Source organism: Cupriavidus sp. 05T42, assembly GCF_056396345.1.
Genome location: NZ_JBFTLH010000015.1, coordinates 57,380 through 146,338, shown reverse-complemented (window position 1 = coordinate 146,338; position 88,959 = coordinate 57,380). Strand labels below are relative to the sequence as shown.

The 88,959-nt window shown below is 66.6% G+C and carries 81 protein-coding genes, 1 pseudogene and 1 riboswitch (1 of these 83 running past the window's edge); of the genes and pseudogenes, 40 read left to right on the top strand and 42 right to left on the bottom strand.

What is annotated here, in order from left to right; all coding sequences use genetic code 11:
* The 3 genes from AC1EJR_RS20110 to pruA all read right to left on the bottom strand — a co-directional run.
* On the bottom strand, window positions 1–210 hold a 210-nt coding region (locus AC1EJR_RS20110; RefSeq protein WP_477147460.1), incomplete at its 3' end, for an ATP-binding cassette domain-containing protein.
* Between the two features lie 84 nt (window positions 211–294).
* A complete protein-coding gene (locus tag AC1EJR_RS20105) occupies window positions 295–1,503 on the bottom strand; it encodes an ABC transporter substrate-binding protein (RefSeq protein ID WP_092296814.1) in 1,209 nt (402 codons plus the stop codon).
* A gap of 45 nt (window positions 1,504–1,548) precedes the next feature.
* Window positions 1,549–3,174, bottom strand: a complete 1,626-nt coding sequence (gene pruA, locus AC1EJR_RS20100; RefSeq protein ID WP_477105501.1) for an L-glutamate gamma-semialdehyde dehydrogenase — start codon at window positions 3,172–3,174, stop codon at window positions 1,549–1,551.
* Between the two features lie 118 nt (window positions 3,175–3,292).
* On the opposite strand from pruA, the gene AC1EJR_RS20095 reads away from it, so the two are divergent.
* A complete protein-coding gene (locus AC1EJR_RS20095) occupies window positions 3,293–3,964 on the top strand; it encodes a GntR family transcriptional regulator (protein ID WP_092296809.1) in 672 nt (223 codons plus the stop codon).
* A gap of 6 nt (window positions 3,965–3,970) precedes the next feature.
* Here the strand turns inward: AC1EJR_RS20095 and AC1EJR_RS20090 are convergent, their stop codons facing one another.
* Window positions 3,971–4,582: a helix-turn-helix domain-containing protein gene (locus AC1EJR_RS20090; protein WP_092296882.1), complete on the bottom strand. Its 612-nt coding sequence runs from the start codon at window positions 4,580–4,582 to the stop codon at window positions 3,971–3,973.
* 98 nt (window positions 4,583–4,680) lie between these two features.
* On the opposite strand from AC1EJR_RS20090, the gene kbl reads away from it, so the two are divergent.
* From kbl to cydB, 9 genes are all read left to right on the top strand, one after another.
* Window positions 4,681–5,883, top strand: a complete 1,203-nt coding sequence (gene kbl / locus AC1EJR_RS20085; protein WP_477113475.1) for a glycine C-acetyltransferase — start codon at window positions 4,681–4,683, stop codon at window positions 5,881–5,883.
* Window positions 5,880–6,839, top strand: coding sequence for an NAD-dependent epimerase/dehydratase family protein (locus AC1EJR_RS20080; RefSeq protein WP_477147459.1), 960 nt, complete (start codon window positions 5,880–5,882; stop codon window positions 6,837–6,839). Before kbl ends, AC1EJR_RS20080 begins: the two co-directional genes overlap by 4 nt.
* A gap of 77 nt (window positions 6,840–6,916) precedes the next feature.
* Window positions 6,917–7,381 (top strand): MarR family winged helix-turn-helix transcriptional regulator, encoded by a 465-nt coding sequence (locus tag AC1EJR_RS20075; RefSeq protein ID WP_092296800.1) that lies wholly within the window; start codon window positions 6,917–6,919, stop codon window positions 7,379–7,381.
* A 5-nt stretch (window positions 7,382–7,386) separates the two neighbouring features.
* Window positions 7,387–9,363: an FUSC family protein gene (locus tag AC1EJR_RS20070; protein WP_477113477.1), complete on the top strand. Its 1,977-nt coding sequence runs from the start codon at window positions 7,387–7,389 to the stop codon at window positions 9,361–9,363.
* Complete coding sequence (locus AC1EJR_RS20065) at window positions 9,363–9,572, top strand: DUF1656 domain-containing protein (protein WP_092296794.1); 210 nt, start codon at window positions 9,363–9,365, stop codon at window positions 9,570–9,572. Before AC1EJR_RS20070 ends, AC1EJR_RS20065 begins: the two co-directional genes overlap by 1 nt.
* Window positions 9,569–10,444, top strand: coding sequence for an efflux RND transporter periplasmic adaptor subunit (locus AC1EJR_RS20060; protein ID WP_441593304.1), 876 nt, complete (start codon window positions 9,569–9,571; stop codon window positions 10,442–10,444). Before AC1EJR_RS20065 ends, AC1EJR_RS20060 begins: the two co-directional genes overlap by 4 nt.
* A gap of 8 nt (window positions 10,445–10,452) precedes the next feature.
* Complete coding sequence (locus AC1EJR_RS20055; RefSeq protein ID WP_441593302.1) at window positions 10,453–11,904, top strand: efflux transporter outer membrane subunit; 1,452 nt, start codon at window positions 10,453–10,455, stop codon at window positions 11,902–11,904.
* Between the two features lie 266 nt (window positions 11,905–12,170).
* Entirely contained in the window at window positions 12,171–13,559 is a 1,389-nt protein-coding gene (locus AC1EJR_RS20050; RefSeq protein ID WP_441644970.1) for a cytochrome ubiquinol oxidase subunit I, read from the top strand.
* Between the two features lie 26 nt (window positions 13,560–13,585).
* On the top strand, window positions 13,586–14,572 hold the full coding sequence (gene cydB, locus AC1EJR_RS20045; RefSeq protein WP_477105499.1) for a cytochrome d ubiquinol oxidase subunit II: 987 nt from the start codon (window positions 13,586–13,588) through the stop codon (window positions 14,570–14,572).
* Between the two features lie 34 nt (window positions 14,573–14,606).
* Here the strand turns inward: cydB and AC1EJR_RS20040 are convergent, their stop codons facing one another.
* The 8 genes from AC1EJR_RS20040 to AC1EJR_RS20005 all read right to left on the bottom strand — a co-directional run bounded on the left by AC1EJR_RS20040 (window position 14,607) and on the right by AC1EJR_RS20005 (window position 25,753).
* Complete coding sequence (locus AC1EJR_RS20040; RefSeq protein WP_477147458.1) at window positions 14,607–15,890, bottom strand: cupin domain-containing protein; 1,284 nt, start codon at window positions 15,888–15,890, stop codon at window positions 14,607–14,609.
* A 106-nt stretch (window positions 15,891–15,996) separates the two neighbouring features.
* Window positions 15,997–16,332, bottom strand: coding sequence for an HdeA/HdeB family chaperone (locus AC1EJR_RS20035; protein ID WP_477147457.1), 336 nt, complete (start codon window positions 16,330–16,332; stop codon window positions 15,997–15,999).
* 141 nt (window positions 16,333–16,473) lie between these two features.
* The gene (locus tag AC1EJR_RS20030; protein WP_477147456.1) at window positions 16,474–18,795 is read right to left on the bottom strand and encodes an FdhF/YdeP family oxidoreductase; all 2,322 of its coding nucleotides are present in this window, start codon (window positions 18,793–18,795) and stop codon (window positions 16,474–16,476) included.
* A 214-nt stretch (window positions 18,796–19,009) separates the two neighbouring features.
* Window positions 19,010–19,210 carry a hypothetical protein gene (locus AC1EJR_RS20025; RefSeq protein ID WP_092296773.1) on the bottom strand — a complete coding sequence of 67 codons (201 nt, stop codon included), beginning with the start codon at window positions 19,208–19,210 and terminating at the stop codon, window positions 19,010–19,012.
* A 168-nt stretch (window positions 19,211–19,378) separates the two neighbouring features.
* Window positions 19,379–19,582: a hypothetical protein gene (locus AC1EJR_RS20020; protein WP_092296770.1), complete on the bottom strand. Its 204-nt coding sequence runs from the start codon at window positions 19,580–19,582 to the stop codon at window positions 19,379–19,381.
* A gap of 296 nt (window positions 19,583–19,878) precedes the next feature.
* On the bottom strand, window positions 19,879–21,360 hold the full coding sequence (locus AC1EJR_RS20015; RefSeq protein WP_477147455.1) for an efflux transporter outer membrane subunit: 1,482 nt from the start codon (window positions 21,358–21,360) through the stop codon (window positions 19,879–19,881).
* 14 nt (window positions 21,361–21,374) lie between these two features.
* Window positions 21,375–22,559, bottom strand: a complete 1,185-nt coding sequence (locus AC1EJR_RS20010; RefSeq protein ID WP_441593291.1) for an efflux RND transporter periplasmic adaptor subunit — start codon at window positions 22,557–22,559, stop codon at window positions 21,375–21,377.
* Window positions 22,556–25,753 carry an efflux RND transporter permease subunit gene (locus tag AC1EJR_RS20005; RefSeq protein ID WP_477147454.1) on the bottom strand — a complete coding sequence of 1,066 codons (3,198 nt, stop codon included), beginning with the start codon at window positions 25,751–25,753 and terminating at the stop codon, window positions 22,556–22,558. Before AC1EJR_RS20005 ends, AC1EJR_RS20010 begins: the two co-directional genes overlap by 4 nt.
* Before the next feature lie 239 nt (window positions 25,754–25,992).
* Between AC1EJR_RS20005 and AC1EJR_RS20000 the strand changes: the two are divergent.
* Window positions 25,993–26,628 (top strand): annotated as a pseudogene (locus AC1EJR_RS20000) (MetQ/NlpA family ABC transporter substrate-binding protein); the annotation flags it as partial.
* A gap of 92 nt (window positions 26,629–26,720) precedes the next feature.
* Window positions 26,721–27,284 (top strand): FMN reductase, encoded by a 564-nt coding sequence (gene msuE / locus AC1EJR_RS19995; RefSeq protein ID WP_477147453.1) that lies wholly within the window; start codon window positions 26,721–26,723, stop codon window positions 27,282–27,284.
* Window positions 27,285–27,311: 27 nt separating this feature from the next.
* Here the strand turns inward: msuE and AC1EJR_RS19990 are convergent, their stop codons facing one another.
* The 6 genes from AC1EJR_RS19990 to AC1EJR_RS19965 all read right to left on the bottom strand — a co-directional run bounded on the left by AC1EJR_RS19990 (window position 27,312) and on the right by AC1EJR_RS19965 (window position 33,488).
* Window positions 27,312–27,560: a hypothetical protein gene (locus AC1EJR_RS19990; RefSeq protein ID WP_454757879.1), complete on the bottom strand. Its 249-nt coding sequence runs from the start codon at window positions 27,558–27,560 to the stop codon at window positions 27,312–27,314.
* Between the two features lie 51 nt (window positions 27,561–27,611).
* A complete protein-coding gene (locus AC1EJR_RS19985) occupies window positions 27,612–29,084 on the bottom strand; it encodes an amidase (protein WP_477108400.1) in 1,473 nt (490 codons plus the stop codon).
* A gap of 19 nt (window positions 29,085–29,103) precedes the next feature.
* Window positions 29,104–29,952, bottom strand: coding sequence for an S-formylglutathione hydrolase (gene fghA / locus AC1EJR_RS19980; protein WP_092296873.1), 849 nt, complete (start codon window positions 29,950–29,952; stop codon window positions 29,104–29,106).
* An 11-nt stretch (window positions 29,953–29,963) separates the two neighbouring features.
* A complete protein-coding gene (locus AC1EJR_RS19975) occupies window positions 29,964–31,070 on the bottom strand; it encodes an S-(hydroxymethyl)glutathione dehydrogenase/class III alcohol dehydrogenase (RefSeq protein ID WP_092296751.1) in 1,107 nt (368 codons plus the stop codon).
* 99 nt (window positions 31,071–31,169) lie between these two features.
* The gene (locus AC1EJR_RS19970) at window positions 31,170–32,534 is read right to left on the bottom strand and encodes an NTP/NDP exchange transporter (protein WP_477147452.1); all 1,365 of its coding nucleotides are present in this window, start codon (window positions 32,532–32,534) and stop codon (window positions 31,170–31,172) included.
* A gap of 9 nt (window positions 32,535–32,543) precedes the next feature.
* Window positions 32,544–33,488: an aldo/keto reductase gene (locus tag AC1EJR_RS19965; RefSeq protein WP_477147451.1), complete on the bottom strand. Its 945-nt coding sequence runs from the start codon at window positions 33,486–33,488 to the stop codon at window positions 32,544–32,546.
* A 167-nt stretch (window positions 33,489–33,655) separates the two neighbouring features.
* Here AC1EJR_RS19965 and AC1EJR_RS19960 point away from each other — a divergent pair, with 167 nt between their 5' ends.
* The 5 genes from AC1EJR_RS19960 to AC1EJR_RS19940 all read left to right on the top strand — a co-directional run bounded on the left by AC1EJR_RS19960 (window position 33,656) and on the right by AC1EJR_RS19940 (window position 37,398).
* Window positions 33,656–34,519, top strand: coding sequence for a branched-chain amino acid ABC transporter permease (locus tag AC1EJR_RS19960; protein ID WP_177219959.1), 864 nt, complete (start codon window positions 33,656–33,658; stop codon window positions 34,517–34,519).
* On the top strand, window positions 34,516–35,538 hold the full coding sequence (locus AC1EJR_RS19955) for a branched-chain amino acid ABC transporter permease (protein WP_477147450.1): 1,023 nt from the start codon (window positions 34,516–34,518) through the stop codon (window positions 35,536–35,538). Before AC1EJR_RS19960 ends, AC1EJR_RS19955 begins: the two co-directional genes overlap by 4 nt.
* Window positions 35,535–36,287 (top strand): ABC transporter ATP-binding protein, encoded by a 753-nt coding sequence (locus AC1EJR_RS19950; RefSeq protein ID WP_092296737.1) that lies wholly within the window; start codon window positions 35,535–35,537, stop codon window positions 36,285–36,287. The genes AC1EJR_RS19955 and AC1EJR_RS19950 overlap by 4 nt, the downstream gene beginning before the upstream one ends.
* Window positions 36,280–36,984 carry an ABC transporter ATP-binding protein gene (locus tag AC1EJR_RS19945; RefSeq protein ID WP_477113481.1) on the top strand — a complete coding sequence of 235 codons (705 nt, stop codon included), beginning with the start codon at window positions 36,280–36,282 and terminating at the stop codon, window positions 36,982–36,984. The genes AC1EJR_RS19950 and AC1EJR_RS19945 overlap by 8 nt, the downstream gene beginning before the upstream one ends.
* A 126-nt stretch (window positions 36,985–37,110) precedes the next feature.
* Entirely contained in the window at window positions 37,111–37,398 is a 288-nt protein-coding gene (locus AC1EJR_RS19940; RefSeq protein WP_143093916.1) for a hypothetical protein, read from the top strand.
* Here AC1EJR_RS19940 and AC1EJR_RS19935 read toward each other — a convergent pair.
* From AC1EJR_RS19935 to AC1EJR_RS19905, 7 genes are all read right to left on the bottom strand, one after another.
* A complete protein-coding gene (locus tag AC1EJR_RS19935; protein WP_441644983.1) occupies window positions 37,377–37,697 on the bottom strand; it encodes a c-type cytochrome in 321 nt (106 codons plus the stop codon). The two genes, AC1EJR_RS19940 and AC1EJR_RS19935, sit on opposite strands and share 22 nt — an antisense overlap.
* Window positions 37,694–38,893 carry a PQQ-dependent sugar dehydrogenase gene (locus AC1EJR_RS19930; RefSeq protein WP_477147449.1) on the bottom strand — a complete coding sequence of 400 codons (1,200 nt, stop codon included), beginning with the start codon at window positions 38,891–38,893 and terminating at the stop codon, window positions 37,694–37,696. Before AC1EJR_RS19930 ends, AC1EJR_RS19935 begins: the two co-directional genes overlap by 4 nt.
* Before the next feature lie 186 nt (window positions 38,894–39,079).
* Window positions 39,080–40,261: an ABC transporter substrate-binding protein gene (locus AC1EJR_RS19925; RefSeq protein WP_092296722.1), complete on the bottom strand. Its 1,182-nt coding sequence runs from the start codon at window positions 40,259–40,261 to the stop codon at window positions 39,080–39,082.
* Window positions 40,262–40,387: 126 nt separating this feature from the next.
* Complete coding sequence (locus AC1EJR_RS19920; protein ID WP_477147448.1) at window positions 40,388–41,749, bottom strand: GntP family permease; 1,362 nt, start codon at window positions 41,747–41,749, stop codon at window positions 40,388–40,390.
* A 116-nt stretch (window positions 41,750–41,865) separates the two neighbouring features.
* Window positions 41,866–42,258, bottom strand: a complete 393-nt coding sequence (locus AC1EJR_RS19915; RefSeq protein ID WP_092296716.1) for a RidA family protein — start codon at window positions 42,256–42,258, stop codon at window positions 41,866–41,868.
* Window positions 42,259–42,290: 32 nt separating this feature from the next.
* On the bottom strand, window positions 42,291–43,754 hold the full coding sequence (locus AC1EJR_RS19910; RefSeq protein WP_477147447.1) for an N-acyl-D-amino-acid deacylase family protein: 1,464 nt from the start codon (window positions 43,752–43,754) through the stop codon (window positions 42,291–42,293).
* A gap of 2 nt (window positions 43,755–43,756) precedes the next feature.
* The gene (locus tag AC1EJR_RS19905) at window positions 43,757–44,659 is read right to left on the bottom strand and encodes a MurR/RpiR family transcriptional regulator (protein WP_477147446.1); all 903 of its coding nucleotides are present in this window, start codon (window positions 44,657–44,659) and stop codon (window positions 43,757–43,759) included.
* Window positions 44,660–44,785: 126 nt separating this feature from the next.
* Here AC1EJR_RS19905 and AC1EJR_RS19900 point away from each other — a divergent pair, with 126 nt between their 5' ends.
* The 3 genes from AC1EJR_RS19900 to AC1EJR_RS19890 are packed head-to-tail and all read left to right on the top strand — an operon-like array spanning window position 44,786 to window position 47,717.
* Complete coding sequence (locus AC1EJR_RS19900; protein WP_477113482.1) at window positions 44,786–46,066, top strand: amino acid deaminase; 1,281 nt, start codon at window positions 44,786–44,788, stop codon at window positions 46,064–46,066.
* A 15-nt stretch (window positions 46,067–46,081) separates the two neighbouring features.
* The gene (locus AC1EJR_RS19895) at window positions 46,082–47,017 is read left to right on the top strand and encodes a sugar kinase (protein WP_441593269.1); all 936 of its coding nucleotides are present in this window, start codon (window positions 46,082–46,084) and stop codon (window positions 47,015–47,017) included.
* A 58-nt stretch (window positions 47,018–47,075) separates the two neighbouring features.
* Window positions 47,076–47,717 carry a bifunctional 4-hydroxy-2-oxoglutarate aldolase/2-dehydro-3-deoxy-phosphogluconate aldolase gene (locus AC1EJR_RS19890; protein ID WP_092296701.1) on the top strand — a complete coding sequence of 214 codons (642 nt, stop codon included), beginning with the start codon at window positions 47,076–47,078 and terminating at the stop codon, window positions 47,715–47,717.
* Between the two features lie 115 nt (window positions 47,718–47,832).
* Here AC1EJR_RS19890 and AC1EJR_RS19885 read toward each other — a convergent pair whose 3' ends face one another.
* The 5 genes from AC1EJR_RS19885 to AC1EJR_RS19865 all read right to left on the bottom strand — a co-directional run bounded on the left by AC1EJR_RS19885 (window position 47,833) and on the right by AC1EJR_RS19865 (window position 51,891).
* Window positions 47,833–47,964 carry an entericidin A/B family lipoprotein gene (locus AC1EJR_RS19885; protein ID WP_092296698.1) on the bottom strand — a complete coding sequence of 44 codons (132 nt, stop codon included), beginning with the start codon at window positions 47,962–47,964 and terminating at the stop codon, window positions 47,833–47,835.
* Window positions 47,965–48,115: 151 nt separating this feature from the next.
* On the bottom strand, window positions 48,116–49,438 hold the full coding sequence (locus tag AC1EJR_RS19880) for an EAL domain-containing protein (protein ID WP_477147445.1): 1,323 nt from the start codon (window positions 49,436–49,438) through the stop codon (window positions 48,116–48,118).
* A gap of 353 nt (window positions 49,439–49,791) precedes the next feature.
* Complete coding sequence (locus tag AC1EJR_RS19875; protein ID WP_477147444.1) at window positions 49,792–51,105, bottom strand: hemolysin family protein; 1,314 nt, start codon at window positions 51,103–51,105, stop codon at window positions 49,792–49,794.
* Window positions 51,106–51,247: 142 nt separating this feature from the next.
* Window positions 51,248–51,595 (bottom strand): HigA family addiction module antitoxin, encoded by a 348-nt coding sequence (locus tag AC1EJR_RS19870; RefSeq protein ID WP_092296689.1) that lies wholly within the window; start codon window positions 51,593–51,595, stop codon window positions 51,248–51,250.
* The gene (locus AC1EJR_RS19865; protein ID WP_477147443.1) at window positions 51,592–51,891 is read right to left on the bottom strand and encodes a type II toxin-antitoxin system RelE/ParE family toxin; all 300 of its coding nucleotides are present in this window, start codon (window positions 51,889–51,891) and stop codon (window positions 51,592–51,594) included. The genes AC1EJR_RS19870 and AC1EJR_RS19865 overlap by 4 nt, the downstream gene beginning before the upstream one ends.
* A 175-nt stretch (window positions 51,892–52,066) precedes the next feature.
* Between AC1EJR_RS19865 and AC1EJR_RS19860 the strand changes: the two genes are divergently transcribed.
* The 4 genes from AC1EJR_RS19860 (at window position 52,067) to AC1EJR_RS19845 (ending at window position 56,461) form a co-directional block, all read left to right on the top strand.
* Window positions 52,067–52,957: a helix-turn-helix domain-containing protein gene (locus AC1EJR_RS19860; RefSeq protein ID WP_477147442.1), complete on the top strand. Its 891-nt coding sequence runs from the start codon at window positions 52,067–52,069 to the stop codon at window positions 52,955–52,957.
* 79 nt (window positions 52,958–53,036) lie between these two features.
* Window positions 53,037–53,204: riboswitch (FMN riboswitch) on the top strand.
* A 128-nt stretch (window positions 53,205–53,332) separates the two neighbouring features.
* A complete protein-coding gene (gene ribB, locus AC1EJR_RS19855) occupies window positions 53,333–54,022 on the top strand; it encodes a 3,4-dihydroxy-2-butanone-4-phosphate synthase (RefSeq protein ID WP_092296680.1) in 690 nt (229 codons plus the stop codon).
* Between the two features lie 146 nt (window positions 54,023–54,168).
* Window positions 54,169–54,645, top strand: coding sequence for a surface-adhesin E family protein (locus tag AC1EJR_RS19850; RefSeq protein WP_092296677.1), 477 nt, complete (start codon window positions 54,169–54,171; stop codon window positions 54,643–54,645).
* A gap of 97 nt (window positions 54,646–54,742) precedes the next feature.
* Window positions 54,743–56,461: a mechanosensitive ion channel family protein gene (locus AC1EJR_RS19845; protein ID WP_477147441.1), complete on the top strand. Its 1,719-nt coding sequence runs from the start codon at window positions 54,743–54,745 to the stop codon at window positions 56,459–56,461.
* A 24-nt stretch (window positions 56,462–56,485) separates the two neighbouring features.
* Here AC1EJR_RS19845 and AC1EJR_RS19840 read toward each other — a convergent pair whose 3' ends face one another.
* Window positions 56,486–56,902, bottom strand: a complete 417-nt coding sequence (locus AC1EJR_RS19840; RefSeq protein ID WP_092296671.1) for an RT0821/Lpp0805 family surface protein — start codon at window positions 56,900–56,902, stop codon at window positions 56,486–56,488.
* A gap of 602 nt (window positions 56,903–57,504) precedes the next feature.
* Here AC1EJR_RS19840 and AC1EJR_RS19835 point away from each other — a divergent pair.
* The gene (locus AC1EJR_RS19835; protein WP_441593336.1) at window positions 57,505–59,019 is read left to right on the top strand and encodes a glucan biosynthesis protein G; all 1,515 of its coding nucleotides are present in this window, start codon (window positions 57,505–57,507) and stop codon (window positions 59,017–59,019) included.
* Window positions 58,992–61,595 (top strand): glucans biosynthesis glucosyltransferase MdoH, encoded by a 2,604-nt coding sequence (mdoH, locus tag AC1EJR_RS19830; RefSeq protein WP_477147440.1) that lies wholly within the window; start codon window positions 58,992–58,994, stop codon window positions 61,593–61,595. Before AC1EJR_RS19835 ends, mdoH begins: the two co-directional genes overlap by 28 nt.
* Window positions 61,596–61,708: 113 nt before the next feature.
* Here the strand turns inward: mdoH and AC1EJR_RS19825 are convergent, their stop codons facing one another.
* Window positions 61,709–62,293, bottom strand: a complete 585-nt coding sequence (locus AC1EJR_RS19825; protein ID WP_477113483.1) for a hypothetical protein — start codon at window positions 62,291–62,293, stop codon at window positions 61,709–61,711.
* Window positions 62,294–62,485: 192 nt separating this feature from the next.
* Between AC1EJR_RS19825 and AC1EJR_RS19820 the strand changes: the two genes are divergently transcribed.
* Complete coding sequence (locus AC1EJR_RS19820) at window positions 62,486–63,703, top strand: Bcr/CflA family multidrug efflux MFS transporter (protein WP_092296662.1); 1,218 nt, start codon at window positions 62,486–62,488, stop codon at window positions 63,701–63,703.
* Here the strand turns inward: AC1EJR_RS19820 and AC1EJR_RS19815 are convergent, their stop codons facing one another.
* Window positions 63,704–64,570 carry a mechanosensitive ion channel family protein gene (locus AC1EJR_RS19815; RefSeq protein ID WP_092296659.1) on the bottom strand — a complete coding sequence of 289 codons (867 nt, stop codon included), beginning with the start codon at window positions 64,568–64,570 and terminating at the stop codon, window positions 63,704–63,706.
* A 153-nt stretch (window positions 64,571–64,723) separates the two neighbouring features.
* Window positions 64,724–65,926: an ammonium transporter gene (locus AC1EJR_RS19810; RefSeq protein ID WP_441593334.1), complete on the bottom strand. Its 1,203-nt coding sequence runs from the start codon at window positions 65,924–65,926 to the stop codon at window positions 64,724–64,726.
* 508 nt (window positions 65,927–66,434) lie between these two features.
* On the opposite strand from AC1EJR_RS19810, the gene AC1EJR_RS19805 reads away from it, so the two are divergent.
* From AC1EJR_RS19805 to AC1EJR_RS19795, 3 genes are all read left to right on the top strand, one after another.
* On the top strand, window positions 66,435–66,716 hold the full coding sequence (locus AC1EJR_RS19805; RefSeq protein ID WP_008651272.1) for an HU family DNA-binding protein: 282 nt from the start codon (window positions 66,435–66,437) through the stop codon (window positions 66,714–66,716).
* A 148-nt stretch (window positions 66,717–66,864) separates the two neighbouring features.
* Window positions 66,865–67,350, top strand: a complete 486-nt coding sequence (locus AC1EJR_RS19800) for an acyl-CoA thioesterase (RefSeq protein ID WP_092296653.1) — start codon at window positions 66,865–66,867, stop codon at window positions 67,348–67,350.
* A 23-nt stretch (window positions 67,351–67,373) separates the two neighbouring features.
* Window positions 67,374–67,829, top strand: coding sequence for a CreA family protein (locus tag AC1EJR_RS19795; RefSeq protein ID WP_441645003.1), 456 nt, complete (start codon window positions 67,374–67,376; stop codon window positions 67,827–67,829).
* A gap of 20 nt (window positions 67,830–67,849) precedes the next feature.
* Here the strand turns inward: AC1EJR_RS19795 and AC1EJR_RS19790 are convergent, their stop codons facing one another.
* The 3 genes from AC1EJR_RS19790 to AC1EJR_RS19780 all read right to left on the bottom strand — a co-directional run bounded on the left by AC1EJR_RS19790 (window position 67,850) and on the right by AC1EJR_RS19780 (window position 71,559).
* Entirely contained in the window at window positions 67,850–69,610 is a 1,761-nt protein-coding gene (locus AC1EJR_RS19790) for a class I adenylate-forming enzyme family protein (RefSeq protein ID WP_477147439.1), read from the bottom strand.
* Window positions 69,611–69,700: 90 nt separating this feature from the next.
* A complete protein-coding gene (locus tag AC1EJR_RS19785; protein WP_092296647.1) occupies window positions 69,701–70,465 on the bottom strand; it encodes an SDR family oxidoreductase in 765 nt (254 codons plus the stop codon).
* A 194-nt stretch (window positions 70,466–70,659) separates the two neighbouring features.
* On the bottom strand, window positions 70,660–71,559 hold the full coding sequence (locus AC1EJR_RS19780) for an arylamine N-acetyltransferase family protein (protein WP_477113484.1): 900 nt from the start codon (window positions 71,557–71,559) through the stop codon (window positions 70,660–70,662).
* A 212-nt stretch (window positions 71,560–71,771) separates the two neighbouring features.
* On the opposite strand from AC1EJR_RS19780, the gene AC1EJR_RS19775 reads away from it, so the two are divergent.
* Window positions 71,772–72,269 (top strand): Mpo1 family 2-hydroxy fatty acid dioxygenase, encoded by a 498-nt coding sequence (locus AC1EJR_RS19775; protein WP_477113485.1) that lies wholly within the window; start codon window positions 71,772–71,774, stop codon window positions 72,267–72,269.
* Between the two features lie 297 nt (window positions 72,270–72,566).
* Window positions 72,567–73,025: an HU family DNA-binding protein gene (locus tag AC1EJR_RS19770; RefSeq protein WP_477147438.1), complete on the top strand. Its 459-nt coding sequence runs from the start codon at window positions 72,567–72,569 to the stop codon at window positions 73,023–73,025.
* 90 nt (window positions 73,026–73,115) lie between these two features.
* Here AC1EJR_RS19770 and AC1EJR_RS19765 read toward each other — a convergent pair whose 3' ends face one another.
* The gene (locus AC1EJR_RS19765; RefSeq protein ID WP_441593253.1) at window positions 73,116–74,105 is read right to left on the bottom strand and encodes an isopenicillin N synthase family dioxygenase; all 990 of its coding nucleotides are present in this window, start codon (window positions 74,103–74,105) and stop codon (window positions 73,116–73,118) included.
* Window positions 74,106–74,472: 367 nt separating this feature from the next.
* A complete protein-coding gene (gene kdgD, locus AC1EJR_RS19760; RefSeq protein WP_477147437.1) occupies window positions 74,473–75,387 on the bottom strand; it encodes a 5-dehydro-4-deoxyglucarate dehydratase in 915 nt (304 codons plus the stop codon).
* A 427-nt stretch (window positions 75,388–75,814) separates the two neighbouring features.
* Between kdgD and AC1EJR_RS19755 the strand changes: the two genes are divergently transcribed.
* From AC1EJR_RS19755 to AC1EJR_RS19720, 8 genes are all read left to right on the top strand, one after another.
* Window positions 75,815–77,179 (top strand): MFS transporter, encoded by a 1,365-nt coding sequence (locus AC1EJR_RS19755; protein ID WP_092296632.1) that lies wholly within the window; start codon window positions 75,815–75,817, stop codon window positions 77,177–77,179.
* Window positions 77,180–77,207: 28 nt separating this feature from the next.
* The gene (gene garD, locus AC1EJR_RS19750) at window positions 77,208–78,803 is read left to right on the top strand and encodes a galactarate dehydratase (protein ID WP_477147436.1); all 1,596 of its coding nucleotides are present in this window, start codon (window positions 77,208–77,210) and stop codon (window positions 78,801–78,803) included.
* A 273-nt stretch (window positions 78,804–79,076) separates the two neighbouring features.
* The gene (locus AC1EJR_RS19745; RefSeq protein WP_092296626.1) at window positions 79,077–80,057 is read left to right on the top strand and encodes a hypothetical protein; all 981 of its coding nucleotides are present in this window, start codon (window positions 79,077–79,079) and stop codon (window positions 80,055–80,057) included.
* A gap of 18 nt (window positions 80,058–80,075) precedes the next feature.
* Window positions 80,076–81,416 carry a hypothetical protein gene (locus AC1EJR_RS19740; protein ID WP_477147435.1) on the top strand — a complete coding sequence of 447 codons (1,341 nt, stop codon included), beginning with the start codon at window positions 80,076–80,078 and terminating at the stop codon, window positions 81,414–81,416.
* 47 nt (window positions 81,417–81,463) lie between these two features.
* Window positions 81,464–83,464 carry an 8-amino-7-oxononanoate synthase gene (locus AC1EJR_RS19735; protein ID WP_477108383.1) on the top strand — a complete coding sequence of 667 codons (2,001 nt, stop codon included), beginning with the start codon at window positions 81,464–81,466 and terminating at the stop codon, window positions 83,462–83,464.
* Window positions 83,465–83,482: 18 nt separating this feature from the next.
* Complete coding sequence (locus tag AC1EJR_RS19730) at window positions 83,483–84,628, top strand: aminotransferase class I/II-fold pyridoxal phosphate-dependent enzyme (protein WP_092296621.1); 1,146 nt, start codon at window positions 83,483–83,485, stop codon at window positions 84,626–84,628.
* A complete protein-coding gene (locus AC1EJR_RS19725; RefSeq protein ID WP_177219955.1) occupies window positions 84,621–85,433 on the top strand; it encodes a GIY-YIG nuclease family protein in 813 nt (270 codons plus the stop codon). Before AC1EJR_RS19730 ends, AC1EJR_RS19725 begins: the two co-directional genes overlap by 8 nt.
* Window positions 85,430–86,248, top strand: a complete 819-nt coding sequence (locus AC1EJR_RS19720) for an amidohydrolase family protein (RefSeq protein ID WP_477110568.1) — start codon at window positions 85,430–85,432, stop codon at window positions 86,246–86,248. Before AC1EJR_RS19725 ends, AC1EJR_RS19720 begins: the two co-directional genes overlap by 4 nt.
* Here the strand turns inward: AC1EJR_RS19720 and AC1EJR_RS19715 are convergent.
* The 3 genes from AC1EJR_RS19715 to AC1EJR_RS19705 form a co-directional block, all read right to left on the bottom strand.
* A complete protein-coding gene (locus AC1EJR_RS19715; protein WP_092296618.1) occupies window positions 86,180–87,529 on the bottom strand; it encodes a sigma-54-dependent transcriptional regulator in 1,350 nt (449 codons plus the stop codon). The genes AC1EJR_RS19720 and AC1EJR_RS19715 overlap by 69 nt on opposite strands.
* A 282-nt stretch (window positions 87,530–87,811) precedes the next feature.
* Entirely contained in the window at window positions 87,812–88,177 is a 366-nt protein-coding gene (locus AC1EJR_RS19710) for a 5-carboxymethyl-2-hydroxymuconate Delta-isomerase (protein WP_092296615.1), read from the bottom strand.
* Window positions 88,178–88,252: 75 nt separating this feature from the next.
* Window positions 88,253–88,959, bottom strand: partial view of an IclR family transcriptional regulator gene (locus AC1EJR_RS19705; RefSeq protein ID WP_092296612.1) — the 3' portion only. The gene runs 124 nt beyond the window's last position; only the last 707 of its 831 coding nucleotides appear in the window; its start codon lies beyond the right edge, outside the window; the stop codon is at window positions 88,253–88,255.

The window sequence follows — 88,959 nt, the reverse complement described above, 5'->3', positions numbered from 1 at the left end:
GGTGATGTCGATGCCGTTGAAAAGGATGGTGCCGGTGGTCGGCTCCAGGAACTTGGTGAGCAGGTTGAAGCAGGTCGTCTTGCCCGCGCCGTTGGGGCCGATCAATGCGTGGATCGAGCCGCGTCGCACCTGCAGGTCCACGCCGCTGACCGCCGTGAAGCCCTTGAAGGACTTGGTCAGGTTGCGGACTTCTAGTACGTTGGTTTGCATGAGTCTCTTATAGGCTGCCGGTTGGCTCCCCTCCGTCTGCGGGAAAGCGGCAGGAGAGGGGAGCAAAGCATGGCTGTCGTCTATTTACTTCTTCACCAGCGGGCAGCGCGATTGCGACAGCGGCTGGAAGGCTTCCTCAGCCGGCACGGTGGCCACGAGCTTGAGGTAGTCCCACGGCGTCTTCGACTCGTTCGGCGCCTTCACTTCCATCAGGTACATGTCATGCATCATGCGGCCGTCGGCGCGGATGTAGCCGTTCTTGGCGAACGCGTCGTTGATCTTGGCCTTCTTCAGCGCCGCCATCACGGCGTCCGAATCGTCGCTGCCTGCCGCCTGCACGGCCTTCAGGTACTGCAGCACGGCCGAGTACGTGCCGGCATGCACCATGTTCGGCATGCGCTTCATGCGGGCGAAGAAGCGGGCGCCGAACTCGCGCGTCTGCGGGTTCAGGTCCCAGTACCAGGCATCGGTCAGCTTCATGCGCTGCGTCAGCTTCAGGCCCAGGCTGTGCACGTCGCTGATGGTCATCAGCAGGCCCACCAGGGTCTGGTTGCGCGGCAGGCCGAAGTCGTTGGCCGCCTTGATGGCGTTGATGGTGTCGCCGCCGCCGTTGGCCAGCGCCACCACCTGGGCCTTGCTGGCCTGGGCCTGGAGGATGAACGACGAGAAGTCCGATGCGTTCAGCGGGTGCTTGATGTTGCCGGCCACCGTACCGCCCGACGCCTTCACCACATCCGCCGTGGCGGTTTCCAGCGACTGGCCGAACGCGTAGTCGGCCGTCAGGAAATACCAGCTCTTCAGACCCTGCTTGACCATGGCCTTGCCGGCTACGTTGGCCAGCGCGTACGTGTCATACACATAGTGGACGATGTACGGCGAGCATTCCTCGTTGGTGTGGCGCAGGTTGGCGCCGCCAGTGATCAGCGAGATGCGCTTTTTCTCCGACGCGATGCGCGAGACGGCCAGCGCGACCGACGAGTTCGGCAGGTCGACAATGGCGTCGACGCCGTCCCGGTCGATCCACTCGCGCGCCTTGGCGCTGCCAATGTCCGCCTTGTTCTGGTGGTCGGCGGTAACCAGCTCGATCTTCTTGCCCGGCAGCCCATTGCCGAAATCCTCGATGGCCAGCTTGGCGGCTTCGACCGAGCCCTTGCCGGCGTAGTCAAGGTAGACGCCAGACAGGTCGGTCATCACGCCGATCTTGACGACATCTCCGGAAATCGCGGCGCTGGCAGCGCCGGCAAACGTGGAAAGGCTGAACGCCAGGGCGGACAGCAGGGTGGCTCGCTTCATCTCTTCTTCTCCGTGGTGGTGTTGCTAGAAAAGCTGGGCGGCTGCTCAGACCGCCATGTGCGCGTACCGGTAGTCGGCCGGCGGCACGAATGTTTCCTTGACCGTGCGCGGCGACACCCAGCGCAGCAGGTTCAGCGGCGAACCGGCCTTGTCGTTGGTGCCACTGCGGCGCGCGCCGCCGAACGGCTGCTGGCCGACCACCGCGCCGGTCGGCTTGTCGTTGATATAGAAGTTGCCGGCGGCGAAGCGCAGGGCGTTGGAAGCCTGGGCGATGGCCGCGCGATCCCTTGCAAAGATCGCGCCCGTCAGTGCGTAGGGGCTGGTGCCGTCGACCAGTTCGAGCACCTCGGGCCAGTGCGCGTCGGCGTAGACGTAGACGGACAGCACCGGGCCGAACAGTTCGGTTTCCATCAGCGTGTGGCGCGGGTTGTCCACCTCCAGCACGGTCGGCGCGATGAAGTAGCCCACGCTGTCGTCGGCCTTGCCGCCGGTGACGAGCTTCACGGCGCTGTCGCTGGCGGCGCGTTGCAGATGGCCATGGATGCGGTCGAACGCGCGGCGGTCGATCACGGCGCCCATGAAGTTGGTGAAGTCGGTCACATCGCCCATCTGGATGGTCTCGGCCATCGCCACCACGCGCTCGCGCACGGCCGGCCACAGCGAGGCGGGGATGTAGGCGCGCGACGCCGCGCTGCACTTCTGGCCCTGGTACTCGAAGGCGCCGCGCAGCAGCGCCACGGCCAGCGTGTCGGCATCGGCGGACGGGTGGGCGAGCACGAAGTCCTTGCCGCCGGTTTCGCCGACCAGACGCGGATAGCTGCGGTAGCGCGACACATTGCGGCCGACTTCGCCCCACAGTGTGTCGAACACGGCCGTCGAGCCGGTGAAGTGAATGCCGGCCAGTTCGGGCCGCGCCAGCACGGCGCCGCTGATCGCCACCGGGTCGCCCGGCAGGAAGTTGATGACCCCCTTCGGCAGACCGGCGGCCTCGAGCAGCTCCATGAACAGGAAGTTCGACAGCGACGCCGTGGCGGCCGGCTTCCACAGCACGGTGTTGCCCATCAGCGCCGGGGCGATGGCCAGATTGCCGCCGATGGCCGTGAAGTTGAACGGCGTGACGGCGTAGACGAAGCCTTCCAGCGGACGGTATTCGAGGTGATTGCGCATGCCCGGCGACGAAATCGGCTGGCCGGCCGTCAGTTCGTGCGCGAACTGCACGTTGAAGCGCAGGAAGTCGATCAGTTCGCAGGCCGAGTCGATTTCGGCCTGGTAGGCGGTCTTGCTCTGGCCGAGCATGGTCGCCGCGTTCAGGCGGGCGCGCCACGGGCCGGCCAGCAGGTCAGCGGCCTTGAGGAAGACGGCGGAGCGCTCGGCCAGCGTGGCGTTGGCCCAGTCGCGTTGGGCGGCCACTGCGGCGTCGATGGCGGCGTGGATGGTGGTCTCGCCGGCGTTATGGACTTCGCCCAGGCGGCGGGCGTGGGCGTGCGGGGCGCGCACGTCGGTGATGTCGCCGCTAAGGATGCGCTCGCCGCCGACGATGGCCGGGATCTCGCGCACCAAGGCTTGCTGCTTGTCGAGTTCTGCCGTCAGCGCGACGCGTTCGGCGCTGCCCGGGGCGTAGTTCAGGACCGTTTCATTGATGGATTTTGGATAGGAATTGTTTGCAGACATATACGTTACGAGCTTCTTTGGATATGAACATTAATAAATTGGATCCAGTTTAGCAGTCGGGATATTCAGGCACAATAGGGGCCTCACTCGAATCGCATACCGATCTCCAGCACCTCCCATGTCCACGCAAACGGGCCGCGCAAGCGCTCCTACCAAGGGTTTACCCCAGATCATTCGCGATCAGCTTCGCTACGAAATTCAGAAAGGCACGTTGCCGGCCGGGGCGCAGTTGCGCCAGGACGCGCTGGCGGAACGCTTCAACGCGAGTCGCATTCCCGTGCGGGAAGCGCTGCGCCAGCTCGAAACGGAAGGGCTCGTCACCTATCAGCGCAACCGTGGCGCGGTGGTGTCAGGGATGGATGCGACGCAGATCTGCGAGTTGCTCGATATCCGTGTCGCGCTGGAATGCCACGCGGCGCGCATCGGCGTGCCGAACATGGTTCAGCAGGACTTCCAGCAGATGCAGGAGATTCTGGACGCGTACTCGCAGTCGGATTCGCTCGCGGAGTGGGCCGAGTACAACCGGCGCTTCCATTTGGCGCTGTGCGCGCCCGCTAATAACAAGCGGCTGCGCCGGCTGATCGAGGAGTTCTGCCTGAACACGGACCGCTACACGCACGAGCAGATGTCGATGGCCACCGGCAAGGAAGGCCCGCAGGCGGACCACTATCGCATTCTGGAAGCATGCAAGGCGCGCGATGCCGAGAAGGTGGCGTCGCTGCTCGAGGAGCACATCCTCGAGACCAAGCGCAATCTGCTTGCCAGCGAGCGGATGAAGGACGTGGATTAAATCAAATCAGGCGGGGTGCACGACCACGAGCAGCGCCGTGGCGGCACTCTTGCCCGGATTGGCGATCGCATGGGCCACGTCCGCGCCATAGCGGGCGGTATCGCCATGCTTCAGCTTCTTCTCGTCCTCTGCGGCACGCACGGTCATTGACCCGCTCAGCACCGACAGGTGCTCCTGCGTGCCCGCGTCATGCGGCTCGGACGCCAGCACCCCACCGGGCTGGATCGTCAGCTCATACCACTCGAATTTCCCCGCCAGGTCGATCGGCCCGAGGATGCGCAGCTCGCAGCGCCCGTCCGGGCTTTTCAGCGCCGGGATGGCGTGCGGCTGCACCACGGCAATCGCCGGGGCCGGCGCGCTGGCCGCGCCATTGGCCAGGAAGTCCGCCAGGTTCACGCCCAGCGCGTTGGCCAGCCGCCACAGCACCGCCACCGTCGGATTGGTCAGGTTTCGTTCGATCTGGGACAGCATAGACTTGGAGACACCGGCGCGGCGCGACAGGTCATCCAGCGACAACTGCTGGGCCTGCCGCAGCGCCTGGAGCGCGCCTCCCACGGCGGGTGGCCCATCGGACTGGACGGGCGGCTTGGGGGAGTTGGGCGGGGAGGGTTGCGTCATCGTCATGTGTTCGTTATAGTGCACGAACCGTTCGTTATATAGAACATGTTCGATTTATCGAATCGAACGACCGAGACACTACCACCGGGAGCCGGGCCATGTCGAGTGCCGAGACTTTCTATGCATCCATCCGTGCGGAACTGGATGCCATCCGCGACGCGGGGCTGTACAAGCGCGAGCGCATCATCGCCACGCCGCAGGGCGCGGTCATCCGCACGGCCGACGGCCGGGAAGTGATCAACCTCTGCGCCAACAACTATCTGGGACTGTCCTCGCACCCGCAGGTGATCGAGGCCGCCCACGAAGCCTTGCGCACTCACGGCTTCGGCCTCAGCTCGGTGCGCTTCATCTGCGGCACGCAGGACCTGCACAAGACGCTGGAGGCGCGGCTGGCCCGCTTCCTCGGCACCGAGGACACCATCCTCTACGGCTCCGCCTTCGACGCCAACGGCGGCCTGTTCGAAACCCTGCTGGGCCCGGACGACGCCGTGATCAGCGATGCGCTGAACCATGCGTCGATCATCGACGGCATCCGGCTCTCCAAGGCAAAGCGCTACCGCTACCAGCACAACGACCTCGACGACCTGCGCGTCCAACTCCAACAAGCCGACGCTGACGGCGCGCGCTTCAAGCTGGTGTTCACCGACGGCGTGTTCTCGATGGACGGCACCGTGGCGCGTCTCGATGAGATCCGTGCGATCTGCGACGAGTACGGCGCGCTGCTTGGCATCGACGAATGCCACGCCAGCGGCTTCATGGGCGCACGCGGGCGCGGCACGCACGAGGCGCGCGGGGTGTTCGGCAAGATCGACATCATCACCGGCACGCTCGGCAAGGCGCTGGGCGGCGCCTCGGGCGGCTTCACCAGCGGGCGCAAGGAAGTGGTGGAACTGCTGCGTCAGCGTTCGCGTCCGTATCTGTTCTCGAATACCGTGGCCCCGGCCATCGTCGGCGCCAGCATCGCCGTGCTGGATATCCTCGAGGCCAGCACCGACCTGCGCGACCGGCTCGAGCGCAACACCGCCTTCTTCCGCAAGGGGATTGCCGCGCTAGGCTTCGATATCAAGCCGGGCGACCATCCGATCGTCCCGATCATGGTCTACGATGCGGAGAAAGCCCAGCAGCTTGCCGAGCGGCTGCTGGCGCTGGGCGTCTACGTGGTGGGCTTCTTCTACCCCGTGGTGCCGAAGGGCCAGGCGCGCATCCGCGTGCAGCTGAGCGCGGTGCACGATGAACCCACGCTGCAACGCGCGCTGGACGCCTTCGCGCAGGCCGGCCGTGAACTGGGGCTGATTCGATGAGCCAGGCAGTGAGCAAGCCGCAGATCCTGATCATCGGCGCCAACGGGCAGCTTGGGTCCGAACTCGCGCTGGCGCTGGCCGAGCGGCACGGGCGCGAGCATGTGGTCACCTCGGACGTGGTGCCTACCGGCCGCCACGTGCATATCGCCCATGAAATGCTGAACGTGACGGACCGGGGCGAACTGGCCACGGTGGTAGAGCGCCACGGCATCACGCAGATCTACCTGCTGGCCGCCGCGCTCTCCGCCACGGGCGAGAAGGCGCCGCAGTGGGCGTGGAACCTGAACATGACCGGACTGCTGAACGTGCTGGAACTGGCACGCCAGCAGGGCATCGAGCGCGTGTTCTGGCCCAGCTCGATCGCCGCGTTCGGCCCCACCACGCCCGCCGTGGACACCCCGCAGAAAACCGTTATGGAGCCGACCACGGTCTACGGCATTTCCAAGCAGGCGGGCGAGKGCTGGTGCCGGTGGTACTTCGAGAACCATGGTGTGGATGTGCGCAGCGTGCGCTATCCGGGGCTGATCTCGCACAAGACCCCGCCCGGCGGCGGCACCACCGACTATGCGGTCGATATCTTCCACCACGCGGTGCGCGGCGAGCCCTACGACTGCTTCCTGGAGTCCGACGAGCGACTGCCGATGATGTATATGCCCGACGCGATCCGCGCCACGCTGGAGCTGATGGAAGCGCCGCGCGAATCGATCCGGGAGCGGGGCAGCTACAACCTCGCCGGCATGAGCTTTACCCCGGCCGAGATTGCCGAGGCGATCCGCCGCCGGGTGCCGGACTTCGCCGTGCGCTATGCGCMGGACTACCGGCAGGCTATCGCCCGGGGCTGGCCCGATTCGATCGATGACAGCGCCGCGCGTACCGACTGGGGCTGGCAGCCGAAGTTCGGCCTCTCGGAGATGGTCGACGACATGCTGGAGAACCTGAAGGCCACCGTCGAATAAGCGCTCCCCAGATCACGTAAACTAGTTCGGAAAGAAATAGTTTGCATCCTAATTAATTCACGTATATCATTCGGCCCATGCCAAAGATAGACGCCCTCCTTTTTGCCTTTACCGGCCAGCTCATGCTGGCGGGCCGCCAATGGCGCCAGATCAGCCAGGCGTCGGTCACGGCACACGGGATTTCCGCAGCGGCCGCCGCGCCGCTGCTTTTCATTCGCCGCCTCGGCGGTGGGGTGCGCCAGGTGACGCTGGCGGACTACGTGGGCGTGGAAGGCGCCACGCTGGTCCGTCTGGTCGATCAACTGAGCGCCGCCGGGCTGGTCCGCCGCGAGGTGGACCCCAGCGACCGCCGCGCCAACGTGCTCTCGCTCACCGATGCCGGTGAGCGCATGGCCGAGCAGATCGAAGTCGAACTCAAGCAACTCCGCGCCGAAGTGTTCGCCGAGATCAGCGAGACTGACCTCGAAGCCACGCTGCGCGTGCTGGACGCCTTGTACAAGGCCGCAGGAAATGCTTCCGCGGCGGCCAAGCTGGAGCCCTGAGCATCATGGGTAGTTGGCCATCCGCAAGGGACTGGGTTTTCTCGTTCAAGGCGTTCGCCGCCGCCATGCTGGCGCTCTGGATCGCGATGTACATGGGCCTGCCGCGGCCGTATTGGGCGATGGCGTCCGTCTACGTGGTGGCGCATCCGCTGACCGGCGCCACGCGTTCCAAGGCGCTGTACCGCGTGCTCGGCACGCTGCTGGGCGCCGCAGCCGGTGTGGCGATGGTGCCCTCGCTGGTCAACTCGCCGCCGCTGTTGATGGGCGCGGTGGCGCTCTGGACCGGCTGCCTGCTCTACATCGCGCTGCTGCACCGCACCCCCCGTAGCTACGTCTTCATGCTCGCCGCCTACACGCTGCCGCTGGTGGCGCTGCCGGCKGTCGACAATCCCGCCGCCATCTTCGATATCGCCATTGCCCGGGCCGAGGAAATCAGCCTGGGCATTCTGTGCGCGGCCGTGGTCGGCGCCGTGGTGTTCCCGGCGAGCGTGGCGGACGTGCTGCGCGACAAGTCGCGCCAGTGGATGGCCGACGCCGCGCTCTGGGCCGGCGACATGCTCTCGCCCAGCCCCGGCATGCAGGTCACGCGCCACCAGAGCCGCCACCGTCTGGCCGCCGATATCCTGGCCCTCGATCAACTCATCAGCCAGCTTGGCTACGACACCGAAAGCATCGCCCGGGTGCGCGCCGCGCGCGAACTGCGTGGGCGCATGACGATGCTGCTGCCGGTGATGTCCTCGCTGGCGGCGATCGTGGAATCGCTCCAGGCCGCCGGCGGCTTGCCGGACGGGCTGCGGACCCAGATGCGCGCGGTCCGCGCATGGATACAGGGCGGGGCGGTAGACGCGCCGCCCGTGCTCACTAGCACCCCGCTCGAACCCGGCTGGGATGCCGCGCTGGTCACTGCCGCCGAAGACCGCCTGCAACAGATGGTGGCGCTGTGGCGCGACTGCGTGTCCCTGTGCCGGCGCATCGGCGAACGCGACGTGCGTGGCGGCTGGATGCCTGAGTTCCGGCGTTGGGACGTCGGCCAGACGCGCCACTACGACCACGGCCTGCTGCTGTTTTCCACCGTCACGGTGGCCCTGTCGATCTTCGCCATGGGCATGCTCTGGATCCACATGGGCTGGGCCGATGGCGCCGGCGCCGTGGCGCTGGGCGCGGTGTCGTGCTGCTTCTTCGCCGCCCTTGATGAACCCGCGCCGATGATCCAGTCGTTCTTCAACTGGAACGTGGTGTGCATGGTGATCTCGATGGTGTTCCTGTTCGCCGTGCTGCCCGTGGCGCATGACTTCGAGATGCTGGTGCTGATGTTCGCCGTGCCGTACCTGATCATCGGCCTGCTGGTGGCGCAGCCGCGCCTGGCGATGATCGGCATGCCGCTGGCAGTGGTCACGGCCAACGACATCGGCATCTCGGGCGCCTACAGCGCGGACTTCCATACCTTCTTCAACAGCAATATCGCCGGCATCGCCGGTATCGCCTTCGCGCTGGTCTGGACGCTGGTGATGCGGCCGTTCGGCACGGCGGCCGCCACGCGCCGGCTGGTGCGGTCAAGCTGGGGCGATATCGCCGACAACGCGGTGGGCACCCGCCCCGAAGAACACACCCGGCTGCGCGCGCGCATGCTGGACCGGCTGGCGCAACTGGTGCCCCGGCTGGCCGCCAGCGAGAGCGAGGTATCGCCCGATGGCTTCAGCGAGGTGCGCGTGGAGCTGACCACGCTGGCACTCCAGCGCGAGATGCCCACCCTGTCAGCGCCCGAGCAGCATGCGGTCAAGCGCGTGCTGCGCAGCGTGGCCGGCTACTACCAGGCACGGCTGGACGGCAAGCTGAACGGACCGCCGCCGGCGCTGCACACGCGGCTGGCTAACGCGCAGCAGAAGGTGCAGTCGCGCATCGCGCTGGCTGCCCTGGTGGAGATGCAAGTGGCCCTGTTCCCGCCGGCCGTGGTGCCGGCCCCTGTTACCGGAGGCGCCTGATGCCCGGCGAATTCAGTCTTTATGGCGTGTTCATCCCCAGCCTGCTGGTGTGGATGCTGGCCGCCTTTGCGATCACGAGTGGCGCGCGTGCAGTGCTGACGCGCCTGGGGTTCTACAAGCTCGTGTGGCACCGTTCTCTGTTCAATCTGGCGCTGTACGCGATCGTCCTGGGTGGGGTGGTTGCCGTGGTGCCGTGGTTCCAATCATGAAATTCAAACTCTCTTCGCTCGGGCCAGTCGTGTTGACGCTGGCCGTCACCGCTGTCGGCGCGGTTGTCGTCAAGCATCTGTGGGATTACTACACCGTGGCGCCGTGGACGCGCGACGGGCATATCCGCGCCGAGGTGGTGCAGGTGGCGCCCGATGTCTCGGGGCTGGTCACGCGCATCGCCGTCAAGGACAACCAGCGCGTGAAGGCCGGCGACCTGCTGTTCGAGATCGATCATGAACGCTACACGCTGGCGCTGCGTCAGGCCCAGGCCACCGCCGCCGCGATGCGCGCCAGCCTGGGTCAGTACCGCCGCGAGGCGAACCGCAGCCAGAAGCTGGCCGAGGTGGTCTCGCGTGAGGTGGTCGAGGAAGGGCTCGCCAAGGTGCAGCAGGGCGAAGCCACGCTGGCACAGGCCGAAGCCGCCGTGGACGTGGCCAAGCTGAACCTGGAGCGCACGCGCGTGGTGAGCCCCGTGGAAGGCTACGTCAACGACCGCCTGCCGCGCCTGGGCGACTACGTCAGCACCGGCAAGCCCGTGCTGTCGATGGTCGATGCCCGGTCGTTCCATGTGGAAGGCTACTTCGAGGAAACCAAGCTGCACGGCATCCATATCGGCAGCCCGGTGGACATCCGCATCATGGGCGAGAAGGGCGTGCTGCACGGCCATGTGCAAAGCATCGCCGCCGGTATCGAGGACCGTGACCGCACCAGCAGCAACAGCCTGCTGCCAAACATCAACCCGACGTTCAACTGGGTGCGGCTGGCGCAGCGCGTGCCGGTGCGGATCCAGTTCGACCAGATGCCTGCCGACGTGCGGCTGGTGGCCGGACGTACCGCCACGGTCTCGGTGACCGGAGGGGGTACGCAGTGAACAGCGCAGTGAGTCGCTTAAGCCGTGCCGTGCTGGCGGGGATGCTCCCGCTCGCGCTGGCAGCCTGCATGACCGTCGGCCCCGACCACAAGGTGCCCGGCGATGCCGTGGTCAACGCCACCACCGCCAACGGCCCGTTCCAGGGCGCGGACAACCCGGCGGTGTCGATCGGCGACGTGCCCAACGACTGGTGGAAGCTTTACGACGACCCGAAGATCGAAGGGCTGGTGAAGCAGGCGCTCGTCGCCAACACCGACCTGCGCGTGGCCGCCGCCAACCTGAAGCGCGCCATCGCCGTCTATCACGAGGTGGAAGCCGAGAACTTCCCCGAGGCCAAGTTCCGCGCCAGCGCCGAGCGCGGCCAGATTGCCGGCGAGCCGCTGCTGAAGGAAGAAAAGATCCCGGCGATGAACTTCGGCGACATCGGCTTCGACGTGTCGTACCTGATCGACTTCTGGGGCAAGCTCACCCGCGCCGACGAAGCCGCGCTGGCCGGCGCACAGGCCAGCCAGGCCGCGCTGGACCAGGCCCGCGTGGGCGTGGTGGCGGAAACGGTGCGTGCCTATATGCAGGGCTGCACCGCCACGCATGAACTGCACGTGGCGCAACATCAGCTCGACCTCCAGGTGCGCGGCGCACAGCTCGCCCAGAAGATGGTCGATGCCGGACGTGGCATGCCGACCGACGTGCTGCGCGCGCAGGCGCAGGCCGATTCGCTGCGCGCCGTGCTGCCCAAGTACCGCGCCGAACAGGAAGGCGCTGCCTACCGGCTGGCCGTGATGCTGGGCAAGCCGCCCACCGCGCTGGACATGTCGAGCGTGGCATGCGAGCACGTGCCCACGCTGCGTCAGGCCCTGCCGGTTGGCGATGGCGCTGCGCTGCTCAAGCGCCGCCCGGACGTCCGTCAGGCCGAGCGTGAACTGGCCTCGGCGACGGCCAAGATCGGCGTGGCGACGGCGGACCTCTATCCGCAGATCCGCATCGGCGCCTCGGCGGGCTTCACCGGCATTCTCGATCACCTGGGCCAGGCGCCGACCGCGCACTGGGGCTGGGGCCCGGCGATTTCGTGGACGATTCCGACCAGCGGCACGCGCGCCCGCATCCACAACATGGAAGCCGGTGCAGAGGGTGCGCTGGCCCACTTCGACGGCGTGGTGCTGCGCGCGCTGCGCGAGACGCAAAGCGCGCTGTCCAGCTACACGCACGAACTCGAGCGAAACCAGGCGCTGCGCGACGCACGCGACAAGGCCGATGAGGCCGCCCGGCACAACCGGCTCCTGTATCAGGCGGGACGCTCGCCGTACCTGCAGAGCCTGGACGCGGACCGCACGCTGGCTAACAACGACGCCGCGCTTGCCGCCTCGGACGCGCAGATCGCCATGGACCAGATCAACCTGTTCGTGGCGCTGGGCGGGGGCTGGCAGGATGCACCGGCCGTGGCGAGTGCCCCGATAAATTAGCGTTGGAAAGTCGGAAAGCGCCGCCGCGGAAGCTGCTTGAATCCATCCGGGTTAGCCGGCGGTCTTCCTGGCGCTTTCCGTCCCTCGGCGGGCTTATAGCGCTCGTCGATGGCATCCTCCAATTGAAGCGGCACGCATAACTGGCGCCTATGGGCCCAGTCGCTTCGTCGTGCGCTATCGAAAGGGGCGGTTTCCTTTGCAACGGCGCTACCTCGCTTTTGGCGAGAATCATTTCACAAGCGAAATGATCCAGGTAAAGGTGCTCCATGGAAGTCAGCGCACTCATGCTCTCGCGCATTCAGTTTGCGTTCACGGTGTCGTTTCACATCATCTTCCCTTCGCTCACGATCGGGCTGGCCGCTTGGTTGACGCTCCTCGAGGGTATGTATCAGTTCACGCGGAAGGAAGTCTATCGACGCGTGTTCGATTTCTGGCTGAAGATCTTCGCCGTTGCCTTTGGCGTTGGCGTAGTTTCAGGTGTCGTGCTGGGATTCGAGTTCGGAACGAACTGGAGTGAACTGTCGCGCCTCTCCGGACCCGTGCAAGGTCCGTTGCTGACGTATGAGACTTTCACCGCATTCATGCTCGAAGCGTCGTTCTTCGGGGTGCTGCTGTTCGGGCGATCCAGGGTCAAGCCAGGCTTCTACTTGTTCTCGGTAGCGATGGTTGCGCTCGGGACGACGTTCTCAGCCTTCTGGATCATGGTCAACAACAGTTGGATGCAACACCCGGTTGGCTACGATTTTATAGATGCTCGCTTTGTCCCGACGGATTGGGCCGAGATCATCTTCAGTCCGGTCGTTTGGGTGCGCTTTCCTCATATGTTGTTGGCGTCGTACCTGACTGGCGCGTTCTGTGTCGCTGCGACTGGTGCCTGGTACACGCTGCGCAAACTCTGTGAGCCGGAAGCGAAGGTGATGCTACGGATGGGCCTGGCGCTGGCCACGGTTCTCATACCAGCGCAACTTGTGTTCGGGCACCTGGTCGGTGACTATGTACACGACGACCAGCCGGCAAAATTCGCTGCAATTGAGGGGCGTTGGCATGACGAGCAGCCTGCGGCAGAGGTGCTCATTGGATGGCCGGACGAAGAAAAGGAAACGAATCACTACGAAGTATCGATTCCGATTCTCGGAAGCCTGATTGCGACCATGACCACCGATTCGAAGGAGGTGGGGCTCACGAGTTTTCCAAAGGAGCAGCGGCCACCGGTATTGATTCCGTTTCTCGCATTTCGTGTGATGGTCGGCTGTGGGATTGCGATGCTGCTTATTGCGTGGCTCGGTAGCTGGTTCTCCTTCAGAAACAGCATCGAGGAAAAGAAGACGCTCCTGTGGGCAACCTATCTTTCGTTTCCCTTGCCGTTCGTGGCGATTCTGACGGGATGGTTCGCAGCAGAAGTTGGGCGACAGCCCTGGACCGTATGGGGGGTGCTGCGCACAGCAGACGCACTGACGCCGACGCTGACGGCTCGCGCGGCGGGCGCTTCACTGTTTGTCTTCGTTGTGACGTACTTGATTGTCTTCTCGTTCGGCACGTATTACGTCTACAAGCTACTCCGCAATGGTCCCGCTTCGATCGACCAGGACCGCGAGCCATCGGGAACGTCCAACAGACCGTTGGCAGTCGCTGCGGCGGAATCGTTTCGTGATTGATGAACTGACTACTCTGTGAGGCAACCATGATTACGTACTGGTCCGCAATCCTGGCCATCAGTATGCTCGTCTATGTGCTGCTCGATGGTCTTGACCTCGGTGTCGGCATGTTGTTTGGCACGACTCGGAATGAAGCACGAAGAAAGTCGATGCTGGCTTCAATCGCGCCGATTTGGGATGGTAACGAGACGTGGCTGATCGTGGCGGGCGTTGTGCTTTGGGGCGCATTCCCAATCGTCTATTCGACGTTGCTCGGTGCCTTCTACATTCCCGTCTGCGTCATGCTGGCGGGCTTGATCTTCCGCGGCGTTTCGTTCGAGTTCCGTGTCCATGCGCATCGTTCCAAGCCGGTGTGGGATTGCGGCTTAGTCGTTGGATCTCTCGTGGCAACGTTTATGCAAGGCGCGATGATTGGCGCGTTGGCAGAGGGTCTTCCCATCGAAAATGGGCGATTCATGGGCAACGATATGAGCTGGCTGAGCCCGTTCTCCGTAGTCGCCGGCATTGCGCTTTGCTTCGGCTACATGTTGCTCGGAGCGGGGTGGCTGGCGAAGAAGTGCGAGGGAGAGACGCGCGATGCCGCATTCAGGGCGATTCCTCGCTTGCTTGTCGTCGTACTCGTCTTGCTCATCGCACTCTTCTTCCACGCGTTGTACGCCAATTTTGCGGTCATGGCGCGATGGACGGAGCGTCCAGTGCTGTTCCTTGTACCGTTCGTTGGGTTGATCGCCGTGTTGATTGTCTGGCATGGGGCAAGAAGGGCGATGGATACTTCGGTATTCCTGGCGTCCGCAGCCTTGTTCGTGGTGGCATATGGGATGTTCGCCGTCTCGTTCTGGCCGTACATCGTGCCGTTCAGCATCACGATCAATGAGGCTGCTGCGCCGATGTCGAGCCTGTCGTTCATGTTCTGGGGGGCTGGTCTCTTTGTCTTCCCATTGATGCTGGCTTACACCCTGTGCGGCTACACGGTCTTCAAAGGCAAGGTTGACGTCACGTCCGAGCATTATTGAAGGCGCTACGCTATCTGACTGACGTCGAGCATCCTCAGTCAGATAGCGGCGAAGAAGAAGCGGGTMATTCCGGCACGATGTCGGGGCGGTCACGCGGGAACTGCGCCAGCGTTTCCGCGCTGATGTTCAACGTTTGCATGACCATCTCAGGCGGTGTATGCGTGAGCCAGTCGGACAGCGCCACCTCCGCAAAGTGGTCAGCCTTGAAGACCTCGACCATGATCAGGTCCGTGTTGCCGACATTCTGCACATAGTGACCGAGCCCCTTCTTCACGTAGCCGATATCACCCGCGTTGAAGTCGGCGGTCATCGCCTTGGGACCCGTATCGAAGACAGTCATGCGCCCTTTGCCCTTGATGTAGTACTGCCATTCGTCGGCGTTCGGGTGCCAGTGCAGCTCGCGCAGACCGCCCGGCACTACCGTGACCAGCGCCGCGGCCACATTCTGCGAGATTTTGAAGTTGCGGCTGTCCGCAATCTGTACATAGCCGCTGCGCGTCTTGCGCACCGGCGTGGACCCTGCCAGCGAAAACGTTACCGGAAGTGCGGGTGGACCTTTCTTCGAGGCGGAAGCACGTTGTGCTGCCGCGAGTGGTCCCGGCTCCTTGCCTTGGAAGATCCAGAGGTTGTCGACGGGAATATCCTTGAGCGATTCCACCGGAACGCCGAAATTAGCAGCCAGCACTTCAGGCGGCGTGTGAGCGAGCCAGTCCGTTACCAGCAGCGTGTTGAATTCGGACGCCATGCCGCTATCGAACGCAATCAGAAATTCCGCGCCGGTGGTGCCTGCTCCCTGCAGCGAATGCGGCAGCCCTGGCGGGAAGTACCAGAGGTCGCCTGCTTTGACGTCCTGCACCGATGAACGGCCTTCTTCATCAAGTGTCGTGATGCGGCATTTGCCGTCGAGCATGATGGCCCATTCGGCCTGCTGATGCCAGTGCATCTCGCGAATGCCGCCCGCCGAAAGCCGCATGTTCACGCCGGAGATGTCCTTGGAGATGGCAAAATCCTCCTGCGTGACTTCGCGTGCCCAGCCGCCGTTCTGGATACGCTTGTGCGCATTGTTGAACGACGACCAAAACTGCGGCATGCCGTTGACATCGGTGGCCGGCGCGTCCTGGGCGGACGGGAACTGCCGTGCCAGCATATCGTCCCGCGGGCCGGGATCGGTGAGGCCCTGCCGGTTGCGCGCGTTGATCGCCCCTTCAGGCGGACGGTCTGGATTGCCGAATGAAGCGGCATGAGCTGACGCAGCGGCGGCTGCAAACGCCGCGGTTGCCGTACCGATCATTACCTTTCGTCTGGACAAGTCAGTCATGATTTTTCCTTTGCATGGATAGGGAAGTCTCACGCGCGTCAGAAGCGCCCAAGGGACGGTGTTGGAGGGCCCGCCAGGCATCGCCGCCATGTCGGGCAAGAAGCCATCAGGCGCCGTTGTAGTTGATCTTCAGCGTCTGGTTATCCAGCGACGTTCGCACCTTGTCCGAGAGCTTCTTGGTGGGTGCTTTCCGGCATTCGTCAACCACGTGAGCGACCGTGCGCGGCGTGTCAACGACGATCTGGTCGTTCTCGCGCACGCCCAGCTTGTCTACGCTGGCGATCCAGTAGACCACCGCCGGCTTGTAGGTTTCGCTGACCGATAGGAACTCCTCGCAAGTCATCTTGAACGGCTTCACGGTCTTGACTTCGTCAGTGGCAGCAGAGGCGATGAGCGGGGCGGAAAGGGTGACGATAGCGAGGGAAAKAATCAGGCGTTTCATGCTGGCTCCTGGAAGCTTCGTTGGGATGGATCGACGTGAAGCGCAATCAGGAGAATGATCTCGTTCACGCCTGGGCCTATCGTAGAAGGTCGCGCAGGTGGGGGATTTTCGGAGCATGTCAGGCGTTTTCAAATCGCATGGCTATGCCTTCTTCGAGGCAGGGGAGGCCGTCGGGTGCAACAGCACTGGAATGGATTTTGAGGTTGGGGTATTGCAGACGTCCCCCACGCTGTCCAACGGTACCAGCGGGTTGGTTTCCGGATAGTAGGCGGCGATGCATCCGCGCGGAATGTCGTACGCCACCAGTCGGAATCCGTCGGCACGCCGCTCGACATCGTCGTGCCATACCGTGGTCATGTCGACCCAGTCGCCGTCGCGCAGGCCCAGCATTTCCAGGTCCGCCGCATGGATGAAGACCACGCGCCGCTGCCCGAAGACGCCGCGATAGCGGTCGTCCAGCGCATAGATCGTCGTGTTGTACTGGTCATGAGAACGCGTGGTCATCAGCGTCATCAACCGCTCGCCATAGCGGGCGCGGGCCTGGGCAATCGGTGTGTCCGGAGTCAGTGCGTTGACAATGAACTCCGCCCTGCCGGAGGGCGTGTGCCATTGCCGCTCGCGCGCGGGAACATACAGATGAAAACCACCGCGCATGGCGATGCGGGCGTTGTAGTGCTCGAAGCCGTCGATGACTTCCGCGATCTTGTCCCGAATGCGGGCGTAGTCCTGTGCGTACCAGAGCCAGTCGACCGTCTCGCTGCCCAGCGTTGCATGGCCCAAGTTGGCAATGATGGCAGTTTCGGACATCAGGTCGGGTGATGCGGGCTTGTTCATGCCAAAGGAGATGTGGACCTGCGAGACTGAGTCTTCCACGGTCACGCCTTGCGTAGCGCCGTCCTGCAGGTCAATCTCAGTGCGCCCCAGTGTCGGCAGGATCAACGCCTCTTTTCCATGGATAAGGTGGCTGCGGTTAAGCTTGGTGGCGATATGCACCGTCAGGTCGCATGCGCGCAGGGMGTCCCAGGTGCGCTCGGTATCAGGTGTAGCCGATGCAAAATTCCCGCCCAATGCGATAAAGACCTTCACGTCTCCCCGCAGCATCGCCTCGATGCTCTCCACAACGTCGTAGCCGTGTTCGCGCGGCGGATTAAAGCCGAAGGCTGCGCCGAGCTTGTCGAGGAAGGCCCCGGTCGGCTGCTCCTCGATGCCGACCGTCCGGTTCCCCTGCACATTGGAGTGGCCGCGAACGGGGCACAGGCCCGCGCCTTCGCGCCCGATATTGCCACGCAGCATCATCAGGTTGGTCAGCATCTGGATCGTCTGTACCGAGTGCTTGTGCTGAGTCAGGCCCATGCCCCAGGTACAGATCACGCGCTCGCCCCGGACATAGATGGTGGCCAGACCCTCGATCTCTTCGCGCGGTACGCCAGATTCGCGCTCGATGATGGGCCACGATTCGGCGCGCAGGTCGGCCGCGAATGGCGCGAAGCCGTGCGTGTGCTCAGCAATGAAAGCCGTGTCCAGTACGCGAGCCGTTCCATTGGTCAACGCTTCGTCGTCCAGTTCCAGCACGCGCTTCGCCACCCCCTTGATCAGCGCGTAGTCGCCGCCAAGTGTCGGACGCACGAACACCGAGCAGATCTTCGTCTCTGACATTGTCAGCATTTCGACCGGGCTCTGCGGGCTGGTGAAGCGCTCAAGCCCACGTTCGCGCAGCGGGTTAATTGATACCAGCGTGGCGCCCCGCTTGGCGCAGTCGCGTAGTTCGGAGAGCATGCGCGGATGGTTTGTGGCGGGATTCTGGCCAAACAGCAGGATCGTGTCGCAGGTCTCGAAATCATCCAGCGTGACTGTGCCCTTTCCGACGCCTACGGTGTGCGGCATGCCACGACTGGTGGCTTCGTGGCACATGTTCGAGCAGTCCGGAAAATTGTTGGTGCCCAGCATCCGTGCAAACAGCTGATACATGAAGGCGGCCTCGTTGCTCGCGCGCCCGGACGTGTAGAAAGCAGCCTGATTCGGGTCGGGCATGGCGCGCAGCCGGGTACCAATAAGGGAAAAGGCATTCTGCCAACTGATCGGGCGATACGTATCTGACGTTGCGTCATAGACCACAGGCTCGGTCAGACGGCCATGCTGCTCCAGCTCGTAGTCGGTCTCTCGCATCAGCGATTCCACCGTGTGATGCGCGAGGAATTCGGCCGTCACGCGCTTGCCGGTAGATTCAGCTGCCACGGCCTTGACGCCGTTCTCACAGAACTCGAACGTCGATGCGTGTTCGCGGTCAGGCCAGGCGCAGCCTGGGCAGTCAAAGCCGTCTGGCTGGTTCTGGCGGAACAGCATCGCGTAGTCACGGCCCGGCACGCGTTCCTTGATGAGGTTGATGGCGACATACTTCAGCGCGCCCCAGCCGGCGGCGGCGTGGGCATAGGGTTCGATGCGGGGCTTTGATTTGAAGGCCATGACTGGGTCTCCTGCCTTAAAGAGTTCGATGCCTTGTGATGGCCCGAGCGTAAAGGAGGAAGGATTGCGGCAATTGCGTCTTGCGGAGCCAGTTTCGTTTTCGCACGACATGCCGGAGGCCCGGAATGCCGCAGGCAAACCAAAGGATGAAGTGGCTCCACAAATTGCCTAGGCGAGAAAACCCAGGGACGAATGCGGTCGGTGTGCCGGGCGCTCAGTCGGCGTACTGGAGGAACGCGACGGTAATCAAAATCAGATTCAGGACGGCAAGGACAATCCAGCCGTACATCAGCAGCAGGCTTTCCTGTTCGCTCACGAGGGCCTCCGCGATGTCAGGGTGCGTTGGGGGCGCCGGTGCGGGGATGTGGTCGGGGGCAACGGCGAGGCGCTGCATCCAGGTTATTTGGCTTGTCATGGTCGGCTCCCGTGGAAGCAATCGATGTTGACTGGAATGCTAGGAGCCCGGTGCGGATGGCCACAATAGTCGCGTAGGTGGTGTCGCGTTAAACGAAGGTATGGGGGGGCCCCCTTCTTGCCAGCCGCATCCGGAACACGCCACCGCGCGTGACGCGCGGCAGGGCGCCTAGTGCTTCGGATGGCAGGCCGCCTTGCCGTCATGGCATCGGACCGGTGCCGGTGCTTTGGCCACAGCGCTGGCGGATGGCAGCACGCTGTAGTCGTAGCGATCGGCGGCAAACGGGCTGGTGGCTGGGTCGGTGGCATGGGCGGCCACGGTACCGAGCAGGCAGGTGGCGGCTAGAACGGAGCGGAACAGGGTCGAACGCATGGAGATTCTCCAGTGGGACTGCGATGGATCTGCGGTTCAAGCGCCGATCAGCATGGCGCCGGCCCCGCAAACAGGCGGGTGCCGTCTTGGGTAATGATGTAGCGCATATCTGTCTTCCTGAGGAGTGAGTGAGACTTGAGAATACGGCCCGCGGGCGTAGGGCCATTGTGCGCGGCCGGCGGAGGTGTCGTATATGCACGTCGACCCCGGTGACGCCCGCCGCTCGCCGAGGCGCTGGGCATCATCGGCTTGAAGCGGGGCATGGGCGTCCGGGCAGCGCCAACAGAGCATCAGCCTCAGTCTGAGGCCGGCGTGCTTGCCTCGGCGGGCTCGCCCGTCTTCCCATCCTTTCTATCCCATCCCCCACCCAGCGCCCGGAACAGCGAGACGCTGGCCGTCAGCTGGCGCCGGTGCACGGCTTCCAATGCGCGGGCGTCGGTCAGGGCGGTGGCCTGCGCCACGTTGACGTCCAGGTAGGCGGAGGCGCCCTTGCGGTAACGCTCGGTGGCCTGCTGCAAGGCGCGGTMGGATGCCGTGACGGCGGCCCGCTGGCTGGCGGCTTCCTCGTCGAGCAACCGCAGTGCCGCGTAGTTGTCTTCCACATCCTGCACGGCATTGAGCACGGTCTGGCGGTAATCCGCCGCGCTGGCGTCGAACTGGGTGCGGGCGCTGTCCACGCCGGCCTGGCGCTTGCCGCCATCGAAGATCGTCGCGGCCAGTGACGGGCCGACGGCCCAGAAGCGGCTCGGCGCCGTCAGCCATCCCGCCAGGCCGGAACTTTCCAGTCCGCCGTTCAGGTTCAGCATCAGCGTCGGGAAGAAGGCCGCGCGTGCCACGCCGATCTGCGCGTTGGCGGCGGCCACCCGGCGCTCCGCCGCTGCGATGTCCGGACGGCGTTGGAGCAGTGTGGCCGGCACGGCCGCCGGCGTGGCGGGCAGGGCGATGCTGGTCTCACCCGGATTCGACGTGGCCACCGGCAGGGTAAAGGTGCTCGCCGGCTCGCCCAGTAGCGTGGCCAGTGCATGCATCAGCTGCGTACGCGCCAGTTGCAGGTCGGTCAGCTGGGCGCGCGTGCCTTCCACGCGCGCCTTCGCCTGGGCGACATCGCTTTCCGCCGCAATGCCGCCCAGGTAGCGGTTGGTCACCAGTTGCAGCACCGATGCGTAGGCGTCCACGGTCTGCTGCAGCAGCGCCGCCTCGCGGTCGAGCKATCGGATGCCGAAGTAGTCGATGGCGGCTTCCGCCAACAGGCTCAGGCGGACGGCGGCCACATCGTCGGCGCTGGCCTGCAGGCGGGCCTTCGCGGCGTCGACGTTGTTGCCGATGCGGCCGAACAGGTCAGGTTCCCAGGTGGCACCGAGACCAATCAGGTGATCGGGCGTGGTCCTGCCGGCCAGCGAATGGCCCAGCACGTTGGCTGACAGGTGTGTACTCGTGACGCTGGCGGCGGCGCCGACGGTGGGGAAGTAGTCGGCGCGGGCGGCAGCCACCTGCGCGCGCGCATCGCGCAGCAGGGCCATGGACTTGAGCAGGCTCTGGTTCGAGACGTCAATGCGTGCCAGTAGGGCGTCGAGTGTGGCGTCATCGTAGGCGCGCCACCAGTCCGACGCGATGGCGTCCTGGTGCTGGACAGCCTCGGCTTCCTGATAGGTGGCCGGCAGCGGCATCGCCGGCACTTGGTACGGCTCGGTGGCGCATCCGGCCAGCCAGGCGCAGGCCAGCACGACGGCGGTGTGCCTGATGGAAGGCCTGGTGGTGCGCTTCGTGTCCCGCTTCATCTTCCGGTCGCCGCTCATGCCGCGTCCCCCTTGGCGGGGGCGGCCACGCGCACGGGCATGCCGGAGACGATGCCGTCGCCGGGGTTGACGACGACCCGGTCGTTCTCCTGCACGCCACTTAGTACCTCCACATGCGAACCGAAATCTCGACCGAGTGCGACCTGACGAATCGTCAGCTTGTTTTCAGCATCCACAACGGCCACCGCAGGGCCACTGGCGGGAAACATCAACGTATTGGCTGGCAGATCCAGGCCCGCATGGGCGCTGCCCACTTCCAGATGCACCTGGGCGTAGGTGCCGGGCAGGATACGGCCGTCCTGGCTGTCGACGTCAAGCTCCACGCGCAGGCTGCGCGTGATGGAGTTGATCGCACCGGCCGTGCGCGTAACGGTGGCGGGGTAGCGTTGTCCCGGCGCTTGCGGCAAAGTCAGCCAAGCGCGCGTGCCCGGCACCGTTGCCGCGCTGACATCCTGGGGGACCTGAGCATAGACGCGCAGCCGCGTGCCGGCCGAGATATGGAATAGTTCGCGGTCCTGGCTCGGTGCGCTACCCGCGTCAATCAGCGCCCCCGTATCGACATTGCGTGCGGTAATCACGCCATCAAACGGCGCGCGGATCTGCATGTAGCTGGCCAGTTGTGCCAGCCGCGAAGTATTTGAGCGTGCCGCGGCCAGCAAGGCCGCCTTGGCATGCATGTCGGCGACTTTCTGGTCGGTTTCCTGCTGCGCGACGGAGTTAGTCGCCTGCAGGTCCTGCCAGCGCTTGGCCGTGGTGCTGGCCAGCTGGTAGTTGGCGGCCGCTGTTGCTTCGTCGGCGCGAGCCTGGCGCAACTGGTCGGATACCTCGGGCGCATCAATCTCCGCTAGCAACTGGCCAGCCTTCACCGAGGTGCCGATGTCGGCGTACCAGCGCCGCAGATAGCCGTTGACGCGCGCATGGATGGCGGCATCGTCGTAGGCCTGGACATCGGCTGGCAGGGTGATATCGCGCACGGCTGCAGCATTTCGGGGGGACACCACACTGACGACAGGAATTTCCGCGCTTTTGGCGCGCAACTGCAAAGCGCCAAAGCTGTGCCAGCGTGGGAAGATCCCGGCAGTAAGGGCTGCTGCGACGCAAAGCCCCGATACCGCCAGTATGGCGAGGCGTGACCGGCTACGTGGCGCCGAGGCCGTAGTACGAGGTTTGCTATGTGTCATGCCAGGTCTTCTCGAAGCGTGGCGGAGTCGTCGACTCGGGTGCGGCCCGCCATCCAGTCATGCAGGGTGGCAAAGAACACTGGCACGAGTACCAGCGTTGCGGTTGTGCCAAATGCCAGGCCGCCAATCACGGTGCGACCGAGCGGCGCATTCTGCGCGCCCGCACCACTTGTCGCCAAAGCCATCGGCACCATGCCGAACAGCATGGCCAGCGCCGTCATCGCCACAGGGCGGAAGCGGCTGAAGCCAGCTTCCCATGCTGCATCCACGGCAGATTTTCCGCCTGCCATCCCTTCGCGCGCGTGGCTTATCACGAGGATGCTGTTAGCCGTCGCGATGCCAACGCAGATGATGGCCCCCGTGAGCGCGGGAACACTGATGGTGGTATCGGTCGCAAATAACATCCATGCCATGCCAGAGAGTGCTACGGGAAGTGCGCCAACGATGGCAAGTGGATCGAGCCACGACTGGAAGTTCACGACCATCAACAGGTAGACCAGCACGATGGCAGCAGCCAGGCCGGCCAGCAGGCCTGCAAACGATGCATGCATTGTCTGCACCTGGCCGCGGACAACGATGTCTGAGCCAGCCGGCAACTGATCGTGCGCCTTGCTGACGATACGCTGCACATCGTTGGCCACCGAACCCAAGTCGCGACCCCGTACTGCAGCGAACAGATCGAGTACTGGTTGCACGTTGTAATGCGAAACCACACCTTGCTGACTGGAGCGCGTGATGGTGCCGAACTGGCCAAGCTGCCCAGCGCCACCTTGCTGCACAGTGTCAGCGCCCAGGCCAAGTGGAATGCTCGACAGCGTTTGCAGCGAGTCCATTGCATACTGCGGCACCGATACGGCCACCTGATAACTGACGCCGTTCTTGGGGTCAAGCCAGAAGTTGGGCGCTGTTTGGCTGCTGCCGGACAGGGAGATCAGCAGGTTCTGCGCCACTTCGCGTTGGGACAGCCCCGCCTGCAGGGCACGTGTGCGGTCAACATTGAGACTCAGGGCAGGCTGGTCGCTCGGCTGTTGGAGGTGCAGGTCGGTCAGTCCGGGCACGCCTGCCAGGCTGCGCATCAGTTGATCGGCCACTTTGCGGTTGCCTTCCAGGTCTTTCCCGACTATTTGGATGTCGATAGGCGCAGGCAGGCCGAAATTGAGGATCTGGCTGACCATGTCGGCCGGCAGAAACGAAAAGCTGACCCCGGGAAAGTTCTTCCGCAGGGCCGCGTCGAGCTGTTMGACCAGCGCGCCAGAACGGCCGGCATCGGGCTTCAGCGACACCAGGATCTCCGCGTCGCCGGTGCCAATCGGCAGCGCAGAATCGTAGGTCAGGTTAATGCCGCTGACGGGCAGGCCAATGTCGTCGACGATGCCGGCCACGTGGGTGGGTCCGATGACCAGGCGGACCTCATTTTCCACTTCATCTACGATACGCGCCGTTTCCTCGATGCGCGTGCCGGTGCGTACCCGCATATGCAGTCGGATCTCGCTGCCTTCGATGGTGGGAAAGAAATCCTGGCCCAGGAACGGCACAAGCGTCATCGACACCAAAAAAACTAGCGCGAAGAACGAAACGGTACGGCGTGGCGCAGCCAGCGCAGCGCGCAGCAGGCGCGAATACGAAAGCCTCACCCGTTCGAATCTCGCGTCAAATCTCGTATGAACCGCGCTGAACCAGCTGGCCAGGCGTCCGCCCTTGGGCCGCTGCGCATTTTCGCCGCGCAGTAGATAGTGCGCCAGCGTGGGAATGAGCGTGCGGGAAAGGAAGTAGGACGCCATCATCGCAAACACCACTGATTCGGCCAGGGGCACGAACAGGTAGCGAGCGACGCCGCTGAGTAGGAACATCGGCAGGAACACGATGCAGATGCACATCGTGGACACCAGCGTGGGCAGTGCGATTTCTCCCGAACCGTCAAGGATGGCCTGCTCGAGTGGCTTGCCTGTCTCGCGATGATGGGCAATATTTTCGATTGCCACGGTGGCGTCATCTACGAGTACGCCCACGGCAAGCGCGAGCCCGCCCAGCGTCATGATGTTCAAGGTCTGCCCCAGCGCCGCCAGGGCGATGAGTGCTGCCAGTACCGATAGCGGAATCGTGATGGCAATGATCAGCGTGGCGCGCCAGCTACCCAGGAACAGCAGGATCATTGTGGCTGTCAGGCAGGCGGCCACCAGCGCCTCGTGCAGCACACCGTCGATCGCCGACAATACGAACACTGACTGGTMCGAGAGGGGTTGCACGTGGAGCGACTTCGGCAGTCCTGAAAGAATGTGCGGCAGCAGGGCCCGGATCTGCGAAACGACGGTCAGTGTTGAGGCACTGCCAGTCTTCTCGATTTCCAGCAGCGCGGCTCTCTTGCCGTCATGCCGCACCACATTGGTCTGGGGCGCGTAACCATCGTGGACCTGCGCCACGTCGCGAACATAGACCGTGCCGTTGGGGCCGCTGCGGACCGGCAAGTCGTTCAACGCGGCTACGGTCTGCGTACTGCCATTGAGATCTACCCGGTATTCCAGCGAGCCAATCTTGGCGGTGCCGCCAGGCAAAACCAAATTCTGCGCGTTGATCGCGCTCACGACATCGACTGGAGCCAGGCCGCGTGCCTGGAGTGCCGGTACATTAAGGTCCACCGTCACCTGGCGTACTTTGCCGCCGTAGGGAAGCGGCACTGACGCGCCCTCTACTGTGGCCAGTTGGGTGCGGATAAAGCTGTTGCCCAGGTMGTACAGTTCCTGCTCCGGCAGCGTGTCGCTGCCTAGCGCCAGGCGCAGGATTGGTACCGTAGAGGCGTTGTAGCTAAGGACAAGGGGTGGCGTGGCGCCCGGMGGCATCTGCTTGAGAATCGATTGCGCGCCGGCCGTGGCTTGAGCAATCGCCCGGTTGATGTCAGCGCCGGGGTGGAAGAAGACCTTGATGACGGCCACCCCCGGTAGCGACTGCGACTCGATGTGCTCGATATTGTCGACGTCGGTGGTCAGGGAACGCTCGTATTCCGTGACGATACGTTGCGCCATGTCTTCGGCAGACAAACCGTTGTAGCTCCAGACCACGCTGACCACCGGAATGTCGATCGACGGAAAAATGTCCGTAGGCATGCGCAGGATGGAAACCATCCCACCAAGCAACAGCAGAATGGCTAGCACAACGAAGGTATAGGGCCGGCGTAGTGCAAGCCTGACGATCCACATGTTCGTTTTCCTGGTTCACCTGTCCCGATTGAAGGCAAAGTGAGTCTAGAAAGAAATGGCCGCAGGACTATTTCGGAAACTGGCGGCGCTTTTCTGTTCGAACTGTCGAGATATGCAACTTTTGAAAAGCGCAACGTGCCGACGATGAGTGCGAGCCACCCGACCGGCAAGGCACATTGAGGTAAAGTTTCGTCCCGGCCGCGTCCATCCGACGCGGCCTTGCCGCCGCCGATCCGCGCGAGGTGTCGGAGTTCAACGACTACGTGCAGCCGAACGCCGCGCTGGACGCGGGCGATCTGGAGGCCAACAGCTTCCAGCATCAGCCGTACCTGGACAGCCAGGTCAAGCAGCGCGGCTACAAGATGGTCAGCGTGGGCTACACCTATATCTCGCCGCTGGGCGTGTACGCGCAGAAACTGAAGTCGCCGAAGGACCTGCCGCAGGGCGCCAAGGTGGCCGTGCCGAACGACCCGTCGAACGAGAACCGCGCGCTGCTTTTGCTCGCCGCACAGGGCGTGATCAAGCTGAAGCCGGGCGTGGGCACCAACGGCGTGAACGCTACGCCGCTGGACGTGGCCGAGAACCCCAAGAAGCTCAAGATCGTGGAACTGGACGCCGCCCAGCTGGCGCGCGCCCTGCCTGATGTGAGCGCCGCGGTGATCAACACCAACTACGCGCTCGCCGCCGGCCTCCAGCCGACCAAGGACGCCATCGCCATGGAAGACATCCGCAGCCCGTACGCGAACATTATCGTGGTGCGCACGCAGGACAAGGACAAGCCGTGGGTCAAGAAACTCGTGGCGGCGTACCAGTCGGAAGACGTGCGCCAGTTCATGAAGGAAAAGTACAAGGGCGCGATGGTGCCGTCGTTCTGATCGGCACTTCATCTATCCATACTCGATTTCCTTCGTTCGCCCTCGGCGGCGACGGCGCTAAGGTAGGGGTCGATCCAAACGGAGAACCACCAGTGGCTACCCCCCTCAAAGTCGTCGCCGTCAATGGCAGTGTCCACCAGCCCTCGCGCACGCGTGTGCTCGTGGAGGCACTGCTGGAAGCGCTGGAAGAACGGCTCGTGCTCGACACCCGCATCGTCGACCTGAGCGAGATTGCCCGCCCGCTGGGTGGCGCGCTGTCGCGCKAGGAACTGCCTGCCGAGATCGAGGCGCAACTGGCGGACATCGAGTCGGCAGACCTGCTGATCGCCGCCGCGCCGGTCTACCGGGGCTCGTTCCCGGGCCACTTCAAGCATCTGTTCGATCTGGTCGGGATGAACGCGCTGGTGGATACGCCGGTGCTGCTGGCCGCCACGGGCGGCAGTGACCGGCACGCACTGGTGCTGGAGCACCAGTTGCGCCCGCTGTTCGGCTTCCTGCAGGCGCTGACGCTCCCGATTGGCGTGTATGCCTCGACGGCTGATTTCGACGGCTATCAGGTCGGCAATGGCCCGCTGCAGGAACGCATCCGCCTCGCGGCKGATCGTGCGGCGCCGCTGTTCGCCAGCCACGCGCGCCAGTTGCTGCGCGTGGCCTGACCTGGCCTGATTTGGCCCGGCTCGGGTTCAGATTCCGAGAAGCTTCTTCGCCTCGCCGAGCGACTTCATCGAGGCGTCGTGATCGCCGGCCTTGTGCTGCGCTTCGCCGTCGGCGCGCAGCTTCTGGACCTTGGTCATGTCGGCCTGCGACAGCGCCGGCTTGGTCGCCAGTTTCGCGTCGATGGCCTTCATCTCATTGGGACAGTTATGCGCCAGCGCGGCACCGCTCGCGAAGAGCAGGCCCAGCGCCAGGGCGATGTGACGTGAAGTGCCCATGGCAGGCTCCTTCATACGGGGATGGGGAGCCTTCAGGATAGTGCACCGCGATCAGTCTGCAATGGCTGGCGGCAGCCGGCTGCCCACCCAGTCGCGCGCCTGCTCGTAGGCGGCGGCGAGTTGCAGCACGGCCAGGTCGTCGCGCGGGCGGCCAATCAGCTGCATGCCCATCGGCAACCCCTCCGCATTGAACCCCACCGGCACGCTGATGACTGGCGAGCCAGACAGCGTCCACGCCACCACCACCTCCATCCAGCGGTGATAGGTATCCATCTGCCGGCCGGCGATGGATGTCGGCCACGGCTGCTTCACATCGAACGGGAACACCTGCGCCGTAGGCACCGCCACATAGTCGAACGTGGCGAAGGTGCGTTGCAGCGCGTTGTACCAGGCCGAGCGCTCCGTGCTGGCGGTGTAGAGGTCGCTGGCGGTCTGGTTCAGCGCGCCTTCGATCTCCCAGATGGCCTCTGGCTTCAGCTGCGCGCGCGTGGCCGGGTTGCGGTAGAGCGTCATGCGGGCGTTGCCGACGAGGAAATGGCGATGGGTCAGCCAGGTCTGCCAGATTTTCTCGGGCGGATAAGGGGCGCCGATAGCTTCCACGCTGACGCCGAAATCCGGGAAGAAGCGCAGTGCCTGCTCGCACAGCGGCAGGATGCCGTCTTCCATCGGCAGGTAGCCGCCCCAGTCGCCCAGCCACGCCACGCGTTTGCCGTTCAGGTCGGCGCGCAGCACGTCCGTGACGTTCGCGGGCGTGAGCGAGGCCAGCACCGGGTCGGCTGGAAGCGCCTGCGGGGTGCGCGCGTCGGGGCCGGCCTGCGTGGCCAGCAGCAGGGCAAGGTCCGCCACCGTGCGTGCCATCGGGCCTTCGCAACCGAGCTGCGACAGGAACAGTTCCGGCGTGGGGCCGTAGGGCACGCGGCCCGCCGAGGGCCGGAAGCCGAATACGTTGCAGTAGCCGGCCGGGTTGCGCAGCGAGCCGCCGAAGTCGCTGCCATCCGCCACGGGCAGCATGCGCAGCGCCAGTGCCGCCGCCGCGCCGCCACTGCTGCCGCCCGCCGTGCGCGTGGCATCGTAGGGATTCAGCGTGGCGCCGTACACCGGGTTGAACGTCTGCGAGCCCAGCCCGAACTCGGGCGTGTTGGTCTTGCCGATCAGGATCGCCCCGGCGCGCCGCGCGCGCTCGACCACGATGGCATCGATCGTCGGCACATTGTCCTTGTAGATCGGCGAGCCGAACGTCGTGCGGATGCCGCGCGTCATCGCCAAATCCTTGGGCGCCTGCGGCATGCCGTGCATCCAGCCTGCGGAGCGGCCCGCCGCCAGCGCCTCGTCGGCCGCGGCGGCCTCGGCCATCAGCGCCGCTTCGTCCCGCATGGCCACGATGGCGTTGCTGCCCGGATTGACCTGCGCGATATGGGCCAGGTAGGCGGCCATGACCTGCCGGCACGACACCTCGCCCCCGTGGATGGCCTGCGACAGCGCCCGCGCGGACAGCATGACGATGGGATCGGCGGCGTAAGGCATGGCGGGCTCGGTGTCAGCGTCAGAGTTGGGCGGCGTGATGCCGGATATGGTCGGCCATGAACGTCTGGATGAAGTAGTAGCCGTGGTCGTAGCCGGCGTGCCGTCGCAGCGTCAGCGGCTGGCCGGCGACCTTGCAGGCGGCCTCGAACGCTTCCGGATGCAGTTGCTCCTCGAGGAAGCGGTCGGCCAGACCCTGGTCGATCAGGATGCCGGCGGGGAAGGGCGGCGCGTCCTGCCCGGTCATCAGTTCGCTGGCGTCGTGCTCGGCCCAGCGCACCGGATCGTTGCCGAGGTAGCCGCTGAAGGCCTTGATGCCCCACGGGCATTTCATCGGCGCGGCAATCGGCGCGAAGGCGGACACCGAGCGGAAACGGTGCGGATAGCGCTGCGCCAGCACCAGCGCCCCGTGGCCGCCCATCGAATGGCCGAAGATGCCCACGCGCGCGGCATCGCCGGGCAATTCGGTGGTGGCGATGGCGAACAGCTCGCTCGCCACGTAGCTCTCCATATGCCAGTGCATGTGCCACGGCGCCTCGACGGCATCCACGTAGAACCCCGCCCCCACGCCGAAGTCCCACGAATCGGCCTCGCCCGGCGCGTTGGCGCCGCGCGGGCTGGTATCGGGCGAGATCAGCATCATGCCGTGCTCGGCGGCGTAGCGCTGGGCGTCGGCCTTGATCGGGAACGTTTCCTCGGTGCAGGTCAGCCCGGCCAGGTAGAACAGCGCCGGCACGCGCGTGGTGCCCGTGCCCAGCGCTTCCTTCGGCAGGAACACCGAGAACCGCATCGGCAGCCCGATGGCGGCCGAGTGGTGCCGGTAGAAGCGCTGCACGCCGCCGTGGCAGCCATGCTCGGCGAGCAGTTCCAGGTCGGTCTGCATCAGTACAGCACCACCGAGCGGATCGATTCGCCGCGCTTCATCAGGTCGAAGCCTTCGTTGATGCGCTCCAGCGGCAGCGTGTGGGTGATCAGGTCGTCGATGTTGAGCTTGCCTTCCATGTACCAGTCGACGATCTTCGGCACGTCCGTGCGCCCGCGTGCGCCGCCGAATGCCGAACCCTTCCACTCGCGGCCCGTCACCAGCTGGAACGGGCGCGTCGAGATTTCCGCGCCGGCTTCCGCCACGCCGATGATGATCGACTTGCCCCAGCCCTTGTGGCAGCACTCCAGCGCCTGGCGCATGACCTGCGTGTTGCCGATGCACTCGAACGAGTAGTCGGCGCCGCCGTCGGTGAGCTGGACGATGTGGTCCACCACGTTCGGCACGTCCTTGGGGTTGACGAAGTGGGTCATGCCGAACTTGCGCGCCATCGCCTCTCGGCCCGGGTTCAGGTCCACGCCGATGATCTTGTCAGCGCCGACCATCTTGGCCGCCTGGATCACGTTCAGGCCGATGCCGCCGAGGCCGAACACCACTACGTTGGCACCGGCTTCCACCTTGGCCGTGAACAGCACGGCGCCCACGCCGGTCGTCACGCCGCAGCCGATGTAGCAGACCTTGTCGAACGGGGCATCCGGGCGGATCTTGGCCAGCGCGATCTCCGGCACCACGATGTGGTTGGCGAAGGTGGACGTGCCCATGTAGTGGAAGATCGGCTTGCCGTCGATCGAGAAGCGCGAAGTGCCATCCGGCATCAGCCCCTTGCCCTGCGTGGCGCGGATGGCCTGGCAGAGGTTGGTCTTGCGCGACAGGCAGAACTTGCACTGGCGGCATTCCGGCGTGTAGAGGGGAATCACGTGGTCGCCCGGCTTGAGCGAGGTCACGCCGGGGCCGACGTCGGTGACGATGCCGGCGCCCTCATGGCCCAGGATGGCCGGGAAGATGCCTTCCGGATCGGCGCCCGAGAGCGTGTAGTAGTCGGTATGGCAGATGCCGGTGGCCTTGATTTCCACGAGCACCTCGCCGGCGCGCGGGCCGTCCAGGTCGACATCTTCGATGGTCAGCGGGGCGCCGGCTTTCCAGGCGATGGCGGCTTTGGTCTTCATGGGGGGCTCCTAGGCAAGCGTGTGGGGGCGGCGCGCGTGGCGCGCGAACAGGCCACGACTATACGGCCATCGGCGGCGCGMGGCCAGACGGATGCTCGATTATCGGCCGCCCGGCGCGCCGCGCGCGAGCACCGTGGACGCCTCCCCGGCGGGTGTCAGCTGGCCTTCGTGCCGCCGACCCAGCCACCAGCCCAGCCAGGCCCACGCGATGGCCAGCACCGCGCCGGCCAGCGCCACGGAGGCGGGATGGCCGGAGATGGCGTCGATGGCGGTGCGCACCCAGGCGCTCACCGCGTCGCCCGCGCGATACACCGCCGTGTCGATGACGTTCTTGGCCTTGTACTTGGTTTCCGGGTCCACCACGGTGAACAGCATCTCGCGCCCGGGGCGCAGCAGCGCGTACTCGCCCACGCGCCGCACGATCATCGCGCCGGCCAGCACCGCGAAGGTCGGCCAGACCGCCAGCGCCAGGAAGCCGAGGGTCACCAGCACAGGCACCCCGGTCAGCAGCGCGGTCACGCCGTAGCGCCGCGCCACGCGGCCCGAAAAGAACAGCTGGATCACGATGGTCAGCGCCTGCACCGTGGCATCGAGCGCGCTGAAGACTTGTGTCTGCTGCGCGCGCGACGGATACGCGGCGGCCACCAGCTTGGCCTGCTCGAAGTACAGGAAGGTGCTCGCCGTGGCGAGCAGGATCACGAACACGCTGATGCCGAGCAGGTAGCGCGAGCGCGCCACGAGCACCAGCCCCGCCCACAGCCCGCCACCGACCGGCTCGGCCGGGTCCTGCCCCGCACCCGTGCTGCCCACACCGGCCATCCCTGCCCCCGAGCGGCGTCGCCAGCCGAACAGGAAACCCACGCCGKGCAGCGTGGCGGCCAGCAGCGCCGCCGACAGCACCATCAGCCCCGTCAGCCCGATGCTTCCCACCAGCCAGCCGCCCAGCAGCGGACCCGCCAGCCCGCCGGCGCTGGCGCCCGCCGCCAGCAGCGCGAACAGCCGCTTGGCCTGATCGGGACGGAACACGTCGGCCATCAGGCTCCACGCCACCGACACCACGAACAGGTTGAAGACCGAGAGCCAGACATAGAACACGCGCGCCAGCCACACGTTGTCCGGCATCGCCCGCGTGGCAAAGGCAAAGCCAAGCAGGTTGGCGATGAAGAATGCGTAGACCCACGGCACGAAGCGTCGACGGGGCAGCCACTTGCAGCAGGCGCCGTAGAACGGGATGGCCACCAGCATCACCACGAAGGTGGCGGTGAACAGCCATTGCAGGTTCTGCACGCCGCCGGCGATGCCCATGGTCTCGCGCACGGGGCGCAGCATGAAGTAGCTGGCGAACAGGCAGAAGAAGAACAGGAAGCCCGCCACCACGGCGGGGGCTTCGCCGGGGCGCATGCCGAGGCCGCGTTGCAGCGGACGGGCCGCGTCAGGCTGGGGCAGGGGCGGGGGCGTAGCCATGGCCGGCGCTCAGGCCAGCGCGGCGGCAATGCGGGCCCGCTCGCGCGTATCGGGCATGCGGCCGAACGCCGCGCCGAGGTTGTCGGCCATATTGCGCGGCTTGGAGGTGGCCGGGATGGCCGCCGTCACCGCCGGGTGGCTGACCACGAACTTCAGGAACAGCTGTCCCCAGGTGGTGCAGTCCACCTCGCCGGCCCAGTCGGGCACCGGCTTGCCTTTCACCGCGCTGAATAGCCGCCCATCCTGGAACGGCCGGTTGACCAGCACCGCCACGCCGCGCTCCTCGCACAGCGGCAGCAGCGTCTTCTCGGCGTTGCGCTCGCMCAGCGAGTAGTTGATCTGGAGGAAATCCATCTTTTCCTGCCGCAGGATCTGCGCCAGGGTGTCGTGCGAGTCTTCCCGATAGTGGGTGATGCCGATATAGCGGGTCTTGCCGGCTTCCTTCTGCTGGCGCAGCCAGCGCAGGTTGTTCTGCCAGTCGATCAGGTTATGCACCTGCAGCAAATCCACGCTGTCGACGTGGAGATCGGACAGCGACCGGGCGAACTGCGCCGGCACCTGCGCCACGCTGGTAGAGACCTTGGTCGCCAGGAACACCCGMTGGCGGGCCTTGGCGGCTTGCAGGAGGTCGCCGGTGACGGCTTCCGCGCTGCCGTAGCTGGGCGCGGTGTCCACCACGGCGCCGGGAATGCGCTGCAGCAACAGCGCCATGACCTCGGTGAGCGGGGTGCGTTCGTCAGCGCCGGTGCCCACGTTGAAGGTATCGGCCGTGCCCATGCCGATGACCGGCAACTGCACATTGGTGCCCGGGATCTTGCGCCGCATCGGCGCCTCCATGGTGGCGGCATGAGCGGCTGCATGAGCGGCTGCATGAGCGGCGGCCAGGGCAGGGGTGGCCGGYAAGGCGGCCAGCGCGGCGGAAAGTCCCAGGAAGGTGCGGCGGTCGATCGGCATGGCAATGTCCCTCGCGGTCGGGTTTCAGGACGTTAGCGCGTGGCCGGGGCGATGTAAACCAGACAACAGGCCAACATCGGGCACGGGCGGGTGGGGCCCGATTGCAAAAAAGCGGCGCACACTGAACAATCCGGCGGCAACCCTGAAAACGGAGGACGACCCCGGTGATCGCGAGTTTCCTTGGCGTGCTGTTCGACGGCCTGGCGTACGGCAGCCTGCTGTTCCTGATCAGCATTGGCCTGTCCGTGACCATGGGGCTGATGAACTTCGTCAACCTGGCCCATGGCGCCTTTGCCATGCTCGGCGGCTATGTGGCCGTGGTGCTGATGAACCGCGCCGGCGTGCCGTTCCTGGCGGCGCTGCCGCTGGCCTTCCTGGGCGCGGCGGCGGTGGGCTGGCTGCTCGAGCGCACGCTCTATCGGCGCCTGTACCGGGCCAGCCACCTCGACCAGGTGCTGTTTTCCATCGGCCTGACCTTCATGGCGATGGCCGGCGCCACGTGGCTGTTCGGCCCCGGCCAGCAGCCGGTGGCGCTGCCCGAGTTCCTGATCGGGCAGGTGCAGGTGGCCGGGATCGACCTGGGCGCCTATCGGCTGTTCCTGATCGGTGTGGTGGTGGTGATCACGCTGGCGCTGGGGTGGCTGGTGGCGCGCACGCGCTTCGGGGCGCAGGTACGGGCTGCCGTCGATCACCAGCAGGCCGCGCGCGGTCTCGGCATCAACGTGGAGCGGGTGTTCAGCCTGACGTTCGCGCTCGGCTCGGGGCTGGCCGGCCTTGGCGGCGGACTGGGCATCGACGTGCTCGGGCTCGATCCCGCCTTCCCGCTCAAATACATGGTGTATTTCCTGCTGGTAGTGGCCGTGGGCGGCGCCGGCTCCATCCGCGGCTCGCTGCTCGCGGCGATCGTGCTTGGCGTGGCGGACGTAGCCGGCAAGTACTACGTGCCGGCGGTGGGCGCGTTCGTGATCTACGCGATGATGGTCGTGCTGCTGGTGGCCTTCCCGGCCGGCCTGTTCGGGAGGCGCGCATGAAATCCGTCCTGCGTACCGATCAAGCCGTCCAGCCGGCGGCGGCCCAGCGCCACCGCCTGCCCGATGGCCGCTGGCATCCGGCCGAAATCGTCTTCTGGCTCGCCCCGGTGGCGGTGTTCTTTCTCCTGCCCGACTACCTGATCCTCGGCAGCCAGATCCTGATTACCGGCCTGTTCGCGCTGTCGCTGGACCTGATCCTCGGCTATGCCKGCATCGTCTCGCTCGGCCACGCGGCCTTCTTCGGGCTGGGCGCCTATACGGCGGGCCTGCTGGGCGCGCACGGCTGGGGCGAGCCGATTTCCGGCCTGCTGGCCGCCGGCGCCGTGGCCGGGCTGGCGGGCTGGCTGTGCAGCTTCCTGGTGGTGCGCGGCGGCGACCTGACCCGGCTGATGGTCACGCTCGGCATCGGCCTGATGCTGTTCGAGGCCGCCAACAAGGCCGCTTTCCTGACCGGCGGGGTCGATGGGCTGTCCGGCGTGACCATGGGCAAGGTGCTCGGGCTGTTCGAATTCGACCTGTTCGGCAAGACGGCCTATCTATATAGCCTCGTGGTGACCTTCCTGCTGTTCTTGACGGTGCGCCGGATCGTGGCGTCGCCGTTCGGGCTGTCGCTGCGCGGCGTGCGCGAGGGCGTGCGGCGCATGCCGGCGCTGGGCGCCAACGTGCCGCGCCGGCTCGGGGCGGTGTTCGCGGTGTCGGCGGCGGTGGCCGGGGTGGCCGGCGGACTGCTGGCCCAGACCACGCAGTTCGTCGGGCTCGATGTGCTGGGCTTCCCGCGATCGGCCGAGCTGCTGGTCATGCTGGTGCTCGGCGGCACGGGCCGGCTCTACGGCGCGCTGGTCGGCGCGGCGCTGTTCATGATGGCGCAGGACGTGCTGGCGGGCATCAACCCGGTCTACTGGCAGTTCTGGATCGGCCTGCTGCTGGTGCTGATGGTGCTGTTCGCCAAGGGTGGGGTGATGGGCGCGGCCAGCGCCATTGCGGGCCGGCTGCGGCGCGGCCGGGGGGAAGCACCATGACGGCCACGCTCCGCACGGCAGGGCTCGGCAAGTCCTGGGGCGCCTTCGCCGCCAATAGCGACATCTCGCTCAGTTTCGCGCCGGGCGCGCGCCACGCGCTGATCGGGCCGAACGGCGCCGGCAAGACCACCTTCATCAACCTGCTGACCGGGGCGCTGCCGCCATCGGCAGGGCGGATCTGGCTGGGCGACCGCGATATCACGGCGCTGCCCCAACATGCGCGCGTGCGGCTCGGCATGACGCGCACGTTCCAGATCAACACGCTGTTCCCGGGGCTGACGGTGCTCGAATCCGTCGTGCTGGCGGTGGCCGAGCGCACCGGGGCCGCACGCATCTGGGCGCGCACGGTGGCTTCCCAGACGCCCCTCGTCGATGAGGCCATGGCGGTGCTGGCCATGCTGCGGCTGGACGCCGATGCTGACGTCGAGACCCGCCAGCTGCCCTACGGCAAGCAGCGGCTGCTGGAGATGGCGCTGGCGCTGGCCACGCGGCCGTCGATCCTGCTGCTGGACGAACCCGCCGCCGGCATTCCCACGGGCGAGAGCGCGGAGCTGTTCGCGGTCATCGCCGGGCTGCCGCGCGACATCACGATCGTCTTTATCGAGCACGACATGGATCTGGTGTTCCGCTTCGCCGAGCGCATCACGGTGCTGGTGGCGGGCCGCGTGTTGACCGAGGGCACGCCGGCCGAGATTGCCGCCGATCCGCGTGTGCGCGAGGTGTATCTGGGGGAGGCCGCCCATGACTGAACTGCTGCGGATGGAGGGCGTCAGCGCGGGCTATGGCGACGCGCTGGTGCTGGACGGCATCGACCTGACGCTCTCCGCCGGCGACAGCCTGGCGCTGCTGGGCCGCAACGGCGTGGGCAAGACCACGCTGCTGGCTACGCTGATGGGCTTCACGCGGCTGCGCGGCGGGCGCCTGCACTGGCAGGGGCGCGACCTCGCCCGCGTGCCGCCGCACCGGCGCGCGCAAGGTGGCATCGGCTGGGTGCCGCAGGAGCGCTGGGTGTTTCCGTCGCTGACCGTGGCGGAGCACCTGAGCGCCGTGGCACGCCCCGGGCCGTGGGACATCCCCCGCGTTTTTCAGGTCTTTCCGAGGCTCGAGGAGCGCCGGAAGAACCTCGGCAACCGGTTGTCGGGCGGGGAACAGCAGATGCTGGCGATGGCGCGCGCGCTGATGGTCAATCCTTCACTGCTGCTGCTCGATGAGCCGATGGAAGGGCTGGCGCCGATCATCGTGCAGGAGCTGCGGCGAGTGATTGCCGGGCTGATCGCGGACAGCGGCATGGCGGTGATCGTGGTGGAACAGCACGCCCGGCTGGCGCTGGCGATGACGCAGCGCGCGATGGTGCTCGACCGGGGGCGCGTGGTGCACGCCGGCGAGAGCGCCGGGCTGCTTGCGGATCGTGCCCTGCTGGATCGGCTGGTGAGCGTGGCGGCGTAGGTGGTGGCGTAGGTGACGGCATAAGACGAGTCTGATTGCTTTTCAGAAACGTCTCATATCTCTGGGCGCGCTTCATTCCCAGAATGCATGGATCGACATCATCCGCTCAGACAGCAGGAGATCGCCATGCACAAACCGAAACCGTCTTCCCGGACATCCATTACACCCGGCATGCTMGGCACCCCGGGGTTCCCCGGGCCGATGGCGCCGTCGGCCCCGGCCCTGCGGCAACTGGAGCGCATTCAGGAAGCGCTCGGGGTGATGTCGGCGGCGCTGGATAACGCGGCCTCGCCGGACTTCGGCAACGCCGGCGCCGCGCTGATCATCCGGCTGATCCGGCGCGAGGCGGCGTCAGCCATCTCGGTGCTATCGCCGCCGAAGGAACGCTCCGGTCACGGCTTCAAGCCGCTGTAGAACGCCGCGAGGTTGGCGATGTCCTTGTCGGTCAGCGGTTTGGCCATCAGGTTCATCATCTCGTCCTTGCGCGCGCCGGTCTTGTAGTCCTTGAGCGCCTTCACGAGGTAGGTCTCGTTCTGGCCGGCCAGGTGCGGCGCCTCGGGCAGCTTCGACTTGCCGTCCAGGCCATGACAGGCCTGGCACTGCAGTGCGCGGGCCTTGCCGGCCTGGGCGTCTGCGGCCAGGGCAGGAGCCCCGGCCACGGCCATTGCCATCTCCAGCCAGGCGGCGATTGTCAGCGAACCGTGTCGCGTCACTTGGCCCCCGCGTAGGAGATGCGGTAGATCGCCCCGGCGTAGTCGTCGGACACCAGCAGCGAGCCGTCCTGCAACTGCTGCACGTCCACCGGGCGGCCCATGTACTCGCCGTTGGCCGTCAGCCAGCCTTCGGCGAAGACCTCGGTGGTGCCGACCGAGCCGTCGGCGTTGACCGGCGTGTACACGATGCGGGCGCCAATCGGCTTGGTGCGGTTCCAGGAGCCATGCTCGGCCGCGAACACGCCGTTCTGGTACTTGGCCGGGAACATCTTGCCGGTATAKAACGACATGCCGAGGTCGGCCGCGTGGGCGGCGTACTCCACCACCGGGAAGACGGCGTCTGCTGGCGGCTTGGCGTCCTTGTACTCGACCGTGCGGACCTTGCCGCCGCCGTACCACGGGAAGCCGAAGTTCTGGCCGCCCTTGGTGGCCCGGTTCAGCTCGCCGGGGGGCTGGTCGTCGCCCATGCCGTCCACCTGGTTGTCGGTGAACCAGAGCATCTTGTCGACCGGGCTGAAGTCCAGGCCCACGGAGTTACGCACGCCATGGGCATAGACCTCACGATTCTTGCCGTCCTGGTCGATCCGGATAATGCCGCCGACGCCGTTCTTGTCGAGCGTGGCCAGCTTGTCCTTGGGCGGCACGTTCCACGGCTGGCCGAGGGCCACGTAGAGCTTCTTGTCCGGGCCGATGCGGCAGGCGCGCGCGCCGTGGTTGAAGCTCTCGAACTCGGTCGGGACCAGCTTGCCCTGCGGCACGACCACGCCGACGGCCACGTCGGGGCCGCCCTCGCCGAAGAACTGGGCGGCCGGGAACGCCAGCACGCGGTTCTGCTCGGCCACGTAGAGGATGCCGTCGGGGGAGAAACAGACGCCGTTGGGCACCTTGAAGGCGACGGAACTGGCGAACTGCACCACGTCGTCCGCCACGCGGCGCTTGTTGCGGTCCGTCACCTGCCAGACCTTGGTCTTGCGCGTGCCGACGAAGACCACGCCCGTGGACGGCTCCACCGCCATGTGGCGGGCTTCGGGCACCACCGCGTACAACTCGATCTTGAAGCCCTGCGGCAGCTTGATMGTCTTGAGGTTCTCGCGGATGGCGTCGGCGCGCGTGCCGGTCTGTGGCACGGTTTCCGGCGTGGCGGTGCCGGTCGGCTTGAAGCTCTGGAGCTTCTGGAGGTTGTCGGGGGCGGCCATGGMAGGTGCCAGGGCCAGGAACATCGCGGCGGCGGCCGCGGAGGATATGGCAGTCCTGATMATTTTGTCGTCTCCGGAGTTCTTCTTGTGTGCATCAAACAGCTTAGGTCAAGAATCGGAACCCGCGTGATGCACTTTCTTGACGACGCAATAAAAGATTTTCAGGACGGCCGCCGCCGGGCAGGCTTACTTGCCGGAGTCCTTCACCCCGTCGAATTTGTCGAACTCGACGTTGTAGAGCTCCCCGTTGACCTTTTCCACCTTGCGGATGTAGACCGTCTGCACCACGTCGCGCGTGGCCGGGTCGATGGTGATGGCGCCGCGCGGGCTCTGGATCTTCATGCCCTTGAGCGCCGCCAGGAACTTGTCGCCGTCCGTGACGCCGTTGGTTCTCTTCAGGGCTTCGTAGATGGCGGCCATGCCGTCGAAGGCGGCCACGGCCATGAAGTTGGGCCGGCCGGCGCCCGGGTTGGCCTCGGCAAACGCCTTCAGGAACGCCTTGTTTTCCTTCGAATCATGGGCGGCGGAGTAGTGGAACGAGGTGATCACGCCCAGCGTGGCGTCGCCCATGGCCGGCAGCACGTGGTCGTCGGTCAGGTCGCCCGTGGCAATCACGCGGATGCCGGCGGCGGCCAGGCCGCGCTCCCGGAAGCCCTTCATGAAGGCCACGCCTTGCTCGCCGGCGGGCAGGAACAGGAACACGGCCTCCGGCTTGGCGTCCTTGATGCGCTGGATGAAGGGCGCGAACTCGGGGTTGCGCAGCGGCACGCGGATCGACTCGATAATCTGCCCGCCGCCGCCCAGGAAGTTGGTCTTGAACGCGGTTTCGGCGTCGATGCCGGGCGCGTAGTCCGCCACCAGCGTGACCACCTTGCGGATGTTGTTGCGCACCGCCCAGGTCGCCATCGGCGCCGAGATCTGCGGCAGCGTCATCGACACCCGTGCGATGTAGTTCGACTTGGTGGTGATGACGGAGGAGGCCGCGTTGAAGATCACCATCGGCTTTTTCGCCTGCTCGGCGATGGGCGCCACGGCCAGCGCCTCGGGCGTGAGGCCGAAGCCGGCCAGGATGTCCACCTTGTCGCGCACCACCAGTTCCTGGGCCAGGCGCTTGGCCACGTCCGGCACCGGGCCGGTGGTGTCCTTGAGGATGACTTCGATCTTGCGGCCGCCCACGGTGTCGCCGTGGAGCTTCTGCCAGGCCTTGACGCCGCCTTCCATCTGCTTGCCGTAGTCGGCAAAGCTGCCCGAGAACGGGGCGATCAGCCCGATCTTGACCGGATCGGCCGCAAAGCTGGAAGCGGGGAATGCCAGGACGGCGAGGGCGCCGCACGCCAGGACGGCGCGCCGCAGCGGGGTGAAGGTCATCGAAGTCTCCCGAAAAGTGCGGTACTAGGCGACCGCATCGAACGGGAGTGTAGGGGGGAGGGCGGCTGTGCGCAATCCCGTGTTTCGCTCCCCCTCCCGCAGGCGGGAGAGGGGGAAAACMAAGGCTCAGACCACCGTTGCCAGGGCCAGCGTCAGGCCCAGCGCCACCACCGAGATGATGGTTTCGCAGACCGACCAGGTCTTGAACGTCTGCGCCACGGACATGTTGAAGTACTCCTTCACCAGCCAGAAGCCGCCGTCGTTCACGTGCGAGAGGATCAGCGATCCGGCGCCMGTGGAGAGCACCAGCAGTTCCGGGCGGGTGCCCGGCACGCTGGCGGCGATCGGGGCGACGATGCCGGCGGCCGTGGTCATGGCCACCGTGGCCGAGCCCGTGGCGATACGGATCATCACCGCCACCAGCCAGCCCAGCACCAGCACGGACACGTGGGCGCTGGTCGCCACGTCCACGATGGACGTGGAGATGCCCGAGTCGCGCAGGATGCGGCCAAAGCCGCCGCCGGCGCCCACCACCAGCGTGATGATGGCCGTGGGGGCCACGCACTCGTTGGTGAACTTCAGGATCATCTCGCGGCTGAAGCCGCGTGCCTTGCCGAAGGTGTAGAAGCTCACCAGTGCGGCGATCAGCAGCGCCATCACCGAGTTGCCGATCAGCTTCAGGAAGTCGTTGGCGAAGGTCTTCGGCGTGGTGAACAGGTCGGCCCAGCTACCGATCAGCATCAGCATCACCKGCAGCAGGATGGTGAACACCGTGATGCCGAAGCTCGGCAGGGCGTGCGTGGCCTTGACGCCCTCGTCTTCCTCGGTGAACTGCGCGGCCAGCGGGTTCACATCGGGCAGCTTCACGTAGCGGTCCATCAGCTTGGCGAACAGCGGGCCGGCGATGGCGGCCGTGGGCACGCCCACGATCAGCGCGTACATGATGGTCTTGCCGATGTCGGCGCCATAGGCCGTCACGGCCAGCAGCGCAGCCGGGTGGGGCGGGATCAGCCCGTGCACCACGGACAGGCCGGCCACCATCGGAATGCCCACCAGCACCATCGAGGTACCGGTGCGCTTGGCCACGTTGAAGGCGATCGGCACCAGCAGCACGAAGCCGACCTCGAAGAACACCGGCAGGCCGACGATGAACGCGATGGTCACCATGGCCCAGTGCACGTTCTTCTCGCCGAAGAAGTCGATCAGCGTCAGCGCGATGCGCTCGGCGCCGCCCGACTCGGCCATCATCTTGCCGAGCATGGTGCCCAGCCCGATCACCAGCGCGATGTGGCCCAGCGTGCCGCCCACGCCGGCCTCGAACGACTTGATGATGTCGCCCATCGGCATGCCCACGGCAAAGCCGAGCGCGACGGACACTATCACCAGCGTGATGAACGGGTTGAGCTTGAACCTGGCGATCAGTATGACCAGCGCGATCACGGCGATCAGCGCATAAACCAGGAGTGTGGTTCCTGTTACGGCACCCATATTGTCTCCTTGCGCGGGTGCCGTCCGGAGGACGGTCCGCTTCCGCTATGAAAAGGCCGCTATTCCTGTGGGGCTTAGCGGCCGGGTTGATAAATCGGTTGGCTCACCGTGCGGGCTTATGCCGCGGTTTTCTTGTAGGCAATGCAGTCCACTTCGACCTTGCAGTCCACCACCATGCTGGACTGCACGCAGGCGCGGGCCGGCGGGTTGGCGCCGAAGTATTCCTTGAAGATCTTGTTGAACGAGGTGAAGTCGCGGGCGTCGTCCAGCCAGACGCCGCAGCGCACCACGTGCTCGGGGCCGTAGCCGGCCTCGGCCAGGATCGCYAGCACGTTCTTGATGGCCTGGTGGCTCTGCGCCACGATGCCGCCGTCGATCACCTCGCCGCCCACCATCGGCACCTGGCCGGATACGTAKAGCCAGCCGTCGGCGGCTACCGCGCGGGCGAACGGCATGTGCGAACCGCCCTGGCCCGTGCCGCCTTCCACGCCGAAACGCTTGATGTCCATGAAAACTCCTGTTTACTGAATGATGAAAGGGGTCAGGCCGTGGCGCGGGGGCCGCGCGGCAGGAAGCGGCCGGCGCGCACGCCGGTGGCCTCGCGCTGCTGCCACGACAGCTCGCCGTTGACCCAGACCGCCGCGATGCCCTCGGCGGGCTGCATGGGGTCGGTGAAGCTGGCGGCGTCCCGGATCGTGGCGGCGTCGAACAGGACCAGGTCGGCCCAGTAGCCTTCGCGCACGAAGCCGCGCCCGGTCAGCCCGAAGCGCTCGGCGGAGAGGCCGGTCATCTTGTTGACGGCCACGCTCAGCGGAAATAGCTCGCGGTCGCGCGCGTAGTGGCCCAGCACGCGCGGAAACGCGCCCCAGAGACGCGGGTGCGGCAGCGGGTCATTGGGCAGGCCGTCGGAGCCGACCACCGTGGCCGGATGGCGCAGGATGCGGTCCACATCGGCATCTTCCATGCAGTGGTAGACCGCGCCGGCCGGTTGCAGTCGCCGCGCGGCTTCCTCCAGATCGACATTCCACTCGGCGGCGATGTCGGCCAGCAGGCGGCCGCCCATGGCCGGGTGCGACTCCGACCACGTGACCTGGATGTCGAAATCGCTGGTCACCTGCTTGAGGTCGAGCGTGGACGAGCTGGCCGTGTACGGATAGCAGTCGCAGCCCACCGGCTGCCAGCGCTGGGCGCCTTCCAGCGCGTCCAGCACCTCGCCGCTGCGGCCCCAGTTGGGCACGCCGGCGCATTTCAGGTGCGAGATKACCACCGGCACGCGCGCATGGCGGCCGATGCGGAAGGCTTCGTCCATGGCGTCGAGGATCTCGGCGAACTCGCTGCGCAGGTGGGTGGCGTAGAGCGCGCCGGCGTCCGCGAGCGGCTCCGCCAGGGCGAGGACTTCCTCGGTCGGCGCGCAGAAGGCGTTGGCGTAGGCCAGCCCGGTGGAGAGGCMCAGGGCGCCGTGGGTCAGGGCTTCCTCCAACTGCGCGCGCATCGCGGCGGTCTCGTCGGGGGTGGCGGCGCGGTCGAGCCGGTCCATATGGTTGCTGCGCAGGGCCGTGTGGCCGACCAGCGCGGCCACATTGACGGCCGGCTGCGCCGCGTTGACGGCCTCGACATAGGCCTGGAAGCTCGGGTAGCGAAACGCCTCGGCGCGGCCCAGCAGGTTCATCGGATCGGGCGGCTCACCCGCCAGCGTGACCGGCGCCGCGCTGATGCCGCAGTTGCCGACGATCACCGTCGTCACGCCCTGCGAGATCTTCGGCGTCATCTCGGGCTGGCGGACTACGTTGGTGTCGTCGTGCGTGTGGACGTCGATAAAGCCGGGCGAGAGCACCATCCCGTGGCCTTCCACCACGTGGGAGGCGGTGTCCGGGTCGATGGCGCCGGGGGCGTCGATGCGCGTGATGCGGCCGTCGCGGATGCCCACGTCGGCCAGCCGGGGCGCGGCGCCCGAGCCGTCGATCAGGCTCACGAGGCGGATCAGGGTGTCGAACAGGTGTGGCATGGTCAGTCTCCCAGCGGCTGGCGGCTGTMCGGCCCGTCGCTGTCCTGGCTCACGCCGCGGTGGGCGTCGAGCACGTATTTGAGGCGGCGCAGCTTCTMGGCACTCTGTTCCTGCGTCAGCAGGGCCAGGCGCGTGGCGAGCACGTCGAGCACCAGCAGCATTGCGTAGCGCGAGGCCGATGGCTTGAAGATGAAATCCGTCTCCAGCGAGCGCACGGGCAGCAGCACATCGGCACGCGCCGCCAGCGGCGAACCGAGCGCCGTCACAGCGATCAGCCGGGCGCCGTACTCGCGCGCGATGTCGCAACTGGCCAGCATCTCGGGCATGTTGCCGCTCGCCGAGAACGCCAGGACCACGTCGTCGCGCGTCAGCGTGGCCGCCACCATCTTCTGGAGGACCGCGTCCTGATACGAGGCCACGGGGTGGCCGAGCCGCGCCAGCCGGTAGCGCGCCTCGTCGGCCATGAACGTCGAGCCGCCACCCATGCCAAAAGCGTAGACCATGCGCGCGTCCAGCAACAGCCGCGCGGCAATGCCGATGCGTTCCGGGTCGATCAGCTTGCGATTGACCTCCAGCGTGTTGATGACATCGGCGTGAATGCTTTCTGCCAGCGAGGCGGGCGCCCCGGGCTCCGCCAGCGGCACCGGCTGCAGGAAGCGCGAGCCTACGGCGGTGGCCTGGGCCAGCCGCAGCTTCAGGTCGCGCACATCGCGGCAGCCGATGGCCTTGGCGAAGCGCGTGACACTGGCCTCGCTCACCGCCGCCTTGCGCGCCAGTTCATTGATGCTGGCCGCCGCCGCGCCGGCCAGGTCTTCCAGGATCACCTGGGCGACCTTCTGCTCGGCCAGACGCAGCGCGGGGCCACGTTCGGCAATGCGGGTCAGGATGTCGAAAGGCGCGGTCATGGCGGGCGGATGCGCGTCCCCCGGCAGGGCTGTCGGGCGAGGCATGTTACTTTATAACAAGGATGAAATATCGTAGTTTCAAGGCTATGATTACGTCAATCAGAATTTTTGCGGGGTGATGACAGCATGCGTGAGACAAAGTATCAGGGTGAATACCAAGCCGGAATCATCGATCCGCTGAACAAGGCGCTGGGCCGGATGGACACCCCGCTGGCCCCCGCAAACGCCAGCCAGGTCGGCTGGAACCTGTTGTCGGAGGACCTGAGCCTGCCCGCAGCTGTGCTCTATGAGGAACGTCTCGCGCACAACCTCACATGGATGCGCCGCTTCATGGGTGAATACGGGGTGCAGCTGGCGCCGCATGGCAAGACCACCATGGCGCCCAAGCTGTTCGCGCGACAGTTGCAGGAGGGTGCCTGGGGCATCACCCTGGCCACCGCGCACCAGACCGCAGCCGCCGCCGCGCATGGTGTGAAACGCGTGCTGATGGCCAACCAGCTGGTTGGCCGCCGCAATATGGAGATTGTGGCGGACCTGCTGCGCGATCCTTCCTTCGAATTCTTCTCGCTCGTCGATTCAGCGGATCTCGTCGATCAGCTCGGCGCGTTTTTCCGTGCGCGCGGCCAGAAGCTGCAAGTATTGGTGGAACTGGGCGTGGAGGGTGGCCGTACTGGCGTGCGTGACGCCGCCCAGCAGCAGGCCGTGATGGACGCGTTGGCGCGCTGGCCCGACGCGCTCGCGCTGGCCGGCGTGGAAGTCTACGAAGGCGTGCTCCAGCAGGAGGCCGACATCCGCGCCTTCCTGCAGCGCACTGTGGCCGTGACGCGCCAGCTGGCCGCCGAAGGCCGCTTCAGCCGCAGCCCAGTGGTCATGTCGGGCGCGGGCTCGGCCTGGTATGACGTGGTGGCCGAGGAGTTCTCGCGGGCCGACATCGGCGCCCCCATCGACATCGTGCTGCGTCCCGGCTGCTACCTGACCCACGACGTGGGCATCTACCGTGCCGCGCAGACGCGCATCCTGGCCAACAACCCCGTGGCGCAGCAGATGCGCGAGGGGCTGCTGCCCGCGCTGCAGCTCTGGGCCTATGTGCAGTCGATTCCCGAGCCGACGCGCGCGATCATCGGCATGGGCAAGCGCGATGCCGCGTTCGACGCCGGCATGCCGATTCCCGCGCGCCTGTACCGGCCCGGCACGGACGCCCCGGTGGACACCCCGGGGCACTGGCAGGTGACCGGCATGATGGACCAGCATGCCTATTTGCAGATTCAGGCTGGCGACGATGTGCGCGTCGGGGATATGATTGCCTTCGACATCTCGCATCCCTGCCTGACGTTCGACAAGTGGCGGCACATCCCCGTGCTGGACGGCCAGTTGCGCGTCATCGACATCGTGCAGACGTTCTTCTGAGGGAGACCCTGCGACATGAGCATCGACATTCTTGCCTACGGCGAGCCGCTGGTGGAATTCAACCAGCAGCCCGACGACGCCAGCCGCTACCTGCAGGGCTTTGGCGGCGATACCTCGAACTTCTGCATCGCCGCCGCGCGGCAGGGCGCCACCACCGGCTACATCAGCGCGGTGGGCGCCGACAGCTTCGGCGAGCGCCTGCTGGCCCTCTGGACTACCGAGCGCGTGGATACGCGGCACGTCAGCGTGAATGCGGCGGCGCCCACGGGCGTCTATTTCGTCTCGCACGACAGCCACGGCCATCGTTTCGACTACCTGCGCGAGGGCTCGGCCGCGAGCCGCTATCACCATGACCAATTGCCGCTGGCGGCGATTGCCCAGGCGCGCTTCCTGCACCTGTCCGGCATCAGCCTGGCCATCAGCACCAGCGCCTGCGACGCCGGGCTGGCCGCGATGGAGCACGCGCGCAAGGGCGGCACGCAGGTGTCGCTCGATACCAACCTGCGGCTGCGGCTGTGGTCGCTGGCCCGCGCGCGCGGCATCATGCGCGAGGCGTTTTCGCTGACCGACGTCTGCCTGCCGAGCTGGGACGACATTACCGTGCTCACGGGGCTGGACGACCGCGATGCCATCGTCGATTACCTGCTCGGCTGCGGCATCGGGCTGGTGGCGCTGAAGCTGGGCGAGGAGGGCAGCTACGTGGCCACGCCCGAGGCGCGCTCGCTGGTGCCGCCGTACCCGGTGCGGCCGCTCGACGCCACCGGCGCGGGCGATTGCTTCGGCGGGAGCTTCATCGCCCGGCTGGCTGCGGGCGCGGATCCGTTCGATGCCGCGCGCTACGCCAACGTGGCGGCTGCGCTGTCCACTACGGGCTACGGCGCGGTCGCGCCGATCCCGCGCGCCGATACCGTGCAGGCGCGCCTGGAACAATCCGTGTCGGTGATTGCCTGACTGGAATCAGACGGGCGTGCTTCGCCCCCCATATTTGCCACCCAACATCGGGACTGTCATGCCAAATCAACCTTCCCCGCTGCTAGAACGACTCGTCAATGTGCCGGTGATTCCGGTGCTGGAATACCACTCGGTGGACGACGCGCTGCACGTCAGCGAGGCGCTCGTCGCCGGCGGCCTGCCGCTGCTGGAGATCACGCTGCGCACGCCGGTCGCCCTGGAGGCCATCCAGGCCGTGGCCAAGGCGCTGCCGCAGGCCGTGGTGGGTGCCGGCACGGTGCTGACCGTGGAACAGCTTCACGCCGTACGCGACGCCGGCGCCCAGTTCGCGGTCTCGCCCGGCCTGACGCGCAAGCTGGCCGATGGCGCGCAAGGCGCGGGCATCACGCTGTTGCCGGGCGTAGCGACTGCCAGCGAGGCCATGGCGGCGCTGGAATCCGGCTTCACCTTCCTGAAGTTCTTCCCGGCCGAGGCAGCCGGCGGCGTGCCGATGCTGAAGTCGCTGTACGGGCCGCTGGCGCAGCTCAAGTTCTGCCCGACCGGCGGGATCGACCTCATCAAGGCCCAGCACTACCTGGCGCTGCCGAACGTGGTGTGCGTGGGCGGCTCGTGGGTCGTGCCCAAGGACGCCGTGGCCGCCAAGGACTGGGGCCGCATCCGCAAGCTGGCCGAGGAAGCCGCACGGCTCTGCAAGGGCTGATCGCCCGACCGCTGGAAAGCGGGGAGTAAAAACTACAAAGCCGACCGGGAATTCATTCCCGGTCGGCTTTTTTAGTCCTCGGAGCGCCCGCTACGGCGCCTCGGCTGGAGAGCGTTTACTTCGCCTTTTCAGCGGAGTTCTCGAGTTTCTGACCGCCCTTCTGCACGTCCTGGCCGACGCCGGCCATGGTGTTGCAACCTGCCAGCAGGGTGGCACACAGTACGCACCAGATCCATCCTTTTTTCACGAGTGGCTCCTTTAGGGATAGTGAGAAGTGGGCACATTCTACCGTCGCCCCAACCGATCTCGATGCAGGATGTGTGCCAATTTGTAAGTAGGAAAACGCTGACAAACGGCTACAAACGGCTGACAAACAGGCCCTCCGGCACCGTGCCCGATCAAGGGCGAAGGCCGGGGCCGAGCAGTTGCCGCGCGCGGTCCACGATGGCCGCGTGGGTCTGCGCCAGCCAGTGCGCGGGGAAGGGCTGGGCGAGCAGATAGCCCTGGACGCTGTCGCAGCCCCAGTCGCGCACGGCCTCCAACTGGGTGCGCGTCTCCACGCCCTTGGCACAGACCGGTACGCCATGCGCGTGGGCCAGCACGCACGCCGCGCGCAGGTGGGCGGCGATGTCGCCGCTGCGGGTAGCGTGCCCCAGATGGCGCGCATCGAGCGTGACCACATCGGGCCGGGTGATTTCCAGTGCGCGCAGGCTTGCTGCGTTGTCGGTGAAGTCACTGAGCGCCATGCCGATGCCGGTGTCATGCAGCAGCGTAGCCTTGTGGGCGGTCTCCGGACTGTCCGGCACGATGCTCACCGGCACCTCCACACACAGCCGGCCGGGGCCCACGCCGTAGGCCTCGACGGCCCGGCGCAGCATGTCGATGCTGCCGGGCGACTGCAACTGCGAGCTTGACGCCAGCAGCGTGAAGGGCACCGGCGCCACGGTCTCCGTGGCCCGCATCAGGGGCAGCAGTTGCTGAAGAATCCATTGCCCCATCTCGTCCATCATGCCGAGTGCCTCGACGGCGGGCAGGAAGTCGTGCGGCGCAATGCGGCCCAGCACCGCGTGCTGCCAGCGCAGCCGCACCGTGTAGGCGACGATCTCGGCGGTGGATAGTAACGCGCGKGGCTGCAGATGCAGGCTCAGTTCGCCCCGGGCGATGGCATGGGGCAGGGCGGCGAGCAGCGGTGCCATGCGCGGGGGCGTGGGCAGGCTGGCGCGGCCAACGCCGTCGCCGCCGCGCCGGTTGATCTGCAGCATGGCGTCGAAGGCCTGCTGCAGGTTGCGTTCGGTGGCGCTGTCGGGGTGATCCATCGCCGCGCCGATGCTGCACGACAGAAACAATTCGAAACCATCGACCAGATAGGGCCGGCCCAGCACGGCTGCAATCGTCATGCTCAGGCAGCCGGGGTCGTCCGTGCCCTCGGGGAGCAGGCAGGCAACGCCGAGATCGGCCGGGCCCAGCCATTGCATCACGGCCGGCATGGTGGCGAGGCTGGCCACCCGCGACTTGACCTCTGCGCGCAGCAGATTGGCGCGCGCCGGACCGAGGGTGTCGCAGGCATGCTGGAAGCGGTCGAGGCGGATGACCAGCACGGCCAGAGGATGGGCCGTGCCGACCTGCGCGCGATGTTCGTCCAGCGCGGCAATGAACACCGCCGGCTGGGCCGCGMGGTTGCCGTCCATGGCTGGTGGCGTGTCGTGAGTGTCCGCGCTCATCAGTGACTCGCGGCGCCGTAGAGGCCGTGGCAGACATCAGCCACCGGCAATACCCGTTTTGCGTTCCCGTTCATGCATTCCATCTTTCGGGGCGCTCTGCTGGCGCCGCTCGATTTTGTTAGCGACTGCGTGGTACTGCGGATGCTGCAAGGCAGATCATACGGCAGCCGCGTAGAACTAGGAGAACGGCTAGGCCCACGTGCACAGTGCGTAACAGCGATGTTTGATTCTGCACAACGAATCGCATGTCGCTACAAAAGTCGTCTTGACCAGTGAGCAGGAATCGCGTTAGGGCGCGGGCAATAAAAAACGGACGCATAAGCGTCCGTTTCGGGGTGAGGCGGGCAGGGCGGTCAGCCGGTGGTTTCGGGCTCCGGGCCGTCCTCGGGCGGCACCTGGGAGGCCAGCACCTTGTCGATACGCTTGCCGTCCATGTCGATGATCTCGAACTTCCAGTCGCCCCATTGCACGCTGTCGGTGGTCTGCGGCAGGCGGCCGAGCAGCAAGAGCAGCATGCCGGACAGCGTGTGGTAGCGCTCCTTGTCTTCCTCGGGCACGGCGCGCAGGCCCAGGCGGTCCTTGAATTCCGGCACCGGGATCATGCMGTCCAGCAGCCATGAGCCATCGTCGCGCTGCACGGCCCACTCGCCACCTGCCTCATCGGGCTTGAACTCGCCGGTAATCGCCTCGATCAGGTCCTGCAGCGTGACCAGACCCAGCACCTCGCCGTACTCGTCGATCACGAAGGCGATCTGGCCGCCGGAGGCGCGGAAGTTCTCGAGCAGCTCCATGCCGGTGACGCTTTCCGGCACGAACACGGCCGGCTGGAGCACCGCGGTCAGTTCGGCACGCTCGCCACGGAGGCGGCGGGCCAGCAACTGACGCGCGCTGACCACGCCCAGAATGTCGTGCATGCCACCCCGCACCACGGGGAAGCGCGAGTGGTCCGATTCCTCGATCCGGCGCAGGTTCTCTTCTTCGGAGAGGCCGGCGTCCAGGTAGACCACATCGCCGCGCGGCACCATCAGCGAGGCCAACTGGCGATCATCGAGCCGGAACACGTTGCGCACCATCGTGTGCTCGTGACGTTCGATGACGCCTGCCTCCGAGCCTTCCACCAGCAGCGCGTGGATTTCTTCCTCGGTCACGGCCGGGCCGCGATCGGTCTTGACACCGAGCAGCCGCAGCACGAGCCGCGTGGAGCCGCCCAGCAGCTTGACGAATGGCGTGGACGCCGTGGCGAGGAACGAGATCGGGCGCGCCACCGCGCGCGCGATGGCCTCGGGCGCCAGCTGGCCGAGCCGTTTGGGCACCAGTTCGCCAAGGACGATCGAGAAATAGGTCAGGCCGGCCACCACGATGGCCGTGGCGGTATAGCCGGCGGTCGTCGGCGACAGGCCCAGGCCCGCGAGCCATTCGCCGAGCGGCGCCGCCAGCGTGGATTCCCCGACCACGCCGTTCAGCACGCCGATGGAAGTAATGCCGATCTGGACGGTGGACAGGAACCGCGTGGGGTCCTMTCCGAGCTTGACGGCCTCTATCGCGCCACGGTCGCCGTTCTCGATCTGCCGCTGCAACCGGGCCTTGCGGGCCGTGACGAGTGCGATCTCGGACATGGCGAACAGGCCGTTAACCAGAATGAGCGCCAGTAATATGGCTATTTCCATCAGGGTGCGCGCCCTATGCGCGCGGGAATTGAAAAGTCAAAGCATACCATCGGCATGTGACCGGACCACTGCGCGGTGGCGCACACGTCACAAGAAAATGGCCCGTCCGGTGGACGGTCTTGCACGGCAGCGCAAGCACGGATCATGCCGTCAGCGGCTGGATGTCCCGCTCGATCTTCTCGCCGGCCTTCTCCTGGGCGATGCGCAGGTCGTACGCCGCCTGGAGATTGGCCCAGAACTGTGGCGTCGTGCCGAAGTAGCGGGCGAGCCGCAACGCGGTTTCGGGCGAGATGGCGCGGCGCCCGCGCACGACGTCGTTGATGCGCGGCGCGGGCACGCGCAGGGCAATCGCCAGCGCATTGGCCGAGAGCCCGTGCGGGGCCATGAAGTCCTGGCGCAGGATCTCGCCCGGGTGCACCGGCGCGAGGGGCTCGCCCGTTTCGACGTCCCTGGCATCGAGGCGCGGCAGGTCTTCACGCGTGATGGTCATGCTGGCTCCGGTTGTCGGTGATAGTCCGCAATGTCGACGTCCCATGCTTCGCCGTTCTGAAAACGGAAGCAGATGCGCCACTGGTTGTGAATMTGGATGCTCCATTGGCCCCGCCGCGCGCCACGCAGGGGTTCCAGCCGGTTCGCCGGCGGGGCCTGCATGTCGACCAGCGATGCCGCCGCGTCCAGCAGCCCGAGTTTCCTGAACGCCGTGGCCTGAATATGCCGTGGCAGGGTGTTGACGTACCGGCCGCAGAACAGGGCCGCCGTGGCTTTATTGGCGAACGTCCGGATCATGGATGTCGATGGTATAACGTATTGCATTAAATGGCCAGCATCTAGGATGAGGGTGAACCGTCATCCTAGAAAGCCGCGCGCCATTGCGACATGGGACGAATCTGAAACCTGTGAATCACGATGATTACCTGCGAGGGAATCGTCACGCTTCCCGGCCCATGCTGTAATACCCGCCATGGAATCCCTCACGCCCGGCTCCGAAGCCGCTCTCGATTTCCCCGCCCTGCTGCGCTACTGGCGCGGCAAGCGCGGTTACAGCCAGCTCGCGCTGTCGCTCGCGGCCGGTGTATCGCAGCGCCATATCAGTTTTCTGGAGTCGGGCCGGGCGCGGCCCAGTCGCGAGATGGTGCTGGCGCTGGCAGACCGCCTCGCCGTGCCGCTGCGGCAGCGGAACCGTTTGCTGCTGGCGAGCGGCTTCGCGCCGGCCTATAGCGAACACGCGCTGGCGGCGCCGCCCTTGCACATGGTGCGGCAGGCCATTGCGCTGATCCTCAGCAAGCAGGAGCCCTATCCCGCCGTGGTGCTGGACCGGTTCTGGAATCTGGTGGACGCCAACACCGCGTACCGGCGCATGTTCGGCACGCTGCTGGCGGGGCGCCGGCCCGCTTCGCTCGATGAGGACGGCCGGMGCATCAACCTGATGCTGACCGTGTTCGACCCGGACGGCCTCTGGCCGATGATCGAGAACGCGCAGCAGGTGGGCCGCTACCTCGTGCGCCGGGTCTGGCAGGCGTTGCAGGCGCAGGCGCACGATGAGGTGGCGCGTGAGATGTTTCGCCGCATCGCCGCATGGCATCCAGACATGGTGGGGCCCGGCGGCGAGCTGCTGGCGGATGAGGATGACCCCGAGGCGGACGGCGCGCCGCCGCCGGTCTTGCCCGTGATCGTCCAGGCTGGACGGTTCCGCGCGTCGCTGTTCTCCACCCTGACCACGCTGGGCATTCMGCAGGACGTCACGCTGGAAGAGTTGCGCATCGAGTGCTTCTTCCCGGCCGACGAGGCCACCCGCGACCTGTTTGAGTCCCTGGCCGGCACTCCCGCGCCCGAGCGCGCGCTCGAGTCGTAGTTCAGCCAGAATCGCACGCTCGTGCTAACATCGCCGGGCCGTTGTGGCAGTGCGGAAAACGCCTGCCGCCACGGCGTCGTTACGTCTTCAGGGCGGGGTGAAAGTCCCCACCGGCGGTATGTTGCCAGCGTCGTGCATCGATGACGCGAGGCAGCGAGCCCGCGAGCGCCCGCATTCCCGTGCGGGGTCAGCAGACCTGGTGAGAGGCCAGGGCCGACGGTCAGAGTCCGGATGAAAGAAGATGGGCGAAAATCCGCAAGCCGGCCTTGCGCGCGTGGACACGTCCGCCCGCGCGGCGGAGCGTCGTCGTATTTTTGCGGGTTTTCGCTGATCCACCCTGAAACGCCCACTGATCCCTATATATGGAGCGTTTCAATGCTGCACCACACCGAAGTCAATCTCCCGAACGTTAATTCTGGCGCCAACCTTGCMATCGCCGATGCCGATCCGCGCCCGCTGGCCGAGCGCATCGCGCACGCGCTCGAGGCCATGCGTGAGGGCCGTCCCGTCGTGCTGCTCGATGACGACGACCGCGAGAACGAGGCGGACCTGATCCTGTCCGCCGAGCGCCTGACTACGGCCAATATGGCGATGATGATCCGCGAATGCAGCGGCATCGTCTGCCTGTGCCTGACCGAGACCAAGGTCCGCGAACTCGGCCTGCGCCCGATGGTGGAGAACAACCTCAGCCAATACGGCACCGCCTTCACCGTCTCCATCGAGGCGCGCGAGGGCGTGACCACTGGCGTGAGCGCCGCCGACCGCATCACCACCATCCGCGCGGCCATTGCCGAGGATGCCGGCACGGACGCCGTGGTCAGCCCCGGCCACGTGTTCCCGCTCGTGGCCCGCGACGGCGGCGTGCTGGTGCGGCGCGGCCATACCGAAGGTTCGGTGGACCTCGCGCGGATGGCGGGACTGTCGCCGGCGGCGGTGCTCTGCGAGCTGATGAATCCGGACGGCACCATGGCGCGCCGCCCCGAGGCGCTGGCGTTTGCCGAGATGTACCAGTTGCCGGTGCTGACCATCGAAGACCTCGCCGCCTGGCGTGAAATCAACGGCTGAGGGAGCCCGGAAGGGCGCCTCAGGCGCCTTCGGCCCGGCGCGATGACGCAATCTGATGCAGTTTCATCGCGCCAAACGGGCGAATAGGCAGCCTCGCTGTGCGACAATGCGGGCTGCTTTTTTCCCGTCATGACGAGGGCTTCCCGATGTCTGTTCGCGCGTTCCTCCCGCATTTTTCGCGATTTCCCCGATTTCTCGCACGCCTGACCGTCCTGGCCGGCGCGTGCTTCTGCCTGACCGCCCACGCCGGCGGGCAGGCCGATCCCGCCCCGCCGGACCCCCAACGCTGGGTGCCGATGGTGGGCGCCACCGGCATGACCTCCTACTTCGATCAGACCGCCGTGCGCCGTCGCGGCCCCGAGGTGGGCGTCGTGCTGATGCATAACGCCCCAACGGGCGGCGTGATCCGCACCGCCAGCGGCGACGCCATTCGCTCGTCGCTGAAGCGGATGGTGCTGAATTGCGCCACGTCGATGTTCGCGGTGGTGGAGCAGACCCTCTACAGCAAGCGCTACGCGCGCGGCGAATCGCTATATACGATCCGCGCCCCGCAGACGGGCATGCCCCAGCCGATTGCCTCCGGCACCCTCGCCGGGGAGCTGATGAGCCGGCTCTGCCGCTGAGGCCAACCGCCACGGGCTAAGGCCGCTCGTCAATAGCGGTCCCGTTTTCCGCCGCGACACGCTATGCTTCGCCTCACGTCCACACGAGGGGGCAGGCATGGCGCACGCATGGCGGCAGGTGGCATGGTTCTGGCTGACGACTATTGGACTGGTCGGCATCTTCTGTGGATGGGTGCACGCGGCGTCAGCGCCGGCCGCACCATCCTCTCCTCCGGCGGCCGCCACGGCCGCAGCCCAGTCCACGCCCGTGGAACTGCGGCTGATGAACCGGCCCGTCGCCACCCTGCGCGGCACCCTGGGCGGCGCCGGCCCCGCCACCCGCGCCGAGCGGGCCGAAACCACGTTCGACAACCTGAGCGAGTCAGAGCTGGGGCTGCCACTGAGCCAGTTGAGCGGCACGCTCGGCGATGTCAGCGGCGTGGCCTTCCGCCTTGGCGACCGCGTGCTCTTCGCCCTGGTCGAGGGCGATCTCGATCCTACCGATGGCCTGACGATCGAAGTGGCAGCCGCCCAGACGCGCGCGCGGCTCCAGGCCGTTATCGACGCCCGCCGGGCCCAGCTCTACTGGCCTAACCTGCTGCGCGGGGCCTTGTTGTCGCTGGGCAGCCTGGCGCTGATGGTCGGGTTGATCTGGGGCATTGGCCGCGCCCGCAGCCGCATGCGCGGCGCACTGCAACACGCGCTGGACGTTCATCTGCAACAGCGCAGCGGCAGCCAGTTCGACTGGACCGGCGCGGTCTACCAGCTCGTCAGCCGCATCGTCCAGATCCTGGCGGTGGGCTCGGTCATCGCGCTGGGCTTCCTCTGGCTCCAGTTCGCGCTCGAGCAGTTTCCGCTGACCGAACCGCTCGGCGACCGCATGGGCGCCTTCTTCCTTGGCCTGCTGCGGCATATCGGCGTGTCGATCGTGGAGTCGATCCCGGGGCTGGTCACGGTGGTGGTCATCCTGCTGATCACCCGCGCGATCCAGCGGCTGGTCGGCAATATCTTTGTCGCCGTGCAGAAGGGGCAGATCACGGTGCCGGGCATGCACCCGGAAACGGCCGGCGCCACGCGGCGGCTGGCCAGCGTGCTGGTCTGGGCGCTCGGGTTCACCTTCGCCTATCCCTATATCCCCGGCTCTCAGAGCGACGTGTTCAAGGGCCTGTCCGTGCTGATCGGCTTCATGATCACGCTGGGCTCGGCCAATATCGTCAACCAGATCATGAGCGGGATGGTGGTGGTCTATTCGCGCGCGCTGCGCCGGGGGGACATGGTCAGCATTGGCGATACGGTGGGCACGGTGATCGGGCTGGACGCGCTGTCGGTCAAGGTCGTCAACCTGCGCAACGAGGAGGTGACGCTGCCGAACGCAGTGGTGGTGGGCAGCGCCATCCACAACTTMTCGCGTCATGGCGCCACGCGCGACCCTGGCACCGCCGAGCAGGGCGCGATGGTGTCCACTTCGGTCACCATCGGCTATGACACGCCGTGGCGGCAGGTCCACGCAATGCTGCTGGAAGCCGCCGCCCACGCCACCCACGTGGTGGCGGCGCCCACGCCGTTCGTGCTCCAGCGCGGGCTATCGGATTTCTACGTCGAATATGAGCTGTTCACGGCGATCGACAATCCGCGCAATCGCTTTTTTGCGCTGTCGGCACTGCACGCGGCCATCCAGGATGTGTTCAACACCCACGGCGTGCAGATCATGTCGCCCCATTTCATCGACCAGCCGGGCCAGAGCGTGGTGGTACCGCAGGCCCGCTGGTTCGAGGCGCCGGGCCATGCCGAGGTGGACCCGGCCGCGCACCCGCATCGCCGGGCCACGCGGCCGTGAGTGCAACCTCGGCCAGCTTCGGACTTACTCCGCCACGTGGCGGGCCTTCCAGGCGCCGTTGGACTGCTTGCAGAACCAGCCCGACCACGCTTCGGTGGCGCTGCCGCGCTGCAGTTCGGACTTCAGGCGCCGGCACTTTTGGCCCTTGTCTTCCTTGGTGGTGACGGGCGTGATGGTGCCGAGGATGGCGGCGCGCTTGCCGGCGCCCGGGTAGTTCCAGGTCACGCTTTCGTTGTCGGGGCCGCCGTCGAGGATCTTGCGCACGGTCTGTTGCAGCGAGGCGGCTTCCTTCTGGTTCAGCGTGCCGATGATGCTGCCGGACAGGTAGTTGTCGAAATAGGCGAGGGCGGGCTGGGCGGTGCCAAGCAGCAGGGCGCAGCCAAGGCTGGCGGCAAGCGCCAGTCGAAGATGGGAACGGCGAAGGGTACCCCGGGCGTGCATGACGATTCCTCGTGAGAATGGATGACGTGGCGATTGTAAGCGCGCCCACGCCGCTTGGGGGCATCGCGATGCTTCCCGAGACACTTGGCGCCCCGGTGCGGCGCAGCATCGCCTCCGCCGCAGTGCGGTTTGACACCGTGCCGCCGCTGACCTAGCGTGGATTGCCATGTGTCCGCGCAGCCATCCGGGCGCGGCACGGTCATGGGCCGGACGCTGGGGCGAACCCTGCCCATATCCCGGAAACGCTTGTCCCAAGCGGCTTTGGAGCTACCGCTTGAACATTTTGTTGCAAACGTTGCGCCAGCGAAACGTGACTTTTAAGTCTCGAATTGTTATGGTTTCGCATCGCAATGCAACAAATCCGTTACGGACCGGTCGATACCGATCCCGACTGAATCGGATCCGACGCCTGGTCCGTCTCTTGCTCTGGAGACGTGCGACCGACAGTCGGACGCACGCTGAAACGTCTGTTGAACACTTTCGATCCGCGCCGACGTGCCGGGTCGCCATCCATCCATTTTCCGGCCTTCATGACCGCAACCACCTCGCCGTTCCGCCCCATCCACGCCCCGACCGATGCGCCCGCGCGCCGCTTATCCGGGATGCTGGGAGGGCTGGGACGCTGGCTGGGGGGCGGGGTGCTGGCCGTGGCGGCGCTGTCCGCGCATGCGTTCGACTTCGAGACCGTGGCCGCCAAGGCGCGCCAGCTCTCGGGCGCGCCCTACAAGCCGGCGCCGCAGAACCTGCCCGCCGAGCTGAAGGACCTGAGCTACGAGCGCTATCGCGAGATCGAATACAAGCCGGAGCGCTTTGCCTGGCGCGGCGCGCGACTGCCGTTCGAGATTTCGTTCTACCACGAGGGCATGGTGTTCGATCAGCCCGTGCGCATCAACGAGGTGGTGGGCAACAGCGTGCGCGAGTTCCGCTTCGACCCGGGCGCGTTCAACTACGGCTCGCACAAGGTGGATGCGGCCAAGCTCAAGGGACTCGGCTTTGCCGGTTTCCGCCTGCTATACCCGCTGAACCAGGGCAAGCGCAAGGACGAACTGGCCTCGTTCCTGGGCGCCAGCTACTTCCGCGCGCTGGGCAAGGACCAGTGGTATGGCCTGTCGGCCCGCGGGCTGGCTGTGGACACGGCACTGAATTCGGGCGAGGAATTTCCGCGTTTCGTCGAATACTGGATCGAGCGGCCGTCCGCCAACGACAAGCAGGTGACGATCTACGCGCTGATGGATTCGCGCCGCATGAGCGGGGCGTACCGCTTCGTGATCAAGCCGGGCAACGAGACGGTGATGGAAGTGAAGTCGCGCCTGTTCCTGCGCGAAAACGTGACCAAGCTCGGTCTGGCCCCGCTGACCAGCATGTACCTGTATGGCGAAAACCAGCCGTCCGCCAATGCGGACTTCCGACCCGAGGTGCATGACTCGGACGGCCTGTCCGTGCAACTGGGTACCGGGGAGTGGGTCTGGCGCCCGCTGGTCAATCCCAAGCGGCTGCTGGTGACGTCGTTCGCGGCGACCAACCCGCAGGGCTACGGCCTGATGCAGCGCGACCGCACGTTCGACAATTACCAGGAGCTGGGCGCGTGGTACGAGCGCCGGCCAAGCGGCTGGGTGGAGCCCAAGGGCAACTGGGGCTCGGGCCGTGTGGAGTTGGTGCAGATTCCGACGCCGGACGAGACCAACGACAACATCGTGGCCTTCTGGGTGCCGGACAACCCGCCCAAGCCCAAGCAGGCCTTCGACTATGAATACCGCCTGAAATGGCAGAAGGATGGCGAGAACCTGCCGCCGCTGTCGTGGGTCACGCAGACCCGGCGCGGCCAGGGGCTGACCCGCAAGCAGGACGACACGAGTTTCTCGCTGACCGTGGATTTCGAAGGCCCGGCCTTCAAGAAGCTGGCCGAGGATGCGCGGCTGGACCCCGTGATCTCGGCGGACGCCAACGGCGAACTGCTGAAGACCTCGGTCCGCCGCAACGAAGCCACGGGCGGCTGGCGCATGACGCTGTTCATGCGCCGCAAGGACGAGACAAAGCCGGTTGAGTTGCGCGGCTATCTTCGCAACGGCAATACAACCCTATCCGAGACATGGAGCTACATCATTCCCCCCGGCTAAAGCATCGCCCGGCCCAGGCGGCAGCATGCGAGCGCTATGTCGACCGCCTGCCTGCCTCGCCCGAGCTGCGCAGCGAACTGCTGGCCGACACCCCCATGCCGCCGGTGACCTCCGTGCCCGCCGAGGGCATCGAGGTGCCTTCCGCAATGATCGAACTGCAGACCCGCCTGGCCCGCCGCGACCCCAAGGAGCGCGAGGGCGATGAGGCCGCTGTCACCGCCACGCCCGGCGGTCCGACCTACGCCTCGGTGCCGCGCCGCCTGACGATGGCCTACGGCAATCCGCAGGTGGACGGCGAGCCGCTGCTGCAGCGCCGCGACGATGGCACCGTGCGCGTGGATACCGGGCCGAAGCCCGAGCGCGCGTCGATGGTGCCGCGCCAGTGGCCACCCCATGTGGTGAGCGGCTGGCTGCGCAATACCTGGCGCAAGATGATGGGCCGCCCGCCCGTGCCCGAGACCTGGGACACCCTGCACGATGGCCCCGACGCCGAGGGCAAGTGGCATCCCGCCGGCTCGCATCGCCGCTGGTTCCTGCTGGGGCTGGTGGTTGCCCAGACCACAGTGGCCACGTACTTCATGGCCAAGGTGCTGCCGTACCACGGCGCCGATCCGCTCGAAGTGGCCATCCTGGCCCTGTTCGCGATCCTGTTCTCGTGGGTGTCCGCCGGGTTCTGGACGGCGATGATGGGCTTTCTGGTGCTGGCCAAGGGCGGCGACCGCCATCTGATCTCGCGCAGCGCCGCGCCGGACGCGCCAATCGATCCATCCGCCCGCACGGCGGTGATCATGCCGATTGCCAACGAGGACGTGACACGCGTCTTCGCCGGGCTGCGGGCGACGTATGAGTCGCTCGAACGTTCGGGCGACCTCGCCCACTTCGATTTCTTCGTCCTCTCTGACAGCGGCAACCCCGACCTGCGCACCGCCGAGCACGATGCCTGGATGGAAATCTGCCGCGCCGTGGGCGGCTTCGGCCGTATCTTCTACCGCTGGCGCCGCCATCGCGTGAAGCGCAAGACCGGCAATGTGGCCGACTTCTGCCGCCGCTGGGGCAGCAAGTATCGCTACATGATCGTGCTCGACGCCGACAGCGTGATGAGCGGCGAATGCCTGGGCACGCTGACGCGCCTGATGGAAGCCAACCCCGGCGCCGGGATCATCCAGACCGCGCCGCTGGCGGTGGGACGGGACACGCTCTATGCGCGGGTGCAGCAATTCTCGACGCGCGTCTACGGCCCGCTGTTCACGGCCGGCCTGCATTACTGGCAGCTCGGTGAGTCCCACTACTGGGGCCACAACGCGATCATCCGCATCAAGCCGTTCATGGAGCATTGCGCGCTGGCGCCGTTGCCGGGCAAGGGGCCGCTGTCGGGCGAGATCCTGTCGCACGACTTCGTCGAAGCCGCGCTGATGCGCCGGGCAGGGTGGGGCGTGTGGATTGCCTACGACCTGCCGGGCTCGTTCGAGGAACTGCCGCCGAACCTGCTGGATGAGGTGAAGCGCGACCGCCGCTGGTGCCAGGGCAACCTGATGAACTTCCGGCTCTGGATGAAGCAGGGTTTCCACATGGTGCACCGCGCCGTGTTCCTGACCGGGATCATGGCCTACCTGTCGGCGCCGCTCTGGTTCCTGTTCCTGCTGCTGTCCACCGCCGCGCTGGCCAAGCACGCGCTGGTGCCGCCCGAGTACTTCACGCAGCAATACCAGCTGTTCCCGACCTGGCCCGAGTGGCACCCGGAGAAGGCGCTCGCGCTGTTCTCGGCCACGGCCACGCTGCTGTTCCTGCCGAAGCTGGCCAGCGTGATCCTGCTGCTCAAGGACGCGCGGCAGTACGGCGGCCCGGTGCGGCTCATCGTCAGCATGCTGCTGGAAATGCTGATGTCGGCGCTGCTGGCACCCACGCGGATGCTGTTCCACACCAAGTTCGTGGTCGCGGCGTACAGCGGCTGGGGCATTTCGTGGAAGTCGCCCCCGCGCGAGGATGCCGAGACCTCCTGGGGTGAGGCGTTCCGCCGCCACGGCTGGCACACGGTGCTGGGCCTGGTCTGGGGCGCGGGCGTGTACTGGCTGAGCCCGGGCTTCATCTGGTGGCTGCTGCCGATTGTCGGTTCGCTGGCGCTCTCGATTCCGCTGTCGGTGCTGCTCTCGCGCGTGACGCTGGGCCGGGCCATGCGCCGCGCCGGGCTGTTCGTGATTCCCGAGGAAGCCAATGTGCCGCGCGAGATCGTGGAAACCCAGCAGCACGTGGAGGCGGCACAGGACGTGCCGGGCTTCGTCGACGCCGTGGTGGACCCGGTGACCAATGCGCTGATGTGCGCCACGGCCACCGCCCGCAAGGTGCAGCCCACGCCCACGCGCCTGCAGCATGGCACGCTGGTGCAGCATGCGCTGACGCATGGTCCGCAATCGCTGTCGGCGGCGCAGAAGCATGTGCTGCTCGGCGATCCGTTCGCACTCTCCAAGCTGCACGAACTGGTCTGGGGCTCGCCCCTGGCCGATGCAGCGTGGAAGGAGACGCGCGTGCTKATGCGCCGCGCCGCCAACGTGCTGCCGCTGCGGCCGCKCGCGGCCTGATCGACGACTCAAGCCGCGCGCAAAGTCAAAACGGCAGGTCAGCCTAGGGAAGGCTGACCTGCCGTTTTTTTCGTCCTGTCGTTTTAAACCGTTGTATCGGGGGAGGGGGGGTCTTATCTCAGGGCCGACACGCAGATCGGCGCATTGATATAGACATCGCCCACGCGGCGCTCGCCGCGGTCCTTGCGGGTCATGTAGCGGAACATCATGCTGACGCCAAGCTTGGTCAGAATTTCCACGTCGCGGTTGGCGCAGATGTTACGTTGCAGCGGCGCGGCGTAGTTGACCTCGAAGCTGGCCAGGTCAAGCATCGGCCCGCGATAGTTGGTCAACTCCAGCTGGAAGAGCACATGCTTGCCCGGCACCGACTGGCAGCGGCGCAGGCGCGTCTCGCCATCGATCTCGATCGGCAGGGCATCGTTGAGCTGGCGGCAGGCGCGGGCCAGCACGCCGTCGGGGCGGCTGGTGTTGCGGAGCAGTTCGGGAACGCCGGCGCCGCCGGTGTTCTGCCCGGTGGCGGCACCCTTGAGCATGCGCGACAAGGCGTCGGCTTCATCCACCACAGGCACGGGAGCGGGTGCCGGCGCGGAAGCCGTGACCGGCGCCCTGACCGGCGCTGCCCACACGGGCAACGGCGGCAGGGTTGCCAGGGCAACCAGGCTCAGCGAAACAATAATCGGCGTTTGTCGTATGGTCATGCGGGCTAGCGTTGCCGGGGACGGCTCCCGTGACCCGTCTCCCGCTGTGCGTCCGACTACGCGGTCGGCGCAACATCCGTGCCGACAGGCAGGCATTGTACCCTCCACCCCCGTGCATGCGAAAGCCACGCCACACCGAAAGCACGCTTTGTAACCTGTGCAACAATTGCGCCTTGTCTTCGGAACCGTTTCATGACTGCCAGCCCTCGCGCCTCCACATCTGCTCCACGTTTTCCCCTCTGGCTGTTGATCTGCGCGTCGCTGACCGCGTTGGCGCCCCTGTCCATCGACATGTATCTGCCGAGCTTTCCGGCGCTCGCGGCAGACCTCCACACCGAGATCGGGCAGGTGCAACTGACGCTGGGCACCTTCCTGGTCGGGCTGGCGATCGGGCAGGCGTTCTACGGTCCGATCAGCGACCGCTACGGCCGCAAGGCCCCCCTCTATATAGGACTGACGCTGTACGGCGCCGCCGCTGCCGGCTGCGCGCTGGCCGGTAGCGTGGAGTCCCTGATGCTGTGGCGCTTCCTGGAGGCGCTTGGCGGCTGCACCGGCCTGGTGGTGTCGCGCGCCGTGATCCGGGACCGGCTCGAGGCCAAGGATTCGGCGCGGGCGTTTTCTTCCTTGATGCTGGTGATGGGCCTGGCGCCGATCCTCGCGCCGCTGATCGGCGGGGCCGTCCTCTCTGCCCTGGGCTGGCGCGCGATTTTCTGGATCCATTGTGGCGCGGCCGTGCTGATCCTTTGGTTCGTTCACGCACGGATGGAGGAGTCGCTCGATCCGGCGCACCGCCGCACGCTGCACCCGGGCACCGTCTTGCGCAACTACTGGGAGCTGCTGCGCGACCGCGAATTCCTGGGCTACTCGCTGGCGGCGGGCTGCGTGCAGGCAGGCATGTTCGCCTATATCGCCGGTTCGCCGTTCGTGCTGATCGAGTTGCATGGCATCGACCCCTCGCACTATGGTTTCGTGTTCGGGGCGAACGCGTTCGGGCTGATCGCGATGTCCCAGATCAATACGCGCCTGGTGCGTGCGCGCTCGCTCGACGCCGTGCTGGGCATGGCCCTGTACGCGCCGCTGCTGGCCGGCCTGATGCTGGCCGTCGCGGCGCTGGCGGGCATGGCCGTGCTGCCGGTGCTGCTGGTCGGCTTCTTCGTCTTTCTGGCGGGTATGGGGTGCATCACGCCGAATGCGTCGGCGCTGGCGTTGGCGCACCAGAGCCATCGCGCGGGCACCGCGTCCGCGCTGATGGGCACGCTGCAGTTCGGATTCGGCACGCTGGCTGGCGCCGCCGTCAGCGTATGGCACGACGGTACCGCGCTGCCACTGGCCGTGGTGATGGCCGTGTGCGGCTGCAGCGCGGTCCTGCTGCGGCGCTACGGGCGGGCCGGCGCGGCCGTGCCCGCCTGATCAGGCGGCCTGGTTGGCGGGCGTCGCCGGCGCCATCGGCATGGCCGGCGCGGGCTGCATGACCACCATCTGCGCCGGCATCGGGGCGGCAAATCCGGCTTGGCCAAAACTCTCGCGAATCACGCGGTTGGTATCGAAATAGACCTGCCAGTAGTGATCGTTATGGCAGTAGGGCCGCACGGCGAGCACCGGGCCGACCAGCGTGAATTCGAGGATCTCCACGTCGACCGGCGGTTCCGCCAGGACGTTGGGAATCGCGCCGATGCGCTCCTTGAGCAGTGCCACGGCGGCCATCGCGTCGGTCGAGCCGGCCAACTGCGCCTTCAGTTCCACGCGCCGGTAGGCATTGGCGGTGAAATTCTGGATGGTGTCCGAGAAGATCTTGTTGTTGCCGACTACKGTCAGCACGTTGTCCGGCGTGTCGAGCGTGGTGGCGAACAGGCCGATCTCCCTGACTGTGCCGGTCACGCCGCCGATGGTCACGAAATCGCCCACCTTGAACGGCCGCAGCACCACGAGGAAGGCGCCGGCCGCGAAATTCGCCATCAGCCCCGACCACGCCATGCCGATGGCCACGCCAGCCGCCGCAATCAGCGCCGCGAAGGTGGTGGTCTGGATGCCGAAGTAGCCGAGGATACCGATCACCAGCACCACGTTGAGGGTGACGGTGACGATGGAGCCGACGTAGCGCAACAGCGTGGGGTCCACCTTCTGCCGGGCCAGCGAGTTCTGGACCAGCCGGACGACGAAATGGATCAGCCAGCGGCCGATCACCCAGAAGGCCAGCGCGGCCAGGATCTTGACGCCGAACACGGTGGCGTAACCGACGATCAGCTCGCGAAAGCTCTGCAACGAAGAGGTATCCATGGGGCATGCTCCTGTTAGGCAAGGGCATTATTGGCCTCGTCGCGGGCAAGTTCAAGTTAATAATTTCGCGAAAATCCGCCGTTCGATATGCGCAAATAACAAAGCGGCCGGAACGCTGTCCGGCCGCTTTCTCCCAGTCCCAACAAGGGTGGATTACCAGTTGGTCTCGCGCTCCGGGGTGGCCGAAATGCGGTGCAGGGTCAGGTCCGCGCCATTGAACTCGGCTTCGGCATCCAGTCGTATTCCGACGAATTTCTTCAGTGCACCGTAGACTACCGTGCCGCCCACCAGCGCGATGACGATGCCGAGCGCCGTGCCGATCAGCTGCGCGACCAGCGACACCCCGCCCATGCCGCCGAGCGCATGGGTGCCGAAGATGCCCGCCGCGATGCCGCCCCAGGCGCCGCACAAGCCGTGCAGCGGCCAGACGCCCAGCACGTCATCGATATGCCACTTGTTCTGGGCCAGCGTAAACAAATAGACGAACAGCACGCCGGCCACCGCGCCGGTGATCAGCGCGCCGAGCGGATGCATGAGGTCCGAGCCGGCGCACACGGCCACCAGCCCGGCCAGCGGGCCGTTGTAGGCGAAGCCGGGGTCGTTGCGGCCGGCCCACCACGCCGCCAGCGTGCCGCCGGCCATCGCCATCAGCGAATTGATGGCCACCAGGCCGCTGATCTTGTCCACGGTCTGGGCGCTCATCACATTGAAGCCGAACCAGCCCACCGCCAGCACCCAGGCGCCGAGCGCCAGGAAGGGGATGTTCGAGGGCGGATGCGCGCTGATGCGGCCGTCCTTCGAGTACCGGCCGCGCCGGGCGCCCAGCAGCAACACGGCAGGCAGGGCGATCCAGCCGCCCACGGCATGCACGACGACCGAGCCTGCGAAATCGTGAAACGGCGAGCCCGCAACCGAGGCGATCCAGTCCTGGATGCCGAAGCGGTTGTTCCAGGCGATACCTTCGAAGAACGGGTAGACAAAACCTACCAGGATGAAGGTGGCGACCAGTTGCGGATTGAATCGCGAGCGCTCCGCAATGCCTCCCGAAATAATCGCCGGAATGGCCGCCGCAAATGTGGCGAGGAAGAAGAATTTCACCAGTTCATATCCGCTCTTTTGTGCCAGGACTTCGGCACCGGACATGAATTGCACCCCGTACGCCACCGTATAACCGACAAAAAAGTAAGCAATCGTGGAAACGGCAAAATCAACAAGGATTTTCACCAGTGCATTCACCTGGTTTTTCTTGCGCACCGTGCCGAGTTCCAGGAATGCAAATCCCGCGTGCATGGCGAGTACCAGGATGGCGCCGAGCAGGATGAACATCGCATCGGCGCCCGTTTTCCAGTTTTCCATTGCTACCTCAATGCTCAAAATGGGAGCACGAGTATGCAAAATCCGTTCCAGACAGCGATGCAAAATGGGGAAAATAGCGCCGAGGCGGTGCGTGGCGCACTGGTGTGGCGTTTCCGGGCGAGTTGTCGGATCAACTATTGCGCGCAGCGGCTGCGCCGCCGTACGAGCCACGCCTCATTATGGATCGCCATGCGCCAAAAGCGGGCGTATAGCGCGCGCTGTGCGATCCAGAATGGTGCGTCCTCGCCCGGGGGGAGGCCGACGAAGCGCGGCCCCGTGCATGTGCGCCGCACGATACGTGTCGGGCTGAAAAAGTGACGATTCCATTTGGGGAAAAGAGGGGTAAAACCCCCGCTAAGTCTTGCCAGAGAACGTTTTCCGGCCGTTTTCGTTGCTTCGGTGCCACTGGGGATTGCCCAAGGCGCAAAGGGCAGATTAGACTGCGCCGATCGGTAATTTGCCGGCAGGCAGATGTCCGGTGACGACGACCAACAAGGGAAATCTAGCCATGAATAAAGGTGAACTGGTATCGGCCATCGCCGCGGAAGCAGAACTCAGCAACGCCGCCGCMGAGCGCGCGCTGAACGCCGCGCTGGACAGTATCAAAAAGGCAGTGGCCAAGGGGGACTCGGTCACCCTGGTGGGGTTTGGTAGCTTCAGCTCGGGCAAGCGTGCTGCCCGTACCGGCCGCAATCCGCGCACCGGCGAAACGATCAAGATCCCGGCCGCCAAGACGGTGAAGTTCTCCGCCGGCCAGGGTTTCAAGGACGCCGTGAACAAGAAGAAGTAAGCAAGTTCGCGTTCTTGAAAGTAAGGAAAGCGGCCTTCGGGGCCGCTTTTCTTTTTGGGCCATGATGTCCACGCGCGGATTTGCCCATTGGCGCGCCTCGTCGGGTTACACTGCCCGCGCCTCAGGCTCGATTTCTGGATTTTCTGCGATGAACGATCTGTCCCACCAGCTTTCCATGACCGTGCTGATGACGCCGGACATGGCCAACTTCTCCGGCAACGTGCACGGGGGCACCATCCTGAAGTACCTGGACATGGTGGCCTACGCCTGCGCCAGCCGCTACGCCGGCCGCTATGTGGTCACGCTGTCGGTGGACCAGGTGATGTTCCGCCAGCCGATCCACGTGGGCGAACTCGTCACCTTCCTGTCTGCCGTGAACTACACCGGCCGAAGCTCGATGGAAATCGGCATCAAGGTGGTGACTGAGAATATTCGCAGCAAGGTGGTACGGCATACCAATAGCTGCTACTTCACGATGGTCGCCGTGGACGACAACGGCGCGCCGGCCGAGGTGCCGCCGCTGCAACCGCGTGACGAGGTGGAGCGCCAGCGCTTTGCCGCCGCCCAGCAGCGCCGCGCGCTGCGCCAGGAAATGGAGCGCCGGCACGACGAGATCAAGGGTTCGGCGGACTGACCATGGCGAACATCCGCATCGGAATGATGGCCGTCGCCGGCCTGTGGGCGCTCTCCAGCATCACGCAGGCCGAGGAAATCGGCAGCGTCAGCACGAATTTCCGCGTCACCGGCTCCGACAAGGTGGTGATCGAAGCCTATGACGATCCGCAGGTGGACGGCATCACCTGCTACGTCTCGCGGGCGCGCACGGGCGGCATCAAGGGCTCGCTCGGCATGGCCGAAGACCCGCCGGAAGCCTCGATTGCCTGCCGCCAGGTGGGCCCCATCACCTTCAAGGGCCCGGTCAAGGCGCAGGAAGACGTGTTTTCCGAGCGGATGTCGATCCTGTTCAAGACCCTGCACGTGGTGCGTGCGGTGGACCGCAAGCGCAACACGCTGGTCTATCTGACCTACTCCGACCGCATCGTCAGCGGCAGCCCGCAGAACGCGGTGACGGCGGTACCGGTGCCGGCCGGGACACCGATCCCCGTCAAGTAAGCCTCAGCCCCTCAGCAACCTCAGGCTTCAAACAGCTTGCGCAGATTCGATTTCAGAATCTTCCCATTGGGATTGCGCGGCAGCATCTCCCCGCTGACGATAATCCGCACTGGCACCTTGAACGCCGCCAGCTGCTGCCGCACGAAATCCTGCAACTCCGCTTCCGTGGCAGCCATGCCCGGCTTCAGGCTCACCACCGCACCGGGCTCCTCGCCCAGCGTGCGGTGCGGGATGCCGACCAGCGCCGCATCCATGATGGCCGGATGGGCGTACAGCGCGCTTTCCACCTCGATGCAGTAGATGTTCTCGCCGCCGCGGATCAGCATGTCCTTCATCCGGTCGACGATATAGAGGAAGCCGTCCGCATCCAGCCGGGCGATGTCGCCAGTGTGCAGCCAGCCATCGACGAAGGTCTTGGCCGTCGCCTCGGCCTTGTTCCAGTAGCCGTGCACCACGTTCGCGCCGCGCACCATCAGCTCGCCGGTCTCCCCCAAGGGCAGCGCGCGCCCGAAGCCATCGTCGATCTTCATCTCGCCGATGGGCAGGGCCGGGCCGCTGCTGTCTGGCCGGRACACGTACTCTTCCGCGCTGTGGCTGGTGAAGGTGGCCGAGGTCTCCGTCATGCCCCAGCCAATGCCGGGCGCCGMGTGTGGAAACACTTCCTTGATGCGCCGCACCAGTTCCGGCGAGGCCGGTGCGCCGCCATAGTTCATGTTCTCCAGCGATGACAGATCGAAGTCGCCGCGCTGGGGATGCTCGATGATCTGCCAGGCGATGGTCGGCACGCCGCCGGCCCCCGTGCAGCGTTCGCGCTCGATCAGCGCCATGGCCTGGAGCGTGTCCCAGCGATGCAGCAGCACGATTTTGCCGCCCGTCGCGAGTGCGCCATTGAGCACTGACATGCAGCCCGTGACATGGAAGAACGGTACCGCCAGCAGCGCCGCCTTCTGCGGGGCGTTCGGATCCGGCTCGGGCACCGGCTCGCCGCGCCGCAGCAGGTTGCGCAGCGGGCTGAACTGGGCCGCCACGGCCACGGAGGTGGCGTTGCGGTGCGAGCCCACGGCGCCCTTTGGCTTGCCGGTAGTGCCCGAGGTGTAGAAGATCGTCGCGTCCTCGTCCGGGTCCAGCGGGATGGCCGGCAACGATTGCGAGGGCAGGCCGTTCCAGGCCGACGACGGGCCGATCACCGATTCGAGCGTAGCGATATGGGCGTCGCCCGTGATTTGAGAAAAGTCGCCGCTCTCCGGCAGTCGCGACACATAGACGCGCTCCAGCGCCGGGCAGGCCGGCAGGTGCTCGAGGATGCGGCCGAGCCGCTCGTTATCGACGATGGCGATCCGGCTGCCCGAATCGGCCAGCCCGTATTCGAGTTCGGCGCCCGTCCACCATGCATTGAGCGGCGTGACGATGGCGCCCGCCAGCAGCGCGCCAAAGAACGCCACCGGCCATTCGGGCAGGTTGCGCATGGCCACGGCAACGCGGTCGCCCTTGCGTACGCCGTCCCGGATCAGCTGGTGCGCCAGCGCCGTGGCGGCCAGTGCGAACGCGCGGTAGCTGACGCGCTCGTCCTCATAGACGACGAAGGTCTTCTCGCCCCAGCCGGCGGCCACCAGGAACAGGTCGCGTAGCGTGGGCGGGGCGTTTTTCCAGACAGTCGTGGGAATGCCACGGATCACGCGCGTCTCGGTTTCGAAGGGCGCGCCGGGCGCGGTCAGGCGGGCGTGGGCTTCGGCGAGGGACATCACCGKCCACGCGGCGGTTTGCTGAGGATGTTGCGACATGACTGCCTCCGGGGCTGCATTGCAGGTGGACGTGCAGAAACGCGAAGGGCGGCAGGAGCCGGAGCCACCGCCGCCCGGGAGGGGGTGGGGTCAGATCGTGACGCCGCCGTCCACGACCATCGCCTGGCCGGTCATGAAGGTGCTGGCGGCCGAGGCCAGGAAGCAGGCGGCGCCGGCAATCTCGACCGGCTCGCCGATGCGGCGCAGCGGGGCGCCCTGGGTCGATTGCTTGTAACGCTCGGGATCTTCCCACAGCGCGCGCGCGAAATCGGTCTTGATCAGGCCGGGGGCGATGCAGTTCACGCGCACGTTATGCGGCCCGAACTCCACGGCCAGGTTGCGCGCGAGCTGGAAATCGGCCGCCTTGGAGACGTTGTAGACGCCAATCGTCGGGGAGCCGCGCAGGCCGCCAATCGACGACACGATGATGATTGAGCCCTCGCGGCGTTCGATCATCTGTGGCGCCACCATCTGGATCAGCCAGTGGTTGGAGATGACATTGTTGTCCAGCACCTTGCGGAACTGGTCGTCCGTCACGCCGCTCATCGGCCCGTAGTACGGGTTCGAGGCGGCGTTGCAGACCAGGACGTCCACCTTGCCGAAGGTGCGGTTGGTCTCGTCCACCAGGTGCTGGAGGTCTTCCTTCGACGAGATATTGGCCGGCACGGCGATGGCGGTACCGGCGCCGTGGCGCGCGTTGATGGCGTCCACCACTTCGGCGCAGGCTTCGGCCTTGCGCGACGAAATGACCACCTTGGCGCCTTGCACGGCCATCTGCTCGGCGATGGCGCGGCCGATGCCGCGCGACGAACCGGTGATGATGGCAACCTTGCCCGACAGATCGAACAATGACATGGTGTCTCCTGAGGATCGCGGCGGTCTTGCCGTCGCTGGATATATGAGGTGCCGGGACATTATGGGGACGCCGCCCCCCTCAGTCCACCCGCAAACCGCCACGCCGGGGGTGGTATCAGCAAACTTTCTGCGGGCAATTCACGCGATGCATGACGCGTGCCGCAGCGTGGAACGCTCTGCCCCTTATATGCCCCTCATGCCTCCTTGTCGGCGGCGAGCACGCGCGGCAGGGTGGCGGCCAGCGCACCGCGCAGCGGCGCGTCCAGGGGGATGCCGAAGCGGTGGATGATCAGGTCGATGACGGCCTCGGCGTCGTCCAGTTCCTGCTTCTGGACGCTGCCGTCGGCGGCGCGCGCGGCGAACTGGCCGTTGCGAAGCGCCAGGCGCACCCCGTCCTCCACCCGCGCCACCATCAGCGTCTGTGTGAACTGGCTGTCTGGATGGGTCGACACGTACCAGTTGCGCGCCACGTAATCGATCTTCGGCTGCGGGGTCAGGTCGAAGCGGTACATCACGCGCCAGTCGTCCGCGCCGGTGCCGTCATCGGACCGGAATTCGAGGTCGTAGGCGTGGAACGCGGTGCTGGCCAACTGCGCCGCCGGCGTGGGCGTCAGCCGGAACGGCACGTCAGGGTCGACCGGCAAGGACAGCGGTAGCGCGCGGTCGAGTGTGGTGCCGCCGAAGCCCACGTCGGCCAGATAGCTCTCGTGGGCCACCTCGACGCGCAGCAGCATGTGGGAGAGCCCGGTGGGCGGATGGTCCGCCGGCAGCCGCCAGCGCACGCGCGCGGCCAGGGGCACCACGGTATAGCCGAGCGCCTTGAGCCCGGCGCAGAACAGGGTATTGAGCTCGAAGCAGTAGCCGCCGCGCCCCTGGGTGACGAGTTTTTCGAACACGTCCGGCACGTCGATCCGCACGGGTCGGCCCGTGAGCGGATTCAGGTTCTCGAACGGGAGATGGGCGAGCTGGGCTGCGATCAGCGCGTCCAGCGCGGGGAGGTCGGGGCTGGCTGGCGCGGCATCGAGGCCGATCCGCGCCAGCCACGCCGGTAGCTGATCGGGCGAGAGCGGGGAAATTTCATCGACGGGAAGCATGGGGTTCGCTGTCTCCGTGGGGGTCCGATAGCGGCCCGGGTGGCGGTTGGTTTGGCGAGAATGCCAGGCTGCGCCGACGGAATCCGCTTCGTCAGCGGTGGGGTAGACCGAGGCCGGCGCGCCCACTACTATAAGTCCACAACGCCACCGGCACCGATGCCCCACGCATGACAGGGTCATCCTCAGCCGGGCCCTCTCACAGGAGACGCCCCGTGAAAACCCTGATCGAGCATCTGTCGCATTACGCGGCCTATCACCGCGATCGCCGCAACATCGTCACCCATTTCGTCGGCATCCCGATGATCGTGCTGGCCGTGACCACGCTGCTCGGCCGGCCCGCCCTGCCGCTCGGCGAGGGGGCGGCGTTCCTCACCCCGGCCATGGTCGTCTACGCGCTCTCGTGCCTGTTCTACCTGCGGCTGTCGTTCGCCTTCGGCCTCGCCATGGCGGTCATTCTGGCCGTATTCCTATGGGTTGGGGCATGGATTGCCGCGCTGCCGACGGCGGCCTGGCTCGCTTCCGGCATCGGCCTGTTCGTGGTGGGATGGATCATCCAGTTCGTCGGGCACTACTACGAGGGGCGCAAGCCGGCGTTCGTCGATGACCTCGTCGGGCTGCTGATCGGCCCGCTCTTCCTGGTGGCGGAGACCGCGTTCGCGATGGGCCTTGCCCGCGAAACGCACGACGCAATGGCCGCGCACGTGCACTGATCGGGTCAGATTCCAGATCTTCGGGCACACGCCGCGCACGCCAAAGTGGGGGGACGTACCCCCTTTACGCGTGCGCAAGGCCCGCTCGCGAGCCCGTTGCTGACGCAAAGCAGCGACAAAACCCGGGGTTTTCACTGGGTTTGACGTGCCTCATGTACGAAAACCCCTTGACTTGCGGTACTTTCCGCTATGATTCAGTGCGTACCGGCACCCGTGATTCGCAACGTGCCACTGCGGTGAGACGCAGCGATACGCAGCGATACGCCGGGACACATTCTTCAACTCACGTATATCGATATGGCGACCAAAGCGAAACCGACCACGAAGACTGCAACCAAGCCCGCTGCCAAGAAGGCACCGGCAACCAAGGCACCCGTGAAGGCTGCCGCCAAGAAGGCCGCTCCGGCCAAGAAGGCTGCTCCCGCCGCTGCTCCGGCCCCGAAGCCGCTGAAGGACACCTTCAACAAGTCGAGCCTGGTCGCTCACCTGGTAGCTCAGACCCAGCTGGAAGCCAAGGCCGTGAAGTCGGTGCTGGCCCATCTGGAAAACACCATCGTCAGCGCGCTGAACAAGAAGGGCGCCGGCGAATTCACGCTGCCGGGCCTGCTGAAGGTGACCGCACAGCAAGTGCCGGCCAAGAAGAAGCGCTTTGGCAAGGACCCGTTCACGGGTGAAGAGCGTTGGTTCCCGGCCAAGCCGGCCAGCGTCAAGGTCAAGGTCCGTMCGCTGAAGAAGCTGAAGGACGCCGCGGCCTGATCGCCACGCATCTTTGGTAGTCCTGAAAACCCCACCCGCTCCGGCGCGTGGGGTTTTTTGTTGCCCGGATGCCCGGGCGGCGAGGGCGGGTCAGTACGCCTTGAAATTGGCCGCCACGCGCTGGCGCAGGAAATCGCCCGCCGAGATGGCTGGGTACAGCCGCGCAGGGCCCTCGATCGTCGCCTCGCGGTTGGCCTGGCAGAAGAACGCCAGGCTGTAGCGCGGGCCCATGTACTCGCCCGGCGCGGGGTTGCGCACGCGGTGGAAGTTGGACGGCAGGCGGTCATCGCTCCAGCGCATCAGCATGTCCCCGATATTGCACGTGATGACGTCCTCGTCCGGGGCGATGGGCGTCCACGCCTGCGCCTCCATCTCCTTGCCCGGACAGACCTGCAGGCCGCCCTGGCCCTGGCGCTGGAACAGCAGCGTCAGGCAGTCGAAATCCGTATGGGCACCGGCACGCCAGAGTTCGAGTTTGTCCTGCGCCTCGGGCGGAATCGCGTAGTAGTGCAGCAGCCGCAGCGTGCTCTGGTAGTCCGGCGCGGCCGGGTCGTGGGCGCGCGTGAAGAATTCCGGATCGAAGCCGAGCTTGTCGGCGAAGCAGGACAGGAGCTTCATGCCCACCTCCCAGCACTGGCGCTCGAAGGCCAGCATGGTGGCCTGGAAGCCGGCCAGCTCCGCCTCAGTGGGCCATAGCGGCGCCATGTGCGGGCGCGTGATCTGGTAGGACTCCTTCTGGTCCGGCGTGCCCGTGGACGGCCGTACCTGCGCGCGGGACTCCCAGCCCGCGTTGTTGGCCTTCTGCAGCGGATACAGGCCCTTCACGGCCTCCGGCAGCGCGAAGAAGCGTTCGGTCATGGCGAAGGCTTCGCGCACGGCGGCGAGGTCGATGCCATGGTTCGCTACCTGGAAGAAGCCGACGTCCACGGCCGCATGCCAGAGTTCGTCGGCGATCTCGGCCTTGCGGCGGGGGTAGTCGGAGAGGTCGATGCGGCGGATCTCGCGCGCGCTGGTCTCGTGGCCTTGCGCGCCCATGCGGGATTCGCGGGCCAGTTCGTGGAGGGAGGCGGTGTCGGTCATGATCGTTCCGGAGTCAGGAAAGGTTGGGTGCGGTCCTGCCTTTCGCGCGATGACTGCCGGGGGATCTGACCTGCGGACGATCTCTTGAGCCCCGGTGCCAGTCGCGCAAGGGCGGGGCACGGACGTCAAGAGCAATTTCCTGCCGCGCACCGGGGGTGGGCGGTTGAACGCTTCTACTCTTCGGGGGGTGAGATTGCAGGTTTCGGGCCAGCCGGCACGACCCGGTTTTGACCCAGTTCCGGGCCGATTTGCGCCGGGGTGGCGCACGCCATGCCGCAGGATGGTGCGGCGCGCCCAAAAAAACGCCGGCGCAAAGGCCGGCGTTCAGTTCTTTCCTCCCGCAGCGGGGAGGGCACCACATGACCGCTTACTGCGGTCCCAGCTTGCGGATCAGGGCGTCCAGCTTGCCCATTTCCTCTTCGTTCAGGTCCGTCAGCGGTGCGCGCACCGGGCCGGCATCGTGGCCAACCAGCTTGGCGCCGGCCTTGACGATCGACACCGCGTAGCCGTGCTTGCGGTTACGGATGTCCAGGTACGGCAGGAAGAAGTCGTCGATCAGGCGACCCACGGTAGCGTGGTCGTCCGCCGCGATGGCGCGGTAGAAGTCCATCGCCGTCTTCGGGATGAAGTTGAACACGGCCGACGAGTACACCGGCACGCCCAGCGCCTTGTAGGCAGCGGCGTAGACCTCGGCGGTGGGCAGGCCGCCCAGGTAGGCCAGGCGGTCGCCGAGCTTGCGGCGCACGCGCACCATTGCCTCGATCTCGCCCACGCCGTCCTTGAAGCCGATCAGGTTCGGGCAGCGGTCGACCACGCGTTCCAGCAGGTCGGCGCCGATGCGCGAGTTGGCGCGGTTGTAGACGATCACGCCGCACTTGGTGGCCTTGCAGACCTCTTCAATGTGGTTGGCGATGCCTTCTTCGCTGGCTTCGGTCAGGTAATGCGGCATCAGCAGGATGCCGTGCGCGCCCAGGCGCTCGGCTTCCTTGGCGTATTCGATGGCCACGCGGGTCGGGCCGCCGGCGCCGGCCAGGATGGGTACCTTGCCACGGCAGGTTTCCACCGCGGTGCGGATCACGTTCGAATAGTCCTGCTGCGTCAGCGAGAAGAACTCGCCCGTGCCGCCGGCTGCGAACAGGGCCGAGGCGCCGTACGGGGCCAGCCATTCCAGGCGTTCGATATAGGTCGACGGGCGGAAATTGCCCTGTTMGTCAAAGTCGGTCACGGGGAACGAAAGCAGGCCGTCCGAAATAATCTGCTTGAGTTCTTGCGGTGTAGTCATGTCGCTCATCCTGATCGCCACATGGCGAAAATGGTGTGGTTTGTTAATGGGGCAAGGCCCGTTCGATGACCTCGCACCCAACTGCTGAGTGGATTCGAGATAAGTCATCGTACAACTAACAACTTGACGGTGCAAGGGCTAAGGGCACGACCGAGGGAAAACCCCGGCATTTTTGCCCGCACCGGGGGTGGGCAGACGAGGGGGGCGTCACATCGCCCAGACCTGCCGATCGCCCGCCAGGCCGCAAGGAGATTGAAAGGAAGGCCATCGGGCCCGATGCCCGAAAGCATGGCGATTTGCACCGTTCAGGGTAAACGCGCACTGTGTCTGACGGAACCGCGTCCCTATAATCGCAGTCGTACGACGACATATCACAAGCCGGTTCCCACGCATTCTGCACCCGGTCCCCGGCTGTGAGGAGACCCCGATGAACGCAAGCCCCACTTCCAGCACCGCCGCCGCGACTTCTGTCGAAGGCGCGCGCCGCACCAACGTCCGCTACTGGATTCTCCTGCTCATCTTCATTGTGACCACGGTCAACTACGCCGACCGGGCCACGCTGTCGATCACCGGCCCCGCGATGCGCGAGGAGTTCGGCTTCAGCGCCGTGCAGATGGGCTATATCTTCTCCGCCTTCAGCTGGGCCTATGTGATGGCGCAGATTCCAGGCGGCTGGCTGCTCGACCGCTTCGGCGCACGCCGCATCTACGCGGCCAGCATCTTCGTCTGGTCGTTCTTCACGCTGCTGCAGGGCTGGCTGGGCGTGTTCGCCACCATCGGCTCGGTCATGACCGTGCTGTTCGCGCTGCGCTTTGCCGTGGGCCTGGCCGAATCGCCGGCTTTCCCGGCCAACGCCAAGGTGGTCGCCAGCTGGTTCCCCACCGCCGAGCGTGGCACGGCATCGGCCATCTTCAACGCCGCCCAGTACTTCGCCGCCGTGGTCTTCACGCCGCTGATGGCCTGGGTCGTCCATAGCTGGGGCTGGCACCACGTCTACCTGTGGATGGGCCTGATGGGCATGGCGCTGGCGCTGGTATGGCTCAAGATCATGCGCAGCCCGGCCACGCACCCGGCCGTGAACCGCGCCGAACTCGACTATATCGAGCAGGGCGGCGGGCTGATCCATATGAACGAAGGCGCCGGCCAGGCCAAGGAAAAGGCACCGGCGGGCTGGTTCTACGCCAAGCAACTGCTCTCCAACCGCATGCTGGCTGGCGTGTACCTCGGCCAGTACTGCATCAACGTGCTGACGTACTTCTTCCTGACGTGGTTCCCGGTGTACCTGGTGCAGGCGCGCGGCATGTCGATCCTGAAGGCGGGCTTCGTGGCCTCGCTGCCGGCTATCTGCGGCTTCCTGGGCGGGGTGCTGGGCGGGGTGATCTCCGACAGCCTGCTGCGCAAGGGCTACTCGCTGACCTTCGCGCGCAAGCTGCCCATCGTGGTCGGCATGCTGCTGTCCGTGTCGATGATTGCCTGCAACTACGTGGATGCCGAGTGGCTGGTGGTCGGCATCATGGCGCTGGCCTTCTTCGGCAAGGGCATTGGCGCGCTGGGCTGGGCTGTGGTGGCCGATACGGCGCCCAAGGAGGTCATGGGCCTCGCCGGCAGCATTTTCAACACCTTTGGCAATATCGCCGGCATCGTGACGCCGATCGTGATCGGCTATATCCTCAGCGTCACGGGCTCGTTCAACGGCGCGCTGGTTTTCGTGGGCATCAACGCCCTGGTCACCGTGGTGAGCTACCTGGTGATCGTGAAGGACATCCGGCGCGTGGAACTGAAGCACGCCTGATATAGAGAGAAGACAAGGACCCCCCAACATGTCTGAACAGGATTCCCCGGTGGCCGCCCAGGCCGTGGCTGCCGACCCCAAGCCGCTGTACATCCGCATCCACGCCGACGACAACGTGGCCATCATCGCCAATGACGGCGGCCTGCCCGCCGGCACGGTGTTCCCGTGCGGCCTGACGCTCGTGGAACGCGTGCCGCAGGGCCACAAGGTGGCGCTGGTGGACCTGAAGCAGGACGACGCGGTCATGCGCTACAACGTGGTGATCGGCTACGCGCTGAAAGACCTGCCGCGCGGCAGCTGGATCAACGAGCGCGTGCTGCGCATGCCCGAGCCGCCGGGCCTGACCGACCTGCCGATCGGCACGCGCGTGCCGGCGCCGCTGCCGCCGCTGGAAGGCTATACCTTCGAAGGCTTCCGCAACCCGGACGGCTCCGTGGGCACCCGCAACATCCTGGCGATTACCACCACGGTGCAGTGCGTGTCCGGCGTGGTCGAGCACGCGGTGCGCCGCATCAAGGCCGAACTGCTGCCGCGCTACCCCAATGTCGACGACGTGATCGGCCTGGAGCACACCTATGGCTGCGGCGTGGCGATCGACGCCCCCGATGCCATCGTGCCCATCCGCACGCTGCGCAACATCGCCCTGAACCCCAACTTCGGCGGCCGCGCGATGATGGTGAGCCTGGGCTGCGAGAAGCTCCAGCCGGAACGCCTGATGCCGCCCGGCACGATCCCCATCCAGACCGGCGCCGGCGAGGTGCAGGTGGGCGTAGTCTGTCTGCAGGATGACCAGCACGTGGGCTTCGGGTCGATGATCGACTCGATCATGACCATGGCCGAATCACACCTCGAAGTGCTGAACGCGCGCCAGCGCGAGACCTGCCCGGTCTCCGAACTGGTGGTGGGCGTGCAGTGCGGCGGCAGCGACGCMTTCTCGGGCGTGACCGCCAACCCCGCCGTGGGCTACGCCACGGACCTGCTGGTGCGTGCCGGCGCCGCCGTGATGTTCTCGGAAGTGACCKAGGTGCGCGACGGCATCGCCCAGCTAACCGCACGGGCCGCGACGCCGGAAGTGGCCGAGGCCATGATCCGCGAGATGGACTGGTACGACCGCTACCTGGACCGTGGCCGCGTGGACCGCAGCGCCAACACCTCGCCCGGCAACAAGAAGGGCGGGCTGTCGAACATCGTGGAAAAGGCGATGGGGTCCATCGTCAAGTCGGGCAGCTCGGCCATCTCCGGCGTGCTGTCACCGGGCGAGAAGCTCAAGCAGAAGGGCCTGATCTACGCCGCCACGCCGGCCAGCGACTTTATCTGCGGCACGCTGCAACTGGCCGCCGGCATGAACCTGCACGTGTTCACCACTGGCCGGGGCACGCCGTATGGCCTGGCCGAGGTGCCGGTGATCAAGGTGGCCACCCGCAACGACCTGGCGCGCCGCTGGCACGACCTGATGGACATCAACGCGGGCCGCATCGCCACCGGCGAGGCCACCATCGAGGATGTAGGCTGGGAGTTGTTCAACCTGATGCTGGACGTGGCCAGCGGGCGCAAGAAGACCTGGGCCGAGCACCACAAGCTCTACAACTCGCTCGCGCTGTTCAACCCGGCGCCGGTGACCTGAGTCACTGGCTGGGCAGGGAAGAGAAGGGGCCGCCGTCGCGCGGTCCCTTTTTTTGCCGATGCGCTGCGCCCGGGGCGAAGCCCGCTTCGCCGCACCCCCATCCCCATCCCCCGGATCACGAATCCGCCTTCGCACTGCCCACGCGCCCGCGTGAGGCAATCCCCTGCAATATCAACGACTTGCCGACGCACACCCGCCTGGCACGCCTGCTGCAATAGGGTTTGACGAGCGAGACGTCCTATCTCGCCAACCCTGAGCGGAAAGGAGTCGCAAATGCACGATATCGGAAGTTCCAGGCCCGGTGGCTGGGGTGCCGGCTACAACGAGTTTGAACAAGGGTTCTCCTCCGAAATGGCCGGCGAATTCGGCCAGGAGCTGGAGAACGAGTTTGCCAACGAGTTCGGGAACGAGTTCGAGCAGGGCGAGGCGTCCTTCGGCAACGAATTCGAGAATGAGTTCGAGAACGAGATCTCCGGCGAGATGCAGGAGATGGAGCTGGCCGCCGAACTGCTCGCCGTCAACAACGAGCAGGAGATGGAGCAGTTCCTCGGCGGGCTGATCAAGTCGGTGGGCCGCGCGGCCACGGGTTTCGCCAAGTCGTCGGCGGGCAAGGCGCTCGGGGGCATCCTGCGCTCGGCGGCGAAGTCGGCCTTGCCGATTGTCGGCAGCGCGCTGGGCAATCTCGTGGTGCCGGGCGCCGGCGGGGCCATCGGCGGCAAGCTGGCCAGCATGGCCGGCAACGCGCTGGGGCTGGAACTGGAGGGCCTCAGCAACGAGGACCGCGAGTTCGAGGTGGCGCGCCGCGTCGTGCGCATCGGCCGCCATGCCGCCAATCACCTGGCGACGACCCCCATCCCCCCGCAGGTGCCGCCAGCCCGGGCGGCGCACGTGGCCTTCCTGCGCGCGGCAAAGCAGGTGGCGCCGGGGCTGCTGCCGGCGATGAAGCAACTCTCGCGCAATGGCGGGGCTGCTCCGCCGCATGGCGGAAATGGTGGCGGGAACGGCAGCGGGATGGGCATGCAGCACCCGGGCACGTCGATCTTCGGCCCGGCGTCGGGCGGGTCCCACTTGCCGGTGCCGATGGGCCAGTCCCATCCGGGCGGGGCCGTGGCGACGGTCGGATGTCCCTCGTGCGGTACGCAGGTCCAGGCCCCGCACACGGGCCACTTCCCACACGGCGGGGTCTGGCGGCGTTCGCGCAACGGGCGCGCCATCATCCTCTACCTCGGTCCGCAGCAGCGGCCGGCGTACTGAGCGCCACGGGACACCGCGATGAACCCGAGCCTCCACGCGCTGCGTCTGCTGGAACAGGAAGCGCTGGGCATCCGCGCACGCCTGGACGCGCAGCTGCCCTATGCGTTGCAGATGCCGATGGTGCCCGCCGCCAATGTCAGCGATGAGGCGATGGGCGCCATCGAGCGCCATATGCAGGCGGAGCGCAAGCAGCTGCGCGTGCGCATCACGGGCTTCCTGCGCCTGCTGCGCGGCCTGCAGCCCACGCCGCGCGACGTGGCGCGGGCCCAGCAGCGCTATGCCCTGCTCAAGCTGTACTTCCATGCGGCGCTCACGCACTTCGAGATCTTCGCGGAAGTGCTGACGCAGCGCAGCCAGCACGGCACCGGCATCTGGCTCTCGGGCCTCGACGTGGCCGCGCAGGATGGCCTCAAGCAGCCCGGCTCGTCGATCGAGGCGCCGCCCGTCATCTGCTACGTCGAGCGCGGCCATGGCGGTGCCATCCGCCGCGCCCGCACCCGGCTGCCGGGCGGCGGCGCCAATCCGGTGGCGGTGATCCGCATGCCGCGCGAGCGGATGGTGGGCACGGGCATTGCGGCGTCCCTGTTCCATGAAGTGGGGCACCAGGCGGCGGCGCTGCTGGACCTCGTCAACGCCTACCGGCGGGCGTCCGCCAGCCGCGTGGGGCAGGGGCGCACCCCGGCGCAGCGGATCTGGCAGGCGTGGGATCGCTGGATCAGCGAGATCGTGGCGGATCTCTGGGCGGTGTCGCGCGTGGGCATCGCTGCCACGTGCGGGCTGATGAGCGTGGTGAGCCTGCCAAAGGCGTTCGTGCTGCGCATCAACCTCGACGATCCGCATCCGGCACCGTGGATCCGCGTGAAGCTGTCCCTGGCCATGGGCCGCGCGCTCTATCCGCATCCGCAGTGGGACGCGCTGGAGCAGGTCTGGGAGCAGCTCTATCCGCGCTGGCAGATGAGCGCGGCCCAGCGCGAAGCCTTCGATCAGCTGGACCGCGCCGTGCCGTGGTTCGTAGCGACCTTGCTGTCGCTGCGGCCCCCGGCGCTGGACGGCCGCTCGCTGGCGGAGGCGCTGCGCCTGCCAGACCGTCACCCCAAGCGGCTGCTGGCCGCCTGGGAGCGGGTCARGCAGCGCCCGCAGGAGGGCTTGGCGGACACGCCGACGCTGGCCTTCGCGGTGCTCGGCCAGGCGCGCTACAGCGGCCTGCTGCCGGCCAATGACGAGCTGCAGATCATCTCGGCGCTGCTGCAGCGCTGGGCGCTGGCCGGCTACCTGCCCTGGTCGGCGGGCAGCAGGCAGCTGAGTGTGGTGTTGAACCAGCGCCGCCCGGTCCGGACCCCGGTTCCGGCTTATGCATGATTTTCGTGATTTCCGTGATGGCGTGAAATTGCTGAGGGAGAAATGTGATGGTCAATTCGGACGATATCCACCCCTACAAAGACGTCTTGATCGTGAAGACGACCAAGGGGATGGACGGTGACTACGATGTCACGATACCCGTCTACGGGCTCAGCAACAGCCTGCAGGCGCAATGCCACATCGGCGACCAGCCCACGGACACCCGGAAGGTCGCTGACACCGGCAGCCCCCAGACGCTGACGGCGCGCATCACGCTCAGGATGAAGAGCGGCGTGGACCTCCCGGCCAAGATCGAGATCATCAATGGACTGATCGAGCAGCTGGTCGACCCCAAGGCCATCAGCGCCCAGGAGTCGGCCGATATTGGCGTGTACCTGTCCCAGGGGCATGGCGTGGAACTCAGCCGCGACGTCGAGATCCCGCCGAGGGAAGTGGTGCCGAGCGAGCCCAGTTTCCACCCGCTGGACGACCCGATCGCGGACCGCTCCGGGCCGCTCGACACCGAGCAGTACGTCAGCCCGACCACGGTGCGCCTGCAGCGGACCCCGCGCGCGCTCACCGGCGACGTGGCCCTGTGGCTGCTGATCAAGATGAATGCCGACATGCTCGGCTGGGACAACTACGTCAAGCAGATCGATTCGCTGTTCTTCCCGGACGCGAACACGCCGCTGGGCAAGGATGGCGAGCCGTTCCTCTATGGCGGCGCGGCCCGGCTCAGCCGGCGCCGTTTCCTGCCCTTCACGGACACCGACGCCTACCGGGCCCTCAAGGTGGCGACGGAAGCCTTCGTAGTCACCTGGGGGGCCGTGGTGCCCAGCGGGCCGACGGCCAACGACATCGCCCGGCTGCTGGCCTATGACCCGACCGCCATCGCCCTGGCCAACGACCGCCTCGGCCTGAAGATCACCAAGCCGGACGTGCTGGCGAACAAGTATTTCGGCGGCGGGGCCTCGCCCACGCTCCCGTACCTGCAGCGGATTGCCTCCGCCCTGCAGGGCACGGACGCGGCGGAACGGATCAACCGGGCGCTGACGGACCGGACCGTGCCGGAAGAGCGCGCCGCGCTACCAGGAGAAGGCGTCACGCCGACGCCCCAGCGCCACCTCGACCAGTGCGGCGAAGGCTGCCTGTGGCTCGACCACTGGAACCAGGACATCTCGGCCAAGCTGACCTATCCGCCGCTGATCGAGCTGATCTGGAGCTACTGGATGGAGGAACTCCAGCTGGTGCAGACCATGAACGCGATCTCCCGGCGCTTCCAGAACGTCTCCGCCGGCCCACGCGACCCGCTGGCCCAGTTCGAACTCGATTCCCTGCGCCCGCTCAACAACATCATCTGGGGCTGGGTGCAGGACGAGCAGCACCGCCTGCCGATCGAACGGCGCGCGGCGGAGTACCAGCACGAGTACGGTTTCCAGCTCATCGGCCGGGCCGTGCCGCAGGTGCAGCCGGCCGACACGCGCAGCAAGTTCCTGGGCGCGTTCCACACGCTGCTCAACCTGTGCGTGCCGTTCTTCCGCCAGGCCGACGACACCACGGTGGTGCCGGACGGCTTCCCGCTGCTGAACGCGCTGCGCGAGGTCCACCTGATCCTGTCCGAAGGGGCCCACAACCAGTTCCGCGACCTGCCMACCACCTCCCGCGTGGAGATGATGATGCAGCAGTGGATGCTGGCGCGCCCCGAGTTCCGCGAGTTCCTGCCCCGGCGCGCGATGGTGGCGTATCCGGAGCCGTGGATGCACTCGGTGGAGAGCATGCGCAAGCTGCAGGGCTGGGGCGATACCAACACCTACCAGTTCTGGCAGTTGGCCACCACGGGCGAGCAGATCGTCTCGTCGATCCGATGGAGCGACTGGAACTCGGTCAGCGACCCGGTCAATGCCGCGAACTGGGCCGCCTTCTTCCGGCCGGAGATCCAGACCTATATCCACTCCTACCGGGCAGTGACCGGCGTGGATGTGGGCGTGGAGCCGGTGGACGTGCAGGTGCCCGGCATGCACCTGCTGCGCAGGCTGCACGAGCACAAGGGCGGGCTGCGCATCGCCTAGCGCGGACGGAGCGGCGCCATGATCGACTTCGCCTCGGCCTTGTACCTGGGCCTGCGGCACCCGGCGGACCAGTTGGGCGACTACGCCGCGCTGACCACTGGCTACCCGGCCTCGCTGGCCGCTGCGCCACTGGCGCGGCGGCTGGCGGCGGACGCGGCGGCGCTGCAGGGCTGCGAGGCCGGCATGGTGGCGCCATCCACGCTGCATCTGGCCATCGACGTGTTCGAGCAACTGGGCCGCACGCACGCGCTGATTGCCGACGAGGCGCTGTATCCGGTGATGCGCTGGGGCCTGGAGCGCGTACGCGGCCTGGGCGCGCCGGTGGCGTGGTTCCGGCACGGCGATCTGGCCGATCTGGCGCGGCGGATTCGCGATCACCGCCTGCGCCGGCGGGGCAGGCCGCCGGCAGTGATTGCGGACGCCACCCGGCTGGCCGGCCTGCCGTTGCCGCTGGCGCGCTATCTGACGCTGGTACGCCGGCATGGAGGATTGATCGTGATCGATCACAGCCAGATGCTTGGCCTGATGGGCGCCGCCGCGTCGCCGCGCCAGCCGTGGGGCAGCGGCGGCGGCGGCGCGCTGCGCCACGCAGGGTGCGATCCGGCGCAGCCGGTGCTGCTGGTGGCGTCATGGGCCAAGGCCTTCGGCGCGCCGCTGGCCACGCTGTGCGGGCCTGCCGCGCTGGTCCAGGCGATTGCCCGGGACGGCCCCACCCAGACCCACAGCAGCGCCGCCAGCGAGGTCGCGCTGCGCGCCGGGCTCCGTGCGCTGGAAATCAACCGCATGGCGGGCGATGTCCTGCGCGCGCGGCTCTGGCAGCGCCTGCGCCGCCTGCAGGCCGGCCTGCGCGCGCTGGCGCGGGGCTGCCTGCCGGACCTGCACGCGCCGCCGCGCGACCATCCGATGCAACACGTGCGGCTCGCCAGTACGGAACGCACCGTGGCGCTGCACACCGGCCTGCGCGCCGCCGGCTTCCGTACCGCGCTGCTGCGCCAGCCCGAGGGGCGCCACGCGCTGGCGCTGATCGTCCGGGCCAATCATCGCCGCGCGGATATCGACGCCTTGCTGGCCGCCATGACGCGGCTCGCGCCGCACTTGCCCGATGCCGCGCGCCAGGCGCCGTGGCCGTCTTCGACCCCAATGGAGGAACCCCAGCATGTTTAAGACCGCTGATGGAGACACGCTGGAGCTTGCGCCATGGCGCATGCGCCGGCTGATGGGGCTGGTGGCGGCCATGCGCCGCTATCCGCCCGGCACGCCCCCGCAGGCGCTGGTCAACGACCTGCGGCTGATCATCGCCCGCGCGCGGCGCGTGAGTACCCAGCCACGGCTGGGCACTGCCCGCTTCGAGAGCACCGACGCGTGCTGCCGGGCCTGCCTGCTGGCGCGGCAGCAGCCGCGCGGGGGGATGGAACTGGTGGGGTTGCAGCTGGCGGCGCCGCGGCCGGGCGGGCACCTGTACGAGGGCTTTGCGCCGGAGCTGGAGGAGGAAGTCACGCGAGAGGTCAACGTGACGCTGGCGTGGCGGAGGTTCGAATCGCTCAAGCTGGCGGTTGATGACCGGACCGTATCGGGGCCGGGCGTCTACATCCTCGTCCGTGGCACGACGCCGATCTATGTCGGCCTGTCGAAGACGTTGGGTAGCCGCATGAAGCAGCACCGGTGGTGCGCGGGTGTGCACGGCGCGCTGCGCGGGCTCGGCGTCTGGGTAGCCAGCGTCAGGAAGGAGAAGGACCTGTCTGCCGTCGAGCACGCCGTCATCCGCGCCTTGCGTGGCAGCATTCACAACAGCGCGCTGGTCGGCGATGTTCTGCTCGCAGGGCCTTCCGGCATCACGATTGTGAACATCCTGCCGCCGAGCCTGCTGCGACGGGCGACCCACATCAACGCCTTCCGCACGGGCGACGACAAGCGCACGCTGGCGATGAAGTCCGGCGAGAAGCTCGAACTCGAATGGCGGCTGCCATGATCGTCGACTTCCACGTCCACGCCGGCCAGGGCGACGGCATGACCGGCCCGTGGGACACCACCGCGCCGCTGGCCGCCTACGCGCGCCGCGCCAGCGAGGCCGGCATCGTGCGTTCGGTGCTGCTCCCCGTGTTCCAGTCGGACTACGCGCAAGGCAACCGTGACGTCGCTGCGCTGGTGCGGTCCGACCCGCGCCGCTGGATCGGCTTCGCCATGGTCCACGCCGAGCGCGACCGCGACCGGCTGCACGCGATGATCGAGGAAGCCGTGCTGCGGCTGGGGCTGCGCGGCATCAAGGTACATCGTCACGATGCGCGGATTCACCGGCAGGTCTGCGACGCTGCGCGCCGCTGGCGGCTGCCGGTGCTGTACGACGCCGGCGGCGACACCGGCGCGCTCTCGCTGCTGGCGCAGACCCATCCTGACGTGGCGTTCGTGTTCGCCCACCTCGGCAGCTTCGCGGACGACTGGGCCGCCCAGCGGCAGGTCATCGACCTGATCGTGCGGCATCCGAACCTGTTTGCAGATACGGCCGGCGTGCGCCGCTTCGACCTGCTCGAGGAAGCCTTCGCCCGCGCCGGCCCGGACAAGCTGCTGTTCGGCTCGGACGGCCCGTGGCTGCATCCGGGGCTGGAGCTGGCCAAGATCCGCGCGCTGCGCCCATCGCCGGAAGCCTTCGCGCGCATGGCCGGCGGCAACGCGCTGCGGCTGATTGGCGGCGCCCCCGTGGCAACGTCAGGGCCGACCTCACGGGCAGCCCTCCGTGGGCCGCCCCTGCCGGCGCAATTGCAGCGCACGCGGCGTGACGCGCAATAGCTCGGCGGCGCGGCTGGTGGACCCGGCGCGCCGTTCCGCCACCTTCACGGCGATGGCTTCCGCGATCTGGCCGATGTTCTTCAGCCCCAGCCCGGCATCGAGCGCCCCCTCGACGGCGCGGGCCAGCACGCCCTCCCAGCCGTCCATCAGGCCGGTGGCGGCCATCACATCGGCCAGCGGCAGGTCCAGGCAGCCCGTGCTGAGCACGTGGAAGCCTTGCTGGCGGTCCGCCATGCGCAGCACCACGTGGCGCAGTTCGCGCACATTGCCGGGATAGTCGCGTGCCATCAGCTGCTGCATGACCTCGGGCATCACGCGCGGCGGCGTGCCGGCGTGCTCGGCCAGGAAGTGTTCGACCAGCAGCGGGATGTCGTCGCGCCGCGCCGCCAGCGGCGGGGCGTGGATGGTCCATTGGGTGATGCGGAAGTACAGGTCGCTGCGGAAGCGGCCTGCTGTCACCTCCGCGTCGAGGCTGCGGTTGGTCGCGCAGGTCAGCCGGAAGTCCGAGCGCCGCCAGTTGTCGTCGCCCACGCGCTTGTAGGCGCGCTCCTGCACCACGCGCAGCAGGCGGGCTTGCAGCAGCAGGTCCAGTTCGCCGATTTCGTCGAGGAACAGTGTGCCGCCATCGGCCAGCGCCACGGCGCCGTCACGCGCGGCCACGGCGTGGGTGAAGGCGCCGCGCGCATGGCCGAACAGCTCGCTGCCGGATAGCTCGGGGCTCAGCGTGGTGCAGTCCACCACGATGAAGGGGCCGCTGCGCCGCACCGGATCGAGATCATGGATCAGCCGCGCCAGCAGCTCCTTGCCGCAGCCACTGTCGCCGGTCAGCAGGCAGGCGCCGCTGCCGAAGCGGCCGACCTGCGCCACTGCGCGCAGCGTTTCACGCCAGGGCGCCGAGTGGCCCACCGCGCGCTTGCGCAGCCAGTCGGAGGTGAGGATCGATTCCAGCTCGTGCAGGCGCTTCAGGCGGAGCGCCAGTTCGGTCAGCATGCCCGGCTCGTCGTCAGCCGCTACCACGTCGCAGATGCCGCCGGGCCACCATGGCTCCTGCCGGCATTGCGCGCGCGTGGCGGCGGTGCAGGCGGCGATGAAGGCGTCCGGGCGGGGCACGCTGCGCAGCCAGTGCTCGGCGGCGGCGGCCACGCGTGTGTCCCGGGCCAGGACGACGACCACCAGCATGCCGTCGCCCGCGCCGGACAGGTCGATTTCCTCGGGAAGGCCGTGCTCGCACAGGCGTTGACGGAGCCGCAGCGCCTCTTCCTGATAGAGCACGACACGCATAGACACCTCGCAGGGGAGCGAAGACGATGGGAGATCAAAAACGGGGAGGGTGGGCGCCGGGTCCGGGGGGCAGGCCGGCAGGCATCCCAGAACATACTAGGCGACGGTCACGGCCGCCCCATGTCAAAAATGCTCAGCACAGGGTTGCCGGATGTTAAAGGCACAACGGGGGTGTATCGCGGGTGAAACGAGTCTTGCCGCCGGATGGCGGCCGGGGGCGAACGCGGCGGCGTCAGATATTGCGATGCATATGGCTGACAGTGCAGACGCCGCCGCGCTGGCTTACTCGCCGATGATCTGCTTGGTGAACACGGCGCGCTCCATCTCCTGCACGTTCACGCTGACCTGCACGCTCTGGCCGGCGCCGGGGCGCACCGCGTCGGTGAGGACATCGCACACGGCCTGCGCCACCTGCTTGCGCACGGCCTGCTCGCGCCCGTCCAGAATCCAGACGGTGGCGTGCACGAAGGCGCGGTCACGGTTTTCCGTGCCCTGGCGGTAGGTGGTCAGCGTCACGCAGCGGGACTTGATGTCCGGCTCGCGGAACTGACCGGTGGCCAGCAGCGCGGCGTTGGCTTCGTCCAGCAGCTCGTCCTGCGAGCAGGTCAGGCGGGTGTTTTCGGTGAGTTCGATGATCAGTTGCGGCATGGCGGGAGCGTCGAAGGATCGGAGGGAAAGCCAGCATCGTACGGCAAACCGGCGCCCTCCGGGAAACCCCCCGGCTCAGGCCGCCACGCCGAACGCGGCCTCGATGCGGCGGATGTGGTCGCGCAGCAGCGGGCGCACCTTTTCCAGCAGATGCGCCGGCGGCACGATGGCGTTCGGGCCGCTGCAGCTGAGGGTCATCGGCGGCAGGGACTGGCCGGGCCGGAAAGCGACGGCGATCGAGTTGATGTCGGGCAGCCATTCGCCGAACGAGGTGGTGCAGCCCAGCCGGCGCGCTTCGTCGCGGCTGGCGGAGAGCACGCCCTCGGCATGGGCCGCGCTGACGCGGTCATCGGCGCGGAAGGCGGTCAGCGCCTGGCGCTGCTCGGCCGGCGGCAGGGCCACAAGGTAGGCCCGCCCGGCCGCCGTATTGAGCCCGGAAACGCGGCTGCCCACGGCCACGCGCAGCGTGAGGTAGCTCTCCGACTGGCAGTTCTCGTAGATCAGCATGCGGCCCCGGTCGCGCACGATCAACGAGGCCACGCCCTGCGAGAGATCCGCCAGTTCCTGCATGTACGGCCGCGCAACCGCCAGCACGTCCGCGCCGGGCTGGCCGGACGGCACCAGCGCCAGCGCGGAACTGCCCAGCCGGTAGCGCATCGGCTCGGTCAGCGCCTGGAGGTAGCCGAGTTCGGTCAGCGTGTGCGTGAGCCGGGAAATGGTCGACTTCGGCAGCCCGCAGCGCTGGGCCAGTTCGGCATTGCCGAGTTCGCTGTCGAAGGCGC

What these genes read in the sequence shown, in the direction of transcription:
- pruA (WP_477105501.1), bottom strand. Translation starts at nt 3,174, where the DNA reads ATGTCTGCAAACAATTCCTATCCAAAATCCATCAATGAAACGGTCCTG.
- AC1EJR_RS19895 (WP_441593269.1), top strand. Translation starts at nt 46,082, where the DNA reads ATGAGCATCGACATTCTTGCCTACGGCGAGCCGCTGGTGGAATTCAAC.
- AC1EJR_RS19715 (WP_092296618.1), bottom strand. Translation starts at nt 87,529, where the DNA reads ATGCGTGTCGTGCTCTATCAGGAAGAGGCGCTGCGGCTCCGTCAACGC.
- AC1EJR_RS19850 (WP_092296677.1), top strand. Translation starts at nt 54,169, where the DNA reads ATGTCTGTTCGCGCGTTCCTCCCGCATTTTTCGCGATTTCCCCGATTT.
- AC1EJR_RS20060 (WP_441593304.1), top strand. Translation starts at nt 9,569, where the DNA reads ATGAAATTCAAACTCTCTTCGCTCGGGCCAGTCGTGTTGACGCTGGCC.
- AC1EJR_RS19990 (WP_454757879.1), bottom strand. Translation starts at nt 27,560, where the DNA reads ATGGGCACTTCACGTCACATCGCCCTGGCGCTGGGCCTGCTCTTCGCG.
- AC1EJR_RS20065 (WP_092296794.1), top strand. Translation starts at nt 9,363, where the DNA reads ATGCCCGGCGAATTCAGTCTTTATGGCGTGTTCATCCCCAGCCTGCTG.
- AC1EJR_RS20020 (WP_092296770.1), bottom strand. Translation starts at nt 19,582, where the DNA reads ATGCGTTCGACCCTGTTCCGCTCCGTTCTAGCCGCCACCTGCCTGCTC.
- AC1EJR_RS19710 (WP_092296615.1), bottom strand. Translation starts at nt 88,177, where the DNA reads ATGCCGCAACTGATCATCGAACTCACCGAAAACACCCGCCTGACCTGC.
- AC1EJR_RS19720 (WP_477110568.1), top strand. Translation starts at nt 85,430, where the DNA reads ATGATCGTCGACTTCCACGTCCACGCCGGCCAGGGCGACGGCATGACC.
- AC1EJR_RS19900 (WP_477113482.1), top strand. Translation starts at nt 44,786, where the DNA reads ATGCGTGAGACAAAGTATCAGGGTGAATACCAAGCCGGAATCATCGAT.
- AC1EJR_RS19730 (WP_092296621.1), top strand. Translation starts at nt 83,483, where the DNA reads ATGATCGACTTCGCCTCGGCCTTGTACCTGGGCCTGCGGCACCCGGCG.
- AC1EJR_RS20090 (WP_092296882.1), bottom strand. Translation starts at nt 4,582, where the DNA reads ATGACGCAACCCTCCCCGCCCAACTCCCCCAAGCCGCCCGTCCAGTCC.
- AC1EJR_RS19800 (WP_092296653.1), top strand. Translation starts at nt 66,865, where the DNA reads ATGAACGATCTGTCCCACCAGCTTTCCATGACCGTGCTGATGACGCCG.
- AC1EJR_RS19820 (WP_092296662.1), top strand. Translation starts at nt 62,486, where the DNA reads ATGACTGCCAGCCCTCGCGCCTCCACATCTGCTCCACGTTTTCCCCTC.
- cydB (WP_477105499.1), top strand. Translation starts at nt 13,586, where the DNA reads ATGATTACGTACTGGTCCGCAATCCTGGCCATCAGTATGCTCGTCTAT.
- AC1EJR_RS19765 (WP_441593253.1), bottom strand. Translation starts at nt 74,105, where the DNA reads ATGACCGACACCGCCTCCCTCCACGAACTGGCCCGCGAATCCCGCATG.
- AC1EJR_RS19985 (WP_477108400.1), bottom strand. Translation starts at nt 29,084, where the DNA reads ATGCCTTACGCCGCCGATCCCATCGTCATGCTGTCCGCGCGGGCGCTG.
- AC1EJR_RS20025 (WP_092296773.1), bottom strand. Translation starts at nt 19,210, where the DNA reads ATGACAAGCCAAATAACCTGGATGCAGCGCCTCGCCGTTGCCCCCGAC.
- AC1EJR_RS19795 (WP_441645003.1), top strand. Translation starts at nt 67,374, where the DNA reads ATGATGGCCGTCGCCGGCCTGTGGGCGCTCTCCAGCATCACGCAGGCC.
- AC1EJR_RS19975 (WP_092296751.1), bottom strand. Translation starts at nt 31,070, where the DNA reads ATGAAGACCAAAGCCGCCATCGCCTGGAAAGCCGGCGCCCCGCTGACC.
- AC1EJR_RS19725 (WP_177219955.1), top strand. Translation starts at nt 84,621, where the DNA reads ATGTTTAAGACCGCTGATGGAGACACGCTGGAGCTTGCGCCATGGCGC.
- AC1EJR_RS20010 (WP_441593291.1), bottom strand. Translation starts at nt 22,559, where the DNA reads ATGACACATAGCAAACCTCGTACTACGGCCTCGGCGCCACGTAGCCGG.
- AC1EJR_RS20105 (WP_092296814.1), bottom strand. Translation starts at nt 1,503, where the DNA reads ATGAAGCGAGCCACCCTGCTGTCCGCCCTGGCGTTCAGCCTTTCCACG.
- AC1EJR_RS19745 (WP_092296626.1), top strand. Translation starts at nt 79,077, where the DNA reads ATGCACGATATCGGAAGTTCCAGGCCCGGTGGCTGGGGTGCCGGCTAC.
- AC1EJR_RS20050 (WP_441644970.1), top strand. Translation starts at nt 12,171, where the DNA reads ATGGAAGTCAGCGCACTCATGCTCTCGCGCATTCAGTTTGCGTTCACG.
- AC1EJR_RS19810 (WP_441593334.1), bottom strand. Translation starts at nt 65,926, where the DNA reads ATGGAAAACTGGAAAACGGGCGCCGATGCGATGTTCATCCTGCTCGGC.
- AC1EJR_RS19925 (WP_092296722.1), bottom strand. Translation starts at nt 40,261, where the DNA reads ATGACCTTCACCCCGCTGCGGCGCGCCGTCCTGGCGTGCGGCGCCCTC.
- AC1EJR_RS19890 (WP_092296701.1), top strand. Translation starts at nt 47,076, where the DNA reads ATGCCAAATCAACCTTCCCCGCTGCTAGAACGACTCGTCAATGTGCCG.
- AC1EJR_RS19870 (WP_092296689.1), bottom strand. Translation starts at nt 51,595, where the DNA reads ATGACCATCACGCGTGAAGACCTGCCGCGCCTCGATGCCAGGGACGTC.
- AC1EJR_RS19840 (WP_092296671.1), bottom strand. Translation starts at nt 56,902, where the DNA reads ATGCACGCCCGGGGTACCCTTCGCCGTTCCCATCTTCGACTGGCGCTT.
- AC1EJR_RS20075 (WP_092296800.1), top strand. Translation starts at nt 6,917, where the DNA reads ATGCCAAAGATAGACGCCCTCCTTTTTGCCTTTACCGGCCAGCTCATG.
- AC1EJR_RS19945 (WP_477113481.1), top strand. Translation starts at nt 36,280, where the DNA reads ATGACTGAACTGCTGCGGATGGAGGGCGTCAGCGCGGGCTATGGCGAC.
- AC1EJR_RS19755 (WP_092296632.1), top strand. Translation starts at nt 75,815, where the DNA reads ATGAACGCAAGCCCCACTTCCAGCACCGCCGCCGCGACTTCTGTCGAA.
- kbl (WP_477113475.1), top strand. Translation starts at nt 4,681, where the DNA reads ATGTCGAGTGCCGAGACTTTCTATGCATCCATCCGTGCGGAACTGGAT.
- AC1EJR_RS19780 (WP_477113484.1), bottom strand. Translation starts at nt 71,559, where the DNA reads ATGCTTCCCGTCGATGAAATTTCCCCGCTCTCGCCCGATCAGCTACCG.
- AC1EJR_RS20095 (WP_092296809.1), top strand. Translation starts at nt 3,293, where the DNA reads ATGTCCACGCAAACGGGCCGCGCAAGCGCTCCTACCAAGGGTTTACCC.
- AC1EJR_RS19825 (WP_477113483.1), bottom strand. Translation starts at nt 62,293, where the DNA reads ATGACCATACGACAAACGCCGATTATTGTTTCGCTGAGCCTGGTTGCC.
- AC1EJR_RS19785 (WP_092296647.1), bottom strand. Translation starts at nt 70,465, where the DNA reads ATGTCATTGTTCGATCTGTCGGGCAAGGTTGCCATCATCACCGGTTCG.
- AC1EJR_RS19950 (WP_092296737.1), top strand. Translation starts at nt 35,535, where the DNA reads ATGACGGCCACGCTCCGCACGGCAGGGCTCGGCAAGTCCTGGGGCGCC.
- AC1EJR_RS19835 (WP_441593336.1), top strand. Translation starts at nt 57,505, where the DNA reads ATGCTGGGAGGGCTGGGACGCTGGCTGGGGGGCGGGGTGCTGGCCGTG.